Source organism: Cellulosimicrobium sp. JZ28 (assembly GCF_015327065.1).
GTDB lineage: Bacteria > Actinomycetota > Actinomycetes > Actinomycetales > Cellulomonadaceae > Cellulosimicrobium > Cellulosimicrobium funkei.
The window spans coordinates 454,556-569,898 of record NZ_CP017660.1; the positions used below are offsets into that span (position 1 = coordinate 454,556).

The 115,343-nt window shown below is 73.9% G+C and carries 86 protein-coding genes and 2 pseudogenes (2 of these 88 running past the window's edge); 67 read left to right on the forward strand and 21 right to left on the reverse strand.

From position 1 onward, the window contains the following. A protein-coding gene (locus BJP59_RS02095; RefSeq protein ID WP_021482434.1) for a hypothetical protein crosses the window boundary here: on the forward strand, positions 1-255 show its 3' portion. Its footprint begins 234 nt before the window's first position; the window shows 255 of its 489 coding nt (coding positions 235-489); its start codon lies off the left edge, out of view; it ends in the stop codon at positions 253-255. A gap of 204 nt (positions 256-459) precedes the next feature. On the opposite strand, the gene fliW is transcribed toward BJP59_RS02095, so the two are convergent. Genes fliW through BJP59_RS02115 form a run of 4 tightly spaced genes read right to left on the reverse strand, consistent with a single transcriptional unit; the run spans position 460 to position 3,649 of the window. Then, positions 460-825, reverse strand: coding sequence for a flagellar assembly protein FliW (fliW, locus tag BJP59_RS02100; protein WP_021483278.1), 366 nt, complete (start codon positions 823-825; stop codon positions 460-462). After that, positions 825-1,697 carry a flagellar hook-associated protein FlgL gene (gene flgL / locus BJP59_RS02105; RefSeq protein WP_021483277.1) on the reverse strand — a complete coding sequence of 291 codons (873 nt, stop codon included), beginning with the start codon at positions 1,695-1,697 and terminating at the stop codon, positions 825-827. Before flgL ends, fliW begins: the two co-directional genes overlap by 1 nt. Before the next feature lie 29 nt (positions 1,698-1,726). Continuing rightward, a complete protein-coding gene (gene flgK, locus BJP59_RS02110) occupies positions 1,727-3,148 on the reverse strand; it encodes a flagellar hook-associated protein FlgK (RefSeq protein ID WP_144680717.1) in 1,422 nt (473 codons plus the stop codon). A gap of 12 nt (positions 3,149-3,160) precedes the next feature. Then, complete coding sequence (locus BJP59_RS02115; RefSeq protein WP_021483253.1) at positions 3,161-3,649, reverse strand: flagellar protein FlgN; 489 nt, start codon at positions 3,647-3,649, stop codon at positions 3,161-3,163. 205 nt (positions 3,650-3,854) lie between these two features. Here BJP59_RS02115 and BJP59_RS02120 point away from each other — a divergent pair, with 205 nt between their 5' ends. The 32 genes and pseudogenes from BJP59_RS02120 (at position 3,855) to csrA (ending at position 31,232) form a co-directional block, all read left to right on the forward strand. Beyond that, on the forward strand, positions 3,855-4,655 hold the full coding sequence (locus BJP59_RS02120) for a sigma-70 family RNA polymerase sigma factor (protein ID WP_194522092.1): 801 nt from the start codon (positions 3,855-3,857) through the stop codon (positions 4,653-4,655). A 151-nt stretch (positions 4,656-4,806) separates the two neighbouring features. Next, positions 4,807-5,670 (forward strand): flagellin N-terminal helical domain-containing protein, encoded by an 864-nt coding sequence (locus BJP59_RS02125; RefSeq protein ID WP_194522093.1) that lies wholly within the window; start codon positions 4,807-4,809, stop codon positions 5,668-5,670. Positions 5,671-5,802: 132 nt separating this feature from the next. Then, entirely contained in the window at positions 5,803-6,660 is an 858-nt protein-coding gene (locus BJP59_RS02130; RefSeq protein ID WP_061266687.1) for a flagellin N-terminal helical domain-containing protein, read from the forward strand. A 231-nt stretch (positions 6,661-6,891) separates the two neighbouring features. Then, a complete protein-coding gene (locus BJP59_RS02135) occupies positions 6,892-7,746 on the forward strand; it encodes a flagellin N-terminal helical domain-containing protein (protein WP_086149055.1) in 855 nt (284 codons plus the stop codon). Between the two features lie 111 nt (positions 7,747-7,857). Continuing rightward, complete coding sequence (fliD, locus tag BJP59_RS02140; RefSeq protein WP_043658829.1) at positions 7,858-9,234, forward strand: flagellar filament capping protein FliD; 1,377 nt, start codon at positions 7,858-7,860, stop codon at positions 9,232-9,234. A gap of 26 nt (positions 9,235-9,260) precedes the next feature. Then, complete coding sequence (gene fliS / locus BJP59_RS02145) at positions 9,261-9,683, forward strand: flagellar export chaperone FliS (RefSeq protein ID WP_021483132.1); 423 nt, start codon at positions 9,261-9,263, stop codon at positions 9,681-9,683. Further along, positions 9,673-9,990 carry a hypothetical protein gene (locus BJP59_RS02150; RefSeq protein ID WP_194522094.1) on the forward strand — a complete coding sequence of 106 codons (318 nt, stop codon included), beginning with the start codon at positions 9,673-9,675 and terminating at the stop codon, positions 9,988-9,990. Before fliS ends, BJP59_RS02150 begins: the two co-directional genes overlap by 11 nt. Positions 9,991-10,222: 232 nt before the next feature. Beyond that, positions 10,223-10,567, forward strand: coding sequence for a flagellar basal body rod protein FlgB (locus BJP59_RS02155; RefSeq protein WP_021482579.1), 345 nt, complete (start codon positions 10,223-10,225; stop codon positions 10,565-10,567). A 1-nt stretch (position 10,568) separates the two neighbouring features. Beyond that, a complete protein-coding gene (locus BJP59_RS02160; protein ID WP_021482578.1) occupies positions 10,569-10,961 on the forward strand; it encodes a flagellar basal body rod protein FlgC in 393 nt (130 codons plus the stop codon). Between the two features lie 5 nt (positions 10,962-10,966). Continuing rightward, positions 10,967-11,296, forward strand: a complete 330-nt coding sequence (gene fliE, locus BJP59_RS02165) for a flagellar hook-basal body complex protein FliE (protein WP_061266694.1) — start codon at positions 10,967-10,969, stop codon at positions 11,294-11,296. A gap of 2 nt (positions 11,297-11,298) precedes the next feature. After that, positions 11,299-12,345: a flagellar basal-body MS-ring/collar protein FliF gene (gene fliF, locus BJP59_RS20270; RefSeq protein WP_336244593.1), complete on the forward strand. Its 1,047-nt coding sequence runs from the start codon at positions 11,299-11,301 to the stop codon at positions 12,343-12,345. Between the two features lie 577 nt (positions 12,346-12,922). After that, positions 12,923-14,044, forward strand: coding sequence for a flagellar motor switch protein FliG (fliG, locus tag BJP59_RS02175; RefSeq protein ID WP_086149053.1), 1,122 nt, complete (start codon positions 12,923-12,925; stop codon positions 14,042-14,044). Beyond that, positions 14,034-14,684, forward strand: a complete 651-nt coding sequence (locus BJP59_RS02180; protein WP_194522095.1) for a FliH/SctL family protein — start codon at positions 14,034-14,036, stop codon at positions 14,682-14,684. Before fliG ends, BJP59_RS02180 begins: the two co-directional genes overlap by 11 nt. 95 nt (positions 14,685-14,779) lie before the next feature. Next, positions 14,780-16,062: pseudogene (locus tag BJP59_RS02185) on the forward strand (FliI/YscN family ATPase). After that, entirely contained in the window at positions 16,062-16,496 is a 435-nt protein-coding gene (locus tag BJP59_RS02190; protein ID WP_043660553.1) for a flagellar FliJ family protein, read from the forward strand. Before BJP59_RS02185 ends, BJP59_RS02190 begins: the two are co-directional and overlap by 1 nt. Before the next feature lie 2 nt (positions 16,497-16,498). Then, entirely contained in the window at positions 16,499-17,215 is a 717-nt protein-coding gene (locus BJP59_RS02195) for a C40 family peptidase (protein WP_194522894.1), read from the forward strand. An 11-nt stretch (positions 17,216-17,226) separates the two neighbouring features. Continuing rightward, complete coding sequence (locus BJP59_RS02200; RefSeq protein ID WP_194522096.1) at positions 17,227-18,792, forward strand: flagellar hook-length control protein FliK; 1,566 nt, start codon at positions 17,227-17,229, stop codon at positions 18,790-18,792. Between the two features lie 13 nt (positions 18,793-18,805). After that, entirely contained in the window at positions 18,806-19,294 is a 489-nt protein-coding gene (locus BJP59_RS02205; RefSeq protein WP_228485235.1) for a flagellar hook capping FlgD N-terminal domain-containing protein, read from the forward strand. Between the two features lie 15 nt (positions 19,295-19,309). Beyond that, entirely contained in the window at positions 19,310-20,491 is a 1,182-nt protein-coding gene (locus BJP59_RS02210; protein ID WP_076403297.1) for a flagellar hook protein FlgE, read from the forward strand. Positions 20,492-20,636: 145 nt separating this feature from the next. Next, positions 20,637-20,948, forward strand: coding sequence for a flagellar FlbD family protein (locus BJP59_RS02215; protein WP_034652796.1), 312 nt, complete (start codon positions 20,637-20,639; stop codon positions 20,946-20,948). Between the two features lie 3 nt (positions 20,949-20,951). Next, positions 20,952-21,725: a motility protein A gene (locus BJP59_RS02220; protein ID WP_021483317.1), complete on the forward strand. Its 774-nt coding sequence runs from the start codon at positions 20,952-20,954 to the stop codon at positions 21,723-21,725. Next, positions 21,725-22,618 carry an OmpA/MotB family protein gene (locus BJP59_RS02225; protein WP_081895843.1) on the forward strand — a complete coding sequence of 298 codons (894 nt, stop codon included), beginning with the start codon at positions 21,725-21,727 and terminating at the stop codon, positions 22,616-22,618. Before BJP59_RS02220 ends, BJP59_RS02225 begins: the two co-directional genes overlap by 1 nt. 66 nt (positions 22,619-22,684) lie before the next feature. Beyond that, positions 22,685-23,584, forward strand: coding sequence for a flagellar motor switch protein FliM (locus BJP59_RS02230; protein ID WP_228485236.1), 900 nt, complete (start codon positions 22,685-22,687; stop codon positions 23,582-23,584). A gap of 3 nt (positions 23,585-23,587) precedes the next feature. Continuing rightward, positions 23,588-24,292 carry a flagellar motor switch protein FliN gene (gene fliN, locus BJP59_RS02235; protein ID WP_194522097.1) on the forward strand — a complete coding sequence of 235 codons (705 nt, stop codon included), beginning with the start codon at positions 23,588-23,590 and terminating at the stop codon, positions 24,290-24,292. Positions 24,293-24,297: 5 nt separating this feature from the next. Continuing rightward, on the forward strand, positions 24,298-24,918 hold the full coding sequence (locus BJP59_RS02240) for a FliO/MopB family protein (RefSeq protein ID WP_194522098.1): 621 nt from the start codon (positions 24,298-24,300) through the stop codon (positions 24,916-24,918). Then, positions 24,915-25,757 (forward strand): flagellar type III secretion system pore protein FliP, encoded by an 843-nt coding sequence (gene fliP / locus BJP59_RS02245; RefSeq protein WP_228485237.1) that lies wholly within the window; start codon positions 24,915-24,917, stop codon positions 25,755-25,757. The genes BJP59_RS02240 and fliP overlap by 4 nt, the downstream gene beginning before the upstream one ends. Before the next feature lie 2 nt (positions 25,758-25,759). Further along, complete coding sequence (gene fliQ, locus BJP59_RS02250) at positions 25,760-26,035, forward strand: flagellar biosynthesis protein FliQ (protein ID WP_021482560.1); 276 nt, start codon at positions 25,760-25,762, stop codon at positions 26,033-26,035. 6 nt (positions 26,036-26,041) lie between these two features. Then, positions 26,042-26,794 carry a flagellar biosynthetic protein FliR gene (locus tag BJP59_RS02255; protein WP_043657044.1) on the forward strand — a complete coding sequence of 251 codons (753 nt, stop codon included), beginning with the start codon at positions 26,042-26,044 and terminating at the stop codon, positions 26,792-26,794. After that, positions 26,794-27,927 (forward strand): EscU/YscU/HrcU family type III secretion system export apparatus switch protein, encoded by a 1,134-nt coding sequence (locus tag BJP59_RS02260; RefSeq protein WP_076403286.1) that lies wholly within the window; start codon positions 26,794-26,796, stop codon positions 27,925-27,927. The genes BJP59_RS02255 and BJP59_RS02260 overlap by 1 nt, the downstream gene beginning before the upstream one ends. Before the next feature lie 127 nt (positions 27,928-28,054). After that, positions 28,055-30,100 (forward strand): flagellar biosynthesis protein FlhA, encoded by a 2,046-nt coding sequence (locus BJP59_RS02265; protein ID WP_233139788.1) that lies wholly within the window; start codon positions 28,055-28,057, stop codon positions 30,098-30,100. Further along, positions 30,072-30,923, forward strand: a complete 852-nt coding sequence (locus BJP59_RS02270) for a hypothetical protein (RefSeq protein WP_194522099.1) — start codon at positions 30,072-30,074, stop codon at positions 30,921-30,923. Before BJP59_RS02265 ends, BJP59_RS02270 begins: the two co-directional genes overlap by 29 nt. 69 nt (positions 30,924-30,992) lie before the next feature. Beyond that, the gene (gene csrA / locus BJP59_RS02275) at positions 30,993-31,232 is read left to right on the forward strand and encodes a carbon storage regulator CsrA (RefSeq protein ID WP_194522100.1); all 240 of its coding nucleotides are present in this window, start codon (positions 30,993-30,995) and stop codon (positions 31,230-31,232) included. A 74-nt stretch (positions 31,233-31,306) separates the two neighbouring features. On the opposite strand, the gene BJP59_RS02280 is transcribed toward csrA, so the two are convergent. Next, on the reverse strand, positions 31,307-32,701 hold the full coding sequence (locus BJP59_RS02280; protein ID WP_194522101.1) for a hypothetical protein: 1,395 nt from the start codon (positions 32,699-32,701) through the stop codon (positions 31,307-31,309). Between the two features lie 138 nt (positions 32,702-32,839). Further along, positions 32,840-33,790 carry a hypothetical protein gene (locus tag BJP59_RS02285; protein WP_194522102.1) on the reverse strand — a complete coding sequence of 317 codons (951 nt, stop codon included), beginning with the start codon at positions 33,788-33,790 and terminating at the stop codon, positions 32,840-32,842. A 283-nt stretch (positions 33,791-34,073) separates the two neighbouring features. Here BJP59_RS02285 and BJP59_RS02290 point away from each other — a divergent pair, with 283 nt between their 5' ends. Beyond that, on the forward strand, positions 34,074-34,688 hold the full coding sequence (locus BJP59_RS02290; RefSeq protein WP_021483189.1) for a hypothetical protein: 615 nt from the start codon (positions 34,074-34,076) through the stop codon (positions 34,686-34,688). A gap of 12 nt (positions 34,689-34,700) precedes the next feature. On the opposite strand, the gene BJP59_RS02295 is transcribed toward BJP59_RS02290, so the two are convergent. Next, a complete protein-coding gene (locus BJP59_RS02295) occupies positions 34,701-37,328 on the reverse strand; it encodes a LuxR C-terminal-related transcriptional regulator (RefSeq protein WP_194522103.1) in 2,628 nt (875 codons plus the stop codon). A gap of 297 nt (positions 37,329-37,625) precedes the next feature. On the opposite strand from BJP59_RS02295, the gene BJP59_RS02300 reads away from it, so the two are divergent. Continuing rightward, positions 37,626-39,188 carry a hypothetical protein gene (locus BJP59_RS02300; RefSeq protein WP_194522104.1) on the forward strand — a complete coding sequence of 521 codons (1,563 nt, stop codon included), beginning with the start codon at positions 37,626-37,628 and terminating at the stop codon, positions 39,186-39,188. A 70-nt stretch (positions 39,189-39,258) separates the two neighbouring features. On the opposite strand, the gene BJP59_RS02305 is transcribed toward BJP59_RS02300, so the two are convergent. The 5 genes from BJP59_RS02305 to BJP59_RS02325 all read right to left on the reverse strand — a co-directional run bounded on the left by BJP59_RS02305 (position 39,259) and on the right by BJP59_RS02325 (position 45,609). Then, positions 39,259-40,566, reverse strand: a complete 1,308-nt coding sequence (locus tag BJP59_RS02305; RefSeq protein ID WP_228485238.1) for an alpha/beta fold hydrolase — start codon at positions 40,564-40,566, stop codon at positions 39,259-39,261. Between the two features lie 44 nt (positions 40,567-40,610). Beyond that, the gene (locus BJP59_RS02310; protein ID WP_194522105.1) at positions 40,611-41,120 is read right to left on the reverse strand and encodes a pyridoxamine 5'-phosphate oxidase family protein; all 510 of its coding nucleotides are present in this window, start codon (positions 41,118-41,120) and stop codon (positions 40,611-40,613) included. Between the two features lie 151 nt (positions 41,121-41,271). Further along, positions 41,272-42,789: a glycerol kinase GlpK gene (gene glpK / locus BJP59_RS02315; protein WP_021482287.1), complete on the reverse strand. Its 1,518-nt coding sequence runs from the start codon at positions 42,787-42,789 to the stop codon at positions 41,272-41,274. A gap of 136 nt (positions 42,790-42,925) precedes the next feature. Continuing rightward, the gene (locus BJP59_RS02320; RefSeq protein WP_021482286.1) at positions 42,926-43,687 is read right to left on the reverse strand and encodes an MIP/aquaporin family protein; all 762 of its coding nucleotides are present in this window, start codon (positions 43,685-43,687) and stop codon (positions 42,926-42,928) included. 173 nt (positions 43,688-43,860) lie between these two features. Continuing rightward, on the reverse strand, positions 43,861-45,609 hold the full coding sequence (locus BJP59_RS02325; protein ID WP_114552824.1) for a glycerol-3-phosphate dehydrogenase/oxidase: 1,749 nt from the start codon (positions 45,607-45,609) through the stop codon (positions 43,861-43,863). A gap of 230 nt (positions 45,610-45,839) precedes the next feature. Here BJP59_RS02325 and BJP59_RS02330 point away from each other — a divergent pair, with 230 nt between their 5' ends. Both BJP59_RS02330 and BJP59_RS02335 read left to right on the forward strand, forming a co-directional pair. After that, positions 45,840-46,790: a sugar-binding transcriptional regulator gene (locus tag BJP59_RS02330; RefSeq protein ID WP_034655252.1), complete on the forward strand. Its 951-nt coding sequence runs from the start codon at positions 45,840-45,842 to the stop codon at positions 46,788-46,790. Between the two features lie 25 nt (positions 46,791-46,815). Then, positions 46,816-47,451 carry an amino-acid N-acetyltransferase gene (locus BJP59_RS02335; protein WP_194522106.1) on the forward strand — a complete coding sequence of 212 codons (636 nt, stop codon included), beginning with the start codon at positions 46,816-46,818 and terminating at the stop codon, positions 47,449-47,451. Here the strand turns inward: BJP59_RS02335 and BJP59_RS02340 are convergent. Continuing rightward, positions 47,444-48,475 carry a LacI family DNA-binding transcriptional regulator gene (locus tag BJP59_RS02340; RefSeq protein ID WP_086149034.1) on the reverse strand — a complete coding sequence of 344 codons (1,032 nt, stop codon included), beginning with the start codon at positions 48,473-48,475 and terminating at the stop codon, positions 47,444-47,446. The genes BJP59_RS02335 and BJP59_RS02340 overlap by 8 nt on opposite strands. A 110-nt stretch (positions 48,476-48,585) precedes the next feature. Then, the gene (locus BJP59_RS02345) at positions 48,586-48,843 is read right to left on the reverse strand and encodes a hypothetical protein (protein WP_194523158.1); all 258 of its coding nucleotides are present in this window, start codon (positions 48,841-48,843) and stop codon (positions 48,586-48,588) included. Between BJP59_RS02345 and BJP59_RS02350 the strand changes: the two genes are divergently transcribed. The 4 genes from BJP59_RS02350 (at position 48,836) to BJP59_RS02365 (ending at position 54,255) form a co-directional block, all read left to right on the forward strand. Next, complete coding sequence (locus tag BJP59_RS02350; protein WP_228485239.1) at positions 48,836-50,113, forward strand: ABC transporter substrate-binding protein; 1,278 nt, start codon at positions 48,836-48,838, stop codon at positions 50,111-50,113. The two genes, BJP59_RS02345 and BJP59_RS02350, sit on opposite strands and share 8 nt — an antisense overlap. 152 nt (positions 50,114-50,265) lie before the next feature. Next, the gene (locus BJP59_RS02355; protein WP_144721683.1) at positions 50,266-51,276 is read left to right on the forward strand and encodes a carbohydrate ABC transporter permease; all 1,011 of its coding nucleotides are present in this window, start codon (positions 50,266-50,268) and stop codon (positions 51,274-51,276) included. Between the two features lies 1 nt (position 51,277). Beyond that, complete coding sequence (locus tag BJP59_RS02360; RefSeq protein ID WP_086149031.1) at positions 51,278-52,168, forward strand: carbohydrate ABC transporter permease; 891 nt, start codon at positions 51,278-51,280, stop codon at positions 52,166-52,168. A 113-nt stretch (positions 52,169-52,281) separates the two neighbouring features. Next, positions 52,282-54,255 (forward strand): glycoside hydrolase family 127 protein, encoded by a 1,974-nt coding sequence (locus BJP59_RS02365; RefSeq protein ID WP_194522108.1) that lies wholly within the window; start codon positions 52,282-52,284, stop codon positions 54,253-54,255. A gap of 7 nt (positions 54,256-54,262) precedes the next feature. On the opposite strand, the gene BJP59_RS02370 is transcribed toward BJP59_RS02365, so the two are convergent. Then, the gene (locus BJP59_RS02370; RefSeq protein ID WP_442861540.1) at positions 54,263-55,159 is read right to left on the reverse strand and encodes an A/G-specific adenine glycosylase; all 897 of its coding nucleotides are present in this window, start codon (positions 55,157-55,159) and stop codon (positions 54,263-54,265) included. 228 nt (positions 55,160-55,387) lie between these two features. On the opposite strand from BJP59_RS02370, the gene BJP59_RS02375 reads away from it, so the two are divergent. Both BJP59_RS02375 and BJP59_RS02380 read left to right on the forward strand, forming a co-directional pair. Further along, entirely contained in the window at positions 55,388-56,245 is an 858-nt protein-coding gene (locus BJP59_RS02375; protein WP_194522109.1) for a hypothetical protein, read from the forward strand. A 644-nt stretch (positions 56,246-56,889) separates the two neighbouring features. Beyond that, positions 56,890-61,542: a galactose-binding domain-containing protein gene (locus BJP59_RS02380; RefSeq protein ID WP_228485240.1), complete on the forward strand. Its 4,653-nt coding sequence runs from the start codon at positions 56,890-56,892 to the stop codon at positions 61,540-61,542. A gap of 532 nt (positions 61,543-62,074) precedes the next feature. On the opposite strand, the gene BJP59_RS02385 is transcribed toward BJP59_RS02380, so the two are convergent. Further along, positions 62,075-62,797, reverse strand: coding sequence for a class I SAM-dependent methyltransferase (locus BJP59_RS02385; RefSeq protein ID WP_194522110.1), 723 nt, complete (start codon positions 62,795-62,797; stop codon positions 62,075-62,077). Positions 62,798-62,834: 37 nt separating this feature from the next. Next, a complete protein-coding gene (gene disA / locus BJP59_RS02390) occupies positions 62,835-63,920 on the reverse strand; it encodes a DNA integrity scanning diadenylate cyclase DisA (RefSeq protein ID WP_034654928.1) in 1,086 nt (361 codons plus the stop codon). A 192-nt stretch (positions 63,921-64,112) separates the two neighbouring features. Between disA and BJP59_RS02395 the strand changes: the two genes are divergently transcribed. Further along, positions 64,113-66,572, forward strand: coding sequence for an LPXTG cell wall anchor domain-containing protein (locus BJP59_RS02395; protein WP_194522111.1), 2,460 nt, complete (start codon positions 64,113-64,115; stop codon positions 66,570-66,572). A 73-nt stretch (positions 66,573-66,645) separates the two neighbouring features. Here the strand turns inward: BJP59_RS02395 and BJP59_RS02400 are convergent, their stop codons facing one another. Continuing rightward, entirely contained in the window at positions 66,646-68,109 is a 1,464-nt protein-coding gene (locus BJP59_RS02400) for a DNA repair protein RadA (RefSeq protein WP_194522112.1), read from the reverse strand. Positions 68,110-68,192: 83 nt separating this feature from the next. Between BJP59_RS02400 and BJP59_RS02405 the strand changes: the two genes are divergently transcribed. The 14 genes from BJP59_RS02405 (at position 68,193) to BJP59_RS02470 (ending at position 93,342) form a co-directional block, all read left to right on the forward strand. After that, the gene (locus tag BJP59_RS02405) at positions 68,193-68,729 is read left to right on the forward strand and encodes a potassium channel family protein (RefSeq protein WP_086149027.1); all 537 of its coding nucleotides are present in this window, start codon (positions 68,193-68,195) and stop codon (positions 68,727-68,729) included. 510 nt (positions 68,730-69,239) lie between these two features. Beyond that, complete coding sequence (locus BJP59_RS02410; RefSeq protein ID WP_194522113.1) at positions 69,240-72,416, forward strand: family 43 glycosylhydrolase; 3,177 nt, start codon at positions 69,240-69,242, stop codon at positions 72,414-72,416. Positions 72,417-72,565: 149 nt separating this feature from the next. Beyond that, the gene (locus tag BJP59_RS02415) at positions 72,566-73,306 is read left to right on the forward strand and encodes a hypothetical protein (protein WP_194522114.1); all 741 of its coding nucleotides are present in this window, start codon (positions 72,566-72,568) and stop codon (positions 73,304-73,306) included. 79 nt (positions 73,307-73,385) lie between these two features. Next, on the forward strand, positions 73,386-74,261 hold the full coding sequence (gene proC, locus BJP59_RS02420) for a pyrroline-5-carboxylate reductase (protein WP_194522115.1): 876 nt from the start codon (positions 73,386-73,388) through the stop codon (positions 74,259-74,261). 35 nt (positions 74,262-74,296) lie between these two features. Next, entirely contained in the window at positions 74,297-75,349 is a 1,053-nt protein-coding gene (locus tag BJP59_RS02425; protein WP_137281595.1) for a LacI family DNA-binding transcriptional regulator, read from the forward strand. Between the two features lie 113 nt (positions 75,350-75,462). Then, positions 75,463-77,124, forward strand: a complete 1,662-nt coding sequence (locus tag BJP59_RS02430) for a xylulokinase (RefSeq protein WP_194522116.1) — start codon at positions 75,463-75,465, stop codon at positions 77,122-77,124. Further along, positions 77,121-77,879, forward strand: a complete 759-nt coding sequence (locus BJP59_RS02435; RefSeq protein ID WP_194522117.1) for an L-ribulose-5-phosphate 4-epimerase — start codon at positions 77,121-77,123, stop codon at positions 77,877-77,879. Before BJP59_RS02430 ends, BJP59_RS02435 begins: the two co-directional genes overlap by 4 nt. Positions 77,880-78,003: 124 nt before the next feature. Further along, entirely contained in the window at positions 78,004-79,512 is a 1,509-nt protein-coding gene (gene araA / locus BJP59_RS02440) for an L-arabinose isomerase (protein ID WP_021479858.1), read from the forward strand. A gap of 381 nt (positions 79,513-79,893) precedes the next feature. Next, the gene (locus BJP59_RS02445; RefSeq protein ID WP_031315144.1) at positions 79,894-80,913 is read left to right on the forward strand and encodes an ABC transporter substrate-binding protein; all 1,020 of its coding nucleotides are present in this window, start codon (positions 79,894-79,896) and stop codon (positions 80,911-80,913) included. 237 nt (positions 80,914-81,150) lie between these two features. Then, positions 81,151-82,689: a sugar ABC transporter ATP-binding protein gene (locus BJP59_RS02450; RefSeq protein ID WP_086149021.1), complete on the forward strand. Its 1,539-nt coding sequence runs from the start codon at positions 81,151-81,153 to the stop codon at positions 82,687-82,689. Next, positions 82,686-83,744 carry an ABC transporter permease gene (locus BJP59_RS02455; protein WP_086149020.1) on the forward strand — a complete coding sequence of 353 codons (1,059 nt, stop codon included), beginning with the start codon at positions 82,686-82,688 and terminating at the stop codon, positions 83,742-83,744. The genes BJP59_RS02450 and BJP59_RS02455 overlap by 4 nt, the downstream gene beginning before the upstream one ends. An 83-nt stretch (positions 83,745-83,827) precedes the next feature. Next, positions 83,828-84,805, forward strand: coding sequence for a galactofuranose ABC transporter, permease protein YjfF (yjfF, locus tag BJP59_RS02460; protein WP_021482614.1), 978 nt, complete (start codon positions 83,828-83,830; stop codon positions 84,803-84,805). 263 nt (positions 84,806-85,068) lie between these two features. Beyond that, positions 85,069-88,950, forward strand: a complete 3,882-nt coding sequence (locus tag BJP59_RS02465; protein ID WP_194522118.1) for an alpha-L-arabinofuranosidase C-terminal domain-containing protein — start codon at positions 85,069-85,071, stop codon at positions 88,948-88,950. A 213-nt stretch (positions 88,951-89,163) separates the two neighbouring features. Next, the gene (locus tag BJP59_RS02470) at positions 89,164-93,342 is read left to right on the forward strand and encodes a beta-L-arabinofuranosidase domain-containing protein (protein WP_194522119.1); all 4,179 of its coding nucleotides are present in this window, start codon (positions 89,164-89,166) and stop codon (positions 93,340-93,342) included. Between the two features lie 77 nt (positions 93,343-93,419). Here the strand turns inward: BJP59_RS02470 and BJP59_RS19630 are convergent, their stop codons facing one another. Beyond that, the gene (locus BJP59_RS19630) at positions 93,420-93,710 is read right to left on the reverse strand and encodes a hypothetical protein (RefSeq protein WP_228485473.1); all 291 of its coding nucleotides are present in this window, start codon (positions 93,708-93,710) and stop codon (positions 93,420-93,422) included. Between BJP59_RS19630 and BJP59_RS20115 the strand changes: the two are divergent. The 8 genes and pseudogenes from BJP59_RS20115 to BJP59_RS02505 form a co-directional block, all read left to right on the forward strand. Further along, positions 93,700-93,918: pseudogene (locus BJP59_RS20115) on the forward strand (hypothetical protein); the annotation flags it as partial. The gene BJP59_RS19630 and the pseudogene BJP59_RS20115 overlap by 11 nt on opposite strands. A gap of 100 nt (positions 93,919-94,018) precedes the next feature. Next, the gene (locus BJP59_RS20120; RefSeq protein ID WP_255541865.1) at positions 94,019-96,394 is read left to right on the forward strand and encodes a carbohydrate binding domain-containing protein; all 2,376 of its coding nucleotides are present in this window, start codon (positions 94,019-94,021) and stop codon (positions 96,392-96,394) included. 152 nt (positions 96,395-96,546) lie between these two features. Continuing rightward, complete coding sequence (locus BJP59_RS02480) at positions 96,547-98,961, forward strand: family 43 glycosylhydrolase (protein WP_194522120.1); 2,415 nt, start codon at positions 96,547-96,549, stop codon at positions 98,959-98,961. A 224-nt stretch (positions 98,962-99,185) separates the two neighbouring features. Beyond that, the gene (locus BJP59_RS02485) at positions 99,186-104,123 is read left to right on the forward strand and encodes a family 43 glycosylhydrolase (RefSeq protein ID WP_194522121.1); all 4,938 of its coding nucleotides are present in this window, start codon (positions 99,186-99,188) and stop codon (positions 104,121-104,123) included. A 124-nt stretch (positions 104,124-104,247) separates the two neighbouring features. After that, a complete protein-coding gene (locus tag BJP59_RS02490) occupies positions 104,248-106,824 on the forward strand; it encodes an immunoglobulin-like domain-containing protein (protein WP_194522122.1) in 2,577 nt (858 codons plus the stop codon). Between the two features lie 212 nt (positions 106,825-107,036). Further along, positions 107,037-109,286 carry a glycoside hydrolase family 127 protein gene (locus BJP59_RS02495; RefSeq protein WP_194522123.1) on the forward strand — a complete coding sequence of 750 codons (2,250 nt, stop codon included), beginning with the start codon at positions 107,037-107,039 and terminating at the stop codon, positions 109,284-109,286. Continuing rightward, positions 109,283-111,292, forward strand: a complete 2,010-nt coding sequence (locus BJP59_RS02500; RefSeq protein WP_194522124.1) for an Ig-like domain-containing protein — start codon at positions 109,283-109,285, stop codon at positions 111,290-111,292. Before BJP59_RS02495 ends, BJP59_RS02500 begins: the two co-directional genes overlap by 4 nt. Positions 111,293-111,571: 279 nt before the next feature. Further along, positions 111,572-112,267 carry a hypothetical protein gene (locus tag BJP59_RS02505; protein WP_194522125.1) on the forward strand — a complete coding sequence of 232 codons (696 nt, stop codon included), beginning with the start codon at positions 111,572-111,574 and terminating at the stop codon, positions 112,265-112,267. Between the two features lie 58 nt (positions 112,268-112,325). Here BJP59_RS02505 and BJP59_RS02510 read toward each other — a convergent pair whose 3' ends face one another. Continuing rightward, positions 112,326-113,651: an MFS transporter gene (locus BJP59_RS02510; RefSeq protein WP_194522126.1), complete on the reverse strand. Its 1,326-nt coding sequence runs from the start codon at positions 113,649-113,651 to the stop codon at positions 112,326-112,328. A gap of 77 nt (positions 113,652-113,728) precedes the next feature. On the opposite strand from BJP59_RS02510, the gene BJP59_RS02515 reads away from it, so the two are divergent. After that, entirely contained in the window at positions 113,729-114,331 is a 603-nt protein-coding gene (locus BJP59_RS02515) for an ArsR/SmtB family transcription factor (RefSeq protein ID WP_194522127.1), read from the forward strand. A 436-nt stretch (positions 114,332-114,767) separates the two neighbouring features. Here BJP59_RS02515 and BJP59_RS02520 read toward each other — a convergent pair whose 3' ends face one another. Next, positions 114,768-115,343 carry the 3' portion of a potassium channel family protein gene (locus BJP59_RS02520; RefSeq protein ID WP_043655776.1) on the reverse strand. It continues 129 nt past the right edge of the window, so 576 of the gene's 705 nt are visible here — the last part of the coding sequence; its start codon lies off the right edge, out of view; it ends in the stop codon at positions 114,768-114,770.

Consider the following 115,343-nt stretch of genomic DNA (forward strand, 5'->3'; position numbering starts at 1 on the left):
GCCCAGGACGCGGCGGCCGAGGGCACGCTGAGCGACGTCCTGCTCGAGAACCTGTCCGAGGTCCTCAACGTGACCGCCGCGCTCTTCAACGCGGAGGACGCGCCGCACCTCAAGCTCGCGGAGGTGTTCGACTCGACGCGCGGGCCGCTGCCCGGTGCGCCCGTGTCGTTCCTGCGCAGCACCGGTCGCCGGCTGGATGCGGAGATCGAGATCGCCGGCTACGGCGGCGGGGCGCTGACGGTGGTCCTCGCCTGACGGCGACGGGACCGAGACCTGTGCGGAGGCCGGGCCGGGGGCGCACGCCCCGGGCCCGGCCTCTCGTCGTCCCTCGGCTCGGTGCTCGTCCCCGGTGCCCGCCCCGGCGCGCGTCCGGCACCGCACGACGACGGACAGCCACCCCGTGCCGTGAGCGGCGCCGGGGTGGCTGTGGTCGGGGCGGGGACGCGGTCGTCCGCGACGTCAGGCGGTGACGAGGGTCCGTCGCAGGTCGAGCCCCTGGCCGTCGAGGACGGACTGGACCGCGGCGCCCGTGTCGGGGTGCACGAGCACCGGCGCCATGAGGTTCGCGTGCACGCCGCCGGCGCGCACGCTCGCGACGACGAGCACGAGCGGGTCGGTGTCCTCGGCCCCGATGCGCGCGAGGTCGGACGACGGGATGGCGGGGGAGTAGCCGGGCACCCAGCGGCCGGGGTCGAGGACGAGCATCTCGACGCCCGGGGTGTCGAGCGCGGACAGCGTGTAGACGCCGTCGCCCTGCTCGGTGAGCAGCTCGAACCGGCGGGCCGCGAGGCCGGGAGGCGGGGTGACGAACGTGAGCGTGGTCATCAGCGGAGGTAGTCCAGGAGGGAGGGCTGCAGGAGGGTGGCGCCGATGCTCAGGGTCGCCTGGTAGGCGACCTGCTTGAGCTGGAGGTCGATCGCGAGCTCGGCGAGGTCGACGTCCTCGATGGCGCCGCGGCGCGTCTCGAGCGAGGTGCGGTTGCCGAGGTTGGTGTCGGCGGCGCGCTCGAGCTGGTTCTGGCGCGCGCCGACGGTCGTGTGCTGGGTGAGGACCGCGTCGAGCCGCGCGTCGACGGCGGCGAGATGGCCGCCGCTCCCGTTGCCGGCCCGCAGGTCGGCCGCCACGGTGTCCAGCAGCGCGAACACCGAGCCGGACCCGGTGCCGAAGACGGCGGCGCCGTCGATGTCGACGCGCACCGTCGAGTCGACGCCGATGCGGCGCTCGACGGACGCCCCGCCGCCCGTGAACGAGTAGTCGTCGCGGAACGCGACCCCCTCGTCCGAGGTTCCGGCGAAGACGGTGCGCCCGAGGTACGTGGAGTTCGACTGGCGCAGCAGCTCGTCGCGCAGCTCCACGAGCTCCGCGGCGACGGCCTCCCGGCCCTCCGTCGACGTCGTGTCCGACGCGCCCTGGAGGACGAGGTCGCGCACCCGCTGGACGATGTCGGTCACGGTGCCGAGCGTCGAGTCGAGCGTCGCGAGCCAGCCCTCGCCGTTCGCGATGTTGCGGTCGTACTGCTGCTCGGCCGCGAGGCGGCCGCGGATCGCGAGGGCGTCCGCCGCGGACGACGGGTCGCTCGAGGCGCGCGTGAGCTTGCGCCCCGAGGTGCCCTGCTCCTGGAGCTCGGCGATCCTCGCGAGGTTGGACTGCAGGCTCCTCGTGACGTACGAGGCCTGCATCTGGTTGGTGATGCGCACGGTTCTCCCCTTGCGGACCTGGTCGTGGGCTACAGCCCGACGCGGCCGGTGCGGTTGATGAGGTGGTCGAGCATCTCGTCGACGGCGGTGAGCACGCGGGCCGCGCCCTGGTAGGCGTGCTGGTACTGCATGAGGTTCACGGTCTCCTCGTCGAGCGAGACGGCGGAGTGCGAGAGCAGGTCGCTGAACGCCGCCGTCGACGCCGTGGTCGCGAGCTTCGCGTCGTAGCCGGCGGAGCTCGACTTCACGGCGAGCTGCGTGACGTGCGTCGACCACACCGCGTCGGGACCGCCGCCGGCGCTCCCGAGCGCGGCGATGCGGTCGGCCACGGACCCGTCGAGGGATCCCGCCCCGACGGCGGCGGTCGCGACCTGTCCGGGCGCGGTCACCGCGACCCGCAGGCCGGCGCCCGCGGACCTGCCGGGCTCGATCGCGAAGAACGCGCCGCCCGGCGTGCCCGACGGCGTCAGGCCCGTCGTGTGCAGCGCGTTGACCTGCGTGACGAGCGCCGACGCGAGCGCGTCGTAGCCCGCCGCGGCCTGGGCGTAGATCCCGCCGGACGACACCGGCGCGAGGGCCGACAGGTGCCCGGCGAGCTCGCCGCCCTCGAGCCCGACGGCCGCGCCCGGGCGGTGCGACCACTCGAGCCGCACCGCGTCGTCGGCCGCGCCGTCGAGCGTCGAGGACCCGACGAGCCGGACCTCGTTCACGTGGTGGCCGTCGACGAGGAGGTTCCCGCCCAGGAGCACGTTGACGGTGCCGTCGGGGTTCGTGCTCGTCTGGGCGCCCGCGAGGCGCGCCAGGTCGGCGGCGAGCTGGTTGCGCTGGTCGACGAGCTCGTTGGCGGAGCCGTTCTGGCCGGAGGCGTCGAGGATGCGCGTGTTGAGCGCGGCGATCTTGTCGGCGACCGTGTTGATCTCGGCCACGAGCGAGCCCGCGCTCGTGCGCGCCTGGCCCCACGCGGCCTCCACGCGGGCGCGGCCGTCGACGATCCGGTCGACGACGGCGCCGGCCTCCTCGACCACGACCCAGGCCTGGGCGTCCTTGCCGGGGGAGTTCGCGGCGTCCTGCCACGCGCCCCAGAACGACTGCAGCGCGGCGGACAGCCCGGTGTCGGAGGGCTCGCCGTGGATGTCCTCGACGGCCGTGAACGCCGCGGCGCGCACGCTCGCGTACCCGTCGGCGGACGCCGTCTGGCGCACGCGCGACTCGAGGAAGAGGTTCCCGAGCCGGGCGACGCCGTCGATCGTCACGCCCTGGCCGGACCGGGCGGACTGCGAGAGCCGCCCCAGGCCCATCTCGGTGAGCGGGGCCGTGGCCGACTGCTGCACGCGCTGGCGCGTGTAGCCCGGCGTGTTGACGTTGGCCACGTTCTGACCGGTGACGTCGATGCCCGCCTGGGCGGCGCTCATGCCCCGGAAGGCGGTGTTGAGGATGGAGAACGAGCTCATGGGCGGGACTCCTTACAGCACCGTGTCGAAGAGGCGGGCGACGTCGGAGCGGTCCGTGGTGGCGCCGGTCGCGTCGTAGGTGCGGGGCTCGCCGCCGAGCGTCGCGAGCGTCTCCTGCGTGGAGCGCGACGCGTGGTTGACGAACTGCGTGTTCGTGTCGCGGACGGTCTTGATCCGCACCGTCAGCTCCGTGAGGCCCGTGAGGTGGCCCTCGAAGATCTCGCGCCAGGGCCCCGCGGCCGGGGCGGCCGCGGCGATCTCCCGCAGCGTGGCGTCGGGCGCCAGGCCCCACTCGGCCGCGACGGTCTCGGACGCGACGGTGCGCACGAGGGTCGCCTCGCGCACCTTCTCCATCACGGTCTCGACCTCGCGGTTCGCGTGGGCGAGCCAGCGGGTGCGGCCGGCGGTGAGGAGCAGCTGCTCCTCCTCGAGCTTGAACAGCAGCATCTCGAGCAGCTCGCGCTCTCGCCACAGCAGGGTCGACAGCTCCTGAGGGCCCAACGTGGCTCTCCCTTGTGTGCGCGGTGGTCGGTCGGGGCGGCGGGCAGCGCCCGCTCGAGACCCACTGTCGGCACGCGCGGCGCGCATGTGGCGGCTGATCCCCGGGCCCGCTGCATGGGAGAGGTCAGGACGCGGTGCCACCGCGTGCCTCACCCGCGTCTCCCGGTGCCGTACCGGGCCCGCCCCAGCAGAAAGGTGCTTCGGCGTGAACCTCTCCGAGCGCAACGCTCTCGTCGTCGACAACCTTGCCCTCGTCGGCTTCCTCGTCTCCGACCTGTGCGCGCGGGCCGACCACCTCTCGCGCGAGGACCTCGCGTCGGTCGGCGCCGTCGCCCTCACCACGGCGGCCACGAGCTTCGACCCGACCCGCGGCGTCCCGTTCGGCGCGTACGCGCGGCGCCGCATCGTGGGGGCGCTCGCCGACGAGCTGCGCTCGCAGGACTGGGCTCCGCGCTCGGCGCGCCGCCGCATCAAGGCGCTGACGGCCGTGACGGCGTCGCTCACGGCGTCCCTCGGCCGCGAGCCGACCGACGCGCAGGTCGCCGAGGCGATGGGCGTCGTGGTCGCGGACGTGCGCGCGGCCCGGGACGACGCCGGCCGCTCGATCGTGGCGATGGAGGACACCACCTACGACCACGTCGCGCTCGAGGCGCCGACCCCGGAGGAGCAGGTCCTGTCCGTCGAGGAACGGCACGTGGTGCGCGAGGCGGTGGCGGCGCTGCCGGACCAGCTGCGGCACGTCGTCGAGCAGGTGTACTTCGCGGGGCGCAGCGTCGGCGAGCTCGCCGCCGAGCTGGGGATCAGCCACTCGACCGTCTCGCACGCGCGGATCGAGGCGGTCCGCCTGCTCCGCGAAGGGCTCGAGGCCCACTACTCGGGCCGCGAGGCGAAGGGCCCGGCCGCGCCGCTCACGGCCCGCCGGCGGGAGTACCTCGCCGCGATGGGCGAGCGCGTCGCGGGCGGTGCCACGCAGCGGTCCGCCTGGGCGGTGCCCGCGGCGTCGTGACCGGGGCGCGACGGCGTCGACCGGCGTCGGTCGATGTCGGCCACCGTCGGGCCGCGGCGTCCGACAGTCCCCAGGAGCAGGCCGGTCGAGGTGACGGGCCGGTACCGGACGAGCCGGCCCGCCCGGGGCCGCGCGGGACAGGAGCGCACGCATGGGTCTCTCGATCGTGACGAACGTGGCGGCGACGACGACGTACCGCCGCCTCGCGACGACGCAGCGCGAGCAGGGGGCGTCGGCGGAGCGGCTCGCGTCCGGCCTGCGGATCACCACCGCCGCGGACGACTCCGCGGGCCTGACGACGGCGGAGGGCCTGCGGGCCCAGGCGAACGGCAGCGCCGTCGCGCAGCGCAACGCGGCGGACGCGGTCGCCATGCTCGAGACGGCGGACGGCGCGCTCGGCGGCATCCAGAGCATGCTCCAGCGCATGCGCGAGCTCGCGCTCCAGGCCGCGAACGACACGAACGGGCCGGACGCGCGCGCCGCGATGGAGGACGAGCTGACGGCGCTCGCGCGCGAGGTGAGCCGGACCCACAACGAGTCGGCCTTCGCCGACCAGCTCCTCCTCGCGAGCGAGCCGACGGTGACCTTCCAGGTCGGTGCCGAGGGGGACGCCGCCTCGACGATCGCCGTCCAGCTCCCGCGCGTGACGTGGGCGGTGTCGTCGGTGCTCGTCGCGGGCGACGGCGACCTGCGCGTGAGCCTGACCGGCGCGGGGTACCCCGAGCTCGCGCACATGACCTCGCGTGCGGCGGTCGAGGCGATCGACCGCGCGATCTCGCGCGTCTCGGAGGAGCGCTCGCGCATGGGCGCGACGATCAACCGGCTCGACCACGCGGCGCGCGTCGCGGGCAGCACGGGGGAGAACCTGCGCGCGGCGGAGTCGCGGATCCGGGACGCCGACCTCGCCCAGGAGCTGCGCGACGGCGCGCGCCTGAACGTGCTGGCGCAGGCGGGGACGGCGATGCTCGCGCAGGCCAACCAGGCGCCGTCGTCGGTGCTGCAGCTCCTGGGCTGAGGCTCCTGAGGCTCTCGAGAAGTGACGCAGATCACTGACCACGAGGGGGCGGTGGCTGCCGAGAGTGCTCGGTGACCGGCCCATGGATGGGCTGGGGGATCATCCACTCGCCCGTCTCACGGAGGACTCATCATGGGCTTCAGCGTCAACACGAACGTCTCGGCACTCAACACGTACCGGAACCTCACGAGCACCCAGAACAGCCAGAGCAAGTCGCTGGAGAAGCTGTCGTCGGGTCTGCGGATCAACCGTGCGGCGGACGACGCCGCGGGTCTGTCGATCGCCGAGGGTCTCAAGGCCCAGGTGAACGGTTACAGCGTCGCGGCGCGCAACGCGCAGGACGGCATCAGCGTCGTGCAGACGGCGGAAGGTGCGCTGGGTGAGGCGCAGTCGATCCTGCAGCGCATGCGCGACCTGTCGGTGCAGGCCGCGAACGACACGAACAACGCCGACGCGCGCACCGCCATCAGCTCGGAGCTGGGCGAGCTCGCGGACGAGCTCGACCGGATCGTCGACTCGACGAACTTCAACGGGATCGACCTGCTCAAGTCGACGTCGACGGACCTCACGGTCCAGGTCGGCGCCGAGGGCGCGGGCGGCGGGAACACCATCTCGATCGACCTCACCACCAACGACCTGCAGGGCATCATCGAGGCCGGCGTCTACGACGCCACCAACGGCGGGACGTCGCTCAACGTCGCGACCGCCGCCGGTGCGCAGGCCGCGATCGAGACGATCGACACGGCGCTCAAGGCCGTCTCGACGGCTCGCTCGGGCCTGGGTGCGACGCAGAACCGCCTGGAGTACGCGATCTCCAACATCAACGTCGCGACGGAGAACCTGACCTCCGCCGAGTCGCGCATCCGCGACGTCGACATGGCCAAGGAGATGATGAACTACTCGCGCACCAACATCCTGTCCCAGGCCGGCACCGCGATGCTGGCCCAGGCGAACCAGGCCAGCTCGGGAGTGCTCCAGCTCCTCGGCTGATCCTGACGGCCGCGCGGCCGGTCCCGCGCGGCCGTCCCCACCGACGGCGTCGCACCGGAGCACCCGGTGCGGCGCCGTCGTGCTGTGCGCACCGCGGGCGCCCCCGACGGGACGGGGAACTCGTCGAAAGTCGTCCCCCACGAGGTGGTGGTGGGTGCCGAGAGTGCTCGGTGACCGGCCCATGGATGGGCTGGGGGATCATCCACTCGCCCGTCTCACGGAGGACTCATCATGGGCTTCAGCGTCAACACGAACGTCTCGGCACTCAACACGTACCGGAACCTCACGAGCACCCAGAACAGCCAGAGCAAGTCGCTGGAGAAGCTGTCGTCGGGTCTGCGGATCAACCGTGCGGCGGACGACGCCGCGGGTCTGTCGATCGCCGAGGGTCTCAAGGCCCAGGTGAACGGTTACAGCGTCGCGGCGCGCAACGCGCAGGACGGCATCAGCGTCGTGCAGACGGCGGAAGGTGCGCTGGGTGAGGCGCAGTCGATCCTGCAGCGCATGCGCGACCTGTCGGTGCAGGCGGCGAACGACACGAACAACGCCGACGCGCGCACCGCCATCAAGTCGGAGCTCGACGAGCTCGCCGACGAGCTCGACCGGATCGTCGACTCGACGAACTTCAACGGCATCGACCTGCTCAAGTCCAGCGCGACCGACCTCACGGTCCAGGTCGGCGCCGAGGGCACCGGTGACGGCAACACCATCACCATCGACCTCACCACCAACGACCTCCAGACGGTCATCGAGGCGGGCGTGTACGCCGCCGCGGGCGGCAGCTCCCTCACGGTGAACACGGCGGCGAACGCGCAGGCGGCGATCGAGACGATCGACACGGCGCTCAAGGCTGTGTCGACGGCTCGCTCGGGCCTGGGTGCGACGCAGAACCGCCTGGAGTACGCGATCTCCAACATCAACGTCGCGACGGAGAACCTGACCTCCGCCGAGTCGCGCATCCGCGACGTCGACATGGCCAAGGAGATGATGAACTACTCGCGCACCAACATCCTGTCCCAGGCCGGCACCGCGATGCTGGCCCAGGCGAACCAGGCCAGCTCGGGAGTCCTCCAGCTCCTCGGCTGACCCTGACGGCCACCCGGCGGGCGGCACGGACCGCCCTCCGCGCCGTCCGCCGGGTCTTCTCCGCACCACGTCCCCAGCACGTCCCCCGTCCCACACCTGGAGGTGATCCGCGTGGGCATCTCCTTCACCGGGCTGTCGAGCGGTCTCAACACGGCAGACCTCGTCAAGCAGCTCATCGCCGTCGAGTCGATCCCGCAGCAGCAGCTCCAGGCCAAGGTCAAGGCCGAGCGCTCCGAGATCACCGCGCTCCAGGACCTCAACACGCGCGTGGCCGCGCTCGCGAAGCTCGCCAAGGAGCTCACCGCCGGCGACGCGCTCGCGCTCTTCACCGCGAAGGGCTCGTCCGACGCGGTCTCGGTCGCCGCCCGCGCCGGCGCCTCTCCGGGGAGCATCGACGTCGTCGTCGACGCCGTCGCCACCGCGCAGAAGTCGGTCACCGCGACCCTCACGACGGCTCCCACCACGCGCTTCACCCTCACGGACGCCGCGGGCGAGCACACCGAGCTGACCGCGGCCTCCACGTCGCTCGACGACGTCGTCGCGGCGATCAACCGCGCCGACGCGGGCGTCACCGCGGTCAAGGTCGGTGCGGGCACCGACGCCGCGACGGGGGAGAAGCTCTACCGCCTCCAGCTCACGGGCGCCGCGACGGGCGCCGCGGGCGCGTTCTCGTTCCACGCCGGGACCGCCGCCGAGGTGGACGCCGGCACCGCGACGAACCTGCTCGCCGCTCCCGGGGCGGCCACCGTCACGGCGGCCGCCGACTCCGTGGTGCGCCTGTGGGCCGGCACCGCCGCCGAGCAGACCGTCACCTCGGCGTCGAGCACGTTCACCGACCTCCTCCCCGGCATCGACGTCACCGTCTCGAAGGCGTCCGCCGACCCCGTGACCGTCACCGTCGGCGAGGACCCCGAGGCGCGCGCGAACAAGGTCCGCAGCCTCGTCGACGCCGTGAGCGCGATCCTCGCGCGCATCGGGACGCAGACCAAGGTGACCATCGGGTCGGACGGCTCGACCTCCGGCGCGACGCTCGCCGGCGAGTCCATCGTGCGCAACGCGCGCCAGTCGCTGCTCGGCGCCGTCACGGACCCGGTGGACGGGGCGTCGCTGTCGTCGATCGGCATCGAGATCACGCGCTACGGCGAGGTCACGTTCGACGCCGAGAAGCTCTCGGCGGCCCTCGCCGCCGACCCCGACACGACGATGAGCACGTTCACGCAGGTCGCGACGCGCGTCCAGAAGGCCTCCGAGATGCTCTCCGACAAGTACGACGGCCTCCTCACGACGTCCGTCAAGAACCGCGAGACCCAGGCGACCCGCCTGGACGACCAGATCGCCCGGTGGGACCAGCGGCTCGAGCAGCGCTTCAAGCGCCTCACCGCGCAGTACACCGTCATGGAGGTCCAGCTCGCCAAGCTCGACTCGCAGCAGCAGTGGCTGACGGGCCAGCTCGCGACCCTCATGCCCTCCTCGTCCTCGAAGCGCTGAGCCGCACCTCCCGCGAAGGAACCGCCGTGACCCACCTCGCCCGGAGCGCCTACGGGCGCGACGCCATCCTCACCGCGTCCCCCGCGCGCCTGCTGACGCTGCTCTACGACCGTCTCGTCCTCGACCTGCGCCGGGCCGAGGCCGCGCAGGGCGAGGAGCGGTGGGCCGCCGCGTCCGAGCAGCTCCTGCACGCGCAGGCGATCGTGGCCGAGCTCATGGGCTCGCTCGACACCACGGTCTGGGACGGTGCCGAGGACCTCATGGCCCTCTACGTCTACGTCCACGAGGCGCTGGTCGCGGCGAACGTCCACCGCGACATCGGGCGCACGCACGAGGTCCTCGAGATCGTCGTGCCGCTCCAGGAGACGTGGCGCCAGGCCGCGGAGGTGCTGCCCGCCGGGCACGGGAGCGCTGCGGCGCACGGCGGCGGAGCGACCGGTGTCGCCTGACCGCGCGGGCGCGCTCACGGCCTGGGCCCGTGCCCTCGACGAGCTCGACGCGATGGCGTCGGTCGCGGGCGAGCACGCCGGCGAGACGGCCGTCGCCCACCTGGCCGCGTGGACCCCTCCGACCGGGCTGGGGCGGCTCCCGGCCGAGCTCGTGGACCGCGCGCTCGAGGTCCTGGTCCGCCAGGCCGACGTGGTGGACCGCCTGCACGCGGCCATCGTGGAGAACCGGCGGCACTCCCGTGCCCTGACCTGTGTGCCCCGCGCGCACGACTCGACCGCGGCGGCGTACCTCGACGTGAGCGCCTGACCCTCGCGACACCTCCGGCCCGGCGGCGCTCCCGGGCGAGCACGGCTCACGCGTCGCGACCCTGCATAGGGGTCGGGTGAGCACACGACCGACCGCGCAGCACGCGTCCCCGCTGCGCGTGCACGACGTACGGCGGCGGCCCCTCGGTCGTCGTCGGCTCAGGGTGAGCACGGACCGCTCCCCCCGCAGGCCATCGGACGGCCGACACCGACGACGTGGGGAATCCGCGACCGTGTTCGACTCCGTCACCTCCGTAGCGATCCAGAGCGCGCTGGACGGGCTGTCCGCCCGGCAGAGCGCCATCGCCGAGAACGTCGCCAACATCAACACCCCGGGCTACACCGCGAAGCGGGTGCAGTTCGAGGAGGCGCTGGCGGCCTCCGTCGCCGACGGCGACGCCCGGCGCACCGCCTTCACCGTCGACCGCTCGCTCGAGCCGACCCGGCTCGACGGCTCGAACGTCAACCTCGACACCGAGACCGTCTCGAACGTCGACACCGTCCTGCGCTACCAGTTCGCGACCCAGGCCGTCGGCGGCGAGGCTGCCGCCCTGCGCGCGGCGATGCGGACGGCCTGACATGACCTACGACGCTCTCGGCATCGCCGGCACCGGCCTCACCCTGCACCGCAAGTGGCTCGACGCCGTCGCGGACAACCTCGCCAACGTCAACACCGTCACGTCGACCGACGACGCGGCGTTCCGCGCCCGCTACGTCCTCGCCACCGAGGGCGGCGAGAAGAACCCCGGCGCGTACGTCGCCGGGGCGGCGTGGGGGAGCGCGGAGGGCCGGCTCACGTACGAGCCGGACCACCCGCTCGCGGACGAGGACGGCTACGTGCGCTACCCGGACATCGACATGTCCGAGCAGATGGGGAGCCTCATCCTCGCCCAGCGCGGCTACCAGGCGAACGCCGCCGTGATCGACCGCGCGAAGACGGCCTACGAAGCAGCACTCCAGATCGGGAAGTGATCCTCATGTCCATCCCCTCCGTCGAGGCCACGACCGGCACCGGGTACCTCACCGGCGTCGAGAGCCTCTCCGCGACCGCTGCCGCCGCGACCGGGTCGACCGGTGCCGCGGGCGCGAGCGCCTTCGCCGACGTGCTGGGCGGTGCGGTCGACAGCACGCAGCAGCTCCAGGGCGCCGCGAACGAGCTGGCGATCGCCGCCGTCACGGGCGACCTCGAGAGCGTCCACCAGGCGACCATCGCCTCCACCCGTGCCCAGACGACCCTCGAGCTCGTCGCCGCCGTGCGCAACAAGGCGGTCGACGCGTTCAACGAGATCATGAGGATGCAGGCCTGACGATGCCCGAGAAGATCAGGTCGACGTTCGGCCGCGCGTTCGGCGCCGTCCGCGACTTCACCATCGCCCAGCGCACGCTCGCGCTGCTCGCCCTCGCGATCCTCGTGGTCGGGATCGTCGCGCTCGTGTCGTGGGCGTCGCGCCCCAGCTACACGCCCCTGTTCTCCGGCATGTCGAGCGCGGACGCCGCCGCGATCGTCGACCAGCTCCGGTCGCAGGGCGTGCCCTACGAGCTGACCGACGGCGGCGGCACGGTGCTCGTGCCCGAGGAGCGGGTCTACGAGCAGCGGCTCGCGGCCGCGACGGCCGGCCTGCCCGCCGACGAGTCGACGGGCGGCTACTCGCTGCTCGACGAGATGGGCGTCACGTCGAGCGAGTTCCAGCAGGACGTGACGTACAAGCGCGCGCTCGAGGGCGAGCTCGCCCGCACCCTCTCCGCGATGGACGGCGTCGAGACGGCGACCGTCCAGCTCGCGATCCCCGAGGAGACGGTCTTCGCGGCCGAGCAGGGCACCCCGACCGCGTCGGTGTTCGTCGCTCCCGCCCGGGGCCAGAAGCTGACGACCGAGCAGGTCGAGGCGATGGTCCACCTCGTCTCGGCGTCGATCGACGGCATGGCGCCCACCGACGTCGCGGTCGTCGACGCGCAGGGCGAGGTGCTCTCCGAGGTCGGCGTCGGGGCGCGCTCGTCGGGCGAGCAGGCCGGGCAGTACGAGGAGAAGGTGTCCGGGCAGGTGCAGGCGATGCTCGACCGCGTCGTCGGCGCCGGGAACTCGACCGTCGCCGTCACCGCCCAGATGGACGTGGCGAGCTCCGAGCGTCTCGAGGAGACGTTCCGCACCCCGGAGGGCGGACCCGTCCTCAACGAGTCCACGACGACCGAGGAGTACACCGGCGGGGCCGGGGCCAGGCCGGGGTGCTCGGCCCGGACAACATCGCCGTCCCCGGCGGCGCGGGCGCCGACAGCAGCTACACGTCGGAGGACGCCACGCGCAACAACGCGATCGACAAGGTCACCGAGACCACGACGACGCCCGCCGGCGCGCTGACCCGGCAGGCCGTGTCCGTCGCGCTCGACGCCGAGGTGGCCCGGGGCATGGACACGGCCGCGATCACCGCGATGGTCTCCGCCGCCGCCGGCATCGACGCCGAGCGCGGGGACACCGTCGAGGTCGCGGTGCTGCCGTTCGACACGGGCGCCGCGGAGTCGGCCCAGGCCGCGCTCGCCGCGGCGGAGGAGGCGGCCGCCGCCGAGAGCCGGGCGCAGATGCTGCGCACCGCGGCGGTCGTCGCCGGGGTGCTCATCGCCCTGGTGATCGTGCTCGTGGCCGTGCGGCGCGCCCGTCGTCGCCGTGAGCGGCGCGAGACGGTCGACCTCGAGGACCTCCGCATGACGACCCTGCACGAGCTCGACCGCGACGACGAGCACCCGGCGCTCCTGTCCGGCGGCGGTCAGGGCGAGCTCGAGCCCGTGCCCGAGCGGCCGGAGATCCAGCCGCCGACCCCGCGGTTCACGAGCCTCGACCAGCGTCGGGCCGAGATCGACGCGCTCGCGGCGACCGACCCCGACAAGACGGCCGAGTACCTGCGGGTGCTGCTCGCCGAGGACCGGGCGGGGGCGCAGCGATGAGCGTCACGACGGCACCGCCGGAGACGGCGCCCGCGGGCACCGGCGCCGCCGGCCTGGCGGCCGCCCTCGACCCCGCCGCCGCGGCGCTCGCGACCGAGGCCGCGCGCAAGGTCGCCGCGATGAGCGGGGTGCAGAAGGTCGCCCTGGTGCTCATGCAGCTCAGCCAGGAGCGGGCGGCGACGGTCCTGTCGCTGCTCTCCGAGGAGGAGGCCTCCGAGGTCGCCGCCGAGATCATGCGCACCCAGGTGGTGGACGAGGACCTGGCGGTCGCGGCCCTCGACGAGTTCTACGACATGGCGCTGTCCGGCACGCCGCGCCCGCGCGGGGGCAAGGACTTCGCCGTCGGGCTGCTCGAGGCGTCGATGGGCGCCGACCGGGCGGCCGACGTCGTCGAGCGCCTCGTCGCGAGCATGCAGGGCAAGGCGTTCGAGTACCTCGACGGCACCGAGCCGGGACAGATCGTGTCCCTGCTCGACGGCGAGCACCCGCAGACCGTCGCGCTCGTCCTCGCGCACCTCAGCTCGGGCGTCGCGTCCGCGGTGCTCGCCAAGCTGGCCGACGACTACCGCACCGACGTCGCGCAGGCGCTCGCGACCATGGGCACCGCGTCGCCCGACGCGGTGAAGATCGTGTCGGAGCAGTTCCGCACCCGCATGGGCGCGAGCATCACCCCGCGCCAGCCGGTCGAGATCCTCGGCGGCGTCCAGCCGCTCGTCGACATCATCAACCGCTCCGACGGCGCCACCGAGAAGGCGGTCCTCGAAGGGCTCGAGGCCCGCGACCCGCAGCTCGCCGAGGAGGTCCGCTCGCGCATGCTGACCTTCGAGGACATCGCCTCGTTCGAGGCGCGCGACGTGCAGATCATCCTGCGCGGCGTCGAGATGTCGGTGCTCGCGCTCGCCATGAAGGGCACGACCGCCAAGGTCGTCGAGACGATCACGAAGAACATCTCCGAGCGCAACCGGGCGCTGCTGGAGGAGGAGGTCGCCGGGCTGGGCGGAGTGCGCATCAGCCAGGTCGAGGAGGCGCGCGCGGAGATCGTCCGCGTCGTCCGCAACCTCGAGGCCGACGAGAAGATCACGATCCACCGCACGGACGGGGACGAGCTTGTCTACTGACGCCTCCTTCGTGCCGCGGGCCGTGCCGGTCCTGCGCAGCGACCGCGTCGCGGAGGTCGAGGCGGCGGCGTCGGCCCGCGGGTACGCCGCCGGCTACGCGGCCGGGGCCCGCGCGGCCCGCGACGAGGCGGAGCGCCTGCGCGCCGCGCTCGAGGCGGACCACGCGCGGCGCACCGCCGAGCGGGACGAGCGGACCGCACGCGCGGTCGCCGTCCTGCGCGAGGCCGCCCGGGCGCTCGGCGAGCGGACCGTCCCCGTCGTCGCCGCGGCGCAGGACGCCACGGTCCGGGGCGCGCTCGACCTCGCGGGGTCCGTCCTCGGGTACGAGCTCACCGACCGGCCGGGGGCCGCCCGCGCGGCCCTCGCGCGCGCGACGGCCGTCGCCGACGGCGCGGTCGTCGCCGTGCGGCTGCACCCCGACGACGTGAGCCTGCTGACCGAGGCCGGGGTCGACGACGTCCGCCTCGTCGCGGACGCGTCGCTCGACCGCGGCGACGCCGTCGCGGAGCTCGAGCACGGCTTCCTCGACGCGCGCGTCCGGGCCGCCGTCGACCGGGCGCGGGCCGAGCTGGCGCTGCTCGACGTCGGGCCCGACCTCACGCCCGACGCCGGGCCCGGCGTGGCCGGAGGGTCGTCGTGACGGCCCCGGTCGGCTCGGCCGTGCCGGGCACCCGCACCGCGGCGGGCGCGACCCGCCCGCACTCCCGCCCGCCCGCGCTCGACTCCCTCGTCGCGGTGGCACGGCCCGAGCGGGTCGGCGTCGTGACGTCGGCCGTCGGGCTGAGCCTCGAGGTCGCGGGACTGAGCTGCGGCATCGGCGACCTCGTCCACGTCGGCGACGGCCCGCACCCCCTCGACGCGGAGGTCGTCGCGACCGCCGAGGGCAGGGCGCGCTGCATGCCGCTCGGCCGGCTCTCCGGCATCCGCGCGGGCGACCCGGTGCGCACGCGCGGCACCGGGGTCCTCGTCCCGACCGGGCGCGGGCTGTTCGGCCGCGTGGTCGACGCGCTCGGCCGCCCCGTGGACGGGCGCGGCCCGCTCGGGCGCGCGCCCCGCGTGCCCGTGGACGCGGACGCGCCCGCCGCGATGGAGCGGGCGCGCATCGACACGCCGCTCCAGACCGGCGTGCGGGTCCTCGACACGCTCACCACGCTCGGCCGGGGGCAGCGCATCGGGCTGTTCGCCGGCTCCGGCGTCGGCAAGTCCTCGCTGCTGTCGATGGTCGCGCGCGGGACCGACGCCGAGGTGTCGGTCATCGCGCTCGTCGGCGAGCGCGGGCGCGAGGTGCGCGAGTTCCTCGAGGACGATCTCGGCCCCGAGGGCCTGGCCCGGTCGGTCGTCGTCGTCGCGACGTCCGACGAGCCCGCGATGATGCGCCGGCGCGCAGCCTTCACGGCGACCCGGATCGCCGAGTCGTTCCGGGAGGCCGGGTCGCACGTCGTCCTCATGATGGACTCCCTCACGCGCGTGTCCATGGCGCAGCGCGAGATCGGGCTGTCCGTGGGGGAACCCCCGCGACCCGCGGCTACCCGCCGTCGACGTTCTCCCTCATGGGGAACCTGCTCGAGCGCGCGGGCACCGCGGCGACGGGCTCCGTCACCGGGATCTACACCGTCCTCGTCGACGGCGACGACCACAACGAGCCGATCGCCGACCAGGCGCGCTCGATCCTCGACGGGCACGTCGTGCTCGACCGGTCCATCGCCGTCTCGGGCCACTACCCGGCGGTCGACGCGCTCGCGTCGGTCTCGCGCGTCGCGTCGCGCGTGACCACGCCCGAGCAGCGGTCGGTCGCGCTCACGCTGCGCCGGGTCCTCGCGGCGCGCCGCAAGGCCCAGGACATCCTCGACATCGGGGCGTACAAGAAGGGCACCGACCCCCTCGTCGACGCGAGCCTCGAGCACCAGGGAGCGATCGACGCCTTCCTGCAGCAGGTCATGACCGACAGGACGCCGGCCGAGGAGTCGTGGGCGCGCCTCACGCGGCTCACCCAGGTGCTGGCCGGAGGGGAGGACTGATGGCGGGGAAGTTCCGGCTCGCGGGCGTGCTGCGCCTGCGCCGCCTGGAGGAGGACGGCGCCAAGGCGGCGCTCGCGGGAGCGCACGCGGACCTCGCGCGCACCGTGGAGGAGGCGGGCGGTCTCGCCGCCTACCTCGACGCCTCGCCCGAGCGCCCGACGACGAGCGCGGCGCTGTCCGGGCTCGCGGCCTCCCGCGCCGCGGCGAGCGCGCTGTTCTCCGTGCTCGAGTCCGAGGAGCGCGTGCGCGCGCACGCCGTGGACGAGGCGCGCGCCGAGCTCGCGCGCGCCCGCGCCGCCGCGCTGGGCCTCGAGAAGCTCGAGGAGCGGCACGACGCCGAGACGGCCCGCGCGGAAGGGCGCGCCGACCAGGCCGCGCTCGACGAGATCGCCTCGGCCGCGCGGCGCACGACGGCCGGGGGGTCGACGACGTGAGCATGACCCAGGCGCTCGCCCGCGTGGGCGAGATCCGCACGGAGATCGTGGCGCTGCACGACGTCGTGGCCGCCCCCGGCCGGTCGACGACGGCGTCGTCATCCACGAGCGCGACCGACTTCGCGTCGGCGCTCTCGGCGCTCTCGGCGCTGCCGACGACGGGTGCGACGGGCACCGGCTCGGACGTGGTCGGGCGCCTGCTCGGCACGCTGTCCGGGGCGACCGGCGCCGACGAGCTCGCGCGCAGCGCGCTGTTCGGGGCGGGGGCGTCGCCGGGCGCTGCGGCGGGGGCGGCCGTCGTGCCCGCGGCCCCTGCGGCGCCCGCCGGCCCGGCGACCGCGCCCGACGGCGCGACCGACGGCGTGGCGGGACGGTCGGTCGTCGAGACGGCGCGCCAGTACCTCGGCGTGCCGTACGTGTGGGGCGGCGAGAGCCTCGGCGAGGGCGGCCTCGACTGCTCGGGCCTCGTCCAGCTCGTGTACTCCGCGCACGGCGTCGACCTGCCGCGCGTCGCGCGCGACCAGATGCGCCAGGGGACCGAGGTCGGCTCGCTCGCCGAGGCGCGACCCGGCGACCTCGTGGTGCAGCGCGGGGGCAAGCACATCGGCATCTACGTGGGCGACGGGCAGATGATCCACGCGCCCAAGCCCGGCCGCACCGTCGAGATCACGGACGTCACCGACGCCTCCGTGACGACCATCCGCCGCGTGATCGGCTGAGGAGGACCACGATGACCCTGACCACGAACGCCCTGGTCGCGGCTCCGGCACCGGCCACGACGGCGCGGCCCCGGGCGGCGTCCGGAGCGTCGGCCGACGCGTTCGGCCGCAGCTTCGACGCCGCGCTCTGCGAGGCGGCCCGTGGCCGCCCGGAGCCTGCCCGGCCTCGCGGCGGCACCCCTGCCGACCGGGCCGTCGACGACGGCACGACCGCCGCCGGGTCCTCGACCGACACCACCACGACCGCCGGGCTCTCGACCGACGGGTCCTCGACCGACGGGCCGGCGACCATCGGGACCCCCGGCGCCGACTCCTCGGCGGACGGCGCCACCGCCGCGGACGGTCAGCCCGCCGTGCCGCCCGTTCCCGTCGGCCTGCCGGGCCTGCCGGTGCTCCCCGACGCGGCGCCCGTCGGTCTCGACGGCGCGCTCGCCGGCACCGCCACGCCGGACGGCGCGGCAGCTGCCGCCCTCGCGGACGACGCGGCGGCCGGCGACGAGCACGGTCCGACGCGCGCCGCGTCGTCGGCCGACGCCGCGGGCGCCCCGGACGCGTCCACGGCTGCCCCGGCCACGGGCGACCGCCCGGGCGCACCCGGCACAGCCTCGGCGGCCGGCACAGCCTCGGCGGTCGGCACCGCGGCGGCGGCCGGGCCGGGCGAGGCTCGGACGCCGACCGGTGCACCGTGGTCGTCCCACGCGACGGCGACGGCGGACGGCCCGGTGACGGTGCCCGCCGCGACGCGGGCGAGCGGTGGTGCCGGAGAGGCCGTCGCGACGGCCGGACCCCTGGCGAGCGCCGGGCCCGGGGCCGGGACGACCACGACCCCGCCGCCGGGTCCGGTCCCCGCCACGCCGGGTGCGCCGGTCCCCGCCGCGCCGGGTGCGCCGACCAGCTCGGGGGGCGTCGCCGTCGCCCCTGCACCGGGGGAGGCGGACGGCGTGACGTCACCGGTCCCGACCGGCCCGGAGGGCACGGCCCCCGCGCCGGACGCCGCGCCGCGGGCCTCCGCGGAGCTCCTCGCCGCCGCCCCCGTCGCGGCCCCTGCTGCACCGGCCGCCGCCGGCGCGCCCGCGGTGACCGCCCCGGCGGCGGCGTCGCACCCGGCACAGCCGCTGCACGCCCAGGTCGCCGGGCCCGTCGTCCGGCTCGCCGAGGTGGGCGACGGCGACCACGTGCTCACGCTCTCCGTGACGCCCGAGAACCTCGGGCCGGTGACGGTCCGCGCGCACGTCGCGGGCGGTGACCTGCGCATCGAGCTCTACGCGCCGCACGACACGGGCCGCGAGGCGCTGCGCGCCATCGTCGCCGACCTGCGGCGCGACCTCGCGGGCATCGCGGGCGGGGCGTCGTCGGTCACCGTCGCGGACGCGGGAGCACCGGGCACGGCCGGGGACGGTCGGGACGGCCGCGGTGCCACCGCCGACGGGTCCGGCGCGCGTCGCGACCCGCAGGAGCCCGGCGCGCACGACCGCGGCCCGGCCCGCCCGCACCGAGGGGCCACCGAGCCCGAGACCGAGCCGACAGTGGTCGGCAGGACGTACGGCGCCGCCCGGCGCCTCGACGTCCTCGTCTGAGGAGAGGAACCACGTGCCCGTCGAACCCGTGAGCGCGCCGGCGCCGGCATCGATGTATGCCACGAAGAGCGTGCGCGCGCCCAAGCAGGAGTACGACAGCGAGCTCTTCCTCGGGCTCCTCGTGACCCAGCTGCGCAACCAGGACCCGTCCAGCTCCATGGACACCGGCGAGATCGTCTCGCAGACGACGTCGCTCGCCATGATGGAGGCGCTCACGCGGATGACCGGGCTCGTCGAGGAGTCGTTCGCGCTCCAGATGCGCCAGTCGGCCGCCGACCTCCTGGGCAACAAGGTCTCCTACCTCGACGCCGACGGCGTCGAGCACACGGGCACCGCCACCGCGGTGTCGTACCGCGACGCGGTACCCACCGTGACGATCGGCGGGGTGGCGGTCGACCTCGACCACGTCTCCGCCGTCACCTCCTCGGTCAGCACGGATGCCACCGGGACCCCGGCAGCCACGGACGGCGCCACCGACGACCACGGCAGCTCCGCCGCCTGACCCGAAAGGACTCTCGTGCTCCGCTCCCTCAACACCGGAATCTCCGGCCTGCGCGCCCACCAGAACATGCTGGACGTCACGGGCAACAACATCGCGAACGTCAACACGACGGGCTTCAAGTCCTCGCGCACCCAGTTCCAGGACACGCTGTCCCAGCTCGTCGCGGCGGGTGTCGCGCCGGACCAGCAGGTCGGCGGCGCGAACCCCGCGCAGATCGGTCTCGGCGTCACGACGGCCGCCATCACGACGCAGTTCACCCAGGGCGCCGCGCAGACGACGGGCGTCCCGACCGACCTCATGATCGACGGCGACGGGTTCTTCGTCGTCGAGCGGGGCGGCCAGGCCTACTACACGCGCAACGGCGGGTTCACGTTCGACGGCGCGGGCCGGCTCGTCAACGCGAGCGGCGACCTCGTCCAGGGCTGGACCGCCACCGACGGCGTGGTGAACACGAGCAGCCCGCTCGGCAACCTCACGATCCCCGTCGGGGACGTGATCCCGCCCCGCGCGACCACGGGCGTGACGTTCGGGGGCAACCTGCCCTCGGACGCCGCGGACGGCACCGAGCTCGTGCGCGACGTCGAGGTCTTCGACGCGGCGGGCCGGGCGAGCAAGCTCTCGCTCGTCTTCACGGCCGCCGCCGGCGGCTGGTCCGTGAGCGCCCGCGACGGCGCGACCGGCGCGACGCTCGCGGGCCCGCAGGCCCTCACGTTCACGGGTGGTGCCCTGACCGGCGGCGGGTCCCTCGCCGTCGGCGGCGTGACGGTCGGCCTCGACGGGCTCACGTCGTACGCGGGGCTGTCGAACGTTGCCGTCGCGAGCAAGGACGGCGGGGCCGCCGGGTCGCTCACGTCGTACTCCGTCTCCGGCGACGGCTCGATCGTCGGCCGCTACTCGAACGGCCGGACCGAGGTCCTCGGTCAGGTCGCGCTCGCGACGTTCACCAACGCCGGCGGGCTCGAGAAGGCGGGCGACTCGCTCTTCGCGGCGACGCAGTACTCGGGCGACCTGCTGGTCGGCGCCGCGGGCGACCCGGGCCTCGGCTCGATCACCGCGGGCGCTCTCGAGATGTCGAACGTCGACCTCTCGCAGGAGTTCACCAACCTCATCGTGTCGCAGCGCGGGTTCCAGGCGAACTCGCGCGTGATCACGACGTCCGACGAGGTGCTCACCGAGCTCGTCAACCTCAAGCGCTGACCCGGGCGGGGTGGGGTGCCTCCCGGCCCGACCGGGAGGCACCCCACCGAACCCCGGACCGGACCCCGCACCGACCCCCGACCCGCACCTCCGTCCCGAACCCGTCCGCACCTGACCCGGACCCGTCCCACCCGAAGGGAGAGCCGTGATCGTCCTCACGCGCTTCAGCTCCGAGCGCATCGCGATCAACGCGGACCTGGTGGCCCGCGTCGAGACCAACCCGGACACGCGCGTGACGCTCATCGACGGCTCGCGCTACATCGTGACCGAGCCCATGGAGGTCGTGATCCGCCTCGTCGAGGAGCACAAGGCGCGCGTGCTCGCGCTCGCGCGCTCCCTGCCCGCCCCCGCCGAGCGCGCGCCGCTCGAGGTCGTCCGGTCCGCGCCCGACGACGCCCCCGCCCCCGGCGACCGCCCGGTCGCCCTCGCACCCCTGCCCGACACGAGGACGAAGTAGGCCATGGACCCCGCAACCATCATCGGCATCCTCGTCGCGTTCGGCTCGCTCATCGCGATGGTGTACCTCGAGGGGTCGCAGATCACCTCGATCCTGCTCCCGGCACCGATCATCCTCGTGTTCGGGGCGAGCATCTTCGCCGCCGTCGCGTCGGGGACGCTCAAGGACTCGGTCCGGGCCTTCAAGACGCTGCCGCGCGCGTTCACGGGCAAGGCGCCGCGTCCCGCGGAGGCCATCGAGGAGGTCGTCCGGGCCGCGGAGATCGTCCAGAACGACGGCGGCCTGCTCGCCCTCGAGGCCGAGTCCCAGAAGACGGACGACCCGTTCCAGCGCAGCGCGCTGCAGTCGCTCGCCGACGGCTCGGACGCCGAGCAGCTGCGCACCCTGCTCGAGGAGCGGATCGAGACCAAGGCCCGCGAGGACGCCGTCGCGTACGACTTCTTCAACGCGATCGGCGGCTACGCCCCCACGATCGGCATCGTCGGCACCGTCGTCTCGCTGACCCACGTGCTGGAGAACCTGTCCGAGCCCGAGAAGCTCGGGCACATGATCGCCGCGGCGTTCATCGCGACCCTGTGGGGCATCCTCTCCGCCAACTTCATCTGGCTGCCCATCGGCGCGAAGCTCAAGCGCCTGTCCGACCTCGAGATCGAGCGGCTCCACGTCCTCCTGGAGGGCTACATGTCGATCCAGGCGGGCTCGCGCGCCCGGGTCATCGACGAGCGGCTCAAGACGATGGTCCCCGAGTGGTCGTTGCCCGAGGACAAGGCCGCCTGATGGCGCGGCGTCGCAGGGGCGGCCACGGCGGCGGGGGCGGCGGTGGCGGGCACGACACGGGCGGCTCCGGCCGCTGGATGGTGTCGTACATGGACATGGTGACCGTCCTCATGTGCCTGTTCATCGTCCTGTTCGCCATCAGCTCGGTCGACCAGGGCAAGTACCAGGAGCTGAAGTCCTCCCTCGCGGAGGGCTTCGGCAACGTCGAGGACGCCGCGGTCGTCGAGGAGGTCGTCGAGAACCCGGCGGAGGAGCCGGTCGACGTCGAGACGGACCTCGAGCGCGCGCTCGACGAGGTGTCCGACCTCTCGGCGCTGCGCGACGCGATGGCCCGCGACCTCGCCGCGCACGGGCGGTCCGACACGGTCCGGTTCGACATCGACGAGCGCGGGCTCACCGTGCGGCTCGTGTCCGCGGACACGTTCTTCTCGCCCGGGAGCGCGGACCTCACGCAGGAGGCGCGGGCGGTGCTCGACGTCGTGGGCCCGGCGCTCGCGCCGACCGCGCACGAGATCCGCATCGAGGGCAACGCGGACTACACCTCGACCGTGACGTCGGTCTTCCCGTCGAACTGGGAGCTGTCGTCGTCGCGCGCCACCGCCGTGCTGCGCCACCTCGTCGAGCAGGACGGTCTCGCCGAGCACCGGATCGCCGCGGTGGGCTTCGGGTCGGCGCGCCCGCTCGCCGAGGGCACGAGCCCCGAGGCGCTCGCGACGAACCGCCGCGTCGACATCATGGTGCTCTCGTCCGCGCCGGAGGCCGTGCGCGCGCTCATCCCGCAGGTGCTCTCGGGGCAGCTCAGCGCGGCGGACGTCCCGGCCGCGGAGGCGGACGCGCGGGCTCTCGCGCGGGCCGCCGAGACGGCGGGGGAGGCGGGCGCTCCGGGGGAGTGACGCGGCCCGTCGAGCCTGCGCGACGTCGCGCAGGCTCGCGTCGTGCGCGCCCGCATAGGAGCGGTCGTGAGCACGACGACACCCGAGCGGGTCCAGCAGCCCGCACCGAGCCGCAAGGTCGAGGTCTACGACTTCCGCCGCCCGACGACGCTCGTCCGCGAGCACCACCGCATCCTCGAGATGGCGTTCGAGAGCTTCGCGCGCCAGTGGGGCACGCAGCTCACGGCCCGCGTGCGGGTCGTGAGCCAGGTCAACCTCGCCGCGGTCGCGATGCGCACCTACGACGACTACGTCGCCGAGCTGCCCGTGACGACGACGTTCGTCGTGTGCGAGCTCGAGGGGATCGGCCCGCGCGCCGTCCTGCAGTTCCCGCACACGGACGCCCTCACGTGGATCGCCCACATGCTCGGCGCCGGACCGACCATCCCGGTCGTCGACCGCAAGTTCACCGACGTCGAGCGCACGCTCGTGACGTCGCTGCTCACCGAGACGCTGCGCGACCTGCGCCACTCGATGGGCCGGCTGCTCGAGAACCCCCTGCGGATCTCGTCGATCCAGCACAACTCGCAGTTCGCCCAGGCCGCCCCCACCGCCGAGCTCATGATCGTCGCCGAGCTCGACCTCCGCGTCGGCGAGCGCGCGTGCCGGGCGACCCTCGCCGTGCCGTCGGTCGCGCTGCTCCCGCACCTCGGCGAGGCCAACCCGGCGGACGACCCCGCCGACGCGACCCGGCGCACGCGCCAGCACGTCGCTCGCTCGCTCGTCGACGTCACCGTCGAGCTCACCGGCGCGTCCATGACGCCGACCGAGGTGCTGGACCTCGCCGTCGGCGACGTCGTGCACGTCCCCCACGCCCAGTCCCGCCCGCTCGACGTCATCGTCGACGGCCACGTCCTGGCCCGCGGCGCCGTCGGCTCGTCCGGCTCCCGCCTCGCCTGCCGCATCGTCACCACCGAGGAGAACTGACCCATGAGCACCGCCACCCCGGTCGAGCAGTCCGTCGTCGAGGCCGCGTCCGCCGCCGCCCACGCGCTCGTCGAGCTCGTCCCGACCAGCACCCCGCTGCGCGCGGCCCTGCGCGGCGGCGCCCCCGTCGGCCCGCAGGCCGCACGGGCGGTCGTCGCCTCGTACGTGGGGGACTCCGGCACCGACCTCGCGCTCGCCCTCATCGACCAGGACGCGCTCGCCGACGCCTCCCAGGAGGCGGCGCTCGACGTCACCGACGTCCTGCGCCCCGCCCTGGAGGCCGCGGGTGCGACCACCGGCGTCGGCGTGCTCGGGGAGGTGCGCGTCGCCGACGCGACCGCGCTCTTCGAGGACCCGGAGTCCGTCGTGTTCGAGCTCTCCACGGACGACGGCCCGACGGCGGGCTGGTTCGTCGTGCGCACGCGCCGCGCGCTGCGGAGCCTGCCCGACGAGGCCGTGACCGGCGCCCGGCTCGCGCGCATCTCCAACGTCGAGATGCGCCTCTCCGTGATCGTGGGCCGCACCCGGATGCCGGTGCGGGACGTGCTCAGCCTCGAGCCGGGCGCCGTCGTCGAGCTCGACCGGTCCGCCGGGGCGCCGGCGGACGTGCAGCTCAACGGCCGCACGATCGCCAAGGGCGAGGTCGTGGTCGTCGACGGCGGCGACTACGGGGTGCGCATCACCAAGATCCTCGACGCGGACGACTGACCGGCATGGACGTCACCACCGTGCTGCGCGTCGCCTTCTCGCTGGCGGTCGTGCTCGGTCTCCTGTGGGTCTCGTACCGCGTCGCGAGCAAGACCTCGCGCTCCGCGCCGCGCGGGCGCCAGGAGCAGCTGACCGTGGTCGCGCGCCAGGGGCTGTCGCAGAAGAGCGCCGCGGTCCTGCTCGAGGCCGGGGGCCGGCGGTACCTCCTCGGCGTGACGGAGTCGTCCGTGACCGTCATCGACGGCCCGACATCCGTCCCGTCCGACGTCCCGCCCACCGCGGTCACCGCGGTCACCGCGGTCACCGCCGCGGACGCGACGCCCGGTGCCCCGACTTCGGACGGGCCGTCGTTCGGCGACGCCGTCACCGCGGCGGAGCTGTGGCTCGCGCAGCCGCCCGCGAACGGGGACGCCCCGGCGTGGAACGGCGAGCCCGGCTCGGTTCCCGCCGACGTGCCCGCCGGCGCGCCCGCCGCCGCGCCCCCGGCCGTCTCGGGGCCTCGGGTCGGGACCCCCGGGACCGCCGTCGTCGTCGCGCCGCCCGCGCCGACGAGCGCCCTGCGCACCTTCCTCGCGCCCGACACGTGGCGCAAGGCCGCGCGGGTCGTGCGAGGAGGTGCCCGGTGACACGCGCCCTCCCGTCGCGCCGCGCGCTGCGCCTCGCGGTGCTCGTCGGGGCGGTCCTGCTCCTCGTCGCCGTCGCGACCGTCCTGCTCGCGCCCCACGCGGGCGCCGCGGTCGTCGACCCGACCGACCCGGCCCCGCCCACCCAGCCGGTCGACCCGCAGGACGGCGGGTCGACGCTCTCGGTGGAGATCAACGGGCCGAACGGCGAGCCGTCGTCGTCCCTCGTGACGCTGGTCGGCATCACGCTGCTGTCGCTCGCGCCGACGCTGCTGCTCATGATGACGTCGTTCACCAAGATCTTCGTCGTCCTCGCCCTGACCAGGAACGCGCTGGGCACCGCCACGGTGCCGCCCAACATGGTCCTCGCCGGGCTCGCGCTGTTCCTCTCGCTGTTCGTCATGTGGCCGGTGTTCGGCGAGATCAACGACGCCGCGGTCCAGCCCTACCTCGACGGCACCACGACCTTCAGCCAGGCGCTCGACGCGGGCGCCGTGCCGCTGCGGGAGTTCATGCTCGCCCACACGCGCGAGGAGGACCTCGCGCTCATGACGCGCGCCGCCGACCTCGAGAACCCGGCGACCCCCGTCGACGTCCCCCTCACGACGCTCGTCCCCGCGTTCGTCATCTCGGAGCTCCGCGCCGCGTTCATCATCGGGTTCGTCGTCTTCGTGCCGTTCCTCGTCATCGACCTCGTCGTCGCCGCGGCCCTCATGAGCATGGGCATGATGATGCTGCCGCCCACGATGATCTCGCTGCCGTTCAAGCTGCTGCTCTTCGTCCTCGTCGACGGGTGGGGTCTCATCACGACGTCGCTCATCGGCTCGTACGGGATGGGTTGACCGTGGAGACCGCCGCCGTCCTCGACGTCGCCACGCAGGCGCTCGTCCTCGCCGCCAAGCTCGCGGCCCCCGTGCTCGTCACGTCGCTCGTCGTGGGCCTCGCCATCTCGATCGTGCAGTCCGTCACGCAGATCCAGGAGATCACGCTCTCGTTCGTCCCCAAGGCGCTCGCGGTCGCCGTCGCGCTCGTCGTGTGCGGCAACTGGATGATCGGCGAGATGGTGACGTTCACGCACGAGATGTTCGACCTCATCCCGTCGCTGCTGAACGGGGGCTGACGTCCCGTGCAGCTCGAGATCGACCTCGCGTGGCTCCAGGCGACGATGCTCGCGGGCGTGCGCATGGCCGCGTTCATGACCATCGCGCCGCCGTTCTCGCACCACGCCATCCCGCGCCAGGTGCGCGCGATCCTCGCGGTGTCGCTCGGGCTCGTGGTCTCCGGTCGTGCCGCCCCCGGGTACGAGGCGACCGGCACCGCGACGTTCCTCGCGCACCTCGTCGCCGAGGCGGTCACGGGCGCGATGCTCGGGACGCTCGTCATGGTCGTCTTCTCGGCGATCACCGCCGCCGGCGCCCACCTCGACCTGTTCGGCGGGTTCTCGCTCGGCATGGCGTACGACCCCCAGACGAACGTCAACGGGTCGCAGTTCACGCGCCTCTTCGCGCTCCTCGCGGTCGTGCTCATGTTCGTCTCCGACGCGTACCAGCTGATGGTGCTCGGCCTCGCCCGCTCGTACGAGGCCGTCCCGGTGGGCGGCCTGGCCGGCGTCCCGGCGGCGTCGTTCGTCGAGGCCCTCACCGGCTCTTTCGTGGCGGGGCTGCAGATCGCCGGGCCGATCGTCGTCGTGCTCTTCCTGGCCGACGCCGGGCTCGGCCTCGTCAACCGGGTCGCCCCCGCGCTCAACGCGTTCGCGATGGGCTTCCCGCTGAAGATCTTCCTCACGCTCGCGCTCGTCGGGACCGTGCTCGTCGCGCTGCCGCACGTCGTCTCGGTGCTCACGGCCGAGGCCGTCGAGCGCATGGGCGGGGTGGGCTGATGGCCGACTCCACCGAGGAGAAGACCGAGCAGGCCTCCGACCGGAAGATGAAGGAGGTCCGGTCCAAGGGCCAGCTCGGCAAGTCGCAGGACCTCACGGCCTGGGTCGGGGTCGGCATCGCCGGCGCGGTGATCCCGCTGACCGTGAGCGCCGCGGCGCGGGCCGCGACCGACCAGGTGCTGTCGCTGCGCACCGTGATCGAGAACCCCGAGCCCGCGGTCGCGCTCCAGCTCGCGCAGGACGCGCTCGGTTCCGTGGTGCCGACCATGCTGCCGCTCCTCGGGGCGATCGCCGTCGCCGTGCTGCTCGCGTCGGTCGCGCAGGGCGGCCTGCACCTGAAGCGGCTGAGGCCCGAGGCCGACCAGTTCAACCCGATGAGCGGGCTCAAGCGGATGTTCGGGGCGCAGGCGCTGTGGAACGGCGCCAAGGCCCTGCTCAAGACGACGGTCGTCGGCGTCGTGCTCTACGCGGTCGTCCAGTCGCTCATGCCGGTCCTCCTGGCCGCGGGCGGCCTGCCGATCGCGTCGCTGCTCGAGGCGGCGGGCTCCGGCGTGCGCTCGCTCCTGGTCTGGGCGACGGCGGCGGGCCTCACGCTCGCGCTGTTCGACGTGCTCGTCGTGGCGCGACGCAACCGCAAGAAGACGCGCATGACCAAGAAGGAGCTCAAGGACGAGAACAAGAGCACCGACGGCGACCCGCTCGTGAAGTCGCAGCGCCGGTCGATGGCGCGCTCGATGACGCGCAACCGCATGATCGCCGCCGTGGCCGACGCGGACGTCGTCGTCGTCAACCCGACCCACGTCGCCGTCGCGCTGCGGTACGAGCCCGGGCGCTCCGCGCCGCGCGTCGTCGCGAAGGGCGCCGACCACGTCGCCGCCCGCATCCGCGAGAAGGCCGAGGAGTCGCGGGTGCCGATGGTCCGCGACGTCCCGCTCGCGCGCGCCCTGCACCGGGCGTGCGACGTCGGGCAGGAGGTGCCCGTCGAGCTCTACATGGCCGTCGCGCGCGTCCTCGCGTTCGTCATGGCGCTCACGCGCCGCGGCGCGGCGGCCTCGTCCGTCCCGCACCGCATGGCCCGCCCCGCGATCGCACCGGGCGAGTGGCCCGCCGCCGACGACGCGCGGGCCGCATGACCCCGCCCGGCGCAGCCGTCGGCGCCCGCTGCGGCGGACACGACCTGCATAGGACGTCGCGTCAGCAGCCGCCGACGCCCCGGACCCGGAAGGACCAGCGTTCCGCGTGAAGAACCGATCCCTCGCCATGATCGCCGTGCCGCTCGGCGTCGTCGGCATCGTCCTGCTGCTCGTCGTGCCGATCCCCGCAGCCCTGCTCGACGTGCTCATCATCGTCAACATCCTGCTGTCGCTCGTGATCCTGCTGACGTCGATGTTCGTCAAGAAGCCGCTCGACTTCTCGGTGTTCCCGTCGCTGCTGCTCGTCGCGACGCTGTTCCGGCTGGGCCTCAACGTCGCCTCGACGCGGCTCGTGCTCGGGGACGGCTACGCGGGCGAGGTCATCGGCGCGTTCGGCCACATCGTCGTCGACGGGAACCTCGTCATCGGCATGGTCGTGTTCCTCATCCTCGTCGTCATCCAGTTCCTCGTGATCACCAAGGGCGCCGAGCGCGTGGCCGAGGTCGGGGCGCGCTTCACGCTCGACGCGATGCCCGGCAAGCAGATGGCGATCGACGCCGACCTCAACGCGGGGCTCATCAGCGAGCAGGACGCGCGGGCCCGCCGCGCCGAGATCTCCGCGGAGTCCGACTTCTACGGGGCGATGGACGGCGCGTCGAAGTTCGTCAAGGGCGACGCCATCGCGGGCATCGTCATCACGCTCATCAACCTGCTCGGCGGCATCGTGATCGGCGTCGTCATGCACGGCATGCCGGCCATGGAGGCCGTCGACACGTACTCGATCCTCACGGTGGGCGACGGGCTCGTCACCCAGGTCCCCGCGCTGCTCATGGCGGTCGCCACCGGCATGATCGTCACGCGCTCGAACTCCGGCGAGGGCGACGTGGGCTCGCAGGCGTCGAGCCAGCTCGTCCAGTCGCGGCAGGCGCTCGCCATCGCGGGCGTCGCGGCGCTCGCCATGGCGCTCATCGAGGGCATGCCCAAGCTGCCGTTCCTCGTGCTCGGGGTGGGCCTGATCATCGCGGCCCAGCAGATCAAGGCGAGCCAGCGGCGGGCCGAGGTGGCGCGCGCCGCGGCCGAGCAGATCGAGAAGGAGACCACGCGCAGCGACGGCACCGAGGACCTCCTCGAGCAGATGCGCGTGCACGCGCTCGAGATCCTGCTCGCGCCCGACCTCGTCGACCTGGTCACCGGCGCGCACGACGACCTGCTCGGACGGGTCCGCGCGCTGCGGCGCAAGATCGCGACCGACCTCGGGGTCGTCGTGCCCCCCGTCCGCACGCGCGACTCCCTGGAGCTCCCGGCGTCGACCTACGCGGTGCGGATCGCCGGCGTCGAGGCCGGTCGCGGCCAGGCGCCGGCCGGCAAGGTCCTCGCGCTCGGCGACGACCTCGCCGCGCTGCCCGGGCTGGCGACCGTCGACCCGGTGTTCGGCATGGACGGCAAGTGGGTCCCGGTGGAGATGCGGCACAGCGCCGAGATGGCGGGCGCCACGGTGATCGACCGGGTCTCCGTGCTCGTCACGCACCTGTCCGCCCTCATCGCCGCGAACGCGGCGCGGCTGCTGTCCCGCGAGGACGTGCGCGTGCTCACCGACGAGGTCAAGCGGACCAACCCGTCGGCCGTCGACGAGCTCACGCCGGCCCTGCTGTCGCTCGCGGAGGTCCAGCGCGTCCTGCAGGGGCTGCTCGAGGAGCAGGTCGCCGTCAACGACCTGCCTCGGATCTACGAGGCGCTCGCGCTCGCCGCGAAGCGCTCGACCGACCCCGAGCACCTCGTCGAGGCGGCGCGCGCGGCGCTCGGACCGGCGATCCCGGCCCGGCACACGGTCGCGGGCACGATCCGGGTCGTGACGATCGCCCCGGCCCTGGAGCAGGCGATGCTCGCGGGCCGCCAGCCCGGCGGCGACCAGGGCACCGCGATCGTCGTCGACCCGGCGCGCCTCGACGCGTTCCGGTCGTCCGTGGGCGAGCGCGTGCAGGCGGCCCGGGCCACCGGCGAGGACGTCGTCCTCGTGTGCGCGCCGTCGCTGCGCGCGGCGGTCCGGCGCCTCGTCGCGACGCAGGTGCCCGACCTCGCCGTGCTGTCGTACACCGAGGTGACGGCGGGCAACGCGCTCATCGAGACGGTCGGGGTGGTGAACGATGCCCCGGCGATTGCGGCTCGAGGGTGAGTCCCTCGACGCCGTGCTCGCCCAGGCGCGGCGCCTGCACGGCCCGGACGCGCGGATCGTCTCCGCCGAGCGGGTCATCACGGGCGGCTTCAAGGGGCTCTTCGGGCGGCAGCACTACGAGGCGGTCGTCGAGGTGGGCGACGCGCCGCCCCGGACCGCCGTCGGGCCGGTCCGGTTCCCCGCCGCCCGTCGGGCGGGCATCGCGGCGCTGCTCGACGACGCCGACGAGGGGGACGCGCTGCGCCCGGCGCCGTCGGCCGCGGTCGAGGTCTCGACCCGGGGCGACGACTTCGCGGCGCTGCTCGACGAGCTCGTGGCCGAGACGGCGGAGCCGCCGCCCGCGGCCGTCACCGCCCCGCCCGCGCCCGTCTCGCCGCTGCCGCGCGCGGCGCCGGGCGACCTCGTGGCGCTCGTCGGGCTGGCCGCGGACGTCGTCGCGGCGGCCCGCGCGCTGGCGCAGCGGGAGGGCCTGCTCACGGCCTGCGCGGGCAGCGCGACCGACGGCGACACGGTGCGCGTCGACGACCGCCGCGCGGCGACCGAGGCGCGCGCCCGCGGGGTTCGTGCGGCCCGCGCCACGGTCGTGGCCGTCGGGGTGCGCGTGGACGCGGTCGGCGTGGCGCGGGTCCTCGACGAGCTGGGCGCCGAGCAGGTCGCGGTCGTGGTCGACGCCTCGCGCAAGCCCGCGGACACCGAGCGCTGGGTCGCCGAGGTGCAGCGGCTCGTGCTGGTCCGCGCCATGGTCGTGGTCGGGCGCGAGCTGACGACGACGCCCGACTCCGTGCTCGCGCTCGGGCTCCCCGAGCTGCGGCCCGCAGGCTGAACCGGGCCGCGCCCGCATAGGTCCTCCGAACGGTCAGGATGACACGCGGGACGTCAGGAGGACGTGGCGATGCTGGTGCTGGGACGCAAGGTGGGAGAACGGATCCTCGTCGGCGACGACGTCGTGGTCACGGTCGTGTCGGTGGGCCGGGACGGGGTGCGCGTCGGGATCGACGCGCCCCGCGAGGTGCGGGTCCACCGGGCCGAGATCGTCGACCAGGTCGCCGCGGACAACCGGGCCGCCGCGCTCGGGGCGCCCGGGGGCGAGGCGCGCGCCCGCGCGCTGCTGGGGCTCGACGCGCGCTCCTGACGCGCCGCACGGGGCCCGCGGCGGCGGAGAGCCGCCGTCGGGGGTGCCCGTCCCGTCGGGAGGCCCGCCGAGCGCTACCCGCGGCCCCCGCGCCCGTCGCGGCCGCCGCCGTGGCCCCGGTCCTGCCGGCCCGCGTCCTTGTCGGTGCGCCGGTCGTCGCGGGTCTGCGGCTGCGGCTTCGCCGTGCCCGGCCGGGACGAGCCGCGCGCCTCGTCGGACCGCGGTGCGGGACGGTCGGGCTTCGGCTGAGCCGGGCGCGTGACGGGCGGCCCCGGTCGCGCGGGCACGGGCGTCGGTGCGGGCCGAACGGCCGGCGCGGGCTTCGGCGTGGGCTTCGGCGACGGCTTCGCCGCAGCCGGGGGTGCGGGCTGAGGTGTAGCAGCCGGTGCGGGTGCCGGCGCCGCTCCCGAGCCGGGGGCGGGAGCCGGTGCGGGCGTCTCCGGGACGGCCGGGCCCGGTGCGGCCGGCACGACCACGGGCAGCGGCTCGACCACGGGCTCGCCGCCGGGCTCGGCGGCGGGCGCGTCGACGGCGTCGTCCACCCGCGGACCTCCCGGCTCGTCCGCCGGCTCGTCGACGAGCTCGACGGCGGGTGCCGTCGACGGCGCCAGGCCCGTCAGCACCGGGGAGGACAGGTCGAGGCGGACGGACGTGGCGCCGGCGCCGTCGAGCGGCGCCCACGCGGTCGAGCCGGTCCCCGGGGTCGTGCCCAGGAGCACCTGCTCGGGCCGTACCGAGACGCCCGGGCCACCACCGACCTCGTCCTGCGCGGGCGCGACGACGACCCCGAAGGCGAGCGTCGCGGCCGAGAGCACCGCGGCGGCGCCCCAGCGCACGGGACGACCCGGGCCGCTGGAGCGCGCGCGTCCCCGTACCCCGGGCACGCGGCGACGCTCCCGGCGTGCGGGGGTGCGCGCCGGCGAGACCGTCCCTGCCGACCGAGGCGTCGGGAGCGGGCGCGTGGCGGTGGCCTCGTCCAGCGGGTGCGGCGTGGGCGGAAACCCCGCCGCCACGGCGCCCGTGCGGACGACCTCCCTCGGTGCGGGACTACGGTCCACGACGGCGGCGGCCTCGCGGAGCAGCAGCAGGGCGGCGCGGTCGGCCGCGAGGCGGTGGCGGTACGGCGGGACGGCGACCGCGCCTTCCGCGGCCAGCGCGCGCACGGCGCGCAGGGCCTCGAAGCGCACGGTGGGCGACCAGGCGCGGCCCTCGAGCGGACGGCGACCGGCGACGAGGTCGTCGAGCACGGCGCGCTGGGCGTCGGTCACGGCCCGCAGCGCGGCGGCCTGGTCCGTCCCCGAGACCCCCGCGGCGCGCACGTGCCGCCGGGCGTCGCGCGCGAGCCCGACGGCGTGCGCGGCGACGAGGCCGGCCACCCTGCGCTCGCGCTCGCCCTCCGGCACCGTCGCGGCGACGACGCGTGCGTCCTCGACGACCGAGCGTCGAGACGCGGGTCCCTCGTCAGACATGTCCTGCTGCCCCCGTGCTCCTGCGCCCGCCCTGCGGCCGCCCCCTGGTCCCCGTGCGCGCCACGGTGCGGTTCTCCTGCTCGCCGCGGTACGCCGCGGGCCTCCCGGCAGGTGCGGGTCGTGGAGCGACGCTCGCGCTCACACGCTGTCCACGGCGTCGAGGACGATGCCGACGTCCCGGAGGTGCTGCGCCGCCAGCACCCGCACCCGGTCGATGTGGGCGACGGTCCGGTGCCGGGGGAGACCCAGCGTCCGGGCGATCCACACGACCGTGTCGTGGCCCGGTAGCGGCCCGCCGCCCCCGTACGCCTCGGACATCCAGAGCGCCGCGACCCGTCCGCGGACCGGGTCCTCCGCGTGCGCCGCGTCGACGACCGAGCGGACGAGCGCCGGGACCTCGACCGCGTGCAGCACGCAGTCCGCGTGCGCGTCCGTCGTGCGCGCGGAGTCGAGGGCCTCGTCGAACGACAGCGCGCCGCGCAGCACGAGCTCGTCGGCCTCCGTCACGACCATGCCCTGCCGGACGACGTCGGCCCGGTGGGCGCCGAGGCGCTCGTTCGTGGCGCGGACCGCCTCCTCGACCGAGGGTGACGCGCCGCGCAGCGCGGCGAGCTCCGACCGCGTGCGCGCGAGCTCGCGACGGCGACGCTGCGCGGCCACCATGCCCGACGCCGGCGCGGTCGCGTGGTCGAGGAACGAGCGCACCCGGGGCCGTGCCGTGTAGACGACGATGGCGAGGAACGAGCGCATGCTGCGCAGGTACGCCGGGTCGCGCCGGGACCGCTCGAGCATCTCCCAGGCGGTCTCCACGACGATCGCCGCGACGTCGTCGAGGTGCTGCGCCGCGGGCACCGAGTTGGTGCGGCACAGGCGCGCTGCGATCCGGCGCCACTGCGTCGCGTGGGCGGCGAGGAGGGCGGATACCTCGGTGCGGTACCGGTCGTCGTCCTCGATCGCGACGACGCGGGCGACCTCGTGCCGGAGCGCCCCGGGGTCGTCGTCCTCCTGCGGACCCTCGTCGACGGCGCGCACGGGACGCGCGTCGCGCGCCCGCTGCGGGCGCGGGTCGAGCAGGGTCCGGTCGGTCACGGTCCAAGCATGCGGACCCGGAGGGGCTCCTGGCGCGCGGGACACCGTCTTTCACACCGGACTTCACCCTCAGGTGCCCCGGGCAGCGGGTGATCTCCGCACGCTTCGCCCGCCGCGGGTGTTTCGCGGACGTCGCCACGGTGGGATGCTGTCCTCGGCGACGGGCTCGCCGGCTGGACAGGGCAGGACGAGATCAGGAGGTGGACCGGGTGCACGCAGCGTCCTGCGCTTCGACGGCGTCGCCGTGCCGGGCCGCCGACGCCCCGGGCGGGGTGGTGTCGCGGTGACCCCCGAGGAGGACGGCGCCGGCGCGCCGTGGGACGACACGACCTGGGCCATCTGGGCCGTGGGCCTCGTGGAGCCGCTCATCGACCCCGACGACCGGCTCGCGACCATGGCCGCGATGCGCGCGCAGGCGAAGGCGCACCCGCTGCGCGCCGTGACGCTCCTCGCCGGCGCCCTCACCGACCTCCTGGACTCGTTGCCCGACGACGACCCGTGGCGCCACCTGGACCCCGCGACGTTCGGCACGTACCGGGACGGCCTGGACCTGGTCCCGTCGGAGGCCGTCGTGATCGCCGAGGACATCGGCCTCGCGGCGCTCGCCCGGCCGCTCGGGCACGGCGGGGCGCGGGTCATGAGCGAGGCGCAGCACGGGTGGGAGAACGCCGCGCACGCGGCGAACGAGCTCGAGGACCCGGTGCGCACGCTCACGCGCGCCGTGGCGTGGGCCGCCTGGCGCCGCCGCGTGTACGTGGGCGAGGACAGCTACCCCGTCCTCGTGGTCTTCTCGTGGCTGCCGCGCGCGGCGCTCATCGCCGCGGGGCGCGAGATCGACGACGACCTCGCGCGCGCCGAGATGCGCGCGTCCGCCAAGATCGTCGACGACCTCGTCTGACCGGCCCGGGCCTCAGCGCCCGTCCGTGCCGCTCGCGGGCAGGGGACGCTGGGCGGGGAGCAGCCCCAGCTCGATCCCGCGGGCGAGGGCGTCCTCCCGTCGGCGCACGCCGAGCTTCCGGTAGATCGAGCGGAGCTGGCTCTTCACCGTGTTCACGGACACGGTGAGGCTCCGGGAGACGTCGACCGCGGTCGCGTGCCGCATGAGGGTGTCGAGGACGACGACCTCGCGGTCGGACAGGGGCTGGGGGAGGTCGGCCGTCGCGGCGAAGAGCTCCGGCACGGGTTCTGCGTCCCCGATGAGGCGCTGCGCCGTCTGGTCCTTGCTCCGTGCCGCGAGTTCGACCAGCGTGAGGAGGTCGTGCCGGGCGGGGAGCGCGAGGGCGAACCGCAGCCGCCGGTCCTCGGCCACGCCGGCCAGCTTGTCCAGGGCGTCGCGCGCCTGCGTCTCCTCCTCCGCGTGCGTGAGCGCGGCGGCGAGCAGGACGGCGTGCGCGGCCCGCAGGCGCGGCGCGGCGGTCCGCGGCGGCGTGTGCGCGACGAGCACGTCCCGCGCGGTGCTCCACCGGCCGGTGAGCAGCGCCGCGTGGGCCCGCAGCAGCCAGGTGAGCGACGACGTCGCCGGGGCGACCTTGAGCCAGGAGTGCACCGCGCCGACCTGGCCGCGCGCGAGCCCGAGCAGGCCGCTCACGTAGTCGAGGTGGTCGATGTCGCGCGCGGAGATGCGTCGGCGGCCGCGCTCGGACTCGATGTAGCGGCGCAGCCGCTCGATGCCCAGGGCCGGCTCGAAGGACACCAGGTCGACGTACGCCTGGACCGTGGCGACGACCGGGCGGGTCTCGAGCGTCGCGAGGTGCGGTCGCAGCACGTCGAGGTGGGCCTGGGCGCCGCGGGCGTCGAAGCGTTCGAGGCACACGATCGCGCGGGCGATGCGGTACAGGTGGTCGTCGCGCCCCGCGCGGACCTCGGCGTGGGGCGACGCCTCGATGACCTCGAGGTCGCGCACGGCCTCCGGCAGGTCCCCGCGGAGCGCGAGCACGAGCGCACGCAGCGACAGGCCGTAGAGCGTGCGCGGGTCGACGGCGGGGGAGCCGCCGAGGTCCTCGAGCGTGGCGAGCGCCTCCTCGTCCGCGCCCGCCCGCGCGAACGACATCGCGACCTCGGCGCGGAGCCGGGGCAGCTCGCGGACGAGCTCCCGGCGCTCGTCCACACCCAGCTCGTCGAGCGTCTGCCGAGCCCGGCGCGCCGGCTCGAGCGCGCGCTGCGTCGCGTTCGTCGAGCGCAGCGCGACGCTCTCGAGCACGTCCAGGACGACGCGTTCCGCCGTCGAGGTCGTCCTCGCCCGGGGGCGCAGGGCGGCCAGCGTCAGCTGGTACGTCTCGATCGCCTCGGTGCGCTCCCCGGGGACGCTGTCGTGGTGGATCGCGAGGGCCCCGGCGAGCAGCGGCCAGCGCCGCAGGTCCGTCTGCGGGAGGCTCTTGAGGACGTCGAGGCGGGCCAGCGCCTGCGGCTCGAGCAGCTCGCCCCAGTACCGCGAGACGGCCGAGGACGCGAGCCCGAGGTCGCCCGCGCCGACCGCGTGCCGCAGCGCCTCGACGGGATAGCCGTTCGTCAGGTACCAGCGTGCGGCGGCGAGCTGGGCGAGCCCCCACTCGTCCGGGTGCTCCTCGCGGACGCGCTCAGCCACGAACGTCCGCACCACCGGGAACAGGACGAAGACCCGGCCCGCGGGACGTCGCTCCCACGCACCCAGCCCGCGCTCCTCGAGCATCCACAGCAGCTGCGGTGCCGCGGGCTCCCGCGTCAGCGCCACGGCGAGGTCGGCGGTGAGGACGTCCGCGACCGCGCACCGCCGCAGGACCTGCTCGAGCCGAGGGCGCTCGGCGCCCTCGAGCTGCTTCTCGAGCGCGGCCCGCAGCAGCTCGTCGGCGACCTGGACGTGCGCCGGGGTCCCGTGGGAACCGGCCATCTCCGCGGCGAGCATCGCGACCCGCAGGTACAGCGGCTGGCCGCCGGTGAGGACGTGCGCCTCGGCGGGGTCGAGGTCCACGCCTGCCTGGCGCAGCATGCGGGCCGTCTCGTCCCGGGTCAGCGGCAGCTGGTCCGCGGTGATGACGGTCCGGTCGAGCTCGAGCCCGACCGAGGCGGCCTCCAGGGGGGAGACCGTGCTCGTGGCCACGGCCACGGAGAGGTTCGGGCACAGGCGCAGCAGGGCGAGGACGTCCTCGTGGACCGCGACGTCCGTGACGTCCTGGTAGTCGTCGATGACCACCACGACCTCTCCGGGCACCGCGAGGAACGCGTCGGCCAGGCGGCCGGGCACGTCCTCGGGGGCGAGCTCCGCCGGCCCCAGCGCGGCCTCGAACGCCTCGAGCCCGGCCCGCGCGGCACGGCGCGCGACCACGCGCCAGAGGTCCGTCCGGGACATCTCCGGGATGACGGACAGCCAGAGACCCGGCGTGGCCCGGCGTCGGGACCACTCGGCGAGGAGGGAGGTCTTGCCCGCACCCGCGGGGCCGCGGACCACGCGGAGCGCGGCGTCCACCTCGAGCCGGTCGAGCAGGCGCTCGCGGACGAGCTCGGTGTGCGGGGGGCGTGGCGCCCCGTACAGACGGAACGTCGTCGTGTCCGTCACCGACATGCTGCCTCCGTGCTTCCCCCGCTCCACGGGCGGGCGGACGGACGGCGGCGAACCGCGTCCGGCCACGGCTCCGCCCCGTGAGCCGGCACCGCGCCGTGATCCGCTCTCACCCTAGGCGAGGAGGTGCGCCGGTTCTCGGGGAAGGCGGGTGAAGCGCTCGAACCGGGTCGCCCGCGGCTCCCGCCAGCCCGGACGAAACGGGACGCGCGGGGACGATGCGGACAGCGTGGCCGTCGCGTGCATAGGGGCCTCGGGCGCGTCCACCCGCGGACGCGACCGGAGAGGAGCCGCACGCCCATGTCTGTGCACCGGGCCCGCCCGCGGACCGCCCTCGCCGCGGTGCTGGTGGGCGCCGTCCTGGTCGGCGCGTCCACGACGGCCCACGCCGTCCCGGTCGCCCGCGCCGCGGCAGACCCGGGCGTCGCGCCCGTGGCGACGGAGACCCTCGCGCGGGTCGTGGAGGACGGCCGGCCCGGTGCCGCGGGTGCGGCGGCGTCCACCGCTGCGGCCGACGGCACGGGCCCCGACGCGGCATCGGGCACGGACCCCGGCGCGGGCATGGACTCCGGTGCCGGCGCGGGCGCCGGCACCGTGGGCGTCGGGCCCGTCGTGCCTGCCGTGCCCGGTGCTCCCGACGCTCCCGTGCCGGACGGACCGGAGCCTCCCGCGCCCGGGTCGGCCGCTCCGGAGGAGGGCGCGTCTCCCTCCGTCCCCGCTCCCGACCCGGCGACCCCGGAGGAGGGCGAGACGCCCCCCGGCCCCGACCCCACCGTGCCCGACGGCGAGCCCGCGCCCCGCGTGGTCGTGCTGCCGCCGGTCCTCGTCCGCGCGGCGGCCGGGGACGCGGTCTACCTCGTGCCGGTGGTCGAGGGCGTGCGCTGGTCCCTGGGCGGCGAGCCGATGGCGTGCACCGTGGTGGTGGTCGACGGGTACCGGACCGTCGAGGCGCCGCGGGACGGCGGCGTCCTGCGGGCGACGGCCGCGGCGGAGGACGGCCACGTGCTGCGGCTCCCGGACGGGCGGTCCGCCGCCGAGGCGGTCACGGAGCTGCTCCCCGTCGTCACGGCGGTGCTCCCCGCCGCGCAGGACGGCCCGGGCAGGGCGGACACGTACACCGTGCCCGACGCCGAGGGCCTCGTCGTCCGCGACGCGACCGGCGCGGTGCTCCCGCCCGGCAGCACGCACGCCGTCGAGGGGTACCTCGACCACGTGGCGCGCGTCGTCCTCACGCTCTCCCCGGCCGCGGGCCTGCGGCTCGCGGCGGAGGGCGAGGCGGAGCCGGTGCTGGCGGGGTCGGACGGGTCGCGCGCCGTCGAGCTCGTGTTCTCCGGCCTCACCGAGGTCCGGGCGCCGGCGCCCGTGGTCGTCGCCGCGCGCCCGGGCGCGCCGGCCGCGGTCGAGGTGCCGCGGGCCGACGGCGTGGAGTTCGTCCTCGACGAGCGGGTCCTCGCCCCGGGCCGCCATCCCGCCCGGGGCACGGTGACCGTGACGGCGCGCGCGCTCGACGGCTACGTCCTCGTCGGCGAGACGTCGTGGGAGCTCGTGCTCGACGGGCCGGCCGTCCCCGAGGCGCCCGCCGCCCCGCCCGCGTCACCTGCTCCGGCCGCCCCGGCGCCCGCTGCGACACCGGACGCGTCCGCGCCGACGACGGCGGACGGGCCCGCGCTCGACCTGGCGCCGGTGGTCGGCACGGCGGACCCGTCGGGCGCCGTCGTCGTGGCCGCGGGCGGGGCGCCCGTCGCGGCGCCAGCGGCCCCGCCGCGCGGCGACGCGGGGTTCGACCTGCTCACGCTGGTGCTGGGCGGGGCGCTCGTGTCCGGGGCGTGGGTGCTCCGCGCGCGCCGCGACCAGATCGCCTGACTCCGCACCCCCGGGCCCGACAGTCCCACGCGGCGTCCCATGCAACCCGGTCGCCCGGGCGCGGCACGCCTCAGGCGCGCGGGCCGCCGCGGGCGGCGAGCCGCTCGGCCAGGCGCGCGAGGACGTCGCCCGTGCGCAGGCCGTCGTGCTCGAGCTCGTTCGTCACCCACGTGCGGACGTTGCCCACGCGCGCCGCCGTCTCGAGCGAGAGCCCGGCGTCGACGAACATGTCGTCGAAGTACACCGCCGCCTCGACCGGCACCTCGTTGCGCGCGAGGACGTCGAGGTCGTACAGGTCGGGCCACTCCTCGCGCGCGGCGAGCGCCTCCGCCGCCGCGCGGAACGGCCGGAGCGCGGCGATCTCCTCGAGCATCCAGGGGTAGATCATCTCGCCGGTGAGGAGCAGCGGTCGCGCCGCCGGGTCGAGGGCCGGCTCCTCGGCGCGGACCGCCTCGGCGGCCCACGCCGTCGGGCCCGTGCCCGACTGCGCGTAGATCGACTCGTGGAGCACGGCGTAGAGCGGGTTGGTGCGGAACGACGTCGCCGCCGCGACCTCCGCGAGGAACGTGTCCGTGAGGGCGTCCGGCGCGTCCGCGTCGAACGCCTCGTCCACGAGCCAGTGGATGCGCTCCGGGCCGGGCTTCATCCCGAGGTCCGTGCCGAGCGACTGGAGCCGGCGCACGGTGAGCCGGTCGCCGTCGGGCAGGCGCACGTCGTCGGCCGCGAGGAGGTCCGCGACGCGCGCGAGGCGGGCCGCGTCGTCCGGGTACCGCTCCCGGTAGGCGGCGTTCTTCGCGACGACGCGCGGCTGGGTGCGGCGGTACACCTCGCGCGCGTCCGCCGTCAGGCCGGGCAGCCCGCCCGTGACGTAGCACGCGGCGAGCGCCTCGGGCGCCCGCGACAGGTACGTCATCGTGAGGAAGCCGCCGTAGGACTGGCCGAGCGACGTCCACCGCCGCCCGCCGTACACCGTCCGGCGCACATGCTCGGCGTCGGCGACGATCGCGTCCGCCCGGAAGCGGGAGAGGTACTCGGCCTGGGCCGCTCCCGGGCCGCGCGCGGCGAGCGCCGCCCCGCGCACGGCCGAGGACCGGCCGGTGCCGCGCTGGTCGAGCAGCACCACCCGGTGCGTCGCGAGCGCGGTGCCGACCCAGCCGTCCGGCCCCGTGGGCCGGGGCCCCTTGCCACCCGGGCCGCCCTGGAGGAACACGAGCAGCGGCAGGTCGTCGTGACGCCGGACCGGGTCGACGAGCTCGCGCACGAACAGCGTGAGGCGGCGAGGGTCCGTGTCGTCGTCCCACACGAGCGGCACCTCGAGCTCGCGGTCGGTGACGTGGATGCCGGGCAGGGTGTACGCGGTCTCGCGGGCGACGCTCACCCGGCCACCCTAGCCGCGCCGCTCCCGGCGGTCGGCGGCACGCGTCACAGCTCGACGGTCTCGTTCTCCCCGCCGTCGTAGCGCGACCCGGTGACCTTCGCCTTGACCAGGCTGAAGAGCGTCGCGACGCGGCCGCCGGGGGAGTCCCAGTACTCCGCGGAGTCGGCGTGCAGCCGGACGAGCACCACGCCGGGCGTGTCCGGGCCGTCGGGGAACCAGGCGTCGGCGACCGTGCTCCACAGCTCGCGGATCTTGTCGCGGTCGCGGACGACCGCGGCGCGCCCGGACACCGAGACCCAGGACGTCGAGCCCGAGAAGGCCGCGTTCGCCGCCGAGTCCCGCGCGATCTCGGCGACCTTGTGCGAGTCGGCGGCGGCGAAGAACCACAGGTCGCCGTCGAAGTCGACGGCCTGGACGCCCATCGGCCGACTCACCAGGCTCCCGTCGGTCGCGACGGTGGTCAGCATGGCGATCTTCTCGTCCTTGATGAGCTCGCGGACCGTGGCGACCTCGTCGGAGCTCGCGTGGGGCTGCTCGTGGTGCGTGCCGGTCATGTCGTCTCCCGTCGTCGGGCCGCGGGGCGCGGCACCTCGACGCTAGGCACGACGCGCGCGACTCGCCCCGTGGGAGCACGGCGAGGGGGTGGGGTGCGCGGCGCCGCGGCGCCGTGCACCCCACCCCCTCGGCGGGTGGTCCTTGGACGGGCTACTGCTCCACGTCCTCGTCGACCCACTCCATGGTCTTCGTCACGGCCTTCTTCCAGTTCCGGTACAGGCGCTCGCGCTCGCCGGACTCCATCGACGGGCTCCAGCGCTTGTCCTCGGCCCAGTTGTCGATGACGTCCTGCTCGCCCTTCCAGAAGCCGACGGCGATGCCCGCGGCGTACGCGGCGCCGAGCGCGGTCGTCTCGGCGACCTTGGGGCGCACGACGTCGACGCCGAGCTGGTCGGCCTGGAACTGCATGAGGAGCTCGTTGGCGACCATGCCGCCGTCGACGCGCAGCTCGGTGAGGTCGACGCCCGAGTCGGCGTTCATCGCGTCGACGACCTCGCGGCTCTGGAACGCCGTCGCCTCGAGCGCGGCGCGCGCGATGTGGTTGCGGTTGACGTAGCGGGTGAGGCCCACGAGCGCGCCGCGCGCGTCGGGCCGCCAGTAGGGCGCGAACAGGCCGGAGAACGCCGGCACGAAGTAGGCGCCGCCGTTGTCCTGGACCTTGCCCGCGAGCCACTCGACGTCGGGCGCGTCCTCGAACATGCCCAGGTTGTCGCGCAGCCACTGCACGAGCGAGCCGGTCACGGCGATCGAGCCCTCGAGCGCGTACACCGCGGGTGCGTCGCCGATCTTGTAGCAGACGGTCGTGAGCAGGCCGTTCTTGCTCATGACCTTCTCCGTGCCCGTGTTGAGCAGCAGGAAGTTGCCGGTGCCGTACGTGTTCTTGGCCTGGCCGACCTCGAAGCACGCCTGGCCGAACGTCGCCGCCTGCTGGTCGCCGAGGATGCCGGCGATCGGGACGCCGGGGACGAGGCCGCGGGGCCGGCCGTGACCGTACACCTCGGACGACGACCGGATCTCGGGGAGCATCGACAGCGGGATGCCCATGTCCGCGGCGATGTCCTCGCGCCAGGAGAGCGTGTCGAGGTCCATGAGCATCGTGCGCGACGCGTTCGTCACGTCGGTGACGTGCACGCCGCCCTCGGTGCCGCCCGTCATGTTCCACAGCACCCACGTGTCGGTGTTGCCGAACAGCAGGTCGCCCTTCTCGGCCTTCTCGCGCGCGCCCTCGACGTTGTCGAGGATCCACTTGATCTTCGGGCCGGAGAAGTAGGTGGCGAGCGGGAGGCCGACGATCGACTTGTACTTCTCGGGGCCCTCGTCGCCGCCGAGCTCGTCGACGATCTTCTGGGTGCGCGTGTCCTGCCAGACGATGGCGTTGTAGACGGGCTTGCCCGTGGTCTTGTCCCAGACGACGGCCGTCTCGCGCTGGTTCGTGATGCCGACGGCCGCGATGTCCTCGTGCGTGAGGTTGCCTCGGGTGAGGGCGAGACCGACGACCTCGCGCACGTTGTTCCAGATCTGCTCGGGGTTGTGCTCGACCCACCCCGCGCGCGGGAAGATCTGGTCGTGCTCGAGCTGCCCGGTGGAGTAGATCTCCCCGGAGTGGTTGAAGACGATGGCCCGGGAGCTCGTGGTCCCCTGGTCGATGGCGAGAACGTAGTCGGCCATGGTGCGTTCAGTCCTTCACGTCGGTGTGGGTGTGGTTGCGGCGTAGGTGCCCGGCGCCCGACGGCGCGGGTCGCGTGACCGGGGAGGCCCCCGGCTCCCCGGTCACGCGGGGGAGAGGTCCGGTCGTCCGGGTCGGTCAGACCCAGGCGGCCCCGAGCAGGCCGGCGAGGACGCCGCCGACCAGCGGACCGGCGACCGGGACCCAGGCGTAGGCCCAGTCGCTCGAGCCCTTGCCCCGGATCGGCAGCACCGCGTGCGCGATGCGGGGACCGAGGTCACGGGCAGGGTTGATGGCGTAGCCGGTGGGACCACCGAGGCTCGCGCCGATACCGACCACGATGAGCGCGACCGCGAGCGGCCCCAGGCCGGACGGGGTCTTGCCGGACGCCACGACGAAGAACACGAGCACGAACGTCGCGATGACCTCCGTGACGAAGTTCCACGCGTAGGAGCGGATCTCCGGGCCGGTGGAGAACACCGCGAGCTTGGTCGCGCCGGGCGCGTCCTCGTCGAAGTGCTTCTTGTACGCCAGGAACGCCAGCACGGCGCCGATGAAGGCACCGATCATCTGGGCCCCGAAGTACAGGAACATGTTGCCGACCGTCGGCTCGATGGTCGCCGTCACGAGCCCCTCGGGGCCGGTCACGGAGAAGAACGGCTCCTGGGCGGTGAAGAGGCCGATGGTCACGGCCGGGTTGAGGTGCGCACCCGACTTGTAGGCCACGTAGACGCCGGCGAAGACCGCGAGGCCCCATCCGAAGTTGATGAGGAGCCAGCCGCCGTTGAAGCCCTTGGTCCTCGGGAGGACGACGTTCGCGACGACGCCCGCGCCGAGGAGGATCAGTGTCGCCGTGCCGAGTATCTCGGACCAGAAGGCGTTCATGAGGAGTTGATCCATCGTGCTCTCTCTTTCGTGGTGGACTTCTCTGTCTCAACCGTCCCGACGCACCTGAGCGCCGGGTCCTCGGGTCGGTCCGCCGTCGGCGTGCGCCCCGTGGGGTCGGTGTGCGGGGCCCCGGGGACCGACCCGTCGGTCGGCACCCGGGGCTCGCTCGCGGCGATGTGCAGCTGTCAGGTCGTGCGGAGCGGCTGGAGCGGCGACACGTCGGGCGCCTCCAGCCGGGTGCGCTCGGCGGACGCGTCGTCGGGCTCCTGCTCGGCGGCGGCCTCGGCCTCCGCGCGGGCGGTGTAGCTCGCGATCTCGGCGTCGCGCGTCGCGTCGTCCCACCCGAGGATCTCGGCGGCGACGGCCGCGATCTCGGGCAGCGCGGCGAGGCCCCGGTCGGGCACCTCGTAGTTGAGGCGGGTCCGGTGCAGGAGCAGGTCCTCGAGGTGCAGCGCCCCCTCGTGCGAGACGCCGTACGCGATCTCCGCGCGCAGGTAGGCCGGCGCGTGCTCGAGCGGACGGGCGAGGTCCGGCTGCGCCTCGCACAGCTCGACGAGCTCGCGCAGGTTCGACCCGTACCGGTGCAGGAGGTGGTCGACCATGGCCGGGGTCCAGCCGTACCGGGACGCCCAGGGCCGCGCCTGGCGGCGCACGGCGTCGAGGCCGACGGCGCCGAGCAGCGGGATCTTGTGCGTGATGGACGGCAGGGCGCTCGCGCGCTGGCCGATCGCGAAGTCCACCGCGTCCTTCGCCATGACGCGGTAGGTGGTGAGCTTGCCGCCGGCGATGACCGTGAGGCCCGGGGTCGGGGAGGCCACCGTGTGCTCGCGCGAGACCTTCGCGGAGCTGGTGCCCTCCTTGGTGCCCGGCTGGAGCAGCGGCCGAAGGCCCGCCCACGTGCCGATGATGTCGTCGCGCGTGAGGGGGTGGGCGAGCACGGCGTTCGCGTGCTCGAGCACGTAGTCGATGTCGGCCGCGGTCGCGACGGGGTGCTGGAGCTCCTGCTCCCACGGGGTGTCGGTCGTGCCGATCACCCAGTACCGGGACCACGGGATGACGAACAGGACCGACTTCTCGGTCTGCAGGATCAGCCCGACCTGGCCCTTGATGCGCTCGCGCGGCACGACGATGTGGATGCCCTTGGACGCGAGGACCCGCAGGCCGCCCTCGCTGCCGGCGAGCGCCTCGGTGTCCTCCGTCCAGACGCCGGTCGCGTTGATCACGGCGCGGGCCCGGACGGTGATCTCGCGGCCCGTCTCGAGGTCCTGGAGCACGGCGCCGTTCACGGCGCCCGTCGAGCCCTTGGTGAGCGAGACGACCTGCGTGCGGGAGGCCGCGTGCGCGCCGTACGACGCCGCGGTGCGCACGAGCGTCGAGACGAGGCGGGCGTCGTCGACCGACGCGTCCCAGTACTGGACGGCGCCGACGGCCGCGTCGTGCGCGAGGTCGGGGAACTTCTTCTCCATGCGGCTGCGCGACAGGTGCCGGTGCAGCGGCATCGCGCGGCGACCGGGCGCGACGCTCGCGAGCGTGTCGTAGAGCGCGATGCCCGCGCCGACGTAGGCACGCTCCCACACGCGGTGCTCGAGCGGGTACAGGAAGGGGACGGGGCGCACGAGGTGCGGCGCGATCTCCTTGAGCAGGAGGTCGCGCTCGGTGAGCGCCTCCTTGACCAGGTGGAAGTCGAGCATCTGCAGGTAGCGCAGGCCGCCGTGCACGAGCTTGCTCGACCGGCTCGACGTCCCCGCCGACCAGTCCTGCGCCTCGACGATCGCGGTGGAGAGCCCGCGCGTGACCGCGTCGAGCGCGATCCCGGCACCGGTGACCCCGCCGCCGATCACGAGGACGTCGAGCTCGGCGTCCGCGCTGGTGCTGGCCTCGAGCGCGGCGAGCGCCTGCCGCCGGGAGTCCGCGGTGAGTCTCGTGGATGCCATCCGTCTTCCTCTCTCGTCCCTCGGTGCTGCGGCACGCCGCGGGACGATCGCGCCCACGGTGCGCTCACAGCGACGGTCCCACGCCCGACCAGGGTGCGCGAGCGGGAACCGCCGTGCGTGCACCGGGGTCTCCGGCGCGGAGGCACACGCTCCAGACCACCACGCGGCGAACGCCCGCGCAACCGTGGTGCACGAACGTGCAGAATGGGGGTGACGGGAAGGAGACCGCGATGGTCGATCGGGAGCAGGACGTCCTGCGCGCGGCGTCGATGTACTACCTCCAGGACATGAAGATGGAGGCGATCGCCAAGCACCTGCACACGTCGCGGTCCACGGTGTCGCGGCTGGTGAAGCGGGCGCGCGACACGGGTCTTGTCGAGATCTCGCTGCGGCCCGCGCGCAGCCGCGGGCCGGGGCTCGGGCAGCACCTCGCGAGCACGTGGGGGATCGACGCCTACGTGGTCCCCGTGCCCGACCAGGCGCCGCAGGTCGAGCGGCTCGAGCAGGTCGCGCTGACGACCGCGCGCCTGCTGTCGACGTGGTTCGACTCCGACATGATCCTCGGGATCGCGTGGGGCACGACGCTCTCGGCCGTGTCCCGGCACCTGCCGCGCAAGCCGACCCGGGGGAGCGCCGTCGTGCAGCTCAACGGGGCGGCGAACACGCGGACGTCGGGCGTGCACTACGCGGGCGACCTCATCGCGGGCTTCGGCAGCGCGTTCGACGCCCACGTGCACCATTTCCCAGTGCCCGCGTTCTTCGACTACGCAGAGACGAAGCGCGCGATGTGGCGCGAGCGGTCCGTGCGCCGCGTGCTCGACGTGCAGCACCGGGCGGACATCGCGCTGTTCTCCGTCGGGGCCGTCGCGGGCGGCGTGCCGTCGCACGTGTACTCCGCGGGGTACCTCGACCCCGACGACATCGCGGTCCTCGACGCCGAGGGCGTCGTCGGCGACGTCTGCACGGTGTTCCTCCGCGCCGACGGGACCTACCGCGACATCGCGCTCAACGAGCGCGCGACGGGGCCGGCCCCCGAGGAGCTGCGGCGCGTGCCGCGGCGGGTGTGCGCCGTCGCGGGCGACAACAAGGTGGCGCCGCTGCGCGCGGCCCTGCGCGCGGGCGTGGTGACCGACCTCGTCGTCGACGAGATCACGGCGGCCCACCTCGTCGGGGGCTCCTGAGCGCAGAGCGCACATATGCGTCCCGATGCATGACTATGCAGCGGGTGCTTCGCGCGCGTACAGTGTCGCGGTGCCCACGACCTCTGCCGTCCGTGTCCGTCCCGCGCTGCCCGCGGACGTGCGGACGGTGCGTGCGCTCGTGCAGCCCTACGCCGAGGACCGCATCCTCCTCGCCAAGGAGATGGTCGGGTACTACGAGGCGGTCCAGGAGTTCGTCGTCGCCGAGGTGCCGGACCCGGACGCGGCGGACGGCGCGGACGCGCGGCGCGTCGTCGGGTGCGGGGCGCTGCACGTCATGTGGGACGACCTCGCGGAGATCCGCACGCTCGCGGTGGACCCGGCGTGGCGCGGGCACCGCGTCGGGCACGCGCTCGTCGTCGAGCTCGTCGCCCGCGCCCGCGCGCTCGGCCTGCGGCGCGTGTTCTGCCTGACGTTCGAGGTCGACTTCTTCCGTGCGCACGGCTTCCGCACCATCGAGGGGACGCCCGTGTCCCCCGAGGTGTACGCCGAGCTCCTGCGCTCGCACGACGACGGCGTCGCGGAGTTCCTCGACCTCGCGCGCGTGAAGCCCAACACGCTCGGCAACACGCGGATGCTCCTCGACCTCGACGACCTCGACGACCGCGGCAGCGGCGCCGCCGCGGACTCCGTGCTCAGCTGATCGGGACCGTCGACGCGCGGGTCACCACGCGGCAGGGGAGCTCCTCGACGCCCGGGCGCACCGTGCCGTCGATCGCGGCGAAGAGGCGCTGCGCCGCGACGCGCCCGAGCCGCTCGAGGTTCATGTCGACGCTCGTGAGCTGGGGGCGGGCGTTCGTCGTGAGCACCTCCCAGTTGTCGAACCCGATGACCGACACCTCGCCCGGCACGTCGCGGCCGAGCTCGCGCAGCGCGTCGAGCACGCCGCGAGCGATCTGGTCGGAGCCGCAGAAGAACGCGTCGACGTCGCCGTGCTGCTCGACGATCATGCGCGCCGCGCCCCGTCCCCAGCCCTCGCTCCACGAGCCGAAGTACGTCTGTCCGCCGACGAGCTCGAGCCCGGCGGCGGCCACCGCCGCCTCGGCGCCCGCCGCACGGTCCTGCGCGGCCTTGTACCCGGGGTCGCCCGAGACGTGCGCGACCCGGCGGCGCCCGCACGAGAGCAGGTGCTCGACGGCGAGGCGGCCCGCGCCCACGTTGTCCGCGGTGATCGAGACGTCGGAGAGGTCCTCCGACGGCGCGTAGGCGTAGACGACCGGGACGGGGACGTCGGCGCTGAGCGGGGGGCGCGGGTCGGTCCGCGACCCCACGACGATGAGGCCGTCCACGCGCCGGGAGAGCAGGGCGCGCACGTGGTGCTGCTCGCGGATGGCGTCGCCCCGCGCGTCGCACAGGAAGACGGACACGCGGCCCGCCCCGAACGCGTCCTCGGCCCCCATGAGGACCGGGATCGAGAACCGGCCCTCGAGGTCGCTCGTGAGGAGCCCCACCGTGCCCGTGCGGCCCTTGAGCAGTCCGCGGGCGAGCGCGTTGGGCGCGAACGACAGGCGCTCGGCGGCCTCGAGGACGCGCAGGCGGGTCTCGGCCTTGACCTGGTCGCGGCCGTTGATCGCCTTCGACGCGGTCGCGATGGACACGCCGGCGAGGCGTGCGACGTCGGTGAGGGTCGCCGCGCGCGGCGAGGCGCTCCCGCTCTGGGTCGTCATGAGGCCGTTCCCCCTCCTGCCGGTGCGCTGCGCTGCGCCCTCGACGATCGAGCCGTGATCGAACTGTAACCCGCTGCCCTGCTTGACGAGGCTATCGCGCTGCCATACATTCAGAAAACCTTTTCGGTTGGTTTCGGCGCCAGCGACGACGCGAGCACCCCGCTCACGGTCGACGCCAGGACATCGAACACTAGCCGCCTGAGGGGAGGGTCGGCCAGGTGGAGCGCGCCGCAGCGCGACACCGTGACCGAAAACGTGTTCGCCCGAAGCGCGAGCACGGGGCGCAGGTGCAACGGCTCGAAGACGAGTACGAGGAGACACGAGATGACACACCACCGCGGGACCTCGTGGAAGAGGTCCGTGGCCACGACGACGCTCGCCGGCCTCGTCGCGCTGGGGCTCGCCGCGTGCGGGTCCGCCTCGGGCGGCGACGACGCCGCGACGGGCGGCACGGGCGAGGGAAGCGTCGAGGGCGTCGACGACGGCAGCACGCTCACCCTGTGGACGCGCGCGCCGCTCGAGAAGCAGGCGAAGCTCCTGGTGGACGCGTACAACGCGAGCCACGAGAACGAGGTCGAGCTCACCATCGTCCCCAACGACGACTACGTGGCGAAGGTCGGTGCCGCCGCGGGCAGCGGCGGCCTGCCGGACCTGTTCGCGGCCGACATCGTGTACGTGCCGAACTGGGTCGAGCAGGGCCTCTACCAGGACGTCACCGGGCGCATCGACCAGCTGGACTTCGCGGACGAGATCAACCCGGGCCACCTCGAGGCCGGCACGTACGAGGACCAGGAGTACATCCTCCCGTTCGTCCTCGACGTCTCCGTCCTCTTCTACAACAAGGACCTCTACGAGCAGGCGGGCCTCGACCCCGAGGCGCCGCCGACGTCGCTCACCGAGTTCGCGGAGCAGGCCAAGGCCGTCGACGCGCTCGGTGGCGGGGTGGACGGCACGTTCTTCGGCGGGAACTGCGGCGGGTGCCTCGTCTTCACGTGGTTCCCGTCGATCTGGGCCGCGGACGAGGAGGTCCTCGGCGACGGCGGCGCCGAGTCGCTCCTGGCGAGCGACACCGCGCAGGACGTGTACGCCGTCTACAAGGACCTCGTCGACTCCGACGCCGTCGGCGCGGGCACGCGCGACGAGACGGGTGCCACGTGGGTCGCCCCCTTCCAGGAGGGCAAGATCGGCGTCATGCCGTACCCGGCGACGCTCCTGTCGACGGCCGACGAGACGGTGGACGTCGGCGTCGCGCCGATCCCCGGACCCGACGGCGGCGGGTCGACCTTCGTCGGCGGCGACGGCATCGGCATCTCCAAGGACAGCGAGAAGTCGGACCAGGCGTGGAACTTCCTGTCCTGGATGATGTCCGAGGACGCCCAGGTGCAGGTCCTCGCCAAGAACGGCGACGTCGTGTCCCGTGCCGACCTGGTCGACAACGAGTTCTCGTCCGCCGACCCGCGCGTCATGACGATCAACGAGATCGCGAGCCAGGGCCGCACGCCCGTCGCGCGCAACTTCCAGCAGGCGTTCAACGCGCCGAACAGCCCGTGGCTCACGCTCGTGCGCAACGCCGTGTTCGGCGACGGCGCGAGCATCGAGCCGGACAACGAGGAGATCACGGCGGTCCTGTCGCAGTGAGGCCCCGGGAGGTCCCCGCGCCGCCGGCGACCTCCCGCGGGTCCACCGCCCGACCACCGACCCGGTCGACCACAGCGCTCGCCGCCGCCCGCAGGCCGTGCGGCGGCGAGCCCGGTCCGGCTTCCCTCGCCCCCCGTCCCAGGAGACCAGCCATGTCCGTGCAGTCCGCGCCCTCGACGCCGCCACCACCCGTGCCGCACGGCCCGGCGGCCCGCGGGCCCGTCCCGAGCGACGACCGACCGCCCCGCGCCGCCGGGACCGCGGGCGCCGCGCGCCGCCGTCGACCCGGTCGGTCGCAGTCCGCCCGCGGGTGGGCCTACGCCGCGCCGACGGCCGTGTTCGTCCTCGTCCTCTTCGTCCTGCCGGTGCTGCTCGTCGGCCAGATGTCGGCGTCCGACTGGCCGCTCCTGGCGGGCAACCGCGGCGTGAACTTCCCCGACAACTTCCGCGACGCCGTCGAGAACCGGTTCTTCTGGGACTCCGTCGTCTTCACCCTGAAGTACACGGCCATCGCCACCGTGCTCCTCATCGCGCTGGGGCTGGGGTTCGCGCTCCTGGTGCAGGAGTCGAGCCGGTGGAAGAGCTTCCTGCGCACGTCCATCCTCGTGCCGAGCGCGTTGGGCCTCGCGTCCGCGTCGCTGCTCTTCTACGCGCTGTACTCGCCGCAGGTGGGGCCGATCTCGCCGCTGCTGGAGCGCCTGGGGCTCGTCGACGAGCCCGTCTCGTTCCTCGGGTCGCCCGACGGCGCGCTCTGGTCGACGGTGTTCCTCATCGTCTGGCGCTTCGCCGGCTTCTACATGCTGCTGCTCATGGTGGGGCTCCAGGGCATCCCGCACGAGGTGTACGAGGCGGCCCGCATGGACGGCGCCAACCGGTGGCAGACGTTCGCGCGCGTGACCGTCCCGCTGCTGCGCCCGTCGCTCGCGCTCTGCACGATCCTCTGCGTCACCGGGTCGCTGCTCGCGTTCGACCAGTTCTACATCCTCACCAAGGGCGGGCCGGACAACAGCACCATCACCGTCGTCCAACTCATCTACAACATCGCCTTCCAGGGGCAGAACGACCTGGGCGTGGCCGCCGCGCTGTCGATCATCGTGCTCGCGGCCCTCGTGCTCATCAACGTCGCGCAGGTCCGTGGCATGCGCGCACCCGAGGAGAAGTGACATGGCCGTCACGGCAACCGCCCCCGCCCGCCCCGCGCCCGGCGCACGTCCCGCGCCGGCTCCTCGTGCCCGTATCGCCGGCATCCTCACGCGCACCCCGTACTGGGTGCTCACCGGGGGGCTCGCGATCGTCTTCCTCTTCCCCCTGGTGTGGGCCGGCGTGGCGTCGTTCTCGCCGCAGCCCGGCAGCAACCAGGTCGACGGCTGGGGCTTCGGCAACTACGTGACGCTCGCGGGCTACCAGGCCGGCATCGGCCAGTACCTGTGGAACTCCGTCGTCGTCTCCGGGCTCACGGTGCTCTTCACGCTGACCGTCTCGCTGCTCGGCGGGTTCGCGTTCGCACGGTTCCGGTTCCCCGGGCGCGACGTGCTGTTCCTCGTGACGCTCGCGATCCTCATGGTGCCGTACGCGACGCTCCTCATCCCGCTCTACGTGCTGCTCAACACGCTGCACCTGCAGAACTCGCTGCTCGGCCTGGCGCTGGTCCTCACGATGTTCCAGCTCCCGTTCGCGACGTTCATGATGCGGATCTCGTTCGAGTCCGTCCCGCGCGAGCTCGACGAGGCGGCGATGGTCGACGGGTGCTCGTCCTTCGGGGCGCTGCGCCGCGTGCTCGTCCCCGCCGTCAAGCCCGGGCTCATCACCGTGGGCCTGTTCGCGTTCCTCGCCGCGTGGAACGACTTCGTGGCGCCGCTCATCCTCATCACCGACTCGACGAAGGCGCCGCTGCCGCTCGCGGTCGCCAACATGCGCCAGCAGGTCATGGGGATCGTCGACTACGGCGCGACCCAGGCGGGCGTCGTCGTGCTCGCGGCGCCGTGCATCGTCCTGTTCCTGCTGCTCCAGCGCCACTACGTGCGCGGCTTCATGTCCGGGGCGCTGAAGGGATGACGACGACGCACGTCCCCCACCTCGACCCCGCCCTGCGGCCTACCGATCCGACGCCGTCCGGCGTCGTCCCCGACGAACGACGAGGCGACCCCGTCGCCTCGGGAGGTGCTGCCATGACCACGACCCCGACGGTGCCCCGGACGACGGGGACCGGTGCCCGCCCGACCGACGGCGGACGCCCGGTCGTCCCCGCGACCGGGCGGCTGCAGCCGCTCGGGCTGGCGCAGGTGCGCATCACGGGCGGGTTCTGGGGCGAGCGCCAGGAGGTCAACCGGACCGCGACGCTCGCGCACATCGAGCACTGGCTCGAGGCCGAGGGCTGGCTCGGCAACTTCGACGCCGTCGTGCGGGGCGACGTCGCGACGACGCGGCGCGGCCGCGAGTTCAGCGACTCCGAGGTGTACAAGCTGCTCGAGGCGATGGCCTGGGAGCTCGGGCGCCGGCCCGACGACGCCCTCGAGCGCCGCTTCGGCGCGATCGTCGAGCGCGTCGCCGCGGCGCAGGCACCCGACGGGTACCTGTGCACGCGGTTCGGCCACCCGGGGCAGCCCGCCCGGTACACGGACCTCGAGTGGGGCCACGAGCTCTACGTGCAGGGCCACCTCCTGCAGGCGGCCGTCGCGCGCGTGCGCACCGGCCACCCCGACGACCTCCTCGTCGAGGTCGCGCGGCGCTCCGCCGACCACGTGTGCGAGACGTTCGGGCCCGACGGCATCCAGGGCGTGTGCGGGCACGCGGAGGTCGAGGTGGCGCTCGCGGAGCTCGGGCGCGCGCTCGACGAGCCGCGCTACGTGCGCCAGGCGGCGCTCTTCGTCGAGCGGCGTGGGCACGGCACGCTCGCGGACATCGAGTGGGGCCGCTCGTACTACCAGGACGACGTCCCGGTGCGCGAGGCCACGGTGTTCCGGGGCCACGCGGTGCGCGCGAACTACCTCGCCGCGGGGGCCGTCGACGTGGCCGTGGAGACCGGGGACGACGAGCTCGTCGCCGCGGTCGCGCGGCAGTGGGAGCGCACACAGGCCGCGCGCACCTACGTCACCGGCGGGCAGGGGTCGCACCACCAGGACGAGGCGTTCGGCGACGACTTCGTGCTGCCGCCGGACCGCGCCTACTCGGAGACGTGCGCGTCGATCGGGTCGGTCATGGTCGCGTGGCGCCTCCTGCTCGCGCAGGGCGACGCGCGCTACGCCGACGTCGTGGAGCGCGCCCTCTTCAACGTGGTCGCGACGTCGCCCGCGCACGACGGCCGCGCCTTCTACTACGCGAACACGCTCCACCAGCGCGTCCCGGGCGAGCCGGCCGCGCCGGACCAGGTGAGCAAGCGCGCCGAGTCGTCGCTGCGCGCGCCGTGGTTCGAGGTGTCGTGCTGCCCGCCCAACGTCGCGCGCACGTTCGCGAGCCTCGCCGGGTACCTCGCCACCGTCGACGACGGCGGGGTGCAGCTCCACCAGTACGCACCGAGCGAGGTCCGCGCGACGCTCCCGTCGGGAGAGCCGGTCGCGCTCGACGTCGAGACCGACTACCCGGCCACGGGCCGCGTCCGCGTGCGCGTCGTCGAGGCGCCGGAGCGGTGGGCGCTCACGCTCCGCGTCCCCGCGTGGTCGGGCTCGGGGCTGCTCGTGGTCGACGACGGACCCGCCCGCCACGTGCCCGCGGGCACCGTCGCGGTGCCGGACCTGCGACCGGGGAGCGTCGTCACGCTCGACCTCGACGTGGCGCCCCGGTTCCTCGTGCCCGACGACCGGATCGACGCCGTGCGCGGGTGCGTGGCCGTGCAGCGGGGCCCCGAGGTGCTGTGCGTGGAGTCGGTGGACCTGCCCGGTGGCCGCGACGTCGCCGACCTGCGGGTCGACGTCGCCGTCGCGCCGCGCGAGGAGGACGGGCACGTCGTCGTCCGCGGGCTGCTCGTCGACCCGGCGCCCGGCCCCTGGCCGTACGCGCCCCTGCACGGCGGCGCCCCGGGACGGACCGGGTCCGCGCGCGCCGGGGTCGCCCCGGCGGAGCCCGTCGACGTGCGGCTCGTGCCGTACCACGACTGGGCGGGCCGGGGTCCGTCGACGATGCGCGTGTGGCTCCCGACCGTCTGACGGCGGGTCAGGCGGGGAGCCGGTAGAGCACCCCGCCCGGCCCGTCGACCTGCTCGACGAGCCCGTCCTCGACGAGGCTCGCCACGCACCGGTCGAGCTGCGCGGCGTCGTGCCACACCTCGGCCACGACGCCGCGCGGCACCGGGCCCGGCGCGTCGCGCAGCGCCGCCATGACCCGGCCCCGCGCCTGCCGGTCGGTGCCGGCCCAGGCCTGCGTGCGGCGTCGGGCCGCGTGCTCGTCGCCGGGGCGCCCGGCCAGGCGCCACGCGCACGCGTCGCGGACGGGACAGACGCCGCACCGGGGCGCGCGCGCCGTGCAGACGAGCGCGCCGAGCTCCATCGACGCGGCCGCCCACAGCACCGCGTCGTCGTCGGCGGGTGGGGCGACCGCTGCGGCGGTCGCGCGCTCCGCGGCCGTGTACGACGGCGCGGGCAGCGCGACGCCCCCGACCGCCCGCGCCAGGACGCGGCGCACGTTCGTGTCGACGACGACCGCGCGGCGCCCGTGCGCGAACGCGGTGACCGCCGCGGCGGTGTACTCGCCGACCCCCGGCAGGGCGCGCAGCGCCTCCTCGCCGCGGGGCACCTCGCCGTCGTGCCGCTCGACGATCGCCCGGGCGCACTCCTGCAGGCGCAGCGCGCGCCGCGGGTAGCCCAGCCGGCCCCACGCGCGCAGCACGTCGGCGGTCGGTGCGGCCGCGAGGTCGGCCGGCTCGGGCCAGCGCTCCATCCAGGCCCGCCAGGCCGGCTCGACCCGCACGACCGGCGTCTGCTGCAGCATCACCTCGCTCACCAGCACGCCCCACGCGGTGCGGTCCGCGGCCCGCCACGGCAGGTCGCGGGCCGTCGCGCCGAACCAGCGCCCGACGGCGTCGCGCAGCCCCGCGTGCGGGTCTCCGGCCACGGTCGAGAGCGCGGTCGAGGGCGCAGTCGAGGGTGCCGTGCGGGCGGGGCCGTCGGCGCGCGCCGGGCGGGGGGCGGGGGCTGGCACGGGTGGTGGGTCCTCGGGAGGGTCGGGGTCGGGCCGCACACATTGTGCCCCGACCTGGGCCGCCGTCGGCGCGGCACCGGTCCCGCGGGGCGCCCCCACGGCTAGCGTGGTCCCGACCAGCACGAGCACGACGGAGGACCCGTGAGCACGCCGCGGACCGACCGCACCCCGAGGCCGAGCACCCGCCCGAGCACCGGGCCGGGCGCGCCCACGCGCGCCGCCCTGGTGCGGCGTCGGCTCGTCGCGCTCCTCCTCCTCGTGGCGCTCGTCGTCGGCCTCGTGCTGCTCGGCCAGGTGGCCGTCCGCGCCGTCGGGCCGCTGCTGAGCGGCGACGCGAGCGCGCAGGAGGGCAAGTCGCCGCCCCCCACGCCCGAGGCCGCGGGCCCGCCCCGCGACTGCACGGCGGCGTCGCTCGAGCTCGTCGTGACGACGAACGCCGCCGAGTACGAGCCCGGTCGCGCCGTGCAGCTCGACGTGACCGTCCGGCAGTCCGGCGGGCGGCCGTGTCTCGTCGACGGGTCGGACGCGGGCCGTCAGGTGCTCGTCTACTCGGGCGACGAGCTCGTGTGGTCGTCGGCCCACTGCGGGTCCACCGAGCGCCTGCTCCTCATGAGCACGGGCGACGAGGACCCGTCGCGGCTCGTGCGGTGGGACCGCCACCGCTCGGTCGAGGGCTGCGCGCCCGACCAGCCCGAGGTCGACCCCGGCACGTACACGGCGGTGGTGAGCATCGCCGGCGTCGACGGCGCGACGAGCGAGCCCGTGACCTTCACCCTGCTCGCTCCGCCCGCCCCCACGCCGGACCCGGCCGAGACCACCGCACCGGCCGACGGCACCGCACCCCCTGAGGGCACCACCCCGGCGGACGGGACCGCTCCTCCCGCCGAGGGGACCCCGCCCGCGGACGGGACGGCGCCCGCGGACGGGACGGCTCCCGCGGACGGGACGGCGCCCGCGGAGGGCGCCGCGCCGCCGGACGCGACGACCGACGGGGCGTAGGGCCGAGCCCGCTCCGCGGCGACGTCGCGCTCCTCGCACCCTGCGACCCGCTGCCGGCCGGACCTTCCCTCCGCCCTGTGCCCTGTGCCCTGTGCTCGCCCGTGCCCCTCTTCCTCGCCGCCCCGTCCTCGCGGCACCCGCGGCGCTCCGCCCACGAGGGGGCGGAGCGGTCGCCCCTGTGCGGACCACCTCGGCGAAACGGATGGAAGGGTGTTTTCGGAGAATGGTCGTGTCGATGGCTCTGCCGGTCGATGAGATGGCGTCGCAGCGTCCGATATCGCAGCGGGCAGAACGAATATGCGCCAGCGGGGGCGCAGAGCGCTGACCCGGCGGCGCCGCGAACTCGAGACCGAAAACCATTGCGGTAGGCGCTCCTGGCTGGTTGACTGGCTCGCGACTGGCGACCTCATCGCGGAGGGAGCGGGGGCCACGAGCCCCGTGTACGGGACTTCCGCGGCGCGGCGCGAGCCGGCACGACGATCGGGTTCACGCGTCCCGCAGCGGGGCGGGCGGACGAAGCAGTCCACCCGCGCGACGCGTGGTGCCGTCGTCGTCCCGGACCTGTTCCGGTTCCCGATGGAGAGGACTTGGTGATGTCGGGGAGAGCGTGGAGAAGGGTCGTCGCCTCGGCGATGACAGGTGCGATGGCCGCCACCGGCGTCGCACTGGCACCGGCGGCACAGGCCGACGTGGTGCCGGGGAACGAGAGCGACATCGGTGTCTACACCGACGGCACGACGGACTCGATGGACATCGGCGACCCGGTCTACAGGAACCTGGACCAGGTCGCCGCCGCCCTCGAGCCGGGCGTCCCGTGGACCGCGGGCTCGATGCACGGGTCGATCTTCGAGAAGGACCTGGCCGCGGGCGGCACGGACTACTACCTCGACCGCGTGCTCGGGGTGAGCGGGACGGCGAGCAACAGCGTGCTCCAGACGCGCGGCCGGTCGCTGTACCTGCGGGGCAACAGCAACTGGGCGGTCATGGGGTTCGCGGGCTCCGCGTTCGCGGGCGGGCCGAACAACCTCGGCAACCTCTACACCGTGACCGTGCCCGGGCAGACGATCACCGAGGTCGGGGCGCAGCGCTTCAACGCGCCGAGCCACGCGAAGGCGCGCTACACCGTCGGGACGACGGGCGTCGTCGCGGACCTCAAGAAGCTCATCACGTACGACAACGTGGCGCTGTCCGCGCTGACCTTCACCAACCCCGGCGCGAGCGACGTGACCTTCACGGTGCGCGCGTCCTCGCCGCTCGCGACGGCCGCAGCCGACGCGGCCGACGAGCTCACGGGGACGCGCACCCTGACGAGCGGGTCGAACAACGGGCTCGTGGACACGCCGTGGTCCACCGTGACCGTGGGGCTCAAGGCCCCGGGGTTCGAGCGCACGGGGACCAACCTCGACCGCGAGGTCACGGTGCCGGCGGGCGGCTCGGTCGACCTCTCCGTGCTCGGCGTGCTGTCCAGCGAGACGCTCCCCGAGTCGGTGGAGAGCTTCCACGAGTACGCCGCGCTGACCCCCGCGGAGGCGTTCCGCACGGGCGTCACGGAGTTCAACCGGCAGTGGGCGCAGGACATCCCGTACATCGACGTCCCGGACGAGGCGATCGAGAAGGCGATCGTCTACCGCTGGTGGGGCGAGCGGTACAACAGCCTGGACGCGAACGAGCCCGGCTACGTGTACCAGTACCCGACGACGATCGAGGGGGTGAACCTCTACCAGAACTCGGTGGCGCTCACGCAGCCCATGCACCTGCAGGACACCAAGTGGATCCGCAACCCCTACCTCGGGTACGGGCAGATCCTCAACATCGGTGAGCTCTCCGGGGCGTCGGCCTTCCTCGACAGCCCGGGCCACACGAGCTGGAACAACCACTACTCGCAGTACCTCGGCACCGCGGGCCTCGAGGCGTACAACGTGCACGGCGGCGGTCCGGCGGTCGCCGAGCGCTTCGCGACGTACTTCGAGGGCGACGGCACCGGCCAGCTCGAGCACTACGACGGCAACGACGACAAGCTCATCGCGTACGACACCAACTACATGCCGGGCAACGACTCCGACGCGATCAGCTTCGGGTACCCCAAGGTCGACGCGGGGGCGCCGGGCGCGCGGACGATCGAGCGCCCGGAGTCCGCGTACGTGTGGGGCGCGTTCGACGCCGCCCGCCAGCTCTACGCGATGGCGGGGGCGGACCCGGAGAAGGTCGCGGAGATGGGGCAGACCGCCGACGAGATCCGGGACGCGATCCTCGGGCGGCTGTGGAGCGAGGAGACGCGCATGTTCCTCGCGGGGACGTCGCACGGCGCGACGTCGGGCGGGAACCAGAACCCGCTGAGCCAGGCCGAGCGCGACCTCATCCCGGCGAAGGAGTCGAACCTCTACGACATCTACGCCGAGAACCTCATCCCGGTCGAGGACGCCGGCACGTACGTCGACGGGTTCCGCTTCCTGCGGTACGGGGACAACTTCCCGATCTTCCCGTTCTACACGGCCAACCAGTACGACCGGGCCAAGTACGGCATCGGGGGGTCGAACAACTTCTCCAACATCAACTTCACGGTCCAGTACCGGGGCGTGCGGTCCGCGCTGCGGCACTACGACCCCGACCACACCTACGTCACGCCCGAGTACGCGGCGAAGCTCCTCGACTGGATGGCGTGGAGCATCTATCCGAACGGCGACACCCTCGTCCCCAACCAGGCCGAGTACTACTCGAACTGGAACGCGAGCACGCAGACGTTCAACCGCAACAACCCGAACCACGTGATGCTCGGCAACATGAACTACATCTACGTCGAGGACATGGGCGGCATCCAGCCGCGGTCCGACGACAAGATCGAGCTCTGGCCGATCGACCTCGGGTACGACCACTTCATGGTCAACAACCTGCGGTACCACGGCAAGGACGTGACGATCGTCTGGGACGAGGACGGCTCGCACTACGGCCTCGGCGAGGGCTACAGCCTCTTCGTCGACGGTGAGCGCAAGGCCGCGGCCGACGGCCTCGGCCGGTTCGTCTACGACCCGGCGGCCAACGAGGTCGTGGAGTCGGACGAGGGTCTCGCGGTCCAGGTCGTCGCCGACGAGGGCGCCGACGTGCCCACGGCCGTGGACACCCCGATCGAGGACGAGCGCGTCGTGTCGTACCTGAGGACGGCCGGCATCGACCTCACCGAGGACGCCGACAACCTCGCGCGCGGCGCGGAGCTGTCGTCGTCGGCCACCCAGCAGGGTGCGCGCCCGACGCCGTGGCGCCAGTTCCACACGCCGGGCTGGAGCACGGGCTCGATGAACTACACGCCGGGCGCGATCAAGGAGACCGAGCGGCCCGTGTCGCTCGACGCGGTCACGGACGGCAGCACCGCCAACGAGCCCTTCTGGGGCAACTACGGCACGGAGGGCGACACGGGCTACGTGGAGCTCGACCTGGGCGAGCCGACGACGTTCGACAACGTCAAGGTCTGGTTCGTCAGCGACCGGCAGGCGGGCGGGTACCGCGAGCCGCTGCGGTACTCGGTCCAGGTGCCCGACGGGTCCGGCGGCTGGACGACCGTGCCGGACGCGTTCAAGGCGCCCAAGGTCCCCGGGCCCAAGTTCAACGAGGCGCTGTTCGAGGCCGTGACGGCGGACAAGGTCCGGGTCGCGTTCACGAACACGCCGTCGTCCTGGACGGCGATCTCGGAGATCCAGGTCTTCGACTCGGGCCGCGAGGTGCCCGAGGTCGTCAACGACGCCCCGACGGTCGGGGTGAACGCCGACCGGTCGAAGGACGGGAACCTCTCCACCACGCTCGTCGGCACGGTGACCGACGACGGCATCCCGGAGGACGGGACGCTCACCTACGGGTGGTCGACGGTCTCCGCGCCCGACGGGGCGAGCGTCATCTTCGGTGCCGCCGACGCCCTCACCACGACGGTGACGGGCACGGCCCCGGGGGTGTACACCTTCCGGCTCACGGCGTCCGACGGCGAGCTCACGACCGAGCGCGACGTCGAGGTCGAGCTCACCGAGAAGGCGACGTCCGCCGAGTTCGGGACGCTCGCGACCGTCACGACGAGCGGGTCCGCCTCCTGGGAGAACCCGCTCCGGGTCAACGAGCCCTCGACGCCCGCGAGCTCGAACCCCGGTGCGGGCAACGGCTGGGGCACGTGGGGACAGCCCGCGAACGGCACGAGCGCGCAGAACGCCGCGTGGATCCGGTACGCGTGGGAGTCGCCGGTGCTCGTCGCGTCGACCGACATCTACTGGTACGACGACAACGGCGGGACGCGCATGCCGCGTGCGGACACGTACGCGGTCGAGCACTCGCTGAACGGCACCGACTGGACGCCCGTCACCCTGACCGAGGGCTCCACGTACGCGGGCGCGCTCCAGCGCAACGCGTACAACCACCTGGAGTTCGAGCCCGTCGAGGCCAGCTACCTGCGGGTCCGGATCACGGGCGTGCAGACCGGCGGCGCCGGCACCGGCATCCTGCGGTGGCGCGTCAACGGCGACACCGTCGACTCCGTGGCGAGCCCTGTGATCCTGCGGACCGTCACGGGCGAGGTGCCGGAGCTCCCCTCGACGCTCGACGTCGTGTACTCGAGCGGGCGCCGTGGTGCCGTCGAGTTCACGTGGCAGCCGATCACGCCCGCCATGGTCGCCGAGACCAACGTCGAGCCGTTCACCGTCTACGGCACCAACACGACCTACGGCCTCATCGCCGAGGCCCAGGTGTACGTGCGGCCGGAGAGCTCGCAGGGCGGCATCTCCATCCAGGGCGCCGAGCAGTTCGAGCAGAGCGTCGACGTCGGCGAGCAGCCGTGGCTGCCCACCAAGGTCCTCGTCTCCTACAACGACGGCTCGCGCGACAACCAGGCCGTCGGGGTCGAGTGGGACTTCGACGAGAGCGTCGTCGAGACGCCGGGCGTGTACGTCGTCCGGGGCGACCTCGTCCTCCCGGACTACGTCAGCACGGCCGGCACCACGACGACGACGCTCACGCTCACCGTGGGCGACGGCGCTCCCGCGGGCCCGGCCGTCACGGTGACGACCGAGACCCGCTGCCTCGCCGGCAAGGTCTACGTCGCGGTCCGCGCGCAGAACGACGACGACGCGCCCCTCACGGTGCGCCTCGACACGCCGTTCGGCACCAAGACCGTCAACGGTGTCGAGCCCGGGAAGAACGTCTACCAGTCGTTCGCCACCCGTGCGTCCTCCGTCGAGGCCGGTGAGGTCACGGTCGTGGCCACCGACGCCGAGGGGAGGTCGACGACCGTCACCGAGCAGTACGACGCCCGCTCCTGCGGCTGACCCGCAGCGCGCGTCGCACCACCGTCTCGCCCCGGTCCGTCCCCACGGACCGGGGCGAGACCCGTCTGCGAGGGAGAACCGTGGTCCGCCGGGGTAGAGCCCTGGTCCGCCGAGGTAGAGCCCCGGTCGCGCGAGGTAGAGCCGTGGTTCTTGTGCTCGACGGCGCGTGGTCGGCCTGGGTGGGCGGGGTGGGTGGTGGTGCCGCGTCTACCATCCGCCGCTCGTTCCTCGCGGCTCCCGCCAGGCCCGCCACGACGCGGCACCACCACCCACCCCGCCCGGCATCGTCTCGCCCTGGTCTTGGCTCACCCGGGCGACCGCCCGGGATCGCGGATCCGCATGTGCAACGCCCTGGACGTTCAGCGAGAACGAGAGCACCACGGTCTTCGACTGTGGGATCGCGGCCATCCGTCGTCGATGGACGTTCTCCTTCAGCGGACCAGGGTTCTACCTCGGCGGGCCAGGGTTCTACCTCGGCCAACCACGGCTCTACCTCGCGCTACCAGGGCTCCCTCGGCGGGGCGGGGACGTGTCAGCGGCGGGCCAGGGCCCAGCGGAAGGTGTTGCGCAGCAGGTAGGAGCCGTCGGGACGCCGGAACGGTCGCGCGGCGCGGAGCACGTCGGGGCGGAGCTCGGCGCGCAGCTCGTCCGACTCGCCGAACATGATCGCGGCGACGACGTCGTCCGCGTCGGCGAGCACCATCGGCGCGTCCGCGACGCCCTCCGTCACCGGCGTGAAGCCGTGCTCCGCGAGGAGCGCGCCGAGGTGCCCCTCCTCGCGGCTCTCGTCGCTCGGCTCGTGGTCCTCGCCCGCGACCGCGCGCTCGAGCACGGTGAGGTCGTTGAGCTCGTCCTCGGCCCACGTCGCGACGGCGACCAGCCCACCGACGCGGCGGCACTCGACGAGCGTCCTCGCGACGTCGGTGAAGGCGAGCGCGTTGACGAGCGTCACGAGGTCGAAGGAGTCGTCCGGCCAGGGGAGGCGCTCCGCCTGCGCGACGCGCAGGTCCGCGCCCGGGCTGCGGCGCCGGGCGGCGTCGACCATCCCGGCGGCGGCGTCGCACCCGGCCGCCTCGGCCCCGCGGGCCACGGCCAGGGCGACGAGCTCGCCGGTGCCGCACCCGACGTCGAGCACGCGGGAGCCCGGCCCGACGCCCGCGGCGTCGAGGATCGCCCGCTGCGCGGGCTCGGCGGCGGGCGCCCACCAGCGCGCCCAGGCGTCGGCCAGTGCCGACCACTCGTCGACGTGGTCCACGGTCCCCTCCGTGTGCGTCGTGCGGACGGTCGGAGCGTCAGACGTAGCGCTCGAGGATGCTCGACTCCGCGAGCCGGGACAGGCCCTCGCGCACCGCGCGGGCCCGCTGCTCGCCGACGCCGTCGACGGTCATGAGGTCGTCGATGCTCGCCGCGAGGAGCTTCTGCAGGCCGCCGAAGTGCGCCACGAGCCGGTCGATGATCGTCGCGGGCAGGCGCGGCACCTTCGACAGGAGGCGGTACCCGTGCGGGGCGACCGCCGCGTCGAGCGCGTCGCCGCCGCCCGGCAGGTCGAGCACCCGGCCGATCTGGCCGAGGTCGAGGAGCTGCGTGGAGTCGAGGCCCCCGAGGGCCTTCTGCACCTCGGCGAGCGAACGGTCCTTGCGGCCCAGGTCGACGTAGTCCCGGATGACGAACTCGCGGTCCGAGCCGATGCCGCCGATGAGCTCGTCGAGCTGGAGCGCGAGGAGGCGGCCGTCGGTGCCGAGCTCGATCACGTAGCCGGCGATCTCCTCGGAGATGCGCGCGACCATCTCGAGGCGCTGCACGACGGCGCAGACGTCGCGCACCGTGACCAGGTCCTCGATCTCGAGCGCGGACAGCGTGCCGGACACCTCGTCGAGGCGCGCGCGGTAGCGCTCGAGCGTCGCGAGCGCCTGGTTGGCGCGCGACAGGATCGTGTCGGAGTCCTCCAGGACGTGGCGCTGCCCGCCGACGTACAGCGCGACGATCCGCATCGACTGGCTCACCGAGATGACGGGGAAGCCGCTCTGCTTGGCCACGCGCTCGGCCGTGCGGTGCCGCGTCCCGGACTCGGTGGTCTCGATCGTCGGGTCCGGCAGGAGCTGGACGGCGGCGCGCAGGATGCGGTTGGCGTCGCGGTCGAGCACGACGGCGCCGTCCATCTTCGACAGCTCGCGCAGCCGCGTCGCGGAGAACCCGACGTCGAGCTGGAAGCCTCCCGAGCACATCTCCTCGACGACCTTGTCCAGGCCCAGCACGATGAGCGCGCCGGTCCGGCCGCGCAGGATGCGCTCGAGACCGTCACGGAGCTCGGTACCCGGTGCCACGGCGGCGAGGGTCTCCCGGAGCAGCTCGTCGGGGTGCGCGGGGGAGTTGGCCACGGGGGAATCCTACGCTGCGAGCCCCTCCGCACCTCCGGAAAACCCCGGCGCCGCGCCACAAAGCGGTCACGATCCGGTCTCGGCGTCGTGGGCGTGCCGGGTCCGGGCGCCGCGCGCACCGGTGGCCGCCTCCGGACCGCTCCGTCAGAGTGGGTGGTCGAGACAGGTCACCGGAGCGGCTGGGGAGGGCACGTGCACCGTCGTCGGTCGTTCGCACAGGTCGGGAGGTCCGTCGCGGCGGGCGCCGCGACGCTCGTCCTCGTGGGCCTCGCGGCTCTCGCCACGGGCACCTCGGCCGTGGCCGAGGTACCCGAGCCCGGGGAGGGCGAGGCCGTCGTGACCGTCCGCGTCGGCGGGGACCGGGTCGGGACCCGGGAGGTCGCCCCGCTGTCCGGCGTCGTGCTCGGGCTGTACACCGAGGGCGCGACGCCCGAGCCGGTCGACCAGCCCTGGGCGCTGTGCACCTCCGACGCCGACGGGGACTGCTCGTTCGTGGTCCCGGCCACGGGCCCCGGGGGCGCGAACGCCGGGGCGCGGTTCCTCGTCCGCCAGCTGTCGGCGCCCGCCGGGTGGTACACCAACCCGACCCTGCGGACGGGAGCGGGGAGCGGGTCGGGCTCCGTCGCCCGGCCGTACGAGTTCCTCACGCCGCCGCTCGAGGCGGGCCAGACGTACAGCTCCCTGGCGGCCGAGCCGCCCTTCATGTTCGGCAGCGCCGGCAGCGGCCGCCCCGAGACGGACTCGGAGGGGGTGTGGCAGCAGTCGCGCACGAACCCGGCGTTCTCCGCGCAGTGCGGGGTCGACGTCGCGCTCGTGCTCGACCTGTCGGCGTCCCTGGGCAGCCAGGTGACGAACCTCAAGGCCGCGACCGACTCGATCGCGGACGCGCTCGTCGGGACGCCGTCGCGCATGGCGGTCTTCTCGTTCGACGGGACGTCGCCCGCGACGAACGGCGGGAACGCCCCGACGCTCGTCCCCGTCTCGACGCAGGGCGGCGCGGACGCGTTCAAGGCCCAGTACGCGGACTGGGCGACGGGGTCCGGGACCAACTGGGACCAGGCACTGTGGGCCGTCGCGCAGGCCGCGCCGGACTACCAGGTGGTCGTCCTGCTCACCGACGGCAACCCGACGCGGTTCAGCGCCGACCCGCTGCTCGGCAGCGGCGGCACCACGCACTTCCGCGACGTCGAGAACGGGATCTACTCCGCCGACGCCGTCAAGGCGCGGGGATCCCGGCTCCTCGCGCTCGGCGTCGGGAGCGGGATCGACGACGTGACGCGCCTCAACCTGCGGGCGCTCTCCGGCGAGACCTTCTACGAGGGCGGCGACCCGGGGTCGGCCGACTACTTCGACCTGGCCGACTTCGAGTCCGCGGGGTCCGCGCTCCGCGACGTGCTCCTCTCGGGCTGCGCGTCGCGGCTGACCGTGACCAAGGAGCTCGTCCCCGCGGAGAACCTCGGTGAGGACGTGACGGGCGCGGTGCCCGCGGGACCGGGGTGGGAGATCTCGGCCGGCACGACGACGACCGGGGTCACGGTCACGCCGCCGACGCAGGCGACGCCCGACGACGGCACCGGCAGCGTGGTGTTCGACGTCGACTACGGCGGCCAGCCCCAGACCGCGACCCTGACCGTCGCGGAGACCCAGCAGGACGGCTACGACCTCGTCACCGCCGCCGGCGCGAACGCCGTGTGCGTCGACAAGCTCGCGCAGGACGCCCCGGTCGCGGTCGAGAGCTCCGGGGCCACCGGCTTCACGGTCGACCTCCCGCCGTCGGGGTTCGTCAGCTGCACGATCCGCAACCGGCCGCAGTCCGCGGTCGTCGTCGACAAGACGTGGGTCGTCCGCGGCGAGGCCTTCGCCGAGGGCGAGCAGCCGGAGGGCCTGGAGGCCGCGCTCACGCTCACGGGGCCCGACGGCGCCGGGCCGAGCGCCCAGCCGTGGGGCGCCGAGCGGGGCGGGTACGCGGGCGCGCAGGAGGTCGTCGTGGACGAGACGACGACCCTCCCCGCGGGCTGCGTCCTCACCGGTGCGCGCGTGACGTCCGTCGACGGCGAGGCGGTCGACGAGGCGCTGCCCTTCACGACGACGGCGGGGTCGCCGATGCGCGAGGTGGAGGTGACGAACGAGGTCGTGTGCCCGCCGATGCTCACGCTGGTCAAGGAGGTCGTCAACGACGACGGCGGCACCGCCGCGCCCGCCGACTGGACGCTCACGGCGTCCGGGTCTCCCGGGACCGGCGACCTCGTCGTCACGGGGGCCTCGGGGAGCGACGACGTCACCGCGGTGCCCGTCGAGGAGGGGTCGTACGCGCTGGCCGAGGACGGGCCCGCCGGCTACACCACGCTCGGGTGGGAGTGCGCCGACGGGGAGGGTGCGGCGCTCGCGGTCGAGGACGACGTCGTCGACATCGGGCCTGACGACGCCGTGATCTGCACGGTGACCAACGACGACGACCCCGCGCCCACGACGCCGGCGCCCGAGCCCTCCGAGCCGGGAGCCACGGCCGCGCCCGCCCCCGGTGGCGGCCCGCTCGCCACCACGGGCTCGAGCGTCGCGCTGCTCACGGTGCTGGCCGGGCTGGCCGTGGCCGTCGGCACGGGGACGGTCGTGCTGGTGCGACGTCGTCGCTCGGCCGGCGTCGAGGGCTGACGACCGCGGCCGGGCCGGCCGTCGGGACCCGAGCGGGCCCCGCTCGGCGGCTGCCCGGCCGCGGCCCGCGCGCTCAGCTCCGCGCGAGCTCGACCGCCTCGCCGAGGTGTCGCGCCGGGTGGATCGTCATGCCCTCGACGGGGCGCGGGAACGACCCTCGCGGCACGACGGCGCGCGTGAAGCCGAGCCGCGCGGCCTCGGCGAGCCTGCGGTCGAGGCCGGCGACGGGGCGGATGTCCCCGGCGAGGCCGACCTCGCCGAACGCGACGGTGCCCTGCGGGAGGGCCTCGTCCTCCCGTGCGGACAGGACGGCGAGCGCGATCGAGAGGTCGGCCGCTGGCTCGGTCACCTTGGCGCCGCCCACGGTCGACGCGTAGACGTCCTGGTCCACGAGCCGCACGCCCGCGTGCCGGTGCATGACGGCGAGGATCATCGCGAGGCGGCTCGAGTCGACGCCGCTCGTGGTGCGGCGCGGGTTCGTCAGCGAGCTCGGCACGACGAGCGACTGGATCTCGAGCGCGAGCGGCCGGCGGCCCTCGAGCGTGACGGTGACGCACGTGCCCGGCACGCCCGCGCCGGTGTGCGAGAGGAAGAGGCCGCTCGGGTCGGCGAGCCCCACGATCCCGTTCTCGCTGAGGTCGAAGCAGCCGACCTCGTCCGTGGGCCCGTAGCGGTTCTTCACGGCGCGGACGAGGCGCAGGCGCGAGTGCCGGTCGCCCTCGAACTGGCACACGACGTCGACGAGGTGCTCGAGCGTGCGCGGGCCGGCGACCGAGCCGTCCTTCGTGACGTGCCCGACGAGGATCACGGGCAGGTCGCGGGCCTTCGCCGCGGCGATGAGCGACGCCGCGACCTCGCGCACCTGGCTCACGCCACCGGGCGCGCCCTCGACCTGCGCGGACGCGACGGTCTGCACGGAGTCGACGACCAGCAGGTCGGGCTCCGTGGCCTCGATGTGCCCGAGGACGGTCGCGAGGTCCGTCTCGGCCGCGAGCAGCAACCCGGGCGCGAGGGCGCCGACGCGCTCGGCGCGCAGGCGCACCTGCCCGGCCGACTCCTCGCCCGTGACGTAGAGGACGCGCCGCGGGACGGGCGCGGGGCGCGCGGGCTCCGCAGGCGCGCGCTCTCCGGCGGGCCGGACCGTCGGCAGGTGGGAGCCGCCCGCGGCGACGTTGCTCGCCACGGCGAGCAGGAGCGTCGACTTGCCGACGCCCGGCTCCCCGGCGAGGAGCACGACGGCGCCCGGCACGATCCCGCCGCCGAGCACGCGGTCGAACTCGGACACGCCGGTGGGCGTGGCGCGCGCGGCCTCGACGCTGATCTCGCCGATGGGGCGCGCGGGGGAGCGCGTGGGCGACACGGCCGTGGTGCGGGGGCCCGAGGCGGCCGGGGCGTCCTCCGTCACCGTGCCCCACTCCTGGCACTCGCCGCACCGGCCCACCCACTTCGCGGTGGTCCACCCGCACTCGCTGCAGCGGTAGGCGGGGCGGGCTCGCTTGGCGGCCGCGGAGCGGGCCGCGGTGGTCGACGACGTCACGCGCCCAACCTAGCCAGCACCCCTGACACCGGCACGCCGCCGCACGCCGCGACGAGCGGGCGTCGGCGCGGGATGCTGGGCCCATGCGCAAGCGCGGCCTCCCGCACGACAGCCCGTGGTGGACGCCGATCCTCACGGTGACCTCGACGGCCGCGTGCCTGACGGTCTACTACGGCGTGCCGCTGCCCGACGACGACGCGCCCGAGGTGGTCCAGCTCGTCTCCTTCGGCGTCGGGCTGGCGTTGCTGTGCGGGCTCCTCGTGGTCCAGGTGCGCCGCCAGCTCCGCGCGTGGGAGACGCCGAGCGTGCGGGTCCAGTCCGTCATGGGGCTGCTGCTGCCGGTCGTGACGTTCTTCGCCCTCGTCTACTACCTCCTCGCGGACCAGTTCGTGGGGATCGAGAACCGGACCGACGCCCTGTACTTCGCCGTCGTGACGCTCGGGACGGTCGGCTACGGCGACGTCCACCCGACGGGCGAGGCCGCCAAGATGGTCGCGATGGTCCAGATCGTGCTGGACCTCGTCGTCGTCGGCGTCCTGGTGTCCATCGCCACGTCGCGGGCCCGCGCCCGGGCGGAGCACCGCGAGCGCGCGGAGCGCACCGAAAACCGCCCCGACTGACGTTTCCTCCGCAGGCTCTCCTCGTCCCGGCGGCCGGGCGTCCGCGCCGCGGAATCCCGGCCTTTTTTGGGATTCACCAGATACTGCCGCGCGGAGGCGCGTGCTCATCGCTCTACCAACGGACCGAAAACCATTGCGAAGCGGTTTCTGCCTGTGGCATGGTCGGCACGACGACCGGCTCGACGACGAGAGGTGGACGCCCGTGACGACGCGAGCGCGAGGGCGGCCCGCACGACGCACCGCCACGGTGCGGGCCGCTCTCGGCCCGCCCGGCACCTGACCACCGGACCGCCACGGCGGCGCCCGGCGGTGACGCGTCCGACCCCCGCCCGCGGGGGCGTCACCGCCGTCCCCGCACGCCGGTACTGATCGTCGGACCGTCCGCCCTGCCCGCCGGCACGGGCTCCACGACCGTGCGCCCCGGGGGCCGAGGGAACTCCCGGGGCGCACGACCTCCACGCAGGACCCGCAGGCCGCACCGACGCGGCCCGACCGTCAGGAGACCAGCCCATGACCGACAGGACCAGCACCCGGCCGTCCCGCGGGCGGAGCCCCGCGCGGGGCGTCGTCGCGAGCGTCGTGGGCGGCGCCCTCGCGCTCACCGGGATCGCCGCGAGCACGGCCCCGCCCGCCGCGGCGGCGGAGCCCTCCACGTTCACGAGCACGGAGAACCCGATCCTCGGGGACGGGAGCTACTACTCGGCCGACCCGGCCCCGCTCGTCGTGCCCGCGGGCGCGCCCGGCAACGACACGGGCACCGACCAGCTCTACGTCTACACCGGCCACGACGAGGCAGGTCCGCGGCAGAACGACTTCATCATGAACGAGTGGGGTGCGTTCGTGACGAGCGACGTCGACGCGGGGGAGTGGACGCACCACCCGTCCCTCATGCGCCCGGAGGAGGTCTTCGACTGGGCGACGCCGGGGCGCGCCTACGCGGGCCAGGTCGTGCAGGGCGTGGACGGGCGCTACTACTGGTACGTCCCCGTGCACGAGGCGGACAGCCCGGCGAGCGACGCGTTCGGCATCGGCGTCGCGGTCTCGGAGTCCCCGACGGGCCCCTGGACGGACCACGTGGGCGCTCCGATCATCTCCCAGCGCGTCCCGACGCCGAACACGATCCACAACATCGACCCGACGGTCCTCGTGGACGGCGAGGGCGACGACGCCCGCGTCTTCGTCTGGTGGGGCAGCTTCTCGAACCTGCGCATGCTCGAGCTGGGCCGGGACATGAGGACGCCGGTCGGCCAGGTCCGCACGGTCACGGGCCTCACCGGCTTCTTCGAGGCGGCGTGGGCGTTCGAGCGCGACGGCACCTACTACATGGCCTACGCCGGGAACGACGCCGGCCCGACGTCCGCGTGCACCCCGGCCAGCTACCACGCGTGCATCGCCTACGGCACGGCGTCGTCGCCGGAGGGTCCGTGGACGTACCGCGGCACGGTCCTCGCCCCGGTGTCCTCCACCACGAGCCACCCGGGCATCCTCGAGTTCGACGGCGAGTGGTGGATCGCGTACCACACCGCGGACGCCGAGGGCGGCAACCACTTCCGCCGCTCCGTCGCGATCGACCGGGTCGAGTGGGACGACACGCAGTCACCGCCGCGGATGAAGCAGGTCTTGACGACGCCGGAGAAGGTCCGGGACACGACCCCGCGCGCGAACGTCGCGCAGGAGGCGACGGTCACGGTCTCCAACGAGCCCGTGCCGACGCAGTACTGGAAGAAGGCGCTCAACGACGAGATCGTGCGGCCTAACCCCCTGCCCCCGGACATGTGGGGCACGTGGACGGGCAACAACCCGGCCCAGCAGTGGGTCCAGTACACGTGGGACCAGCCGGTGCGGGTCGCCGGCTCGCAGATCGAGTTCTGGAACGACCAGCCGCAGGGCACGGGCGTCGGCGTCGCGGCGCCCGCGTCGTGGCGCATCCAGTACTGGGACGCGGCCGACGGCGGCGCGTGGGTCGACGTGCGCGACCCGAGCGGCTACGGCACCGGGACGAGCGGCTTCCAGGAGACGACGTTCGAGCCGGTCACGACGACCCAGGTGCGCGCGGTCCTCGACGCCTCGACGAACGGCAGCACCTACTCGGCGGTGGCCGTCGAGGAGTGGAAGGTCCTGGCGGAGCAGCCCGCCGCCGTCGAGCCGCCCGGCGCGACGGTCGAGGTGGGCGAGACGGACCTGCCCAGGACCGTCCCGGTGACCTACCCCGGCGGCGAGACGCTCCACGTCCCGGCCTTCTGGGACCCCGTCGGGCCCGACGACGTCGCCGCCCCGGGCTCGTTCACGGTCGACGGGTCGGTGCTCGGGTACGCGGGCGGACGGGTGACGACGGACGTCACGGTGGTCCCGGCGGAGCCGGCACCGGGCGACGAGACGCCCCCGACGCTCACCCTCACGCCGCTCGGCAGCCAAGGCAGCGGCGGCTGGTTCCGCTCGGACGTGCGCGTGCGCGTCGACGGCACCGACGACTCGGGCGGGCGCGTGGTGCTCACCACGCGTGTCGACGACGGTGCGCCCGTCGTCACGGACCCGGTGCGGACGGCCGAGGTCGCGGTGACCGGGGACGGCGAGCACCGCGTCGTGGCGACGGCCGCGGACGGCGCGGGCAACCTCTCCGACGAGGTGTCGCTCGACGTGCGGATCGACCGGGTGGCGCCGGTCAGCAGCGGCGTGCTCGACGCCGCGGCGCGCACCGTGACGGTCACGGCGACCGACGCGACCTCCGGCGTCTCGCGCGTCGAGTACGCGATCGGCACCGGGGCGTGGCGGACGTACGACGGTCCGGTGGCCGCGCCGGACACGAACCAGCACCGCGTGTCCTTCCGCGCGGTGGACGCCGCGGGCAACGCGGAGACGCCGAAGGTCGTCACGGTCCCGGCGGACGTCTCCGGCCCGCTCACGGGGAACGTCGCGTCGATCGCGACGGCGAGCGCGTCGTACACCGCCGGGTGGAACAGCCTGGGCGCACTCAACGACGGGGCCGACCCGGCGAACCCGAGCCAGGCCCAGATCTGGGGCACGTGGTCCGGGACGCGCCCGGCCACCCAGTGGGTCCGGTACGACTGGCCCCGGCCCGTCCGCCTCACGGGCGCCGAGCTGAAGTTCTGGCGGGACTCGAACCCGGGCACCGGGGACGGCGTCGTCCGCCCCGACGCGTGGGCGCTCGAGTACTGGGACGAGGCGGCGCAGGCGTGGGCCCCGGTGGCGAACCCCTCCGGGTACGGCACGAGCACGACCGCCTTCAACACGGTCACCTTCGACCCGGTCACCACGTCGCGGCTGCGGGCGACGTTCACCGCGAACGGCAACGGCAGCACGTACTCCGCCGTCGCCGTCACGGAGTGGCGCGTGTTCGCGGACGACCCGGGCACGGGCGGCCCCGGGCCGGACCTCCCCGTCACGGTGACGGCGCAGCCGCGCTGCCTCGCCGGGAAGGCGTACGTCGCGGTCGTCGCGAGCCACGAGCACGACGGCCCCGTCGACCTGGTCGTCGAGACCCCCTACGGCACGCGCGAGTTCCCCGCCCTCGCGCCGGGGCGGAGCGCGTACCAGTCGTTCGCGGTGCGCGCGGCGGACGTCCCGGCGGGCGGCGTCGTCGTCCGGGCATCCGCGACGGTCGACGGCGCGGCGGTCACGTCGGAGACGACGGCGGAGCACGCCGGGCTGGGCTGCGGACGACAGTGACGACGGGCGGGTGAACCCGTCCGGCGCGTGCCCGACACCCCGCGCCACCGCGGGGGTTCGGGCACGCGCGCGTCCTACGCTGGGCCGCGTGGCCACGCCCCGGAGATCGGCGGCCCACGAGGACCACCGAGAGCAGAGAGGTGCGCGCGATGAGCCAGCCGCCCGACGGGGGCACGCCAGGACGGGCCGCCACCCCGGCGCGCCCCGGGGCGAGGGCGGGCGCGTCGGGCCCGTCGGGTCCCCGCCGTCCCGCCGACGCGACGGGCGCGCGCGACCGGCGGCACTCCCGCCCCCCGTCGGCGGCGGTGTACCGGCGTCGGCGGCTCGTCGTTCTGGTCGGCCTCCTGGTCGTCGTCGGCCTCGTGCTGGCGCTCCTCGCCTGGGTGTGGCCGGGGTTCGCCCGCTCGGACGCCGCTGCGGAGCCCGAGCCGACGGTCACCGTCACCGCCGACCCGCCCACGCCGACGCTCGAGCCCGTGGCACGCACCGGCACGACCGCGTTCGCGCAGGCGCTCCCGGACACCGTGCTCGACCTCGTGCTCCGCAGCGACTCGGCGACGGACGCGTGGACCGCCGCGCGCGCCCTGGAGGCGTACCAGCTCGAGTACGCCGACGGCGAGGGGGACGACGCGACCCGGGTCACCGTCGTCGCGGGCCAGTGGCCGACGTCGGCGGAGGCGGAGGCCGCGGCGGACGACCTCGTCTCCGCGGCGGGCACGCCCACGGAGGAGGGCGACGTCGAGGTCGCCGGGGAGGTCGCGGGCCGGTACGCCGTGACCGACGCGGGCGACGGCTGGGCCACCGTCACGTGGCGCAACGACACGGCCGTCCTCCAGGCGACGGGGCCCGCCGACGTCGTGGCCGACGTCTACGCCGCCTTCCCGCTCTGAGCACCGGGGCCCTCGCGGCGGCCCGGACTCTCCGGGTGCGCAAGAATGCCCTTCACCGACTCCCGGGAGCTGATCGCCCATGACCGACCTGCCCACCCCCTCCGCGCCCCGGCTCGCCGTCCTCGGCACGGGCGTCATGGGCGAGACCGTCCTCGCGGGTGCGCTCGCGTCCGGGTGGCGACCCGACGACGTCGTCGCGACGGTCCGCCGGCCCGAGCGCGCCGACGAGCTCGCCGCGCGCCACGGCATCCGGACGACGCGCGACAACGTCGAGGCCGTGCGCGGCGCCGGGGTCGTCGTCGTCGCGGTGAAGCCGAAGGACGTGGCCGCGCTGCTCGCCGAGGTCCACGACGCGGTGCGCGAGGGCACGGTCGTCGTGAGCGTCGTCGTCGGCCTCCCGACCGCCTTCTACGAGGAGCGGCTGCCCGCGGGCACCGCCGTCGTGCGGGTCATGCCGAACACGCCGTCCGTCGTGGGTGCGGGCGTGAGCGCCGTGAGCGGCGGGAGCGCCGCGGACGACGACGACGTCGCGCTCGTCGAGCGGCTGCTCGCCGCGACGGGCCTCGTCGTGCGCGTCGCGGAGAAGGACCAGGACGCCGTCGGCGCGCTCTCCGGCTCCGGGCCCGCGTACGTCTTCTACGTCATCGACGCGCTCGCCGAGGCGGGCGTGCTGCTCGGCCTGACGCGCGCGACGGCGCTCGAGCTCGCGACCGCGACCGTGCACGGCGCGGCCACGATGCTGCGCGAGACGGGCGAGCACCCGGCGATCGCGCGCGAGCGCGTCTCGTCGCCGGGCGGCACGACGGTCGCGGCGCTGCGCCGTCTCGACGCCGGCGGGGTGCGCGCCGCGTTCCTCGACGCGCTCGAGGCCGCGCGCGACCGCTCGGCCGAGCTCGCGGCGGCGCTCGCGGACGCCCCGGCGCCGCGCGCGGGGACCGAGGGGGCGGGGTCGTGAGCGACGGGCCGTCGCCCCGCACGCGCCCGCCCGCGATGTCGGACGTCGCGCGGCTCGCCGGCGTCTCGCACCAGACCGTGTCCCGCGTGCTCAACGACCACCCGAGCGTGCGGCCCGAGACCCGCGACCGCGTCCTCGACGCGATCGCGACGCTCGGCTACCGCCGCAACAGCGCGGCGCGCGCCCTCGTGACGATGCGCTCGGGCACGATCGGCGTGGTCACCACCGGCTCCGCGCTGTACGGGCCGACGTCGACCCTCATCGCGGTCGAGGAGGCCGCGCGCGAGCAGGGCTACTTCGTGAGCGTCGCGACGATCCGGCGCTACGACGCCGACACGATGCACCGGGTGCTCGAGCACTTCATGGACCAGGGTGTCGAGGGCATCGTCGTCATCGCGCCGCAGACGGACGTCGCGGCGGCGGTCGACTCGTTCCGCGCGCCGGTCCCCGTCATCATGATCGCCGCGCGCGACCTCCCCGCCGACGGCGAGGCGACCGACGTCGTGCGCCCCGCGCCCGGTGCGCTCGGTGCGCCGGGGGCGATCCTGTCCATCGCTGTGGACCAGCGTCTGGGTGCGCGCGTCGCGACGGAGCACCTGCTCGGTCTGGGCCACCGCACGGTGCTCCACCTGTCCGGGCCGCTCGACTGGTTCGACGCGCGCGAGCGCGAGACGGGCTGGCGCGCCGCGCTCGAGGAGCGCGGCGCCCCGGTGCCCGAGCCGGTGCGGGGCGACTGGTCGTCGGACCGCGGGTACGCCGTCGGGCGCGAGCTCGCGGCCGCGGTCCGCGCGGGCGACGGCCCGACGGCGGTGTTCGCGGGCAACGACCAGCTCGCGCTCGGCCTGCTGCGCGCGTTCTGGGAGCAGGGCGTGCGGGTGCCGGCGGACGTCTCGGTGGTCGGGTTCGACGACGTCGCGGGCGCCGGGCACTTCATCCCGCCGCTGACGACGGTGCGCCAGCCGTTCGGGTCCCTGGGCCGCCGGTGCATGGGGATGATGATCGACGCGCTGGCGGGCGCGACGGTCCGTCCCGTCTCGATCCCGCCCGAGCTCATGGTGCGCGAGAGCACGGGCACGCCGCGCGACTGACCGCGCGCTCGCACGGGCGAGCGCGGAGGGAGTTGGCCTCGCCGGTTGTGAGCGCTAACATTCGAAGGACACTCAACGAACGAGGCGCGACGCCGCGACGAGGAGAAGCAGCAATGGTGCAGCAGGACGAGGTCGGGCGCCGTCGGGCGGCCGTCGTGGCGGGGGACACCGCGCTCGGGATCGAGCTCGGGTCGACGCGGATCAAGGCGTGCCTCGTGGACGGCGACGGCACGCCGCTCGCGAGCGGGAGCCACGCCTGGGAGAACCGGTTCGAGGACGGCACGTGGACGTACCCGCTCGACGCCGTCGAGGCGGGCCTGCGCGAGTGCTACGCGCGCCTCGTCGCCGACGTCGAGGAGCGGTACGGCGTGCGACCCACGACGTACGGGGCGCTCGGCGTCTCCGCGATGATGCACGGCTACCTCGCGTTCGACGCCGACGGCGGGCTGCTCGTCCCGTTCCGCACGTGGCGCAACACGTCGACCGGCCCGGCCGCCGCCGAGCTCACCGAGCTGCTGGGGTACAACGTCCCGCTGCGCTGGTCGGTCGCGCACTGGTACCAGGCGATCCTCGACGCCGAGCCCCACGCGGCGCGCGTCGCGTCGCTCACGACGCTCGCCGGGTACGTCCACCGGCGCCTCACGGGACGCCACGTGCTCGGCGTCGGCGACGCGTCCGGCATGTTCCCGGTCGACCCGGCGACGCGCGACTACGACCACGCGCTCCTCGCGCTCGTCGACGAGCGCGCCGCCACCCACCGGGCCGGGCCGAAGCTCGCCGAGCTGCTGCCGGACGTCCTCGTCGCGGGCGAGGACGCCGGGCGCCTGACCGCCGAGGGCGCGGCCTGGCTCGACCCCACCGGGTCGCTGGAGCCCGGCGTCCTGCTGTGCCCGCCCGAGGGCGACGCGGGCACGGGCATGGTCGCGACGAACGCCGTCGCGCCGCGCACGGGCAACGTCAGCGCGGGCACGAGCATCTTCGCGATGGTCGTGCTCGAGGGCCCGCTCGCAGCCGTGCACCACGAGCTCGACCTCGTCACGACGCCGGCGGGCGACCTCGTCGCGATGGTCCACTGCAACAACGGCGCGAGCGAGCTCGAGGCGTGGGCCGGACTGCTCGGCGAGCTCGCCGCGGCCGTGGGCAGCGACGCGGGCCCGGACGACGTGTTCGGCGCGCTGTTCCGCGCCGCGCTCGACGGCGACGCCGACGGCGGCGGGCTGCTCGCCTACAACTACCTCGCGGGGGAGCCGATCACCGGGCTCGACGAGGGGCGCCCCCTGGTCGTCCGCACGCCCGGCAGCCGCCTGACGCTCGCCAACTTCGCGCGGACGCAGGTGTACGGCGCGTTCGGGACCCTCGCGCTCGGCATGCGCGTGCTCGCGCGGGAGGGCGTCCGGATCGACGGGATGCTCGCCCACGGCGGGATGTTCCGCACCGCGGGCGTCGCGCAGCGGCTCCTCGCGGCGGCGATCGGCGCGCCCGTCAGCGTGGGGCGCACGGCGGGCGAGGGCGGGGCCTGGGGCATCGCGGTGCTCGCGGCCTTCGCGCGCGCCTGCGCCGGGGAGCGCGCACCGGGCGCCGACGTGGGTGCGGACCTGGGCGACTACCTGCGCGACCACGTCTTCGCGGCGGCCGAGACCGTGACGGTCGAGCCCGACCCCGCGGACGTCGCCGGCTTCGCCGCGTACCTCGAGCGGTACGCGGCCGGGCTCGCCGTGGAGCGTGCCGCCGTGACAGCGCTGCCCACCCGCACCGGAGGAGAGGACCCCGCATGAGCACGCCCACCCCGTCCGCGGACGCGACGGCCGCGCGACCCGCCGTCCCGGTGGTGCCCGCGCACCTGCGCGACGCCGTCGACGCCGCCAAGGAGCGTGTCGCCGCGCTGCACGCCGAGCTGCCCCGCTGGGAGCTCGTGGTGTGGACCGCGGGCAACGTGTCCGAGCGCGTCCGGGACACCACGCGGCCCGACGGCGCGGGCGACCTGCTCGTCATCAAGCCGTCGGGCGTCGCGTACGACGACATCACCCCCGGCGCGATGGTCGTGTGCGACCTCGACGGGGCCCTCGTCGAGGGCGACCGGTCGCCGTCGTCGGACACGGCGGCGCACGCGTACGTGTACCGCCACCTGCCCGACGTGGGCGGCGTGGTGCACACGCACTCGACCTACGCGACGGCGTGGGCCGCGCGGGGCGAGCCGGTGCCGTGCGTCCTGACGATGATGGCCGACGAGTTCGGGGGCGACATCCCCGTCGGACCGTTCGCGCTCATCGGCGACGACTCGATCGGGCGCGGCATCGTGGAGACGCTGCGCGGGTCGCGCAGCCCCGCGGTCCTCATGCGCAACCACGGGCCGTTCACCATCGGCAAGGACGCGCGCGCGGCGGTCAAGGCGGCCGTGATGTGCGAGGAGGTCGCCCGCACCGTGCACGTCAGCCGCCAGCTCGGCGAGCCCACGCGCATCCCGCAGGACGACGTCGACGCGCTTTACGCGCGCTACCAGCACGTCTACGGGCAGCAGCCCGCGCGCTGACCGGCGGGCCGCTCCGACCCGGTTCCCCCGGGCCCGGCGGCGCACCGGCACGACACGCAGCACGACCACCGGGACGGGACCGCAGCGGTGCGGCCCTCGCCCACGACACGAGAGATGGACCGACATGAGCAAGCCCTACGCGGACCGCGAGATCTGGTTCCTCACCGGCAGCCAGGACCTGTACGGAGAGGAGACGCTGCGGCAGGTCGCCGAGCAGTCGCAGGAGGTCGCGCGCGCCCTCGACGCGTCGCCGGACGTCCCTGCGACCGTCGTCTGGAAGCCCGTCCTCAAGGACGCCGGCGCGATCCGCCGCGCGATGCTCGACGCGAACGCCGACGACCGCGTGCTCGGCGTCGTGACGTGGATGCACACGTTCAGCCCCGCGAAGATGTGGATCGGCGGCCTCGACCAGCTCCGCAAGCCTCTCCTGCACCTGCACACGCAGGCGAACGTCGAGCTGCCGTGGGACACGATCGACTTCGACTTCATGAACCTCAACCAGGCCGCGCACGGCGACCGGGAGTACGCGTACGTCGCGACGCGGCTCGGGGTGGCGCGCACGACGGTCGTCGGGCACGTCTCGAACCCGGCGGTCACCGCGCGCGTCGGCTCGTGGGTGCGCGGCGCCGCCGGCTGGGCGGCGACGCACGAGCTGCGCCTCGCCCGCTTCGGCGACAACATGCGCAACGTCGCGGTGACCGAGGGCGACAAGACCGAGGCCGAGCTCCGGTTCGGTGTGAGCGTGAACACGTGGGGCGTGAACGACCTCGTGCGCGCGGTCGACGAGGTCTCCGAGGCCGACGTCGACGCGCTCGTCGCGGAGTACGAGGACCTCTACGACGTGGTCCCCGAGCTGCGCAAGGACGGCGACCGGCACGCCTCGCTGCGGTACGCGGCCCGGCAGGAGATCGCGCTCGAGACGTTCCTCGAGTCCGTCGGCGCCAAGGCGTTCACGACCAACTTCGAGGACCTGGGCGACCTGCGCCAGCTCCCCGGCATCGCCGTCCAGCGCCTCATGGCCAAGGGCTACGGGTTCGGGGCCGAGGGCGACTGGAAGACGGCCGTGCTCGTGCGCGCCGCGAAGGTCATGGGCGAGGGGCTGCCCGGCGGCGCGTCGCTCATGGAGGACTACACCTACGACCTGACCCCGGGCAGCGAGAAGATCCTCGGCGCGCACATGCTGGAGATCTGCCCGTCGCTCACGACCTCGACGCCCCGCGTCGAGATCCACCCGCTCGGCATCGGCGGCAAGGAGGACCCGGTCCGCATGGTGTTCGACGCCGACCCGGGCGTCGGCGTCGTCGTGTCCCTCGCGGACATGCGCGACCGCTTCCGGCTCACGGCGAACGTCGTGGACGTCGTCCCGCCGAGCGCGCCGCTGCCGCACCTGCCGGTGGCACGCGCGGTGTGGGAGCCGCGGCCGGACTTCGCGACGTCCGCCGAGGCCTGGCTGACGGCGGGCGGCGCGCACCACACGGTGCTCTCCACGGCCGCGGGCATCGACGCGTTCGAGGTCTTCGCGGACATCGCGCGCACGGAGCTCCTGGTCATCGACGAGAGCACGACGCGGCGGGGCTTCCGCGACCAGGTGCGGTGGAACCAGGTCTACTACCGCCTCGCGCAGGGCCTCTGACGCCTGGGGGAGCCGTCCGCGCACGGTCCCGTCACGGCCACCGGCCGTGACCGAACCGTGACGGGGCGGCGGCTTCCCCTGGAGCTGTGTGAGCGCTAACATCGTCTCTCGGGAGGGTGTGAGCGATCACATCCGCGGGCCCGGGGTCCTGCCCTTCGCCTGGCTCCGCAGCTCGAGCACGTCGCAGTGCCGAGCGGTGACCGGAATGGTTACCGAACGGTGATGCGGAATGCCGAGTGGGGGCTTGCGGGAGCGGCCCTGACACCGCTAGACATTGACACAAGCAAACATGTATCAACAAGAGTCAACAGTCCGATGAGGGGCTGGCACGACTCGACGGTCCTCGGCACGGCGCCGAGGTCGCATCTCAAGGAGGAGAGCATGTTCAGCACGACCAAGGCGCGCACGCGTCTGACGGGTGTCCTCGCCGGCGTGGCGGTCCTCGCGCTCGCGGCGTGCAGCAGCGGGGGCGGCAGCACGGACGGCAGCAGCAACGACGCGGGCGGCGACGGCGGCGGTGGCGGCGACACGATCTCCGTCGGCTTCTCGCAGGTCGGCGCCGAGTCCGGCTGGCGCGCGGCGAACACCAAGTCCATCCAGGACACGCTCACGGCCGAGAACGGCTTCGACCTCAAGTTCTCCGACGCGCAGCAGAAGCAGGAGAACCAGATCCAGGCGATCCGCTCCTACATCGCGCAGGGCGTCGACGTCATCGCGTTCTCCCCGGTCGTCGAGTCCGGCTGGGACGCGGTGCTCGAGGAGGCCAAGCAGGCCGGCATCCCCGTGATCCTCACCGACCGCGCGGTCGACTCCGAGGACGACACCCTCTACGAGTCGTTCATCGGCTCCGACTTCGTCCTCGAGGGCGAGATGGCCGGCGACTGGGTCTCCGAGAACCTCGCGACCGAGCCCATCAACGTCGTCGAGCTCCAGGGCACCACGGGCGCCGCGCCCGCGATCGACCGCAAGACCGGTTTCGAGAACGCCACGGCGGACAACCCCAACGTGACGATCATCGACTCGCAGACCGGCAACTTCACGCGTGCCGAGGGCAAGACGGTCATGGAGGGCTTCCTCCAGGCGCACGACGACATCGACCTCGTGTACGCGCACAACGACGACATGGGTCTCGGCGCCATCGAGGCCATCGAGGCCGCCGGTCTCGTCCCGGGCGAGGACATCAAGATCGTCACCGTCGACGCGGTCAAGGACGGCATGCAGGCTCTCGCCGACGGCAAGATCAACTTCATCGTCGAGTGCAACCCGCTCCTCGGCCCGGACCTGGCCGACATCATCAAGAAGGTCGTCGCGGGCGAGGAGGTCGAGAAGCGCATCGTCGTCAAGGACGAGTCCTTCACGCAGGAGCAGGCGATCGAGGCGCTCCCGACGCGCGAGTACTGAGCGCACCGCGCGCGCCGAGCGGACCGCCCGGGACGACCCGGGCTCCCGCTCCGCACCGCCCCGGCGGGGCCGGTCGACGCCGACCGGCCCCGCCACCACGGACGGGTCGCGCGCCGGGAGAGCACGGCTCCCCGGCGCGCGGCCGACGCACCACCGCCGGCATGCCGACCCCGCCGGCGTCCTGAGGCGCCCCGGGGCCCGGCAGCCCCGCCGCCACCGCTGCACGGAAGGTCACCCATGACTACCGCCGTCCCCGACGGTCGGCCCGTCGTCGAGATGACCGGGATCTCGATCGAGTTCCCGGGCGTCAAGGCGCTCGACGGAGTCGACCTCACGCTCCGGCCCGGAGAGGTCCACGCCCTCATGGGCGAGAACGGCGCCGGCAAGTCGACGCTCATCAAGGCGCTCACCGGCGTCTACTCGATCGACTCCGGTCGCATCCTCGTCGACGGCGCCGAGCACACGTTCTCCGGCCCGGGCGAGGCCCAGGCCGCCGGCGTCTCGCCGGTGTACCAGGAGGTCAACCTCTGCGAGAACCTCTCGGTCGCCGAGAACATCATGCTCGGCCACGAGCCGCGCCGCCTCGGCGCGATCGACTGGCGGGCCACGCGCCGTCGGGCGGGGGAGATGCTCGCGCGCCTCAACCTCGACATCGACCCGGCGTCCTCGCTCTCGAGCCACTCCCTCGCCGTGCAGCAGCTCGTGGCCATCTGCCGCGCGCTCGTCGTCGAGTGCAAGGTGCTCATCCTCGACGAGCCGACGTCCAGCCTCGACGCGGACGAGGTCGCGCAGCTCTTCGCCGTCGTGCGGCGCCTGCGCGACGAGGGCGTCGCGATCCTCTTCGTCTCGCACTTCCTCGAGCAGGTGTACGAGATCTCCGACCGCATGACCGTGCTGCGCAACGGCAAGCTCGTCGGCGAGTACGTCACCGCCGAGCTGCCGCGCCTCGAGCTCGTCTCCAAGATGATCGGCACCTCGCTCGAGGTGCTCGAGGAGCTCGAGGAGGCGCCCAAGCGCTCGGTCGCCGACCGCGAGGCGACGCCGTTCGTCCAGGCGCTCGGCGTCGGCCGCAAGGGCTCGGTGCAGCCGTTCGACCTCGACGTCTACCCGGGCGAGGTCGTCGGGCTCGCGGGCCTCCTCGGCTCGGGCCGCACCGAGCTCGCCCGGCTGCTCGCGGGTGCGGACCGCGCGGACAGCGGCCAGGTCCGCGTCGGCGGCGCGCTCGCCCGGCTGCGCACGCCGCGCTCCGCGATGCAGCGCAAGATCGCGTTCTCCTCGGAGCACCGCAAGGCCGAGGGCATCGTGGGCGACCTGACGATCCGCGAGAACATCGTGCTCGGTCTCCAGGCCGAGCGCGGGTGGGCCCGGCGCCTGCCTCGCAAGCAGGTCGACGAGATCGTCGAGAAGTACATCAGCGCGCTCGCGATCCGCCCCGCCAACCCGGACGCGCTCATCAAGAACCTCTCGGGCGGCAACCAGCAGAAGGTGCTCCTCGCGCGCTGGCTCGCGACGGCCCCCAGGCTGCTCATCCTGGACGAGCCGACGCGCGGCATCGACGTCGGGGCGAAGGCCGAGATCCAGAAGCTCGTCGCCCAGCTCTCGGGCGAGGGCATGTCGGTCGTGTTCATCTCGGCCGAGCTCGAGGAGGTGCTGCGGCTCAGCCACCGCATCGCCGTCATGCGCGACCGGGTCAAGGTCGCGGAGATCACCAACGACGAGGACGTCACGGTCGAGGACGTCGTCGAGCTCATCGCGAGCGGAGGGCAGGAGTCATGAGCACCACGGCACCCGCCTGGCAGCGCGCCGTCCAGCACCGGCTCTTCTGGCCGATCGTCGCGCTGGTCGTGCTGCTGGCGGTCAACACGGTCAACCGGCCGAGCTTCCTGTCCATCAGGCTGCAGGACGGCCACCTCTTCGGGTCGCTCGTCAACCTGCTGAAGAACGGCGCGCCGCTGCTGCTCGTCGCGCTCGGCATGACCCTCGTCATCGCGACGCGCGGCATCGACCTGTCGGTCGGCGCGGTGGTCGCGATCTCCGGGGCCGTCGCGCTGAGCTTCATCGCGTCGTCGCCCACGCCGGACAGCCTGACGACCGTCCTCGTCGCCGTGGGGATCGCGCTCGCGCTGTCCTTCGTCCTCGGCGTGTGGAACGGCTTCCTCGTCTCCGTCCTCGGGATCCAGCCCATCATCGCGACGCTCGTGCTCATGACCGCGGGCCGCGGCGTCGCGATGCTCATCACGGGCGGCCAGATCACGACGGTCAACAGCGCACCGTTCAAGTCGATCGGGTCCGGGTTCTGGTTCGGGATCCCCGTCGCGGTCGTGCTGGCCGGCCTCGTCTTCGCGGCCGTCGCGCTGCTCACGCGGCGCACCGCGCTCGGCATGCTCATCGAGTCCGTCGGCATCAACCCCGAGGCGAGCCGCCTCGCGGGCGTCAAGGCGCGCAGCATCATCTGGACCGTCTACGCGGTCTGCGCGCTCTTCGCGGGCCTCGCCGGCCTCATGATCTCGTCGAGCACCATGGCGGCCGACGCCAACAACGCCGGGCTCTTCATCGAGCTCGACGCGATCCTCGCCGTCGTGATCGGCGGCACGTCGCTCGCGGGCGGGAAGTTCTCGCTCTCCGGCACCCTGGTCGGCGTCCTCATCATCCAGACGCTCACCCTCACGGTGACCATGCTCGGCATCTCGCCGTCCGTCACGCCCCTGTTCAAGGCGATCGTCGTCATCGCGGTCTGCCTCGCGCAGTCCCCGAAGGTGCGCGACCTGGTCGCCGCCCGACGACGTCGCGCGGCCCCGACGGCCGCCGCGGCCGCGGAGGTGAGCGCCTGATGTCCGCCGTGCAGACCCCTGCCCCGACCTCGCCGCCCGACCCCCGGGGCGCCGAGACCGCCGCCCCCGGAGGCCGACCGACCATGACCGAGCGACTCACGAGCCGCGTGCGCCTCGACCGGCGCTACCTCCCGGTCCTCGGCACGTTCGCGGTGCTCGCGCTCATGCTCGTCGTGGGCGGGAGCCGGTACGAGAACTTCCTCTCGGCCCGCGTCGTCTCGAACCTGTTCATCAACAACTCGTTCCTCATCGTGCTCGCGGTCGGGATGACCTTCGTCATCCTCACCGGCGGCATCGACCTCTCCGTGGGTGCCGTGGTGGCGCTGTCCGGCATCACGACGGCGTCGCTCCTGCAGAGCGGGTGGCCGGTCGCGGTGGTGCTCGTCATCGCGGTCCTCATCGGCACCGTGCTGGGGCTCGCCGTCGGGCTCATGGTCCACGTGTTCGACATCCAGCCGTTCATCGCGACGCTCGCCGCGATGTTCCTCGCGCGCGGCCTGTGCTACGTCATCAGCCTCCAGTCCATCCCGATCACGAACGAGTCGTTCGTCGCGCTCGCGGGCTGGAGCCAGGAGATCGGCGACGGCTGGCGCCTGACGACCGCGGTCATCATCGCGCTCGTCGTCGTGGCGATCGCGTTCTACGTGCTGCACTACACGCAGTTCGGCCGCACGGTCTACGCGATCGGCGGCGGCGAGCAGTCGGCGATGCTCATGGGCCTGCCCGTCGCGCGCACCAAGGTGCTCGTCTACGTGGTGAGCGGCACGTGCGCCGGCATCGGCGGCCTGCTGTTCGCGATGTTCTCGCGGTCCGGCTACTCGCTCACGGGCGTCGGCATGGAGCTCGACGCGATCGCGGCGGTCGTCATCGGCGGCACGCTCCTCACGGGCGGGACGGGCTTCGTGCTCGGGTCCGTGCTCGGCGTGCTCGTGCTGGGCCTCATCCAGACGATCATCACGTTCGAGGGCACCCTGAGCTCGTGGTGGACGAAGATCGTCATCGGCGTGCTGCTGCTGGTCTTCGTGATCCTGCAGCGCGTCCTCGTCGTCAGGCGGAGGTGAGCCGGCGGCACCGGCCTCCGCCGCGGGCGTCCTCGTGACGTCCGCGGCGCGGGGCCGGTGCCGCGGCCGTCTGCCCGGGCCGACGGCCCGGGGTCACCGGAGCAGGGCGGGGGCCGGCACCCCTGGGTCGTTCGGGCGTACGCCCGACCGGCGGTGTCATGACGCCGCCCTTGTAGAATGTGAGCGCTCACACTAGGCTCGGGCCGAACTTGTGAACGCTCACACGCAATGGTGCGTGTCTCTCGACGATGAGAGGAAGCCCTATGGAAACGTCTGTTCACCCGTCCCTCCCCACGTCCCGGCGCAGACCGGCGCGCCGCCGGTCCGTCGCGGTCGCCCTCGTGGCGGGCATGGTCGGCACGGTCGCGCTCGCGACGTCGCTGCCGGCCGCCGCCGCGGAGCCCGACCTGCCCGACGGCGCATGGGTCGACACGTTCGACGACGCCGCGCTCGGCTCGGCCTGGACCGTCGTCAACCCCGTGCCCGAGGCGCTGTCCGTCGGCGGGGGGAAGCTCACGCTGACCTCGCAGCCGGGCGACACCTACCAGGATGCGAACAGCGCGAAGAACGTCGTGCTGCTCGACGTGCCGGCGGGCGACTTCACCGTCGTCACCCGGCTGGAGGCGCCCGTCGCCTCCGTCTACCAGGGCGCCGGCCTCGTCGCGTGGCAGGACATGGACAACTACGTCCGGTCGGGCCTGACCTTCGTGGGTGACCTCTCGCCGTCGGGCCGCGCGATCGAGAACGACGTCGAGACCGGCGGCGTCTTCAGCGCGGCGGCCTTCACCGACCGCCCGGGCTCCACCGGGGAGACGCTGCGCATGCAGCGCACCGGCGACACGATCGCGACGAGCTTCTGGGACGGCACCGCGTGGCAGCCCGCGGGCTCCGTGACCGTCGACTTCCCGACGACGCACGTCGGCCTCTACGCGCTCGCCGCGCAGAGCGGCGCGGCGCACACCGCGGCGTTCGACTACGTCGCGGTCCAGGCCGCCGAGGGCGCGGACCAGGTGCCCGACGGCACGTTCACGCTCGCGGGCCCGGGCGACGCCCGGTACCTCGTGGCGACCGACGACGGCCTCGCCCTCGACGACGAGCGCCCCGCGACGACCGTCGCGCTCGCCGCGACGGCGGTCGACGGCGCCGAGGGCACGTCCCCGGTGACGCTCGCCGTCGGCGACCGGCCCGTCGTCGTCTCCGGCGCGTCCCGGCTCTCCCTCGGGGCCGCGAGCGCGGACGCGACGGCGCTGCGGCTCACCGACGCGGGCGGCGGCACGGTCTGGCTGCGCAGCGCGGCCGACCCCGAGCGCTACGCCGGGGTGCGAGCGTCCGACGGCGCGCTCGTCCTCGGTCCGCGCGACGCGGCCACGAAGCTGACGATCACGCCCGCCACGAGCGCGGACCACGAGATCACCGTGGACCTCGCGGGCGAGCGCACCCAGATGAGCGACGAGCTGTACGGCATCTTCTACGAGGACATCAACTACGCGGCCGACGGCGGCCTGTACGCCGAGCTCGTGCGCAACCGGTCGTTCGAGTTCAACAACCAGGACAACGGGTCGTTCACCGGGCTCACGGCGTGGAGCGCCGCGAACCGGGGCGGCGCGACGGCGACGACGCAGGTCGTGAACGACGCCGGGCGGCTCAACGCGACGAACCGCACCTACCTCAACCTCACGACGACCGGGGCGGGCGCCGGGGTGCGCAACGCCGGGTACAACACGGGGCTGTTCGTCGAGGAGGGGGAGTCGTACGACTTCTCCGTCTGGGCGCGGTCGGCGACGGCGCAGACCGTCACCGTGCGCGTCGAGGACGCCGCCGGGACCACGGCGTACGCGACCGGCCCGGTCGCCGTCGACGGCTCGAACGCGTGGAAGAGGTACGACGTCACGCTCACCGCGACGGGCACGACGAACGCCGGGCGGCTCGCGCTGCTCTCCGGCGCGGCGGGCTCGATCGCGCTCGACCAGGTGTCGCTCTTCCCGCAGGACACGTGGGTCGGCCCGGTCAACGGGAAGTCCGTGCTCCGCAAGGACCTCGCCGAGAAGATCGACGCGCTCGACCCGCAGTTCCTGCGCTTCCCCGGCGGCTGCGTGACGAACGTCGGCACGTTCCGCACGTACGAGGAGTCGGGCTTCACCGACCGTCGCCGCACGTACCAGTGGAAGGAGACGATCGGCCCGGTCGAGGAGCGCGCGACCAACTGGAACTTCTGGGGCTACAACCAGTCCTACGGCATCGGGTACCTCGAGTACTTCCTCCTCGCCGAGGACCTCGGCGCGACGCCGCTGCCCGTGGTGTCGGTCGGCGCCAACGGCTGCGGCAGCACCATCCCCGAGATGACCGACCCCGCGCAGATCCAGCGGTGGGTGGACGACACGGTCGACCTGATCGAGTTCGCCAACGGCGACGTGACGACCGAGTGGGGCGCCGTGCGGGCCGAGCTGGGCCACCCCGAGCCGTTCGGCCTGAAGTACGTCGGGCTCGGCAACGAGGAGAACACGAAGACGTTCGAGGCCAACTTCCCGGCGTTCCGCGACGCGATCGCGGCCGCCTACCCGGACGTCCAGATCATCTCGAACTCCGGGCCGGACGACACGGGCCAGCGCTTCGACGAGCTGTGGGAGTTCAACCGCGAGCAGGACGTCGACCTCGTCGACGAGCACTACTACAACGACCCGCAGTGGTTCCTCGAGAACGACGAGCGCTACGACTCCTACGACCGCGAGGGGCCGCACGTCTTCCTCGGCGAGTACGCGTCGCGCGGCAACACGTTCGCCAACGCGCTGTCCGAGGCCGCCTTCATGACGGGCCTCGAGCGTAACTCCGACGTCGTGCGGCTCGCGTCGTACGCGCCGCTGCTCGCGAACGAGTCGTACGTCCAGTGGTCGCCCGACGCGATCTGGTTCGACAACGACGAGTCCTGGGGCTCGGTGAACTACTACGTCCAGCAGCTGTTCTCCGCGAACGCGGGCGACGAGGTCGTGCCCAGCACGCACTCCGGCCCGGCGCCCGCCGACGCGACGCTCGACGGCGGCGTCTTCCTCTCCACGTGGAACACGGCCGCGCAGTACGACAACGTGCGCGTCACCGACAACGCGAGCGGCGACGTGCTCTTCGCGGACGACTTCGAGTCCGGCGCGTCGCAGTGGGAGCCGCAGTCGGGCACGTGGGGGGCGCAGGACGGCGCCTACGTCCAGTCGGCGACGAACGTCACCGACGCCCGGTCGATCGTCGCCGGCGCGTACGCGAAGGACTGGTCGAGCTACACGCTCGAGCTCGACGCGCGCAAGACGTCGGGCGCGGAGGGCTTCCTCGTCGGCTTCGCCGCGGGCGGCCCGAACGACTACTACTGGTGGAACCTCGGCGGGTGGAACAACACGCGCCAGGCCCTCCAGCGCGCGTCGGGCGGGAGCGCGAACGAGGTGCAGGCGGTGGAGAACCACAGCATCGAGGCCGGGCAGCCGTACCACGTCAAGGTCGTCGTCGAGGGCTCGACCATCGAGCTCTACCTCGACGGCGAGCTCCAGATGTCCTACGAGCAGCCGTCGACCAAGTCGCTCTACCAGGTCGTCACGCGCGACGACGAGACGGGCGACGTCGTGGTCAAGGTCGTCAACCCCACCGCGACCGCGGCGCGCACGCAGGTGCACGTCGAGGGCTCCGACGGCATCGCGGACCAGGCGACGGTCACCGAGATGGTGGGCGCGCCGTCGGACACCAACACCAAGGCCGACCCGGAGCGGGTCGTCCCGGTGGAGCGGACGCTCACGGGCGTGGGGGAGGAGTTCTCCTACGAGTTCCCCGCGCACTCGATCACGTTCGTCCGGCTGCACGCGTCCGACACGGAGCCCGAGCTCGACCTCGCGGTCGAGGTCGCGCCGCGCTGCCTGGCGGGCACGGCGTACGTCGCCGTGCGCGCGACGAACGGCGAGGACGTCCCGGTCTCGGTGACGCTCGCGACGCCGTTCGGGCAGAAGGCGTTCGCGGACGTGGCGCCCGGCAGGAACGCGTACCAGTCGTTCGCGGCGCGCGCGACGTCGGCCCCGGCCGGCACCGCGACGGTGACGGGCACGGCGACGCTCGACGGCGAGCAGGTCACCTCGACCGTCGACGTCGCCTACGACGCGCTCGACTGCGGCTGAATCATGCCGAGGTAGAACCGCAGGTCGCGAGGTAGAAGCTCCCGGGCTCTACCTCGCGACCGCTGGCTCTACCTCGCGAGAGCACGCTTCCCTCGTGGCCGGTCCGGCGGGCCACGAGGGCGCGGCCCGCGCTCCCCGCGCGGGCCGCCACCGCACGACACCGCACGTCTCGACGCGCGGGCGACGACGCCCGCGCCGACCAGAGGAGCACCGATGCACCCCCGACCGACCGACGGCGTCCGCCGTCGACCCGGCGGCGTGGCCCGGCTGGCGGCCGTGGCGGCCGCCACCGCGCTCGCCGTGACCGCGTGGGCACCGTCCGCCGTCGCGGCCGACGCCCTGCCCGCGCCCGTCCTCGACCTCGCGTTCGACGGCGACGTCGCCGACGCGAGCCCCCTCGCGCACCCCGTGGCCCTGCGCGGCCACACGGGCTCCGCGCCGACCGGCTTCTCCTACGTCGACGGCGTCGACGGGGCGGGGCAGGCCCTGCGCCTGAGCGGCAGCACGTACCTCGACCTCGGGTCGTCGACGGCGCTCCAGCCCGAGGACCTGACCCTCTCGTTCTGGGTGGAGCCCAGCGGGAAGCTGTCCGGGGAGCACGTCGTCACGTGGAACAAGCGGGCCTACAACTCCGACGGCTGGTACCTGTCGTCCGAGTCGGACACGGTGCCGCTCGCGCTGTCGGTGGGGCCGGCGTCGGGCCAGCCGTACAAGGTGCGGGTCGCGAGCTCCGACCGCGCGGCGTTCTTCCCCGCGGACGAGTGGACGCACGTCGTCGTCACGTACGACCACGCGACGAAGGCCGTCGCGTTCTACCGCAACGGCGAGCAGGTCCCGTCGACGGTGGCCAGCGCGGTCGCCGGCGACGCGACGGGGGTCCTGGGCTCCGACCCGACGCTGCCGAAGACGATCGGGTTCAACGGGCCCCAGTACAACGGCGCCTACCTCAAGGCCGCGCTGGACGACTACCGCCTGTACGACGCGGTGGCGGACCTGGGCGACGTCGTCGGGCTGTACGAGGAGAGCGGGCGCACGGTGGACCGCGACGCGATCGCGCAGGACGACGCCGACGCGCTGTCCCTGCCGGAGCGCGCGACGGTCGCGCTCGTGCTCCCGGCGACCGGCTCGCGCGGGTCGACCGTGACGTGGCGGTCGTCGCATCCCGAGGTCGTCGCGACCGACGGGACCGTGGTCCGGCCCGCGATCGGGGAGGACGACGCGCACGTCACGCTGACCGCGACGGTGCGCTACCTCGACGGCGAGCCGGTGACGCGCGACCTCGAGGTCGTCGTGCCCGCGATCGTCGACGAGACGCCGCTCGAGGAGACCGCGCTGCCGTCGGTGCTGCTCTCCGACGACTTCCTCCAGAACGCTGCCGCGAAGGAGCACGAGTACCTGCTGAGCCTGGACTCCGAGACGTTCCTCTACGAGTTCTACAAGGTCGGCGGGCTGACCCCGACCACGGCCGCCGGGTACGGCGGCTGGGAGCGCAGCAACGCCGTGAACTTCCGCGGCCACGCGTTCGGCCACTACCTCTCGGCGCTCGCGATGTCGTGGTCCTCGACGCAGGACGAGGCGACGAAGGACGCGCTGTTCACCGAGATCGAGGAGGGCGTGGGCGGGCTCGCGCGCGTGCAGGACGCGTACGCCGCCGCGCACCCCGGCTCGGCCGGGTACGTCTCCGCGTTCCGCGAGTCGATCCTCGACCAGGTGCAGGGCACCGGGACGTCGGACGAGAACGTCATCGTGCCCTGGTACAACCTGCACAAGGTGCTCGCCGGGCTGCTCGACGTCGCCGAGCACGTGGACGGCCCCGTCGGTGACCAGGCGCTCGCCGTGGCGACCGAGTTCGGGCTCTACGTCCAGGGCCGCGTCGCGAAGCTGCCGAGCACCGACGTCATGCTGCGCACCGAGTACGGCGGTATGAACGAGGCGCTGTACGAGCTGTTCGACCTCACGGGCGACGTCCGGATCAAGGAGGCGGCCGAGGCGTTCGACGAGGTGACGTTCTTCCGTCAGCTCGCCGCGGGCCAGGACGTGCTGCCGGGCAAGCACGCCAACACGCAGATCCCCAAGCTGCTCGGCGCGCTCAAGCGCTACCAGGTGTTCACGCAGAACCCCGCCTACTACGACCTGCTCACGCCCGCCGAGAAGGACGAGCTGCCGATGTACCTCGCGGCGGCGGAGAACTTCTTCGACATCGTGGTGCGCGACCACACCTACGTCACCGGCGCGAACAGCCAGGCGGAGCACTTCCACGCGCCCGGGTCGCTGCACGAGCGCGCGGACGAGCAGGGCACCGCGCGCAACGCCGAGACGGCCGAGACGTGCAACGAGTACAACATGCTCAAGCTCGCGCGCGAGCTCTTCACCCTGAGCAAGGACGTGCGGTACGCGGACTACTACGAGAACGCGTTCATCAACACGATCCTCGCGTCGCAGAACCCGGAGACCGGGACGACGACGTACTTCAACCCCATGGCGTCGGGCTACCACCGCGTCTACAACCTGCCGTTCACCGAGTTCTGGTGCTGCACCGGGACGGGCATGGAGAGCTTCTCCAAGCTCGGCGACTCGATCTACTTCACCGGCCAGGGCTCGGTGTGGGTCAACATGTTCTTCTCCTCGACGGTCGAGCACGCGGAGCAGAACCTGCGGCTCACGCAGGAGGCGAACCTGCCGAACGAGGACACCGTGACCTTCCGCGTCGACGCGCTCGACGGCGGTGCGGTCGCCGAGGACGCGACGCTGCGCCTGCGCGTGCCGTCGTGGATCGCGGGCGAGCCCGCGGTCGAGGTGAACGGCGCCACTGTCGAGCCGCACGTGTCGCGCGGGTACGTCGTGCTGCCCGTCGCCGCGGGCGACGTCGTCCGGTACACGATGCCGATGGCGGCGTCCGTCGTCGACACCCCGGACAACCCGTACTTCGTGGCCTTCCGGTACGGGCCCGTCGTCCTCTCCGCGAACCTCGGCGAGGTCCCCGAGCCGGCGTGGCAGGGCACGGGCATCCTCGTCCGCTCGTCCACGCGCGACGCCGACGCCCAGACGACGATCACGGCCGCGAACATGGGCGCCGACGAGTGGAAGGAGCGGATCGCGGAGAACCTCGTCCGCGTCGAGGACGACGCCGAGGGTCGGGTCCAGCTCGAGCTGCGGAACACCGCCGACGGCGGCGACCTCGTCTTCACGCCCCACCACACCAACTGGGACGTGACGTACGGGCTCTACCTCCACCTCGACGAGCCGGACTCCGCCGCGTCGCAGGAGCGCATCCTGCGCGCCAAGCATGAGCTGCGCGATGCCGACCGCACCGTCGACAGCCTGACGAGCTTCGACAACAACAACTTCGAGAACGCGAAGAACCTCCAGCAGAGCGGGTCGTCGGTCGGGGCGTTCTCCGGCCGCCAGTTCCGCCACGCGAACGGCACGGGCTGGTTCAGCTACGACCTCATGGTCGACCCGGCGTCGGCGTCGAACCACCTGGGCGTCACGCTCTACTCGGGCGACCAGGGCCGCGTGTTCGACGTGTACGTGAACGACGAGAAGCTGAAGACGATCACCACGGTCGCGAACGCCCCGACCAAGGACGAGCAGGGGTTCTACGTCGACACGACGCAGCTCCCGGCGAAGTACCTCGAGATCGGCGAGGGCACGCGCTGGAAGGTCGACAGCGCGGGGGAGTACGTGCTCGACGAGGACGGCGAGCGCATCCCCGTGGTCACCGTCCGCTTCCAGGCGACGGGCGGCTGGGCCGGAGGCGTGTTCGGCGTCCGGGTCGACCGCGCGGCGTCGTACGACGCGACGCCCGGGCTCGCGGCGCTCGCGTTCGACACCGGGTCGTTCGCCCCTGCGTTCGACCCGGCGGTGACGGACTACACCCTCACCGTCCCCGCGGGCACGACGGGCGTCGTGCTCGACGCCGACCCGCACGTGCCGAGCGGCCTGGTCCGCGTCGACGGCGTGCTGATCGACGACACGCAGGGTCGCGTCGTGCCGCTCCCGGCGGACGGGAGCGCCCGGACCGTGGAGGTCGTCGGCGTCGCGCAGGACCACGAGACCGCCACGACCTACCGGGTCGAGATCGTGCCGGGGGCGACGGCCGTCGTCCCGCTCGACGTCGAGGTCTCGTCGCGCTGCCTCGCCGGCAGGGCCTACGTGGCGGTCCGGGCGACGAACACGGGCGCCACGCCGGTGGACGTCACCCTGGCGACGCCGTACGGGGAGAGGTCGTCCACGGGCGTCGCCCCGGGCGCGAGCGCGTACCAGTCGTTCGCGTCCCGCGCGACGGCGGTCCCCGCCGGCACCGCGACGGTCACCGCCACGGCGGTGCTCGACGGCGCCCCGGTCACCACGACCCACGACGTCGACATCGAGCCGCGCACCTGCGGCTGAGCGACCCGCGCGCCGCACCGGCGTCCTCGCGGTCGGTCCGACGGGCCGCGAGGACGCCGCACCACGGCGACGCGGCGTCAGTCGATATCGGTACCGACATCGATATCCCCGGCATGAGCCCACGACAGCAGCAGGACCTCGACGAGGAGGAACGACATGAGCAGGCACCGGAGACGACGAGCCGCAGCGACGATCGTGGCGGGGGTGCTGGCGCTCGGGGCCGGCCTGCCCGCGGCGCACGCCACCGCGACGGCCGACGACGAGCCCCCGGCGGCGACCGCCCTCACCGGGCTGACCACGACGGACCGCGGCGACGGGACGTACGACGTCCCGCTCCTGCGCAGCGACGTCCCCGACATCAGCGTCACGCGCGTCCCCGCGGCCGAGAACGACGAGGGCCGCGACCTGTACTACATGATCAGCACGACGATGCACCTCGCGCCCGGCGCCCCGATCATGAAGTCGTACGACCTCGTGAGCTGGGAGATCGTGGGCTACGTCTACGACCGGCTCGGCGTCGGCGACGTGTCGTCGCTGCGCAACGGGAAGAACGGCTACGGCAACGGGCAGTGGGCGTCCTCGCTGCGCTACCGCGACGGCACGTTCTACGTGGTGTTCAACACCAACGACCTCGGGGGTCGTACCTCTTCCGCACGGACGACGTCGAGCACGGCGCGTGGGAGCGCACCGCGCTCGGCCGGGGGTTCCACGACCCGTCGCTGTTCTTCGACGAGGCCGACGGGGGACGCCCTACATCTTCTACGGCTCCGGCGCGACGAGCGCCGTCCGGCTGAACGACGACCTCACCGCGATCGAGGCGGACTTCCCGAACATCTTCCGCGCCGCGGACTACGCGGGCGAGCCGTTCGTCGGCGGGCTGTTGGAGGGCGCGCAGGTGCACTACATCGACGGCGAGTACTACGTCGCGATCATCACGTGGCCCAGCGGCCAGAACCGGCAGGAGGTGCTGTTCCGCTCCCCGCACCTGCTGGGCCGCTACGAGACCGCCGACGGGTCGAACCCGTACGAGGCGCGCAGCGCGCTGAACTCGGACGGCTTCGCGCAGGGCGGGCTGGTCGAGGTGCCCGACGGCGCGGGCGGCTACGAGTGGTGGGGCATGTTCTTCCGCGACACCTACCCTCTCGGCCGCATCCCCGCGCTCATCCCCGCGACGTGGGAGGACGGCTGGCCCACGTTCGGCGACGACGGCGTCGTCCGCGTCGGCGACACGTTCGCCAAGCCGATCGAGCTGGACCCGGCGACGGAGCGCCGGGAGCGGCTGAAGAGCATCGTCGCCTCCGACGACTTCGCGAACGACGCCGAGCACCGCGCGTTCAGCGACACCGTCTGGGAGGTCCCCGACGCGCCCACGTACGACGAGTCCCTGCTCGGCGTCGAGCTCGTCGCCAACCCTGGGTTCGAGGACGCCGGGACCGCGCCGTGGGCCGTGCAGTTCGGGGCGACGCTGTCGCGCGAGACGAGCGGCGCGGCGTCGGGCACGGGCGCGCTGCGCGTCGCGGGCCGGACGCTCAACGGCTCCGGGCCGAACCAGCAGCTCGGCGGGAAGATCCAGGCGGGCGTGACGTACGAGGTCTCGGCCCGGGTCCGCTACGCCTCCGGGCCGGCGCAGGTCCGCTTCAACCTCGTCGGGGACTGGGGCGCGGGCGTCACCACGCTCGCGTGGGCGAACGCCACGCCGGGGGAGTGGACGACCGTGCGGGGCACCTACACCGTCCCGCAGGACGCGGACGTCCGGACCTTCAAGCTCGCGGTCGAGACGCCGTGGGGCAACCCGCAGCCGCCGTCGTCGAGCGTCGAGTACCTGCTCGACGACGTGTCCGTGGTCGGCCGCGCGCCGGCCGTCGAGACGCCCACGCTCGAGGAGGTGTCGTACAACGGCTCGGACCTCGACCTCGCCTGGCAGTGGAACCACGCGCCGGACAACCGGTACTGGTCCCTCACCGAGCGCGAGGGCTGGCTGCGCCTGACCAACGGGCACGTCGTGAGCGGCGAGGCGGAGTACACCAAGGCGCCCGGGCGCGACCTCACCTACCTCGAGGAGGCGCGCAACACGCTCGGTCAGCGCACCTTCGGGCCGACGGCCTCCGCGGAGACCCGCGTCGACGTGTCGGGGATGCTCGACGGCGACGTCGCCGGCCTGGCCGTCTACGGCCGCAGCTTCGCGTACGCAGGGGTCCAGCAGGTCGACGGCGAGCGCACGCTCGGCCTCGTCACGCGGCTCCAGCCGTTCACCGACACGATCGACCGCGAGGCGGTCGAGTCGTTCGTCCCCGGGTCGCAGGTCCCGCTCGGGGAGCGCACGGACGTGCACCTCAAGGCGGACGCGGACTTCGCCTCGCCGGGCGGCCAGCTCTGGGTGCAGTACTCCTACAGCCTCGACGGGCGCACGTGGCAGCCGCTCGGGCCGCGCCAGGGGCCGCTCGTCATGGACTGGAGCCTGTCCCACTTCATGGGCTACCGGTTCGGCCTCTTCTCCTACGCCAAGGAGCGGACCGGCGGGCACGTGGACTTCGACCACTTCCTCCTCAGCGACGTGCTCGACGCCGACGGCGGCGCCGACCGGACGGCGCTCGACGCCGTCGTCGCCGAGGCGGAAGGGCTCGACCCGGCGGACCACACGGCCGAGTCGTGGGCCGCCGTCGAGCAGGCCCTCGCCTGGGCGCGGTCGACGACCGCGCCGTCGACGCAGAACCAGGCCGACGCTCCCGCCCGGGCGCTCGCGCTCGCCGTCGCGTCGCTGGAGCCGACGACGTCCCCGGACGTCGCGTTCGCGGCGGAGGCGAGCCTGCGCGCGCTCGCCGGCACCGACTACGTCGCCGTGCGCGTCGTGAACGAGGAGGACGTCCCGGTGGACGTGGTGGTCACCACGCCGTACGGCAGCCGCACGTTCGCCGACGTCCGACCGGGGGCGAGCGCCTACCAGGCGTTCCCGACGCGACGGTCGCCGGCGCCGGCCGGCGAGGTCACCGTCACCGTCACGCGCTCGACCGACGCCGCGACGACGACCCGCACCGTGCCGTTCGGCCGCTGACCCGCGCCCGACCCGGCGGGCCGCGCAGGCCGCGCCCGGTCGGCGCGAGAGGAGGGAGGACGCAGGACGACGGCGGGGGACCGCCGTCGGGCACGACCGTCCGCGCGAGGCGCGCGGACGTGAAGGACACCCACATCGATCGAGGAGGATCCATGGACACGCACCACCGCAGACGACGTCGCCTGCGCGGCGCCGTCGCCGGGGCCGCGCTCGTGACGCTGCTCTCCGCGTCGCTCGCCGCGCTGCCGTCGTACGCCGCGGACGAGGAGCTGGTCGTCAACGGCGGCTTCGAGGACGGCACGACCGGCTGGTTCGTCAACAACGGCAACGCGACCGACAAGGCCGTGCTGTCGACCACCGACCAGGCGTTCGCGGGCGAGGCCGCGGCCCTGACCACCGAGCGCGCGACGACCGGCTCCGGTCCGATGCAGGACCTCAGCGGCAAGGTCCGCGCGGGCGAGACGTACGAGCTCACCGCGAAGATCCGCTACGACGCCGCCGCGGCGCCGGCCACCAAGCAGTTCTTCGCGACGATGCACTACGGCGGCGGGTCGTACACGAACCTGGTGAGCGTCACCGCGACCAAGGGCCAGTGGGCGACGCTCGACGGCCGGTTCACGATCCCGGCCGACCAGAACGTCGGCACCGCGCGGCTGTTCTTCGAGACGCCGTGGACGAGCAACCCGTCCGCCGACCCGGCGACGCACCTCATGGACTTCGTGCTCGACGACGTCTCCGTCGTCGGCGCGGCCCCGCCCGGACCACCCTCGAAGACGATCGAGGTGCTCGGCAAGCTGCCCGGCGAGCACAACCCGCTCATCTCCCACAAGTTCGGGGCCGACGGGTTCGGGTTCGTCGAGGACGGGCGCGTGTACATGTACATGACGAACGACACCCAGGGCTACGCGCCCGACCCGGTGACGGGCGTCTCGCCGCAGATCAACTACGGCAGCATCAACCAGATCACGCTCATCTCGTCCGAGGACCTCGTGAACTGGACGGACCACGGCGAGATCCAGGTCGCGGGGCCGCAGGGCGTCGCGCCCTTCACGAACAACTCGTGGGCGCCGGGCATGGCGAAGAAGACGGTCGACGGCGTCGACAAGTACTTCCTCTACTACGCCAACGGCGGCGGGTCGTCGAACGTCATCACGGGCGCCTCGCCGCTCGGGCCGTGGACGAGCGAGCGCGACAGCACGCTCATCGACGGGCGCACCCCGGGCGCCGAGGCCGTGGCCTGGAAGTTCGACCCGGCGCCGCTCGTCACCGACGACGGCGCGTACCTCTACTTCGGCGGCGGCCCGGCGTCGACGTCGATGCCCGCGGCGGAGCGGTTCAACAACCCCAAGAACATCCGCGTCATCGAGCTCGGCGACGACATGGTCTCCACGCAGGGCACGGCGGCCGTCGTGGACGCGCCCGTGGCGTTCGAGGCGGCGCAGGTCTTCGAGCGCGACGGGAAGTACTACCTGTCGTACTCGTCGCACTTCGGCGGCAACGACTTCGGCGGCAACCAGGCCACGCTCCCGGGGTACCCGGGCGGCGGGCAGATCGGCTACATGATCTCCGACGACCCGATGTCGTTCCCCAAGGAGACGTACGCCGGCGTGATGTTCCCGAACCAGTCGCAGTTCTTCGGCGCGGGCACGGGCGGCAACAACCACCAGTCGGTGTTCGAGCTGGACGGCAAGTACTACTTCGCGTACCACGCGCCCACGCTCAACAAGCGCATCAACGGCAGCACCACGCAGGGCTACCGCAGCCCGCACATCCAGGAGCTGACGTTCAACGCGGACGGCACGGTCCAGCAGGTCGTCGGCGACTACGCGGGCGTGGACCAGGTCAAGGACCTCGACCCGTTCCAGGTGCTCGAGGCGGAGACGTTCGCGTGGCAGCAGGGCCTCACCACCGCGAAGGTCGACGGCGGCTCGGCGCAGTTCGGCGACCAGGCGCCGAACCTCGTCGTCCGCGACGTCGACGCCGGCGACTGGTCGGCGCTGTCGTCGGTCGACTTCGGCGACGGTGCCGCGAGCGTCACGGCGCGCGTGAAGCCGCTCGTCGAGGGCGCCACCGTCGAGGTGCGCCTCGACGACCGCGAGGGTGCGGTCGTCGGCACGCTCGGCCTCGACACCCCCGTGGGCGAGTGGGCGGACGTGACCGCCGCCCTGGAGGGCGTGAGCGGCGTCCACGACGTGTACTTCACGTTCGCCGGCCCCGCGGGCGTCGACCTCGTCGAGGTGGACACGTGGGAGTTCGCGGCCGACGCCGCCGGCCCGGCCGTCGAGCTCGACGTGACCGCGTCCGCACGCTGCCTCGCGGGCAAGGCCTACGTGGCGGTGCGCGCGACCAACCTCGCCGACGTCGCGGCCGACGTCGAGCTCGTCACCCCGTTCGGCACGCGGGTCGTGCGTGACGTGGCACCGGGGGCGAACGCGTACCAGTCGTTCGCCGCACGGTCCGCGTCGCTCGCGGCCGGGGTCGCGACCGCCACGGGCACCGCGGTGCTCGACGGCGCCACGGTCGAGACGGCGCACGAGGCCGCCTACGGCGACCTGTCCTGCGGCTGACACCGGACGACCAGCACTGCCCGACGGCGGCCCGCACCCCACCCGGTGGTGCGGGCCGCCGTCGGCGTCCGGGGGCGCCCGGGAGCCCTCACGCGCTTTTCGACATCGTTGTCGGTCCCGGGGTCCCTAGGCATGTTTGCGTTCACATGTTAGCGTTCACACGCGCGTCCGACGGCGGACCCGCGACCGGCGCCGACGCCGGGCACGACGACGAGGAGTCACCGATGACCTCACGCCACGAACCACCCCCGACGCCCGCGGAGCCCCGCGCCCGACGCCGACGCCGCTCGCTCGCGGCGCTGCTCGGCCTCGCGCTCGTCGCCCCGCTCGCGCCCGTGGGCGCGGCGGCCGCCGGCCCGATGCCCGCGGCGCCCGCACCGGTCCCCGTCGCGGCCGAGCCGACCACGGACGGTCTGCGGCTCTGGCTCCCGCTCGACGAGACCGAGGGCACCGTCGCGCACGACGCGTCGGGCCACGGCCTCGACGCCGCGCTCGTCGGCACGGGCGGCGGGTGGCGCGCGGGACAGGGGCTCACGTTCGGCGGCGCGAACCACGTGGACCTGCCCGACGACCTCCTGGCCGGCTACGACGCCGTGACGGTGAGCGCGGACGTGTGGGTCGACACGTCGCTGAGCGGCAACTACTTCTTCTACACCCTCGGCAACCCGGCGGTCGGCACCCCGCAGTCCGGGAACGGCTACCTGTTCTCGACGGGCAACGCGAACTACCGCGCGACGATCTCCGACCTCGCGTGGGGCCGCGAGCAGAACACGGCCAAGACCCCCGCGGGCGCCCTCCAGCGGGGCGTGTGGAAGACCGTCACCTACACGCTCGCGGGCGGCACGGCGCGGCTGTACGAGGACGGCACCCAGGTCGGGCAGAACACCGCGGTGACGATCACGCCCGGCGCGATCGGCGGCGGCACCACGACCGCGAACGCGCTCGGGAAGTCGGCCTACGCCGCCGACAACCTCTTCAAGGGGCGCATGAAGGACTTCCGGCTCTACGACCGCGCGCTCACCGCGCAGGAGGTCGCCGACCTCGCGTCGGACGCCGCGCAGGACGCCGTCACGGCCGACGCCGCCGCGCTCGACCTGGGCGACACGAGCGCCGTCGGCACGGACCTCGTGCTCCCCGCGAAGGGCGTCGGTGGCTCCGCCGTCGCGTGGTCGAGCTCCGACGCGGGCGTCGTCTCGGCGAGCGGCGCGGTGACGCGCCCCGCGGGCGACGAGCCGGCGACCGCGACGCTCACCGCCACGGTGACGTTGCGCGGCGCGACCGCGACCCGCACGTTCGACGTCACGGTCCTGCCGGGCGACGGCGACCAGGCGAAGGCCGACGCCGCGGCCGCCGCGCTCGAGGTGACGAACCTCGACGACGTGCGCGGCAACCTCACGCTGCCCACCACGGGGCTGCACGGCGCGAGCGTGACGTGGGAGTCGTCGTCGGGCACGATCACCCCGACGGGCGAGGTGACGCGCCCGGCGCACGGCGAGGACGCCGAGACCGTGGCCCTCACCGCGACGGTGACGGTCGGCGCGGCCACCGCGACGCGCGAGCTCGCGGCGCACGTGCCGCCGCTGCCCGAGCAGGAGGACCTCGCGGGCTACCTGTTCTCCTACTTCGTGGGCGAGGGCACCGCCACGGGCGAGCAGGTCTACTTCGGGCTCAGCCAGGGCAACGACCCGCTGAAGTACCAGAACCTCAACGACAACCAGCCCGTCCTCACGTCGGAGCTGGGGGAGAAGGGCCTGCGGGACCCGTTCGTCATCCGCTCGCCCGAGGGCGACAAGTTCTACCAGATCGCCACCGACCTCAAGATCTACGGCAACGGGAACTGGGACGCGTCCCAGCGCACCGGCTCGAAGTCGATCATGGTGTGGGAGTCCACGGACCTCGTGAACTGGACCGACCAGCGCCTCGTGCAGGTCTCGCCCGACACCGCGGGCAACACGTGGGCGCCGGAGGCGTACTACGACGAGACGATCGGCGCGTACGTCGTGTTCTGGGCCTCGAAGCTCTACGCGGAGGACGACCCGGACCACACCGGCAACACCTACAACCGGATGATGTACGCCACGACGCGCGACTTCGTGACGTTCAGCGAGGCGCAGGTGTGGGTCGACCCGGGCTACTCGGTCATCGACTCGACCGTGACGCAGCACGACGGCCAGTACTACCGGTTCACCAAGGACGAGCGGAACAACACGTCGTCCACGCCGTGCTCCAAGTTCATCCTCGCGGAGAAGGCGGCCGAGCTGCGCTCGACGGACTACGACTTCATCACCGACTGCATCGGCAAGGCGAACTCGCTCGGCGGCGGGATCAACCAGGGCGAGGGCCCGACGATCTTCAAGTCGAACACCGAGGAGAAGTGGTACCTCTTCATCGACGAGTTCGGCGGACGCGGCTACGTGCCGTTCGAGTCGACCTCGCTCGACGCGGCCGAGTGGACCATGTCCTCCGACTACGAGATGCCGTCGCGCCCGCGCCACGGCACGGTGCTCCCCGTGACGCAGGCCGAGTACGACCGCCTGCTGCGCACGTACCAGCCCGACGCGTTCGTGGAGTCCGTCGAGGACGTCGCCGTGACCGTCCAGACCGGCTCCGCGCCGGTGCTGCCCGCGAGCGTCACGGCGCGCTTCGCCGACGGCTCCACGGGCTCGGCGGATGTCACGTGGGACGCGGTCGACCCGGCGTCGTACGCGCAGGCGGGCTCGTTCGAGGTCGCCGGCACGCTCGGCGGCGGGGTGAGCGTCCGCGCCCGCGCGGTCGTCACCGTGACCGACGACGTCGTCCCCGTCGAGGGCCTCAGCGTCACCCCCGAGTCGCTCGAGGTGGGCGTCGGCGGCACGCGGCAGCTCACGGCGACCGTCACGCCCGCGAACGCGACGGCGCGCGCGATCACGTGGGCGTCGGACGACGCGGACGTCGCCACGGTCTCGGCCGACGGCGTCGTCACCGGTGTCGGCGAGGGCCACGCGCTCGTCACGGCGACCACGGCCGACGGGTCGCGCACCGCGTACGTGGCGGTCGAGGTGACGGCCGACGTGCCGGGGCTCGTCGTGCGGTACGCGTTCGACGAGACGAGCGGCACGGCGGCGGCGAACACCGCGCCCGGGTCGTCGTTCGGCCCGGCGACGCTGACCAACGGCGCGGCCTTCTCCGGTACCGGTGAGGGCGTCCGGCTCGACGGGACGGACGACTACGTCGACCTGCCCGACCACCTGCTCGCCGGGCTCACCGACGTCACGGTCGCGCTCGACGTCAAGGTCGCGACGGACCAGGCGACGCCGTACTTCGTCTACGGCCTCGGCAACACGAGCGGCACGGCGGGCAACGGGTACCTGTTCACCACGGGCAACGCGTACCGCACGTCGATCGCGACGGGGAACTGGACCACCGAGCAGACCGTCACCAAGAACGCGAACCTCCAGCGCGGGGTGTGGAAGCACCTCACGTACGCGCTGTCCGGCACGACGGCCGTGCTCTACGAGGACGGCGTCGAGGTGGGCCGCCAGACCGGCGTCACCATCGACCCGAAGGACATCGGGAACGGCTCGACGCTCGCCAACTACATCGGCCGCTCGCTGTACTCGGGCGACCGGTACCTCAAGGGCTCCGTGCGCGACTTCCGGGTCTACGACCGCGCGCTCACGGCGGACGAGGTCTACCAGGTCGGGGTCGACCACACGGCCGTCACGGGCGCCGAGCTCGACGCGCTCAAGGTCCCCGCGATCGTCGACGGGGCGAGCTCGACCGTGACGCTCGCCGTCGAGCCGGGCACGGACGTCTCGGCGCTCGCGCCGGTCCTCACGGTCTCGCCGCGTGCGACCGTCACGCCCGAGAACGGCTCGGTGCAGGACCTCACGCAGCCCGTGGAGTACACGGTGAGCGGGCCGGACGGGTCGTCGCGCACGTGGACGGTCCAGGCCAAGCAGATGGGCAGCCCCGTGCTCCCCGGGACGTACGCCGACCCGAACATCGCGCAGTTCGGCGACACGTTCTACCTCTACGCCACGACCGACGGCACCCCGGGCTGGGGCGGCAAGGACTTCTACGTCTGGAAGTCCACCGACCTCGTGACCTGGGAGCGTTCGGAGCAGCCGTTCCTCACGCTCGACGGCGCGAACGGGAACGTCCCGTGGGCGACCGGCAACGCGTGGGCGCCCACGATCATCGAGCGGGACGGGAAGTACTGGTTCTACTTCTCCGGCCACAACCCGACGTACGACCGCAAGACGATCGGCGTCGCGGTGGCCGACAGCCCCGAGGGGCCGTTCACCGCGCAGCCGACGGCGATGATCACGAACGGCGAGGCGGTCACGTCCGGCCAGGCCATCGACCCGGCCGCGTTCCGCGACCCGGAGACCGGGAAGTACTGGCTCCTGTGGGGCAACGGCGGGCCGTCGAACGGCCCGGTCATGGCGGAGCTGGGCGACGACATGACGTCGATCAAGCAGGACACGCTGCGGCGCATCCCCGGCCTGACCGACTTCCGCGAGGGCCTGTTCCTCAACTACCGGGACGGCGTCTACCACCTCACGTACTCGATCGACGACACGGGCTCGGAGAGCTACCGCGTCGGCTACGCGACGTCGGACAGCATCGACGGCCCGTGGACGTACCGCGGCGTGATCCTCGAGAAGGACGCCTCGCAGGGCATCCTCGGGACCGGGCACAGCTCGATCCTCAACGTCGAGGGCACCGACGACTGGTACATCGCGTACCACCGGTTCGCGATCCCCGGTGGCAACGGGACGAATCGCGAGACGACGATCGACCGCCTCACGTTCGGCGAGGACGGCCTCATCCAGAAGGTCGTGCCGACGCTCGAGAGCGTGGACCCGGTCGACGTCGCCCCCGCGCCCCGGGTCGAGCTGACCGTCGAGGCCACCCCGCGGTGCCTCGCGGGCAAGGTCTACGTCGCGGTACGGGCGACGAACGCGGGCGACGTGCCCGCCGACGTCACCCTCACGACCTCGTACGGCACGAGGACGTTCGCGGGCGTCGCCCCGGGAGCGAACGCCTACCAGTCGTTCGCGACGAGGGCGACGTCGGTCCCGGCCGGCACCGTGACGGTCACCGGCACGGCCGTGCTCGACGGCACCCCGGTCACCACGCCCTACGACGTCGCCGTCGCTGCCCACGCCTGCGGCTGACGACCCCCCCGAGGTAGAGCCCCGGTGAGCCGAGGTAGAGGCGTGGTCACGACCACGCCTCTACCTCGCGGGACCGGGGCTCTACCTCGCGACACGACCTGCATCTCGACGAGGAGAGGACGACATGATTTCCATACACCGAGCACGCTCGGCGCTCGCCGCCGGGCTGGTGGGGGCGCTCGCCGTCTCCACGCTCGCCGCCGCGGTCGCCGCACCCGCGGCCGCAGACGTCGGCGGGCCCACCGACGGCGGGCTCGTCGCGTGGTACCCGCTCGACGCCGCGAGCACGACCGGCGGCACGACGGCGAACCGCGCCGAGGGCTCGACGTTCGGCCCGGCCACGGTGGTGGGCGGCACGGCGACGGCCGACGGCACGACGCTCGACGGGACCGACGACTACGTCGACCTGCCCGACCACCTGCTCGCGGGCCTCATTGACGCCACCGTGAGCCTCGACGTGCTCGTGAGCCAGGACCAGGGCACGCCGTACTTCGTCTACGGGCTCGGCAACACGAGCGGGTCGAACGGCAACGGTTACCTGTTCACGACCGGCAACGCGTACCGCACGTCGATCGCGACCGGGAGCTGGACCACCGAGCAGACCGTCACCAAGGGCGCGAACCTCCAGCGCGGCGTCTGGAAGACGCTCACGTACACGCTCTCCGGCACGACGGCGACGCTCTACGAGGACGGCGTGCAGGTCAAGCAGGCCACGAACGTCACGACCGACCCCGGTCAGATCGGCGGCGGTCAGACGACCGCGAACTACGTCGGCCGCTCGCTCTACTCCGGCGACCGCTACCTCAAGGGCCAGGTGCGCGACTTCCGCCTCTACGACCGTGCGCTGAGCCCGGCCGAGGCGGCCGAGCTCGCGGCCCGGACCTCCACGGCCGCCGCGGACGCCGACCTCGCCGCGCTCGACCTCGGCGACACGAGCGCCGTCACCGCGGACCTCGTGCTGCCCACCACGGGCGCGCAGGGCTCGCTCGTCACGTGGACGTCGTCGGACGCGGGCGTCGTCGGCGCCACGGGGAAGGTCACCCGGCCCGCCGCGGGCGAGGACGACGCGACCGTGACGCTCACCGCGCTCGTCACGCGCGGCGCGGTCGCGCGCACCGCCCAGTTCGACGTCACCGTCCTCGCCCACCTGGCTCCTGCCGCGGCCGTGGCGTGGGACGCGAGCCACGTCGTCGTGCCGCACCTCGGCGACGTGCGCGGCAACCTCACGCTGCCGGCCGAGGGGGCCAACGGCTCCGCCTTCACGTGGGAGAGCTCCGACCCCGCGACCGTCTCGGCCACGGGCGAGGTGACCCGGCCCGCCCACGGCGAGCCGGCCGCCGTCGTGCGGCTCACCGTCACGGCGACCAAGGACGGCGCGACCGCGACGCACACCTACGACGCGACCGTCCGCCCGCTGCCGGCCGCGGCCGACTACGAGGGCTACTTCTTCCCGTACTTCGAGGGGGAGAGCACCGCGGACGGCGAGTCGGTGTACTTCAGCGCGAGCAACGGGAACGACCCGCTCGACTGGGTCGAGCTCAACGACGGCGAGCCCGTGCTCACGTCGACGCTCGGCGAGAAGGGCCTGCGCGACCCGTTCATCATCCGCTCGCCCGAGGGCGACCGGTTCTTCCTCCTCGCGACCGACCTGCGCATCTACGGCGGCAACAACTTCGGCAACGCGCAGGAGCGCGGGTCGCGCGCGCTGATGATCTGGGAGTCGACCGACCTCGTGCACTGGTCCGACCAGCGCATGGTCACGGTGTCGAGCGCGTACGCGGGCAACACGTGGGCGCCCGAGGCGTTCTGGGACGCGCAGCGCGGCGAGTACATCGTCTACTGGGCCTCGGCGCTCTACCCGACGACGTCGACCGACGGCCGCCGCATCGCCGACTCCTACCAGCGCATGATGTACGCCACGACGCGCGACTTCGTGACGTTCTCCGAGCCGCAGGTGTGGATCGACGAGAAGCGCGGCAACGGGCTGGGGATGATCGACTCGTCGATCGTCGAGCACGAGGGCACCTACTACCGGTTCACCAAGGACGAGGCGTACATGATCCCGCGCCTCGAGAAGTCGACGGACCTGCGCTCGACCGACTGGGACCTCGTCGCCGAGAAGATCGGCTACGGCCAGCCCAACCCGTGGGGCGGCACGCTCACCGCGGGCGAGGGCCCGACCGTCTTCAAGTCGAACACCGAGGAGAAGTGGTACCTCTTCGTCGACCAGCCGAGCTACCACGGTGGCCAGGGGTACCTGCCGCTCGAGTCCACCGACCTCGACTCGGGCGTGTGGACGTCGGTCGACGCCCACCTGCCGAGCAGCCCACGCCACGGCACCGTGCTGCCGATCACGGCCGCCGAGCACGCCGCGCTCCTCGCGGCGTACGGCGAGCAGCCGCCGGCGCCCGAGCTCGACCTCGCGGTCGAGGTCACGCCGCGCTGCCTCGCGGGCAAGGCGTACGTCGCGGTCCGCGCGACGAACGGGGAGGACGTCCCCGTCACGCTGACGCTCACGGCGCCGTACGGCGAGAAGACGGTCGCGGACGTCGCGCCGGGCAAGAACGCCTACCAGTCGTTCGCCGCCCGCGCGACGGCGGTCCCGGCCGGGACCGTCACCGTGACCGGCGTCGCGACCCTCGACGGGAAGGAGGTGACGACCACGCGCGAGGCGCAGGTCGACGCGCTCGACTGCGCCTGACACCCGCGAGGTCGCACCCCGCCGAGGGAGAGGCGAGGTACCGCGAGGGAGAGGCGTGGTCACGACCACGCCTCTCCCTCGACGGACCGGAGCTCTCCCTCGGCGACGTGGCGGCCGGGCGGAACCAGCACGAGCGTCGGACGCGGGGCTTCCCTCCTTGCCGCCGACGACGCTTCCACCACTCGACGACGAGTGAGAAGGAGCGACAGCTCATGCACGTGCACGACACCAGCTATTCGCGACGAGCCGTCCTGCGGCTCGGGGCGCTGGCCGCAGGGGCGACCGGCGCCGTCGCGCTCGCGGGCGGCGGCAGCGCGCTCGCCGCGCCGCCGGCCCCGGCGCTGACGGTCCCGAGCGGACCGCCCGTCAGCCGGGCCTTCCTGCGGTCCCTCGACCGCTCGGTCACCCTCGACGGCTGGGCCGCCGAGCCGTTCCCGATGTCCGACGTGACGCTCGCCCCGAGCGTCGCGACGCGCTCGCAGGACCAGATCCTGCACCTCGCGCGCGAGTACCCCGTGGACCGCGTCCTCGCGGTGTTCCGGCGCAACGCCGGGATCGACACCCGGGGCGCGTCGGCGCCCGGCGGCTGGGAGGGCTTCGGTCACGCCAACGAGCAGCCGTGGGGCCCCGACGACTACCCGGGCCGGGCCAACACCCAGACCGCGAACCTCCTGCGCGGGCACTACGGCGGGCACTTCCTGTCCATGGTGGCGCTCGCGTACGCGAGCACGGGCGAGAGGGTGTTCCGCGACAAGGTGGACCAGATCGTCGAGGGCCTCGGCGAGGTCCAGACGGCGCTCGCGGCCATGGGCCGGTTCAGCCACCCCGGGTTCCTCGCCGCCTACGGCGAGTGGCAGTTCAGCCAGCTCGAGAAGTACGCGCCGTACGGCGAGATCTGGGCGCCCTACTACACGTGCCACAAGATCATGGCCGGCCTGCTCGAGGCGTACCGCCTGGCGGGCAGCGACCAGGCGCTCGAGCTCGCGTCGTCCATGGCGGCGTGGGTGCACAGCCGGCTCTCCGTGCTGCCGCAGGCGCAGCTCGACCGGATGTGGGGCATCTACATCGCGGGCGAGTACGGCGGCATGAACGAGGTGCTGGCCGACATCGCGTCGATCACGGGCGACGACACGTACGTCGCCACGGCAAAGCTGTTCGACCTCAACACGCTCGTCGACGCGAGCGCTGCGGGCACGGACACGCTCAACGGCAAGCACGCGAACCAGCACATCCCGCAGTTCCCCGGCTACCTCAAGGTCTACGACCTCACGGGCGAGGAGCGGTACCGCCAGGCCGTCGAGGGCTTCTGGGGCATGGTCGTGCCCGGGCGCACCTACGCGCACGGCGGGCACGGCGAGGGCGAGCTGTTCGGCCCGCCGAGCACGGTCGCGGGCGACATCGGCGCGCGCAACGCCGAGACGTGCGGCACGTACAACATGCTCAAGCTCTCGCGGCTGCTGTACTTCCACTCGCTCGACCCGAAGTACATGGAGTACTACGAGCGGGGCCTGCTCAACCACATCGTCGGCTCGAAGAAGAACACGCAGTCCACGACGAGCCCCGACGTCACGTACATGTACGGGGTCAACCCGGGCACGCGCCGCGAGTACGGCAACACCGGCACGTGCTGCGGCGGCACGGGCCTCGAGAACCACGTGAAGTACCGCGACTCGGTCTACTTCCGGTCCGTCGACGGCGAGGTGCTGTACGTCAACCTCTACCTCGCCTCCACCCTGACGTGGGAGGAGAAGGGATTCGAGGTCGTCCAGGAGACGCAGTACCCGAAGGTCGGCGCGACCCGGCTCACGGTGAACGGCTCCGGGCGGCTCGACCTGCGCCTGCGCGTACCCGGCTGGGTGCGCAAGGGCTTCATGGTGACGGTCAACGGGGTGGAGCAGGAGCTCGACGCCGTACCCGGGACGTACGTGAGCGTGTCGCGCTCGTGGTCGCCCGGCGACGTCGTCGAGGTGACGATGCCGCTGAGCATCCGCGCCGTGCCGACGATCGACAACCCCGCGATCCAGAGCATCGAGAACGGTCCGACGGTCCTGCTCGCGCGCAGCGCGTCGCGCGAGTACCTCAAGCTGTCGCTCTACGCCCACATGGGCCTGGACGGCACGCTCGAGGGCGCCTTCACGGACCTCGGGAACGGGTACTTCCGCCTCGGGGACCTCACGTTCGAGCCCGCATGGTCGGGCGACGACACGCAGTACCACATGTACGTCGAGCGCTCCGAGCCGCGCGTGGTCTTCGCCGGGCTCGACAGCGGCGTCACCAACGCCGCGCGGCCGAACGGGACGACGTTCCTCGACGTCGTGTGGGGCGACGGCGGCTTCGCCGACCGCGCCGCGTTCCTCCAGAAGGTCCAGCGCACGGTCGAGCAGTTCACCGCGGACGGCCTCCTGAGCCGCCGCGACGGTCAGAAGGTCCTGGTCACGGCAGGGAAGGCGAGGCTGGCATGAGCGCGCGCACCAGCTCATCACGGGTCGCGGGCTCGACCGTGCTCATCCCGCTCGGGGACCGGCCGGCGGCACCGCGTGCCCGACGGCGCGTGGTCGCCACCGCGACCGCGCTCGCCCTGGCCCTCACGGGCGCGGGGGTCGGGGCGTGGGCCGCGGTCGGCGGTCCGGGGACCGAGGGGCTGACCGCGGCGGCCGACGAGGCGCCGACGAACGTCGCGCTGATCGGCACGCCCGAGGCGAGCTACACCGCGTCGTGGAACAAGGTCGAGGCCGTGAACGACGGCGCGGGCGTGAGCACCGGGGGAGCGCACGACGCGACGTGGGCGACGTGGAGCGGGGATCGCCCGGCGACGCAGTGGCTCGAGTACTCCTGGCCCGCGCCGGTCACGGTGGACCGTTCCGTCGTCCGGTTCTGGTCGGACGGCACCGACGCGAACGGCGACAACGTGCGCGTCCCGGCGTCGTGGACGCTCCAGTACTGGGACGCCGACGCCGGCGCGTTCGTCGACGTCCCGAACCCGAGCGGCTACCCGACACAGCGTCTCGAGACCAACGAGACGACCTTCGACGCGGTGACGACGACGCGCCTGCGCGCGACGTTCGACGCGCTGCGGGGCACCACGGCGACGACGTACTCGGCCGTCGGGGTCTCCGAGTGGGAGGTCTGGGGCACGGGCGGCGTCGAGGAGCCCGAGCCGGTCGACCCGAACGGGCCGATCGACCACTCGCCCGTCCACATCCCCACGGACGTCGGCGTCCTGCCCGACCTCCCGGCCGAGATCGACGCGATCTTCACCGACGGTCGTGTCGAGACGGTCGCGGTCGACTGGGAGGACGTCACGGCCGAGGACGTCGCCGCGGCGGGGGCGTTCGAGGTCAGCGGGACCTCGGACGAGCTCGTCGAGCCGGTGAGCGGCACGGTGCACGTGCGCGACGGCGAGCCGGGGGACGTCATCACGGTGGACAACGTGAGCGTCGTGACGCTCGCGGGCACCGCCCCGGCGCTCCCGGCGACCGTCACGGCCGAGTACGAGGACGCGTCGAAGGACAGCCGCATCCCCGTGACGTGGGACGCCGTCGACCCCGCGGAGTACGCCGAGCCCGACCGGCTGTTCTTCGTCGACGGCGACGTCGAGGGGACGGACGTGCCGGCCGAGGCCGTCGTGTTCGTCGTCGCGCCCGACACCGGCGAGGACACGACCCCGCCCACCGTGACCGTGACCGCCGAGCCCGGCCCGGCGACGTCGGGCTGGTACGTCCAGCACCCGACCGTCACGGTCGTGGCCTCCGACAACCGGGACCCCGCCCCGGCGGTCGAGGTCTCGGTCGACGGCGGCGCGTGGGCACCGTACGACGGCCCGTTCGCGGTCGACGAGGACGGCGTGCGCACGGTCGAGGCGCGCGCGACGGACGCCGCCGGCAACGTCGGGACGGGCTCGCGCGAGCTCCGCGTCGACAGCGTCGCGCCCGTGACGGTCGCGACGCTGCGCGAGGTCGGCAGCAGCGTCGAGATCACGCTGGCCGCCACGGACGCGGGCTCGGGCGTGGACAAGGTGCAGTGGGAGGGTCCCGGCACGTTCTGGGGCACCTACACCGAGCCGTTCACGCGCGCGCTCACCGACGAGCCGCAGGTCATCGAGTTCGCCGCGACGGACGCCGCGGGCAACGAGGAAGTGCGGCAGCAGGTCGTGCTGCCCGCCCTCGGCGGCGAGCCCGAGCTCGACCTCGTGGTCGAGGCGACGCCCCGCTGCCTGGCGGGCAGGGTGTACGTGGCCGTCCGTGCGACGAACGGCGAGGACGTCCCGGTCGCGGTGACCCTCGCGACGTCGTACGGGGAGAAGGCGTTCGCGGACGTGGCGCCCGGCGCGAACGCGTACCAGTCGTTCGCGGTCCGGGCGACGTCCGCCCCCGCCGGGACGGCGTCCGCCACCGCGTCCGCCACGGTCGACGGCAAGGAGGTGACCGCCACCGTCGACGCGCCGTTCGACGCGCTCGACTGCGGCTGACCCGCACGCCCGGTCCCGGGAGGACGGGCGACCCACAGGCCCCCGGGCGGTGTGCCGGCACCGCCCGGGTCCGGCTCGGCCCCCGTCGCTCCGCGGAGCGGCGGGGGCCGAGCCGTGCCCGCCTGTCGACGGCGGTGCGACGCGTGGGTGAACAAACTGGACGGGTGTTCAGTTCGGGCGTCCAGGATGGCAGGATGTCCGTGAACTGGACGCCCGTCCAGTCGGGTTCGGGGGCGACCCAGCGGTGCCCGCCCCGGGCCGGACGAAGAGGTTCCCCGCATGACGACGACCACCCGCAGGCTGCTCGCCGCCCTCGTGCTCGCCGGCTCGCTCGTCGTGCCCGCGGGCACGGCCGGCGCGACGACGCCGACCACCATCCCTGCAGCGGCCGCCGCCCCGGCCGCCACCCCGGTCGCGGTCTCGGTCACGGACCCCGCCGACGGCGTGCGCGTCAGCGTCGAGATCACCGAGCGCGCGGTGCCGACGGCGCCGCGCGTGGCCGTCGTCGGCTCCGGGCCGTTCGTCGTCGGCGGCAGGCTCGAGCTGCGCGGGACCGGCCTCGCGCCGCACGCCGTCCACGAGGTCTGGCTCGAGAGCGATCCCGTGCTCCTGGGCACCGTGACGACGGACGCCGACGGGGCGTTCCTCTTCGTCGCGACGATCCCCGCGGGTACGACGCCGGGCGAGCACCACGTGCGGCTCGTCCCGACGGCGGGTGGCGCCGACGTGGTGTCCGAGCCGTTCCTCGTGCTCGCCGCCCCCGGCGAGCCGCACGAGCCGGGGACGACGCCGTCCGCGGGGCCCGGGGGAGCGGGCGGCTCGGGTGGGGCGGCGGCGGGCGGCGGGCCGGGCTCCTCGCGGCCGGGCCTGGCGACGACGGGCGCGGGTCTTGGCCTCGTCGCGGCGCTGGCCGGGGCGGCGGTCCTCGCCGGGGCGGCGCTGCGCCGTCGGGCAGGCAGGGGCGGGGCGGCCTGAGCCTGCGCACCACTCCGGGCGCGCCCCGTCGGCGCGCCCCTCAGGCGCGCCCGCAGGGTCAGCTCTCCGGCTGCGGCTCCGCCTCGGCGCCAGCCCGCGCGGCCTCGACCGCACGCGCGTCGGCGTCGCGTGCGTCCGCAGCCGCCTCCGCGGCGTCCATCGCCCGGTCGTCGACGACGAGCATCCCCAGGAGCGTCGCGCCGGACACCGCCGCCATGACCACGAAGACCGTGCGCAGCCCGAAGAGCTCACCGAGCAGGCCACCCACCGCGGCGCCGAGGGGCAGCGTCCCCCAGGCGAGGAGCCGGTAGCACGCGTTGAGCCGGCCCAGCAGGGCGTCGGGCGTGATGCGCTGGCGCAGCGACAACGTCACGACGTTCCACACGGCGATCCCGGCACCGCCGACGGCGGAGACGGCGCCGATCACCCACGCGTTCGTCGTCACCGCGGGGACGCCGACGAGGGCGACCGTGCCGAGGATCGTCAGCGCGAGGGAGCGCGCGCGCCCGATCGTCCCGACGACACGCTCGGCGACGAACGACCCCGCGAACGCCCCGACCGCCGTCGCGGTGAGGAGCACGCCGTACGCCGGCTCGGACAGGCCGAGGGGCGAGCCGGGGCCGACGGCGTAGAGCACGAAGACCGCGAACGCGGCGTTGCTCGCGAAGTTGATGCCGCCGACCATCATCGCGAGCGTGCGCAGGATGCGGTCGTGCCACAGGAACCGCAGGCCCTCGGCGACGTCCGCGCGCAGCGTCGTGCGGGTCGTGCGCGCGGTCCGGTACGTGCCCGGGAGCCCGAGCAGCAGCACCACGGCGAGCGCCCAGAGCGCCCCGGGGACGCCGAACGCGACGGCGGCGCCCGCGGCCACGAGCAGCCCGCCCAGGGGCGGCCCCACGAACTGGTTCGCGGTGAGCTCCGCCGCGTAGAGGCGCCCGTTGGCGCGGGGGAGCGCGGTGCGCGGCACGACCTGCGGGAGGATCGACTGCGCCGAGGTGTCGTACAGCGTCTCGGTGACGCCGACGGCGAAGGCGACGACGTACAGCACGGCGATGCTCCCGGCGTCGGGCACGAGCGCGACGGCCGCGAGCGCGACCACGAGGACCGCGCGCGCCACGTTGGCGCCGACCATCGCGAGCCGCCGGTCCAGACGGTCGGCGAGCGCGCCCGCGGGCAGCGCGAAGAGCAGCCACGGGAGCGTGAGGGCGAACGTCAGCCCCGCGACCAGCGCCGGCGACTCGGTGTACCGGACCGCGACGAGCGGGAGCGCGACCTTGAGCACCCCGTCGGCGAGGTTCGACACCGTGGACGCGGCCCACAGGCGCCGGAACGGCGCGCCGAGCGGTGCGGCGGCGGGGCGGCGGCGCCCGGGTCGAGAGGCCATGTCGCCCAGCATGGCACAGTGATCGAGAAACCCCAATCGATCGAGCACTCTCGATCGGAGGTCCGTACGATGAGCCCATGACCCCCGAGCCCACCCCGGAGTCGACCCCGGAGTCGATCCCGGATCCCACCGCCGGGCCCGCCCCCGGGCCGCGCGCCCCCGACGTCCCGGGCCGTCGTCCGCCCACCGCCCTCGAGGCGAAGGCGCTCGCGCACCCGCTGCGCCAGCGCATCGTGCGGCAGTGCGGCACGCGCGAGATGACGAACAAGGAGCTCGCCGACCACCTCGGCGTCCCGCCGGGCACGGCGCTGCACCACGTCCGGCTCCTCGTGCGCGCCGGGCTGCTCGAGCCCGCGGAGGTCCGCACCGGGACCGGCGGGGCGCTCGAGCGGCCCTACCGCGCCACGGGTGCCACGTGGTGGCTCGACGACCCGCTGCGCGACGCCGCGCCCGGCGCGCGGTTCGGCCCCGTCGCCGCGGCGCTCGACGACGCCCTCGCCGCCGGTCCGGACGCCGTCACCACCTCCGCGGCGTTCTACCTGCACCTCTCCGACGACGACGTCGCCGAGCTCGACCGCCGCATCCTCGCCGTCCTCGACGAGTACGTCGCGACCGACGCCGACCGCCACGACCGCCCCCTGCACCGAGGCCTCTTCGTACTGCACCGCCCACCCTCCTGACGACCGGCCGGACGAGCCGGGCAGACCGAGCGGCGAGGATCCCGGCGATGCGTGCCCCCACGCGGCGCGACAGCCCTGTGCCCCCGTGGCACGACAGCGCCAGACCGACCCCGAGGGACCACCGGACCGGGGCCCGAACCACGGGACGAAGGGCGACGGCCAGGACGAGCGGTGGGGTCGGACCGTGAGTGAAGGACGTCGAGGCGCACTCCTTCGACCTCCGCCCGGAAGACCAGGGCGACGGCCAGGACGAGCGGTGGGGTCGGACCGTGCGCGAAGGACGTCAAGGCGCACTCCTCAGACCTTCGCCCGGAAGACCAGGGCGACGGTGCGCCAGTCCGAGCGCACGGTCCGACCCCACCGCGGACCTGACCCGCGGGCTGTGAACCCGACCCCGCGGGCTGTGAACCCGACGCGACCCGATACGACCCGACCCTCAGGGCCGAGCGGCGAACCGCTCCAGGAGGTCGGCGTGACCCGACACGATGAGCAGGTCGTTCGCGCTGATCCGGGTCTCGGGGGTCGCGTAGAGGAACTCCTCGCCGGGCGACTTCACGCCGATCACGGTGACGCCGTACCGCTCGCGCACCTTCGACTGCGCGAGCGTGAACCCCTGCACCTCGCGGGGCGGCCGCATCTTGACGATCGTGAACCCGTCCTCGACCTCGATGTAGTCGAGCAGCTTCCCGGAGACGAGGTGCGCGACGCGCGAGCCGGCGTCGGCCTCGGGGAAGACGACGTGGTGCGCGCCGATGCGCTGGAGGATGCGCCCGTGCTCCGCCGAGATCGCCTTGGCCCAGATCTGGGGCGTGCCCAGGTCGACGAGGTTGCCGGTGATGAGCACGCTCGCCTCGAGCGACGTGCCCACCCCCACGACCGCGACGGGGAAGTCGCGCGCGCCGAGCTGTTCGAGCGCCACCGGGTTGGAGGCGTCGGCCTCGACGAGCGGGAGCTGCCCGCTCCACTGGGCGACGAGGTCGGGGTCGCGCTCGACGGCGAGCACGTCCTGCCC

What these genes read in the sequence shown, in the direction of transcription:
- BJP59_RS02360 (WP_086149031.1), top strand. Translation starts at nt 51,278, where the DNA reads ATGGCCGTCACGGCAACCGCCCCCGCCCGCCCCGCGCCCGGCGCACGT.
- BJP59_RS02295 (WP_194522103.1), bottom strand. Translation starts at nt 37,328, where the DNA reads ATGTCGGTGACGGACACGACGACGTTCCGTCTGTACGGGGCGCCACGC.
- BJP59_RS02405 (WP_086149027.1), top strand. Translation starts at nt 68,193, where the DNA reads ATGCGCAAGCGCGGCCTCCCGCACGACAGCCCGTGGTGGACGCCGATC.
- BJP59_RS02435 (WP_194522117.1), top strand. Translation starts at nt 77,121, where the DNA reads ATGAGCACGCCCACCCCGTCCGCGGACGCGACGGCCGCGCGACCCGCC.
- BJP59_RS02340 (WP_086149034.1), bottom strand. Translation starts at nt 48,475, where the DNA reads ATGACGACCCAGAGCGGGAGCGCCTCGCCGCGCGCGGCGACCCTCACC.
- BJP59_RS02380 (WP_228485240.1), top strand. Translation starts at nt 56,890, where the DNA reads ATGGCCGCCACCGGCGTCGCACTGGCACCGGCGGCACAGGCCGACGTG.
- BJP59_RS02410 (WP_194522113.1), top strand. Translation starts at nt 69,240, where the DNA reads ATGACCGACAGGACCAGCACCCGGCCGTCCCGCGGGCGGAGCCCCGCG.
- BJP59_RS02500 (WP_194522124.1), top strand. Translation starts at nt 109,283, where the DNA reads ATGAGCGCGCGCACCAGCTCATCACGGGTCGCGGGCTCGACCGTGCTC.
- BJP59_RS02480 (WP_194522120.1), top strand. Translation starts at nt 96,547, where the DNA reads ATGGACACGCACCACCGCAGACGACGTCGCCTGCGCGGCGCCGTCGCC.
- BJP59_RS02415 (WP_194522114.1), top strand. Translation starts at nt 72,566, where the DNA reads ATGAGCCAGCCGCCCGACGGGGGCACGCCAGGACGGGCCGCCACCCCG.
- BJP59_RS02335 (WP_194522106.1), top strand. Translation starts at nt 46,816, where the DNA reads ATGCATGACTATGCAGCGGGTGCTTCGCGCGCGTACAGTGTCGCGGTG.
- BJP59_RS02510 (WP_194522126.1), bottom strand. Translation starts at nt 113,651, where the DNA reads ATGGCCTCTCGACCCGGGCGCCGCCGCCCCGCCGCCGCACCGCTCGGC.
- BJP59_RS02445 (WP_031315144.1), top strand. Translation starts at nt 79,894, where the DNA reads ATGTTCAGCACGACCAAGGCGCGCACGCGTCTGACGGGTGTCCTCGCC.
- BJP59_RS02425 (WP_137281595.1), top strand. Translation starts at nt 74,297, where the DNA reads ATGTCGGACGTCGCGCGGCTCGCCGGCGTCTCGCACCAGACCGTGTCC.
- BJP59_RS02505 (WP_194522125.1), top strand. Translation starts at nt 111,572, where the DNA reads ATGACGACGACCACCCGCAGGCTGCTCGCCGCCCTCGTGCTCGCCGGC.
- BJP59_RS02125 (WP_194522093.1), top strand. Translation starts at nt 4,807, where the DNA reads ATGGGTCTCTCGATCGTGACGAACGTGGCGGCGACGACGACGTACCGC.
- BJP59_RS02280 (WP_194522101.1), bottom strand. Translation starts at nt 32,701, where the DNA reads ATGTCTGACGAGGGACCCGCGTCTCGACGCTCGGTCGTCGAGGACGCA.
- BJP59_RS02365 (WP_194522108.1), top strand. Translation starts at nt 52,282, where the DNA reads ATGACCACGACCCCGACGGTGCCCCGGACGACGGGGACCGGTGCCCGC.
- fliN (WP_194522097.1), top strand. Translation starts at nt 23,588, where the DNA reads ATGAGCACCGCCACCCCGGTCGAGCAGTCCGTCGTCGAGGCCGCGTCC.
- BJP59_RS02130 (WP_061266687.1), top strand. Translation starts at nt 5,803, where the DNA reads ATGGGCTTCAGCGTCAACACGAACGTCTCGGCACTCAACACGTACCGG.
- fliG (WP_086149053.1), top strand. Translation starts at nt 12,923, where the DNA reads ATGAGCGTCACGACGGCACCGCCGGAGACGGCGCCCGCGGGCACCGGC.
- BJP59_RS02190 (WP_043660553.1), top strand. Translation starts at nt 16,062, where the DNA reads ATGGCGGGGAAGTTCCGGCTCGCGGGCGTGCTGCGCCTGCGCCGCCTG.
- BJP59_RS02220 (WP_021483317.1), top strand. Translation starts at nt 20,952, where the DNA reads ATGGACCCCGCAACCATCATCGGCATCCTCGTCGCGTTCGGCTCGCTC.
- BJP59_RS02200 (WP_194522096.1), top strand. Translation starts at nt 17,227, where the DNA reads ATGACCCTGACCACGAACGCCCTGGTCGCGGCTCCGGCACCGGCCACG.
- fliE (WP_061266694.1), top strand. Translation starts at nt 10,967, where the DNA reads ATGTCCATCCCCTCCGTCGAGGCCACGACCGGCACCGGGTACCTCACC.
- BJP59_RS02450 (WP_086149021.1), top strand. Translation starts at nt 81,151, where the DNA reads ATGACTACCGCCGTCCCCGACGGTCGGCCCGTCGTCGAGATGACCGGG.
- araA (WP_021479858.1), top strand. Translation starts at nt 78,004, where the DNA reads ATGAGCAAGCCCTACGCGGACCGCGAGATCTGGTTCCTCACCGGCAGC.
- BJP59_RS02225 (WP_081895843.1), top strand. Translation starts at nt 21,725, where the DNA reads ATGGCGCGGCGTCGCAGGGGCGGCCACGGCGGCGGGGGCGGCGGTGGC.
- proC (WP_194522115.1), top strand. Translation starts at nt 73,386, where the DNA reads ATGACCGACCTGCCCACCCCCTCCGCGCCCCGGCTCGCCGTCCTCGGC.
- BJP59_RS02465 (WP_194522118.1), top strand. Translation starts at nt 85,069, where the DNA reads ATGGAAACGTCTGTTCACCCGTCCCTCCCCACGTCCCGGCGCAGACCG.
- BJP59_RS02310 (WP_194522105.1), bottom strand. Translation starts at nt 41,120, where the DNA reads ATGACCGGCACGCACCACGAGCAGCCCCACGCGAGCTCCGACGAGGTC.
- BJP59_RS02470 (WP_194522119.1), top strand. Translation starts at nt 89,164, where the DNA reads ATGCACCCCCGACCGACCGACGGCGTCCGCCGTCGACCCGGCGGCGTG.
- fliF (WP_336244593.1), top strand. Translation starts at nt 11,299, where the DNA reads ATGCCCGAGAAGATCAGGTCGACGTTCGGCCGCGCGTTCGGCGCCGTC.
- flgK (WP_144680717.1), bottom strand. Translation starts at nt 3,148, where the DNA reads ATGAGCTCGTTCTCCATCCTCAACACCGCCTTCCGGGGCATGAGCGCC.
- BJP59_RS02260 (WP_076403286.1), top strand. Translation starts at nt 26,794, where the DNA reads ATGGCCGACTCCACCGAGGAGAAGACCGAGCAGGCCTCCGACCGGAAG.
- yjfF (WP_021482614.1), top strand. Translation starts at nt 83,828, where the DNA reads ATGACCGAGCGACTCACGAGCCGCGTGCGCCTCGACCGGCGCTACCTC.
- BJP59_RS02300 (WP_194522104.1), top strand. Translation starts at nt 37,626, where the DNA reads ATGTCTGTGCACCGGGCCCGCCCGCGGACCGCCCTCGCCGCGGTGCTG.
- BJP59_RS02240 (WP_194522098.1), top strand. Translation starts at nt 24,298, where the DNA reads ATGGACGTCACCACCGTGCTGCGCGTCGCCTTCTCGCTGGCGGTCGTG.
- BJP59_RS02270 (WP_194522099.1), top strand. Translation starts at nt 30,072, where the DNA reads ATGCCCCGGCGATTGCGGCTCGAGGGTGAGTCCCTCGACGCCGTGCTC.
- BJP59_RS02135 (WP_086149055.1), top strand. Translation starts at nt 6,892, where the DNA reads ATGGGCTTCAGCGTCAACACGAACGTCTCGGCACTCAACACGTACCGG.
- BJP59_RS02320 (WP_021482286.1), bottom strand. Translation starts at nt 43,687, where the DNA reads ATGGATCAACTCCTCATGAACGCCTTCTGGTCCGAGATACTCGGCACG.
- glpK (WP_021482287.1), bottom strand. Translation starts at nt 42,789, where the DNA reads ATGGCCGACTACGTTCTCGCCATCGACCAGGGGACCACGAGCTCCCGG.
- BJP59_RS02455 (WP_086149020.1), top strand. Translation starts at nt 82,686, where the DNA reads ATGAGCACCACGGCACCCGCCTGGCAGCGCGCCGTCCAGCACCGGCTC.
- BJP59_RS02325 (WP_114552824.1), bottom strand. Translation starts at nt 45,609, where the DNA reads ATGGCATCCACGAGACTCACCGCGGACTCCCGGCGGCAGGCGCTCGCC.
- BJP59_RS02160 (WP_021482578.1), top strand. Translation starts at nt 10,569, where the DNA reads ATGACCTACGACGCTCTCGGCATCGCCGGCACCGGCCTCACCCTGCAC.
- BJP59_RS02485 (WP_194522121.1), top strand. Translation starts at nt 99,186, where the DNA reads ATGACCTCACGCCACGAACCACCCCCGACGCCCGCGGAGCCCCGCGCC.
- BJP59_RS02355 (WP_144721683.1), top strand. Translation starts at nt 50,266, where the DNA reads ATGTCCGTGCAGTCCGCGCCCTCGACGCCGCCACCACCCGTGCCGCAC.
- BJP59_RS02495 (WP_194522123.1), top strand. Translation starts at nt 107,037, where the DNA reads ATGCACGTGCACGACACCAGCTATTCGCGACGAGCCGTCCTGCGGCTC.
- BJP59_RS02265 (WP_233139788.1), top strand. Translation starts at nt 28,055, where the DNA reads ATGATCGCCGTGCCGCTCGGCGTCGTCGGCATCGTCCTGCTGCTCGTC.
- BJP59_RS02195 (WP_194522894.1), top strand. Translation starts at nt 16,499, where the DNA reads ATGACCCAGGCGCTCGCCCGCGTGGGCGAGATCCGCACGGAGATCGTG.
- csrA (WP_194522100.1), top strand. Translation starts at nt 30,993, where the DNA reads ATGCTGGTGCTGGGACGCAAGGTGGGAGAACGGATCCTCGTCGGCGAC.
- BJP59_RS02515 (WP_194522127.1), top strand. Translation starts at nt 113,729, where the DNA reads ATGACCCCCGAGCCCACCCCGGAGTCGACCCCGGAGTCGATCCCGGAT.
- fliW (WP_021483278.1), bottom strand. Translation starts at nt 825, where the DNA reads ATGACCACGCTCACGTTCGTCACCCCGCCTCCCGGCCTCGCGGCCCGC.
- BJP59_RS02330 (WP_034655252.1), top strand. Translation starts at nt 45,840, where the DNA reads ATGGTCGATCGGGAGCAGGACGTCCTGCGCGCGGCGTCGATGTACTAC.
- BJP59_RS02490 (WP_194522122.1), top strand. Translation starts at nt 104,248, where the DNA reads ATGATTTCCATACACCGAGCACGCTCGGCGCTCGCCGCCGGGCTGGTG.
- BJP59_RS02430 (WP_194522116.1), top strand. Translation starts at nt 75,463, where the DNA reads ATGGTGCAGCAGGACGAGGTCGGGCGCCGTCGGGCGGCCGTCGTGGCG.